General features: G+C 47.1%; 62 protein-coding genes and 1 pseudogene (1 of these 63 running past the window's edge). 41 read left to right on the top strand and 22 right to left on the bottom strand.

From position 1 onward, the window contains the following. From M2134_RS08370 to M2134_RS08355, 4 genes are all read right to left on the bottom strand, one after another. Positions 1-526, bottom strand: the 5' portion of a protein-coding gene (locus tag M2134_RS08370; protein ID WP_280750889.1) for a DUF4859 domain-containing protein. It extends 452 nt beyond the left edge of the window; only the first 526 of its 978 coding nucleotides appear in the window; the start codon lies at positions 524-526; its stop codon lies beyond the left edge, outside the window. Between the two features lie 20 nt (positions 527-546). Next, positions 547-2,217, bottom strand: coding sequence for a RagB/SusD family nutrient uptake outer membrane protein (locus M2134_RS08365; RefSeq protein ID WP_280750890.1), 1,671 nt, complete (start codon positions 2,215-2,217; stop codon positions 547-549). Between the two features lie 16 nt (positions 2,218-2,233). Beyond that, positions 2,234-5,128: a TonB-dependent receptor gene (locus M2134_RS08360; protein ID WP_280750938.1), complete on the bottom strand. Its 2,895-nt coding sequence runs from the start codon at positions 5,126-5,128 to the stop codon at positions 2,234-2,236. Positions 5,129-6,150: 1,022 nt separating this feature from the next. Further along, positions 6,151-10,179, bottom strand: coding sequence for a hybrid sensor histidine kinase/response regulator transcription factor (locus M2134_RS08355; protein ID WP_280750891.1), 4,029 nt, complete (start codon positions 10,177-10,179; stop codon positions 6,151-6,153). A gap of 225 nt (positions 10,180-10,404) precedes the next feature. Between M2134_RS08355 and M2134_RS08350 the strand changes: the two genes are divergently transcribed. Then, positions 10,405-14,469, top strand: coding sequence for a two-component regulator propeller domain-containing protein (locus M2134_RS08350; protein ID WP_280750892.1), 4,065 nt, complete (start codon positions 10,405-10,407; stop codon positions 14,467-14,469). A gap of 14 nt (positions 14,470-14,483) precedes the next feature. Here M2134_RS08350 and M2134_RS08345 read toward each other — a convergent pair whose 3' ends face one another. Continuing rightward, positions 14,484-16,847 (bottom strand): outer membrane beta-barrel protein, encoded by a 2,364-nt coding sequence (locus M2134_RS08345; protein WP_280750893.1) that lies wholly within the window; start codon positions 16,845-16,847, stop codon positions 14,484-14,486. A 747-nt stretch (positions 16,848-17,594) separates the two neighbouring features. Between M2134_RS08345 and M2134_RS08340 the strand changes: the two genes are divergently transcribed. The 3 genes from M2134_RS08340 (at position 17,595) to M2134_RS08330 (ending at position 21,710) form a co-directional block, all read left to right on the top strand. Further along, positions 17,595-19,118 (top strand): HAMP domain-containing sensor histidine kinase, encoded by a 1,524-nt coding sequence (locus M2134_RS08340; protein WP_280750894.1) that lies wholly within the window; start codon positions 17,595-17,597, stop codon positions 19,116-19,118. A 4-nt stretch (positions 19,119-19,122) separates the two neighbouring features. Further along, positions 19,123-19,812 carry a response regulator transcription factor gene (locus tag M2134_RS08335; protein WP_280750895.1) on the top strand — a complete coding sequence of 230 codons (690 nt, stop codon included), beginning with the start codon at positions 19,123-19,125 and terminating at the stop codon, positions 19,810-19,812. Between the two features lie 311 nt (positions 19,813-20,123). Further along, the gene (locus M2134_RS08330) at positions 20,124-21,710 is read left to right on the top strand and encodes an ATP-binding protein (protein ID WP_280750896.1); all 1,587 of its coding nucleotides are present in this window, start codon (positions 20,124-20,126) and stop codon (positions 21,708-21,710) included. On the opposite strand, the gene M2134_RS08325 is transcribed toward M2134_RS08330, so the two are convergent. Beyond that, positions 21,695-21,961, bottom strand: a complete 267-nt coding sequence (locus tag M2134_RS08325) for a TIGR03905 family TSCPD domain-containing protein (protein ID WP_280750897.1) — start codon at positions 21,959-21,961, stop codon at positions 21,695-21,697. The genes M2134_RS08330 and M2134_RS08325 overlap by 16 nt on opposite strands. Positions 21,962-22,039: 78 nt before the next feature. Here M2134_RS08325 and M2134_RS08320 point away from each other — a divergent pair, with 78 nt between their 5' ends. Genes M2134_RS08320 through ispE form a run of 3 tightly spaced genes read left to right on the top strand, consistent with a single transcriptional unit; the run spans position 22,040 to position 25,589 of the window. After that, the gene (locus M2134_RS08320; protein WP_280750898.1) at positions 22,040-23,359 is read left to right on the top strand and encodes a folylpolyglutamate synthase/dihydrofolate synthase family protein; all 1,320 of its coding nucleotides are present in this window, start codon (positions 22,040-22,042) and stop codon (positions 23,357-23,359) included. 11 nt (positions 23,360-23,370) lie between these two features. Further along, the gene (locus tag M2134_RS08315; protein ID WP_280750899.1) at positions 23,371-24,774 is read left to right on the top strand and encodes an MFS transporter; all 1,404 of its coding nucleotides are present in this window, start codon (positions 23,371-23,373) and stop codon (positions 24,772-24,774) included. After that, on the top strand, positions 24,771-25,589 hold the full coding sequence (gene ispE, locus M2134_RS08310; RefSeq protein ID WP_280750900.1) for a 4-(cytidine 5'-diphospho)-2-C-methyl-D-erythritol kinase: 819 nt from the start codon (positions 24,771-24,773) through the stop codon (positions 25,587-25,589). The genes M2134_RS08315 and ispE overlap by 4 nt, the downstream gene beginning before the upstream one ends. A gap of 1 nt (position 25,590) precedes the next feature. Here ispE and M2134_RS08305 read toward each other — a convergent pair whose 3' ends face one another. The 5 genes from M2134_RS08305 to M2134_RS08285 form a co-directional block, all read right to left on the bottom strand. Then, positions 25,591-26,889 (bottom strand): ATP-binding protein, encoded by a 1,299-nt coding sequence (locus M2134_RS08305; protein ID WP_280750901.1) that lies wholly within the window; start codon positions 26,887-26,889, stop codon positions 25,591-25,593. Continuing rightward, positions 26,886-28,238 carry a sigma-54 dependent transcriptional regulator gene (locus M2134_RS08300; RefSeq protein ID WP_280750902.1) on the bottom strand — a complete coding sequence of 451 codons (1,353 nt, stop codon included), beginning with the start codon at positions 28,236-28,238 and terminating at the stop codon, positions 26,886-26,888. Before M2134_RS08300 ends, M2134_RS08305 begins: the two co-directional genes overlap by 4 nt. 148 nt (positions 28,239-28,386) lie before the next feature. Beyond that, positions 28,387-29,655 carry an FtsX-like permease family protein gene (locus M2134_RS08295; protein WP_280750903.1) on the bottom strand — a complete coding sequence of 423 codons (1,269 nt, stop codon included), beginning with the start codon at positions 29,653-29,655 and terminating at the stop codon, positions 28,387-28,389. Then, complete coding sequence (locus tag M2134_RS08290) at positions 29,652-30,911, bottom strand: ABC transporter permease (protein WP_280750904.1); 1,260 nt, start codon at positions 30,909-30,911, stop codon at positions 29,652-29,654. The genes M2134_RS08295 and M2134_RS08290 overlap by 4 nt, the downstream gene beginning before the upstream one ends. A 68-nt stretch (positions 30,912-30,979) precedes the next feature. Beyond that, positions 30,980-31,648 carry an ABC transporter ATP-binding protein gene (locus M2134_RS08285; protein WP_280750905.1) on the bottom strand — a complete coding sequence of 223 codons (669 nt, stop codon included), beginning with the start codon at positions 31,646-31,648 and terminating at the stop codon, positions 30,980-30,982. Between the two features lie 295 nt (positions 31,649-31,943). Here M2134_RS08285 and mdh point away from each other — a divergent pair, with 295 nt between their 5' ends. Then, a complete protein-coding gene (mdh, locus tag M2134_RS08280; protein ID WP_280750906.1) occupies positions 31,944-32,885 on the top strand; it encodes a malate dehydrogenase in 942 nt (313 codons plus the stop codon). 149 nt (positions 32,886-33,034) lie between these two features. On the opposite strand, the gene M2134_RS08275 is transcribed toward mdh, so the two are convergent. From M2134_RS08275 to M2134_RS08265, 3 genes and pseudogenes are all read right to left on the bottom strand, one after another. After that, a complete protein-coding gene (locus M2134_RS08275; RefSeq protein WP_280750907.1) occupies positions 33,035-34,612 on the bottom strand; it encodes a serine hydrolase in 1,578 nt (525 codons plus the stop codon). Positions 34,613-34,641: 29 nt separating this feature from the next. Beyond that, entirely contained in the window at positions 34,642-35,055 is a 414-nt protein-coding gene (locus M2134_RS08270; RefSeq protein WP_280750908.1) for a PaaI family thioesterase, read from the bottom strand. 1 nt (position 35,056) lies between these two features. Next, positions 35,057-36,142, bottom strand: a pseudogene (locus M2134_RS08265) (FN3 domain-containing metallophosphoesterase family protein); the annotation flags it as partial. A gap of 280 nt (positions 36,143-36,422) precedes the next feature. Here M2134_RS08265 and M2134_RS08260 point away from each other — a divergent pair. From M2134_RS08260 to M2134_RS08245, 4 genes are all read left to right on the top strand, one after another. Beyond that, positions 36,423-36,785, top strand: a complete 363-nt coding sequence (locus M2134_RS08260) for a BlaI/MecI/CopY family transcriptional regulator (protein ID WP_280750909.1) — start codon at positions 36,423-36,425, stop codon at positions 36,783-36,785. Positions 36,786-36,789: 4 nt separating this feature from the next. Continuing rightward, positions 36,790-38,556, top strand: a complete 1,767-nt coding sequence (locus M2134_RS08255; RefSeq protein WP_280750910.1) for a M56 family metallopeptidase — start codon at positions 36,790-36,792, stop codon at positions 38,554-38,556. After that, positions 38,543-39,799: a DUF4934 domain-containing protein gene (locus tag M2134_RS08250; RefSeq protein WP_280750911.1), complete on the top strand. Its 1,257-nt coding sequence runs from the start codon at positions 38,543-38,545 to the stop codon at positions 39,797-39,799. The genes M2134_RS08255 and M2134_RS08250 overlap by 14 nt, the downstream gene beginning before the upstream one ends. A gap of 224 nt (positions 39,800-40,023) precedes the next feature. Continuing rightward, a complete protein-coding gene (locus M2134_RS08245; protein WP_280750912.1) occupies positions 40,024-42,729 on the top strand; it encodes a hybrid sensor histidine kinase/response regulator in 2,706 nt (901 codons plus the stop codon). An 89-nt stretch (positions 42,730-42,818) separates the two neighbouring features. On the opposite strand, the gene dapA is transcribed toward M2134_RS08245, so the two are convergent. Both dapA and ligA read right to left on the bottom strand, forming a co-directional pair. Further along, positions 42,819-43,712, bottom strand: coding sequence for a 4-hydroxy-tetrahydrodipicolinate synthase (dapA, locus tag M2134_RS08240; RefSeq protein ID WP_280750913.1), 894 nt, complete (start codon positions 43,710-43,712; stop codon positions 42,819-42,821). 113 nt (positions 43,713-43,825) lie between these two features. Further along, a complete protein-coding gene (gene ligA / locus M2134_RS08235; protein WP_280750914.1) occupies positions 43,826-45,826 on the bottom strand; it encodes an NAD-dependent DNA ligase LigA in 2,001 nt (666 codons plus the stop codon). 154 nt (positions 45,827-45,980) lie between these two features. Here ligA and M2134_RS08230 point away from each other — a divergent pair, with 154 nt between their 5' ends. Then, positions 45,981-46,772 carry a M23 family metallopeptidase gene (locus tag M2134_RS08230; protein ID WP_280750915.1) on the top strand — a complete coding sequence of 264 codons (792 nt, stop codon included), beginning with the start codon at positions 45,981-45,983 and terminating at the stop codon, positions 46,770-46,772. Between the two features lie 29 nt (positions 46,773-46,801). Then, entirely contained in the window at positions 46,802-47,314 is a 513-nt protein-coding gene (locus M2134_RS08225; RefSeq protein ID WP_280750916.1) for a DUF4251 domain-containing protein, read from the top strand. Positions 47,315-47,320: 6 nt separating this feature from the next. Here M2134_RS08225 and M2134_RS08220 read toward each other — a convergent pair whose 3' ends face one another. Continuing rightward, entirely contained in the window at positions 47,321-48,286 is a 966-nt protein-coding gene (locus tag M2134_RS08220) for a helix-turn-helix domain-containing protein (protein ID WP_280750917.1), read from the bottom strand. Between the two features lie 287 nt (positions 48,287-48,573). Here M2134_RS08220 and M2134_RS08215 point away from each other — a divergent pair, with 287 nt between their 5' ends. The 3 genes from M2134_RS08215 to M2134_RS08205 all read left to right on the top strand — a co-directional run bounded on the left by M2134_RS08215 (position 48,574) and on the right by M2134_RS08205 (position 50,075). Continuing rightward, entirely contained in the window at positions 48,574-49,200 is a 627-nt protein-coding gene (locus tag M2134_RS08215) for a DUF2975 domain-containing protein (protein ID WP_280750918.1), read from the top strand. A gap of 10 nt (positions 49,201-49,210) precedes the next feature. Further along, entirely contained in the window at positions 49,211-49,423 is a 213-nt protein-coding gene (locus M2134_RS08210; protein ID WP_280750919.1) for a helix-turn-helix transcriptional regulator, read from the top strand. Between the two features lie 142 nt (positions 49,424-49,565). After that, positions 49,566-50,075, top strand: a complete 510-nt coding sequence (locus M2134_RS08205) for a DUF3836 domain-containing protein (RefSeq protein ID WP_280750920.1) — start codon at positions 49,566-49,568, stop codon at positions 50,073-50,075. A 169-nt stretch (positions 50,076-50,244) separates the two neighbouring features. Here the strand turns inward: M2134_RS08205 and M2134_RS08200 are convergent, their stop codons facing one another. After that, positions 50,245-51,486 carry a serine hydrolase domain-containing protein gene (locus tag M2134_RS08200; RefSeq protein ID WP_280750921.1) on the bottom strand — a complete coding sequence of 414 codons (1,242 nt, stop codon included), beginning with the start codon at positions 51,484-51,486 and terminating at the stop codon, positions 50,245-50,247. Positions 51,487-51,631: 145 nt separating this feature from the next. Between M2134_RS08200 and M2134_RS08195 the strand changes: the two genes are divergently transcribed. Together M2134_RS08195 and M2134_RS08190 are read left to right on the top strand one after the other, a co-directional pair. After that, complete coding sequence (locus M2134_RS08195) at positions 51,632-53,917, top strand: patatin-like phospholipase family protein (protein WP_280750922.1); 2,286 nt, start codon at positions 51,632-51,634, stop codon at positions 53,915-53,917. Positions 53,918-54,121: 204 nt separating this feature from the next. After that, entirely contained in the window at positions 54,122-56,233 is a 2,112-nt protein-coding gene (locus M2134_RS08190) for a M3 family metallopeptidase (protein ID WP_280750923.1), read from the top strand. Positions 56,234-56,295: 62 nt separating this feature from the next. Here the strand turns inward: M2134_RS08190 and M2134_RS08185 are convergent, their stop codons facing one another. After that, positions 56,296-60,129, bottom strand: coding sequence for a two-component regulator propeller domain-containing protein (locus tag M2134_RS08185; protein WP_280750924.1), 3,834 nt, complete (start codon positions 60,127-60,129; stop codon positions 56,296-56,298). Positions 60,130-60,360: 231 nt separating this feature from the next. Between M2134_RS08185 and M2134_RS08180 the strand changes: the two genes are divergently transcribed. The 6 genes from M2134_RS08180 to M2134_RS08155 all read left to right on the top strand — a co-directional run bounded on the left by M2134_RS08180 (position 60,361) and on the right by M2134_RS08155 (position 75,663). Continuing rightward, positions 60,361-63,531 (top strand): SusC/RagA family TonB-linked outer membrane protein, encoded by a 3,171-nt coding sequence (locus M2134_RS08180; RefSeq protein WP_280750925.1) that lies wholly within the window; start codon positions 60,361-60,363, stop codon positions 63,529-63,531. Between the two features lie 17 nt (positions 63,532-63,548). Further along, positions 63,549-65,162 carry a RagB/SusD family nutrient uptake outer membrane protein gene (locus M2134_RS08175; protein WP_280750926.1) on the top strand — a complete coding sequence of 538 codons (1,614 nt, stop codon included), beginning with the start codon at positions 63,549-63,551 and terminating at the stop codon, positions 65,160-65,162. Positions 65,163-65,270: 108 nt separating this feature from the next. Next, on the top strand, positions 65,271-68,348 hold the full coding sequence (locus M2134_RS08170; RefSeq protein WP_280750927.1) for a glycosyl hydrolase 53 family protein: 3,078 nt from the start codon (positions 65,271-65,273) through the stop codon (positions 68,346-68,348). 55 nt (positions 68,349-68,403) lie between these two features. After that, positions 68,404-70,305: an alpha/beta hydrolase-fold protein gene (locus M2134_RS08165; RefSeq protein WP_280750928.1), complete on the top strand. Its 1,902-nt coding sequence runs from the start codon at positions 68,404-68,406 to the stop codon at positions 70,303-70,305. Between the two features lie 2 nt (positions 70,306-70,307). Next, positions 70,308-73,136 carry a sugar-binding domain-containing protein gene (locus M2134_RS08160; protein ID WP_280750929.1) on the top strand — a complete coding sequence of 943 codons (2,829 nt, stop codon included), beginning with the start codon at positions 70,308-70,310 and terminating at the stop codon, positions 73,134-73,136. Positions 73,137-73,161: 25 nt separating this feature from the next. Continuing rightward, a complete protein-coding gene (locus M2134_RS08155; protein ID WP_280750930.1) occupies positions 73,162-75,663 on the top strand; it encodes a hypothetical protein in 2,502 nt (833 codons plus the stop codon). A 368-nt stretch (positions 75,664-76,031) separates the two neighbouring features. On the opposite strand, the gene M2134_RS08150 is transcribed toward M2134_RS08155, so the two are convergent. Next, the gene (locus tag M2134_RS08150) at positions 76,032-76,547 is read right to left on the bottom strand and encodes a CinA family protein (RefSeq protein ID WP_280750931.1); all 516 of its coding nucleotides are present in this window, start codon (positions 76,545-76,547) and stop codon (positions 76,032-76,034) included. A gap of 3 nt (positions 76,548-76,550) precedes the next feature. Next, a complete protein-coding gene (gene tsaD / locus M2134_RS08145) occupies positions 76,551-77,573 on the bottom strand; it encodes a tRNA (adenosine(37)-N6)-threonylcarbamoyltransferase complex transferase subunit TsaD (protein ID WP_280750939.1) in 1,023 nt (340 codons plus the stop codon). A gap of 169 nt (positions 77,574-77,742) precedes the next feature. Here tsaD and M2134_RS08140 point away from each other — a divergent pair, with 169 nt between their 5' ends. The 6 genes from M2134_RS08140 to M2134_RS08115 all read left to right on the top strand — a co-directional run bounded on the left by M2134_RS08140 (position 77,743) and on the right by M2134_RS08115 (position 98,514). Continuing rightward, positions 77,743-82,095: a translocation/assembly module TamB domain-containing protein gene (locus tag M2134_RS08140; protein WP_280750932.1), complete on the top strand. Its 4,353-nt coding sequence runs from the start codon at positions 77,743-77,745 to the stop codon at positions 82,093-82,095. Between the two features lie 307 nt (positions 82,096-82,402). Then, the gene (locus M2134_RS08135; RefSeq protein ID WP_280750933.1) at positions 82,403-83,359 is read left to right on the top strand and encodes a FimB/Mfa2 family fimbrial subunit; all 957 of its coding nucleotides are present in this window, start codon (positions 82,403-82,405) and stop codon (positions 83,357-83,359) included. Positions 83,360-83,432: 73 nt separating this feature from the next. Continuing rightward, positions 83,433-85,184: an Mfa1 family fimbria major subunit gene (locus tag M2134_RS08130; RefSeq protein WP_280750934.1), complete on the top strand. Its 1,752-nt coding sequence runs from the start codon at positions 83,433-83,435 to the stop codon at positions 85,182-85,184. Positions 85,185-85,271: 87 nt separating this feature from the next. Continuing rightward, complete coding sequence (locus M2134_RS08125) at positions 85,272-87,362, top strand: Mfa1 fimbrilin C-terminal domain-containing protein (protein ID WP_280750935.1); 2,091 nt, start codon at positions 85,272-85,274, stop codon at positions 87,360-87,362. 54 nt (positions 87,363-87,416) lie between these two features. Continuing rightward, positions 87,417-95,174: a hypothetical protein gene (locus M2134_RS08120; RefSeq protein ID WP_280750936.1), complete on the top strand. Its 7,758-nt coding sequence runs from the start codon at positions 87,417-87,419 to the stop codon at positions 95,172-95,174. Positions 95,175-96,468: 1,294 nt separating this feature from the next. Further along, the gene (locus M2134_RS08115) at positions 96,469-98,514 is read left to right on the top strand and encodes a DNA topoisomerase 3 (RefSeq protein WP_280758156.1); all 2,046 of its coding nucleotides are present in this window, start codon (positions 96,469-96,471) and stop codon (positions 98,512-98,514) included. Positions 98,515-98,540: 26 nt separating this feature from the next. Here the strand turns inward: M2134_RS08115 and M2134_RS08110 are convergent, their stop codons facing one another. Next, positions 98,541-98,726 carry a hypothetical protein gene (locus M2134_RS08110; protein ID WP_280752353.1) on the bottom strand — a complete coding sequence of 62 codons (186 nt, stop codon included), beginning with the start codon at positions 98,724-98,726 and terminating at the stop codon, positions 98,541-98,543. Positions 98,727-98,807: 81 nt separating this feature from the next. Between M2134_RS08110 and M2134_RS08105 the strand changes: the two genes are divergently transcribed. The 10 genes from M2134_RS08105 to M2134_RS08060 form a co-directional block, all read left to right on the top strand. Next, positions 98,808-99,323, top strand: coding sequence for an NUDIX domain-containing protein (locus tag M2134_RS08105; RefSeq protein WP_280752354.1), 516 nt, complete (start codon positions 98,808-98,810; stop codon positions 99,321-99,323). A 1,690-nt stretch (positions 99,324-101,013) separates the two neighbouring features. After that, positions 101,014-101,406 (top strand): BACON domain-containing protein, encoded by a 393-nt coding sequence (locus tag M2134_RS08100; protein ID WP_280752355.1) that lies wholly within the window; start codon positions 101,014-101,016, stop codon positions 101,404-101,406. 19 nt (positions 101,407-101,425) lie between these two features. Then, on the top strand, positions 101,426-101,977 hold the full coding sequence (locus M2134_RS08095; protein ID WP_280752356.1) for a DUF3575 domain-containing protein: 552 nt from the start codon (positions 101,426-101,428) through the stop codon (positions 101,975-101,977). Positions 101,978-101,990: 13 nt separating this feature from the next. Then, positions 101,991-107,801, top strand: a complete 5,811-nt coding sequence (locus tag M2134_RS08090; RefSeq protein WP_280752357.1) for a BACON domain-containing carbohydrate-binding protein — start codon at positions 101,991-101,993, stop codon at positions 107,799-107,801. A gap of 1,048 nt (positions 107,802-108,849) precedes the next feature. Next, positions 108,850-109,641, top strand: coding sequence for a DUF3575 domain-containing protein (locus M2134_RS08085; protein ID WP_280752358.1), 792 nt, complete (start codon positions 108,850-108,852; stop codon positions 109,639-109,641). Then, positions 109,638-110,630 (top strand): DUF5119 domain-containing protein, encoded by a 993-nt coding sequence (locus M2134_RS08080; RefSeq protein WP_280758155.1) that lies wholly within the window; start codon positions 109,638-109,640, stop codon positions 110,628-110,630. Before M2134_RS08085 ends, M2134_RS08080 begins: the two co-directional genes overlap by 4 nt. A gap of 105 nt (positions 110,631-110,735) precedes the next feature. After that, a complete protein-coding gene (locus tag M2134_RS08075; RefSeq protein ID WP_280758154.1) occupies positions 110,736-112,502 on the top strand; it encodes a fimbrillin family protein in 1,767 nt (588 codons plus the stop codon). A gap of 58 nt (positions 112,503-112,560) precedes the next feature. Next, positions 112,561-113,751: a fimbrillin family protein gene (locus M2134_RS08070; protein ID WP_280758153.1), complete on the top strand. Its 1,191-nt coding sequence runs from the start codon at positions 112,561-112,563 to the stop codon at positions 113,749-113,751. A gap of 20 nt (positions 113,752-113,771) precedes the next feature. Beyond that, on the top strand, positions 113,772-114,647 hold the full coding sequence (locus M2134_RS08065; RefSeq protein ID WP_280758152.1) for a fimbrillin family protein: 876 nt from the start codon (positions 113,772-113,774) through the stop codon (positions 114,645-114,647). 358 nt (positions 114,648-115,005) lie between these two features. Continuing rightward, the coding region (locus tag M2134_RS08060) for a transposase (protein WP_280758151.1) at positions 115,006-115,343 on the top strand (338 nt) is incomplete at its 3' end.

Below are 115,343 nucleotides of genomic sequence, written 5' to 3'. Positions count from 1 at the left end.
AACGAACATATTGGTCGAAGTTAGGACCGTCAATGGCAAATCCCACATTCAAGCCTACCGAAGCTCCCATAGCTGCATTTTCAAGCGCGCTAACAACAAGAGTCTTATTGCCTGCATTCAATTCGACAGCAAATTGAGCCTTAGCCTGATCAGCAACAGCTCCTACTGCGTCAAAATACCATCCTGATGTTCCTTTATTAGGCGCTGTTCTATCCCATGCATTACGAGATGTATTGATGTTATGAAATACAACTTTACCACTTGATAGGCCTGCCAGGGTTTCATCCACGGTCATATCGAGCTGTTTCTTGAATACATCAGCATAATCTTCCAAATGAATGGTATGCGTTTGCCCTGCGCCAAATTTCATTTTTTCTGTCACAGTTGCTTTGGCATCTGCCCGCAAATATGGATTTTCATTCTGACCATATACATGCTTGCTGGTGGCATCTTCCCAATCCTCACTGCATGCTGATAATGAGAGGATCAATCCTCCGATCAACAGACTATATATATACTTTTTCATACTATGTTATTCTTTAGTTATTAATACCCGGGATTCTGAACTAATTTCGGATTACCATCAATCGCTTCCTTCGGTATCGGGAAGATATTCAGATGATTATCGGCCACATTGGTTACGCGGTGTTTACAGAACCATGATTTGCCATTGAATACATTTTGTCCGTTTGTCATTTGGAAACGGATAAGATCCTGACGACGGCTGTATTCACCTACAAATTCCCACGCACGTTCATCCAATAAACCACCCAATATGATGTCGTCTCCACCTTCATATTCGCTGAAAATCTTTGCAGGATCGTTTTGTCCCATTTCATTTCGGTTTTCCTGATGTCCATAAGGATAGTTGCTACCACCTTTAAGCTGTGCCACTGTGCGTGCTGCTTTGTCAGGACGAGCCTTAAAGTTACGGGCACGTACCTGTTCCACTAAATCAGCCGCATCTTCTTCTGTTTCACCATTATAACCGCCCATTCTAAGCAGGCACTCGGCTTTCTTCAATAACACGTCGGCATAACGATAGAAAGGCACGTCGTCATAGCTCGTTCCGAAGTCGCCCGGAAGGATTTCATATTTTACTAAGCGGCCGCCTTCATATTCATAACAACCTGGTTGGTCGATACTGCGAATTTCTTTGGTATAAACTACCGGTACACCATTTGCCATTAATGGAGTTCCGTCCATGGCATATTGAGGCGTATCAACATTCCAGCAATCATCATAACGTTCGTCATCGGCATCGTATGAATCCAGGAACTGTGACAAAACGTTGGCACCACTCGTTGCCCATCCGTTGAAACCATATGTTTGTTTACTGATTACAGCAAGCCACATATTGGCATAATAGTTACCACCACCATATTTCTCTACATAAGGTATTCCGAAAATGATTTCAGGATTGCCTGAAATATCTTCTTTGAAACAATCCAGGTAGTTAGGAGCTAAGGAGTAAACCCCGCTTTCAATGATTTCGTTTAGTTCATCAATACATTTACCATACCATGATTTATCGGAATCATCATTGAACCAGGCATTGTGATTAAGATACATATTGGCAAGCAGCATGTTTACCGCATAATTATTAATGCGTCCCATAACTTTTTCATTACCACATTTCCCTTTCACATCGGTCAGTTCAGCAATGATAAAATCCCATGTTTCTTGAGGAGTAGCCTGCGTTGGCAGCCACCCTGCTTCATGAGTAGCTTCCGTATCTAATGGAATATTGCGGAAGGCATCGAACAACATGAAATAATACAAGGCCCTGTAAGCTCTTAATTGTGCTACTGTCGTCTCTACCGATTGCACTGCCGGGTCTTCCAATAATTGGTTACAAGCGGATACTCCCGCATAAGCCCGTGTCCAGAAGGTATTGAAATGGTCAATATCCGGATTAAACTCATGTTTATGTAACGGGATATACAAGTCACCCCAGCCAATACCGATACGGTTAGGAATACACCAAAGGTCACCGGCAAGTCCTGAAATGTCCGAATAGCTATACCAACCCCAAAGAACATTTCGCAAACTGTTATATACAGGTACAAATAAGGCTTGTGCATCTTCCGGTGTAAACTGATAGACATCAGGAGACATCGTATCATATATCGTTTCACTCAAATCAGTACAACTATTTAAGGAGATTGAACACGCAATAAGCGCGCCTCCTAAATAAGCTTTTATTTTAGTTTTCATATGCTGTTTAATTTTTTTAGAATCCAAGGTTAATACCAAAAGTAAACGAACGAGTTGTTGGATATGTATCGCGATATTCTATACCGGGAGCCTGTACGTTACCAAAGTCAAGTTCCGGATCCAAACCGGAATAGCCGGTTATACAGAACAGATTGTTTCCCGATGCATAAACACGTAGACTCTTGATGTAATTGCTTTTAGGCATTTGAAGCGTATAACCGATGGTTAGGTTACTCAATTTCAGGAAATCACCATCTTCCAGATAATAACTTACAATGGCTTGTTTTTGTGCTCTCGACAAGGTGTATTCTCCTCCATAAGGCGCTTTAAGAACAGCTTTCATCTTATTCAGGTACACAGCATTGTTTTCATAGAAAGCGCGTGGGCCATTTAGAATCTTAAAGCCAAACTGTCCTGTGAATTGTGCCGACAAATCAAAATTCTTGTAGCGTAACTGATTACTCCAACCGGCAAACAGCTTAGGCAAACCAGACCCAAAGTCCTGACGATAGCTTTCATCATCAAGCATGGCATCGTTAAGCTCTACGACCTCTTTCGTTTCCGGGTGTTCAATTAAGAATACACCACGTTCAGATACACCTACTGATTTCATGATATAGAAATGGCCTAATTCCTTACCTACTTCCATATAATGTGTTTCCTGTGAGATCGGAGCATCCAACCAGCCTGTAACACGGAAGTTTGCCGTTTCATACAAATCATTTGAAAGGCTCAACAGTTTGTTCTTATTGTGCGAAGCGGTTATGGTTGTTTTCCATTCAAAATCCTTCGTGCGCACAGGAACAGCATTAATAGCTACTTCAATACCGGTATTACGCATTTCCCCTACATTGGCCAACGTGGTGTTATACAAGTTGGGCGGTACAGGAACCGAATAGTTCCATAACATATCCGTAGTTGTCTTCCGATATACATCAATAGAACCGCCTAAACGATCGTCTAACGTGCTAACATCGATACCGACATTGTATTCTGTTGATTTTTCCCATTTCAATTCAGGATTAGGATTCGATGTAACAACCAAACCTGGTTTCCATTCTCCGTCATCATAGAAATATTGTGATCCAAAATCATATTTCAATAAAGAAAGGTAATTACTGCCGGGAATAACCCCTGTAGTACCCATACCGGCACGTAATTTCAAATGGTCGAGCCAAGTCAAATCACTCATAAACTCTTCATTACTGATAGTCCATCCCAAAGAAACGGAAGGGAATGTACCCCATTTATGATTGGCACCAAAGCGGGAAGAACCTTCGCGACGGATACTAACCAATGCGTTGTATTTATTAGCATAACCATAGCTAATACGTCCGAAAGCACCAATCAGTTTGCTATCGTTTTTGTAGCTACCCATACCGGCTTTCCCATCTTTGAGATAGCCCCCTAATTTCAGGTTATTGTATTGGAAGAAGTCATTAGGGAAATCGGTATTGTTTGCGTTAAAGCCCGACGCCTGTGAGTATTGGTAGCTATAACCCACCAACGCTTCAAAGCGGTGTTTACCAATGGTCTTTTGGTAGTTAGAGGTGAACTCTAATTCATCCGTATGACTTTTTCCATATGAATGATAGGCATACCCTGTGTGGCCGGAGCTACGCTGATCAGGATGATCTGAGGTATAATATCCTTTATCGTGTCCACTCCAGGTGCGACGAGATATCCGAAGGTTATTTTGCCATCCCTTAATCGGTTCGAAGGTTAATGATCCCGTCATGCGTGACCAATCGGTTTCATAATCACCAATGCGTTCGTTAATCAACGCTAACGGATTCACATATTCGCTACGACCGAAATTCTCATACCAGTTGCCATCCGCATCTTTAATAGGTTCGGTTGGGTTATGGATAATAGCCTGGCGATACACATACGTAGCATTATTTGCACTATTGGTATGTTGTCCCTTCAACAGATTGAAGCTAACTTTCAACATATCATTGAAGAACCAATGCGATAGGTTCATGTTGATGGTTAAGTCTTCACTGTATGTATTCAGGATAACCCCCTGATCATCGCGATAGGTCACATCGGCAGAATAGGTCGTTTTCTCTGTACCACCATGAATATTCACGTTATGGTTGTGTGAGAAACTGGTACGTGTAACGGCATCCAACCAGTCAGTGTCATACCCCATATCAGTAAAGTCAGTATAGCCTTGACGAATCTCTTCCGGTCCCATGAAATCATGCTTTTTACCAAACTGTGATAAAGAGAGATAACCGGAATAGTTGATTGACGCTTGTTGTCCACGTTTTCCTTCAACGGTCGTAATAAGAATAACCCCATTAGCACCGCGTGTACCATAAATAGCGGCTGCCGACGCGTCTTTCAACACATCCACAGATGCGATATTTTCAGGAGCCACCGTGCCCATGTCACCCGGTATCCCATCAACCAATACCAACGGACTGTTGCTACCTGTCAAGGTAATAACACCACGTAAGCGAATACTGGAACCGGAATTGGGGTCACCACTACCTTTTGAAATAACCAAACCGGCCACTTTCCCTTTAATCAGGTCGGCAGCATCACTTACCTTACCCTGAATAAAGTCATCTTTCTTCACACTACTAATGGCACTCGTCACATCACCTTTCTTCTGGGTACCGTAACCAATCACCACTACTTCATCCATCAACTGGGAATCTTCCTGCATACGGATCGTCAAAACGCCTTGATTACCTACCGTTACCTCCATCTGTTGGTAACCTACATAGGAAAATTGAAGCACCGGATTCGATCCGGTCAGCGTCAATGAGAACTTACCATCCACGTCGGTGGTGGTACCATTTGTCGTTCCTTTTTCCACGACATTCACGCCCGGAAGCTCATAGCCTTCAGCGTCAACTACTGTTCCTTGTACCGTTTTCGACTGTTGCACAGACAACATACTGCCCGCTTCACTCACGTGTGCAACACCTGTAACATCGGACGCGCTTACACTGAACAAGACACAACATGCCAAGCATAGGATACCCCATCGCCTGCCAGGAAACTTTGTTTTCTTTCTCATAATCTTAATCAAATTAGTTTAAGTGTTTTTCCGCAAATCATATAATAAAGGCAAAGGAAACATATCTGTTAATTTTTCAGAAATAGAATCGTCCATTTAAATACAAAAAACATACAGGCAGCAAAGCCTTAAAAACAACCTTATCAAGCTATATATCAAAGTATTAAACTCTCATAGATAGACTATTTTACCATTTTATTAGACTATCATTGCTTTTTAATTTTATAAAATGTTCACATATCAAATGTTACTATTCAGCGAATTCGACTTGTTTTGTTTTTATATGCGTCCGACAGGACTGTATAATCTCTCCTGCATTTTCGCTGCAAAATGACCTTAAATCAGGCCATATGTTAATAATTCGTAAAATGACACGTTTAACACGCCTCTGTTTTGCTATCAAAAAGCAACCAATTTTCCGAAAAAAGACTCTTTTTGATAGGAGCAGGCCAGGAAATCGGGGTGTATCCAGGGTGATTAGCTTACGTTTTAATAGTGCCTCCGTACTGCCTCCGTACTGCCTCCGTATTGCCTCCGTTCTAACTATATAAAAAGTACGTAAAAAGTATGTAGATACCATGTAGACACCATGTAGGCACCATGTAGGCACCCCCTAGGGGGTGCGGAGGCATTATTAAAGCGTAAGCTATTTGTCCATATGTAACATAAAGAAAGAAAAATGAAACGTTCACGCGCATTTCTGTAGCACAATCAAAGATTTCGGTAACAAAAACGTGCGTGATTCAACAGATTGTTGACTATGTTTGTAAAGAGGCAAAAGGGTAGAAAACGTGATTGTTTTTTATGTATTAGTCTATTTGTTCTATTAGATTGTAGAACCGTTTGCGTTAAAGCCCAGGCTTTCGCAAACGGTTTTTTTTTCTTCGATTGCTCATCCTTCATTCTTCATTTCCCAAGTGTTCGTCCATATAGGTGGTAGGTGAAACGCCGTACAGTTCTTTGAAGACGGTTGAGAAATAGCTGGCATTCACAAAACCGGTCAGTTCCGCCACTTTGGCAATGGAATAGCGCTTTTCCGACATAAGAGCTGCTGCCTGCTTCAGGCGCATATTCCGAATGAAATCACGCGTTGTCTGGTTGGTCAGCTCCTTCAACTTACGATGCAGGTGTACGCGACTGATGCCTATGTCATCACAAATCATCGAGACGGTCAGGTTCGGATTAGAAAGATTATCATTGATCACCCGCATGACACGTTCCAGCAATTTATCGTCGGGCGATTGCATATCTATCTTTTGCAGTTTATCTTCCTGGTCTTGTTGCCCACTGAAGGCATTACGCAACCGTTCCCGACTACGAATGAGATTCTTGACCGTTGTACGCAATACCTCCATATTGAAAGGCTTCATTAGGTAGGCATCAGCACCCGTTTCCAAGCCTTCTATATTATCCTCTTCGGTGATTTTGGCGGTAAGCAGGATCACCGGTATATGGTTCAGGTTCACATTCTGTTTCATCTTGCGACAGAGGGTAAAACCATCCATTTCATCCATCATGACATCGCTTATCACCAGGTCGGGCATCCGTTTGAAGATCATTTCCAACGCATCCTTCCCGTTATTGCTTTCCGAAACGATATACTCATCCGACAGCTCTTCCCGAATATACCGGCGTATATCTTCATCATCTTCCACGATCAATACACGCCCATTGATGCGGGTACGTCCTACGGCAGGCTGTTCCGCGTTCACTTCGATCGGCACGGTGACAACAGGCGTCTTAACAGGCGCATTCTCTTTCTTCCCTATCTCATCAAGGCGAAGATGCGCACATCCTAAGGGCAGGCGAACAATAAAACGCGTACCGGGTGCCTCGTCCGGATTACTTTCGATGCGGATATCACCCCGGTGCAGTTCCACCAGCGAACGGGTAAGCTGCAGACCAATACCTGTTCCCATGCCCGAATGGCTTCGGCCGTTGCGTATCTGATAGAAGCGTTCGAACACACGCTCGCGTTCTTCGGAGGGAATACCGATGCCGTTGTCGGCAATAGTGATTTCCGCGTATCGTTCCAGCGGGCCATGTTGCGTCGCATCCTTTCCCATTGCCAGGTAGACATCGATATGCCCATTATTGGGCGTAAACTTAATAGCGTTCGAAAGGATATTCAAGATGATCTTATCAAAACTCTCGGGATCGACCCACAACAAAAGCTTATTGGCCTCCTTAGCGTGATGAAACGCCAGCGTAATATTCTTTTTGCATGCCTCCTGCGCAAATGTATCGCAGAGGTTACTCAGGGAATGGGTGATATTTGTTTCATAACAGACAAGCGACATCTGGTTCTTATCGATCTTTCGGATATCCATCAACTGATTCATTAGCTTCAGAATACGTTCCGCATTATGGTAGATAGTCAGGTAAGTCTTTTGACGTGCCTGATCGGGATCGCTACTCATCAGTTTTTGCAGCGGGCTAATGATAAGCGACATGGGCGTACGTATCTCGTGAGAGATATTGATAAAGAATTGTAGTTTGGCCTCATTTATCTGCTCGGCATGCATATGCTGCATCATCTCCTGACGCATTCGATAGCGATGGCGTACCTGCATAATAATCCCCCCTAAAGCGAGTAGGATCAATAGGAGATAACACAATTTAGCCCAGCCCGTAGCCCACCAGGGGGGCCGGATATGGATTCGGATCTCTTTCACATCCGACTCGATCGTATAGTCCTTCACTTTCACCCGGAAATGGTAGGAGCCCGGGGCCAGGTTACTGAACGAAACGCGGTTGGTACCATCGGATAATGCCACCCATACATCATCGTTCATCGCATAATAATAGGTCATACGCTCGGGATTGCTCAATTCCTGTGTGGAGAATTCGATACTAAAGGCGTTGTCGCCATGCGCCAAATGGAACTCTTCCGCCTCAAATACGGGCACATCGATGATCTCACGCCCGTCACTCAGCATACCCTTTCGCACCGGCTGGTTGTGGAGATAGAAATCGGTAATGCGCACCGTCCACTTCTTCGATGGATTGATAATCTCTTGGGGATTAAAGTAGGTAATACCGTTTGTACCACCAAACCAGATAATTCCCTTCTCGTCTTTGAATGATGCGTTTTTACTAAATTCATTGCCTTGCAGACCATCCCCTGCAAAATAACTCATAAACTGCTGGCTCTCCGGATAAAACTTAGCCAATCCGGCATTGGTGCTTATCCATAGATTGTTCTGCTCATCCTCTTTCATTGCATAGACAGCATTACTGGGCAAGCCGTCAGCAGCGGTGTAAGAACTCATCCGGTGAGTATCCGGGTTCCATTTATAAAGCCCATCAGCACTTCCAATCCAAACAATGCCCTGGCTGTCTTCGTAGATAGAATGGATGATTTGTTTGACCAACATCTTTTGGATCTGGGGATTTTCCGGATCGGGCACGATGCTGTACACCCCGTCGTAGGTACCGGCATAGAGAATATTATCCCGGGAATGACACAGGCTGGTGATCCACCCATTGATCCGGGTATTCATCTTCTCATCATAAACAATCCGATCGCTTTTCATATCATAGTAGAACAAGCCGGATCCCATGGTTGCGATCCAGACCCGCTGGTCATCATCTTCGGCAAAGGCGTAGACACGCTGCACACGCCGTCCGTCGCGATCAAGCAGGTCTTTTCGGTAGGCACATAGCCCGGTTGCCTTATCTATCTTACCCATGCCATTGATATAGGAGCCAACCCAGAGGTTATGTTTCGAGTCTTCATACAAGGCCATAACGGTGGATGGAGCAGCGGCGGGATGATCGCCCGGCTGGTAATGTGCCTGCTGCTTTTTATGATCCGTGATGCGATAAATACCATCGTTGTCGGTTCCTACCCACAGAGTACCTTCATGGTCTTTACAAAGGGCGGTGATACAATTGGAGCCAATGATATTCTTATCAACCGATTTATATCCCATGTACTTAAAGCTATTGGGTTGCATCGGGATCTTCATCACCCCCTTCTGATAGATAGCCACCCAGAGGTTACCGGCATTGTCTTTCAGCATGGAATGTACTTTTGAGGTATTTGACTTAAAATAGGTATTATCGAAATCATAGTCGACGATCTTCCTTGTTCGGTTCACAAAGATCTTGATGCCTTTTCCATCCGTACCCATATAGAGTTCGTTATAGCTATTGGGATAGAGCGTTTTAAGCGGTAAATCCGCATATTCCTTGGGGGAGACCAGAATAAACGAATCCGTCTCTTTCTCATACATCCACAGACCGTCGCCCATGGTAGCCGCATAAATACCACCCTCCTGGTCTTCACACAAGCTACTGACATTGATACCACTCTTGCGTTCCAGGTAATGAGATACTTGATTGTCGGCGCCTATTCGGTAGACACCTTCTTCACCTCGCGCCATCCAGATAGCATTGTTGCGGTCTTCGATAACCGAACCGGCACCAAAGGTGGAGATAGGCAGATGAAGCGGATGAACAGTCAGTTTGTCACCCTGAATAGTCAAAACAGATATGTCATTGCCTGAAATCCATATGTCTCCATTTCGCCGTTTCAGGATAGAGCCAACATTGTTCTCGTAGATGCCTCCATTGGCCAAGGTGGCAGGAGGCGAGAAGCAGTCGAGCGCCGGGTCATAGACCTGCACCCCGCCATAGGTGCCGACAATCAGGTTGCCCTGTGCGTCTTCCGCCAGGCAGCGCACCAGGTTGTGCATCAACGAACGGTTGTTTCCGGGTTCATTCCTATAGATGGTAAATTTGGCTCCGTCATAGCGGTTCAAGCCATCCTCCGTCGCAATCCATATCATGCCGTTGCTGTCTTGGTAGATCATATTAATCAAGCTACTGGACAGATCCCTGTCAGTAGTAAACAGCTTAGCGGATTGCCCAAAAACCAATAGAGGTATCAACAGCAATAGAAACAAGGCGCGGGTCTTTCTCATGATAGTATTTGCAGTATAACTTTGTTTACTTTCACAAAAATAACCTAAATCCGCTATAAAACCTATCGTTTGATAGGACTTTTTCCTAACTCGCTCCACCGATAGCGTTTCATAGAGCTTTCGGTGGGAGGAGGAATTTATTAATTCGTAAGAATAAGAGCTAATTATTGAATGAATTGAAGTAATTTACCTACATTTGCATCTAATTGAAAGGGTAGTAATAATATGAAAACATCCTTGTTACGCGCCATTATTTTGCTTGGTTTGGTTAACCTTCTTCTTTGTCCGAAAGCAGTAGCTGAGCGGTTTCGGTTTCGTCACTATGAAATAGAAAACGGTTTACCGTCTAATACCGTACGTACCTTAACGCAGGACAGTCGTGGTTTTATGTGGTTTGGCACAGAGAATGGACTGAGTCGCTTCGACGGCTATTCGTTCAAGAACTTCCAATACGACGCCGATGCCCCCTTTTCTATTGGCAGCAATTACATTTATGCTTTGTATGAAGATCCCAATCAAGATCTTTGGATAGGGACTGACGATGGTGTTTACCTCTACAATCCGGAGTCGGAATGTTTCTCTTTCTTCGATAAGAAAACAGAGAAAGGCACCTTGATAAAGAGTCATATTTCAGATATTCGTGCCGATCAGCAAAACAATATCTGGATCTCGTCGCACTCACAAGGGCTTTTTTATTATGACAGGCAAAAAGGGGCGTTACATCAATACACCTATGAGTCGGGTAACTCGAACACGCCGGGATCCAACATGATCCTTTTTGTCTATGTCGACAAAGAGAATACCGTTTGGGCTGCTCCCCAACGGAGTCTCCCGATTATCAACAAATACGATCCCTCCTCCCGGTTATTCACCACCCTTGAGCTCACATTGCCCAACGTCGACACCAATGATTTCGGGGTGTATGCCATGATCGAAGACAGTAACCATACTTATTGGATTGGCACTTGGAATCATGGGTTGTGCAAAATGGACAAAGAAAGCGGTAGGCTTGAACAATTTTTAGTACCCGGAACAGTGAATGGCATCTCCCATATACACAATATCATCGAATACGAACCGGGCTTATTGCTTGTTGGATCCGACGACGGTTTGAGTATCTTCAACACCCAAACCTATGAATGCACGCAGATGACGGCATCCGAGTTGAAAAGCAGTACCCTGTCGGACAAGTTTATTTACCCGGTCTACAAAGACCAAGAGGGTGGCTTGTGGATCGGCACCTACTATGGTGGAGTCAACTATGCACCACCCACCAAAGGACATGTAGAGGGCTATACACACTCCAGTTACTTCAATTCGGTCGGTGGGAACATCATCAGTTGCTTCTGCGAAGACGACGCGGGGAATATATGGATCGGTGCCGACGACGGAGGCTTGAGTTGCTTTGACCCCATCAAAAAAACATTTACGAACTATATGCCTCAGCCAGGGGTTAATAGCTTGTCGTATCATAATATCCATGCCTTGTATAACGATAAGGACAAACTATGGATCGGCACCTACTCGGGCGGTCTTAATGTGTTCGACCTGAAGACAAAGCGCTTCAAGCATTACTACCCCAAAGCAGGCGATAACTCCTCCCTATTCGGCAGTAGTGTCTACTCCATCTACCGTGACAACGAGCAAAACCTTTGGATCGGAACGATGGAAGGGATCTGTCTCTATAATCCGGAGAAAGATAATTTCATCCGTATGAAAGATACCGGAACGACGACTATCGATATCCTGGACGACAAGCGAGGCAATGTGTGGTTCGCTACCTGGGGGAAGGGGTTATTCCGCTACAACAAAGAGGACAGAAGCTGGCATCACCATCTCTACAATGCCAAAGACCCCACGTCGCTGCCCAGCAACCAGATCAATTCGCTCCATTTAGATATGCACGGGACACTGTGGTTTGGCACCGACAATGGACTGACCTCTTACAACAGCGACAACAACTCGTTTGTCTCGGCCCCACTCGGGGTTGCCAGTCAGAAGATCAACCACATAGTAAGCATTGAAGGCACCTTATGGCTCTCTACGATGAGTGGCTTGGTGAGCTACAGGCCGCTCGACAAAACCGTACGCACCTTCTCTAAAAGCGATGGGCTCTTAAGCGATCAGCTCAATGTGAAGGCAGGCCTACTCAGCTCAAACGGTGATCTTTACCTTGGGAGCACCAATGGGTTCAATATCATCCGCCCGGAAGAGATCTATGATAACAATTTTACTCCGCCGGTGTATATCACCAACATTCAGTTGTTCTACAAAGACCTGATGATCAAACAGGATGGCATACTCCGTAACTCCATCCTGTATACCGACCAAATAGACCTTTCCTACAAAGAGAGTGTCTTCAGTATCGAATTCGTATCGCTCAGCTATAATGCCCCCGGCAAGAACCAATACAAATACAAATTGGAGGGATTCGACAAGGACTGGAACCTGGTAGGCAATCAACGAAAGGCTACCTATACCAACCTGCCGGCCGGTAGTTACATTTTCCATGTGATGGGCACCAATAGCGATGGCATATGGAACGAGAAAGAGAAGCAACTCAGGATCGTTATTCATCCTCCCTTCTGGCAGACCACCTGGGCTTACATCCTCTATGCAGTCCTGTTTTTCAGCACCTTGGGATGTATCATCTACTACATTCGCCTGCGAGCAGAGAACAAGCACCGAAGAGGGCTGCGCATATTACAACATGAGAAAGAGAAAGAGCTGCAAGAGGCGAAAATCAACTTCTTCACCTTTGTCGCCCATGAAATACGTACGCCGGTCTCCCTTATCATCGCTCCGCTGGAGAAAATCATGGAGAACACGGAAACGATGCCCAATGCCATACGGGATAGTTTCAATATCATCGATCGGAACAGCCAGCGTCTTCTCAACCTGGTCAATCAGTTGCTCGACTTCCGCAAAGCCGAAGAGGGAGCCTTCATTATCCGCTTCGACCGGTATGACGTCTATGAGTTGCTTCAAAATATCTACATACGCTTCAAGCCTTTAGCAGAGCAAAAGAACATCACGATTACGTTCGAGATGGAAAATCAGGAGGCCAAAGCAACACTCGATGCCGAAGCAGTCACCAAAATAGTAAGCAACCTACTGACCAACGCCCTCAAGCATGCGAAGAACAAGATTGCCATTCGCTGCTATACCGAAGAGGAACAGCTTGTTATTATGGTCTCCGACGATGGAGAGGGTATCCGGCCAGAGGAACAAGAAGGCATCTTCCGCCCCTTCTATCAGGTAGAGAAAAACAAAAAGCCGGGCACTGGCATAGGCCTTTCTCTGGTGAAGCTGTTGACCGATGCCCACAAAGGCACGATCAAGGTCACCAGCGAACCAAACGTAGAGACCTCGTTTATCCTGACCTTGCCGATCGAACAGAAGATCACCGATCCGGCCTTACATCCCGGCATCGATATCCTCGCGGATGATAATACAATCAAGGCGGCTACTCCGTCGTCGGTAGGGACTACGGATGCGCCTGAGCCTGATCAGCCAAAAACGGAGAAACCGTTATTATTGGTGGTAGAAGATAACGCGGATATGCGAGAGTTCCTCTCCAACAACCTACAGGATAGCTACCAGATCTTAGTGGCAAAGAATGGCAAACAGGGATTGGAGCAGTTGCGCAAACAACCGGTCGATATCATTATCAGCGACGTGATGATGCCGGTTATGGATGGGTTAACCTTCACCAACGAGGTGAAAAAGGATCTCTCATTCAGTCATATCCCGTTGATCCTACTGACAGCCAAGACAGATAAAGACTCCAAACTAACCGGTATGCGGTCGGGTGCTGATGCCTATATAGAGAAACCCTTCTCACCGCAACTGCTTCAGGCGCAGATGGAGAACCTACTGCTCTCCCGGAAAAACCTTCGGAAGAAGTTCTCCGAAATGCCCTTTATCCCGTTGCAAAGCGTGGCAGGTAATAAAGCGGATGAGAAATTTGTGGCTCGGTTGAATAAGATCATTGAAAAGAATATCTCCAATGCGGAATTCTCTGTTGATGTGTTAGCCGAAGAGCTCAATATCAGCCGATCGGGATTGTTCGCCAAGGTAAAGTCCTTAGTCGACATGACGCCGAATGAGCTGATCCAGCTTATTCGTTTGAAAAAAGCGGCTCAGCTCTTATCGGAAAAGGAGTTCCGCATCAATGAGATATGCTACCAAGTAGGATTCAACAACCCCTCCTACTTCTCGAAATGCTTCCAGAAGCAGTTCGGTATGCTGCCGAAAGACTTTCATAATCACAATACGAAGTCGGAATAAGGCGTAAATAATGCTTACTTCCCAAAACGGGAGGTATCCACCTCTTTATGATCTTTCTTCTTATAACCACCAAATTTATAAGAGAAGGCGAGGCGTACCATTTGTATATCGTTGATCTTCGTCATACGGCTCCATTGGTTGCCTTGATTGATCTCGATGCGGTGTGGATAGCCACTGGCAAAAATATCGGTAGCGGTAAGCGTAAGCGTTGCCTTCTCTTTTGCAAAGGTATATTTCAATGCCGCATCTACCTTGTAGATATAACCCAGATCGTAAATGCCCTGAATGGCTCCGGGGGTGACATATTGCCCATCCAGCGTCAGCTTCAGGTTCGGCACGCGGGGAAGACTAAAGGTGTTCGACATGACGAAAGCACCAACAAAGGCATGGCGATTGAAAGACATATCGTGGAAATGTTCACTCTTCTCCTGCATGCGGAAGCCTTGCAGCGTAATCCGGCTACTCCACCACGTTCCGACCTTGAAAGGCACAATGGCCACCAAACCGGTCTTCAGGGCGTAATCGAAATTCTCATTGCGGAATACATTCTTCACCTCCGAATCGCTCTGGTAAGGCACCTGGGTGAAATAATCCGGTTCGTAGGTGCAGAAAGCCATAAAGATATATTTCTGCTTCAGGATATACATCAACTGGCTGTTATAGGAGCGATAGGGTTTCAGATGCGGATTGCCCACCACCTCGGAATAGGAATTAAGCGGATAGCTCTTCGGGCTCAGGTCCCAGTAGGAAGGATAGGTCTTATCGCTGGTCACATTCAGTTGCATGATATGATAAGGCGAGAAGGTATAACTCATCGACACCGTCGGCAACAGGGACCATTCATTCCAGAGCGTCATATCCTCTTTCAACGAGGCATAGTCCGACCGGTAATAATCGCCCTTCAAAGCAACTGAGGCCGAGAAGCGTGGGCCGAACTGGGTAGCTGTCTCCACAAACACATTGGCGGTGTAGTCCTGCTGGCGGTTATCCTCCAACTGCTCCGGTGCCGGTTGGTAACCATGACCCTTGTCGTAGGCATATTCCAGGTAGTTATCCGACTGGGTATAACCACCTTGCGCTCCATAATTAAGCGACCACTTCCCTATCTGATGCGACTGATTGAGATAGGCGGAGTAGCGGGATACATCCTGGGTACTTGTATTAAGCATCTTTATATCATCCTCTTTATCAGCCCCGTAATCATTGAAATACATATCAGACGGATCATGGTATTTCGTATAGTCCACCCCGGCACGCAGCCCCTTATGTCCTTCAAACTGCAATCCGACATTATGCAACTGGGTCGTGCCCGATGTCACCGCGTCAGACCGGCGCAATTCGCTATTAGTCGCACCAAGTGGCTTAAAAACCGTTGTGGCATCTCGCTTCGACTCGCCATCTTCCAGATTCACGTAATAAGAGGCCGACAGCTTATCCTTATTGGCGAAGGTATAATCCATTCCCAGACGCGCATAGCCATCGCTTCCGGTATTCCGGCTACGTCCTTTCTGATCAATATGAATCACCTCCTGGCCCACCGTGTGGCGCGCCTCTATATCTTCTCCGCCATAACCGCGCCCATGGGAACCATCAACCAGGAAGTCGATTGTCAAACGAGGCGTGGAATACAACACATTGGCATTCACACTAAAGGCCTCGTAGTATCTCTGTCGGTAGTTGGCACCCACCTCGCCCTGCAAAACAGGCTCATCGCTCGTAGCAGCGTCCAAGACCACATTGATGATCGAGCCTTTCACATGGTAGCGTGCCGGCGCGTTATACATCACCTCCGCCTTCAAGACCCGTGAGGCCGGAATGGTCTTCAATAATTGAATCAGCTGGGGCAAAGAGAGGGTGGTCAACTGACCGTTGATCACGATATCGAGGCTACGCGCTCCTACCAGCTCAATAGAATTATCTCCACCCATCACTCCCGGCAATTCTTTGATTGCCTCGAAGGCGTTAATACTGGCTTTATCTTTGATCAACTGAGGAACATCATACGAAAGGGCAGATCCCTCGACCCTGACCACCGGACGCTCGCCTTTCACTACTACCTCATCGAGGGCAAAGCTCTTGGGCTCCATCTGGAAGGTTCCGATCTCACCCGAAGTGAACTCTTTCGTCAATGTCTCGAACATCAGGTGCTGACAGATCAAACGAAAAGCCCCGTCTATCGGTGCAGAGAGCGTGAACACCCCCAGGCTATCCGTCATAACGGCCTCCACAAAGACAGAATCCATCGTCTGCCGGATAACGGCCACACTTTCGATCGGCAGATCATCGGGGTCAACCACTTTCCCGGAAACAGACTGGGCTTTCATCAGAAACGAACAGGCCAACAGGCACATTATCAAAAGGAATCGCATCGTTTTCATTTATTTTATTTTATTGGTTTGTTTTTAATTTTGTGGTATTTGAAGGTGGGAATCGCGCTGCAAGCGCGAGATTATGCATAACCGTATGCAAGCGTAGCGCAGCTTACGGTATAGCGACTACCAGTCAATCAAGCGCCGCAGGTGCGAGATCTGCCATAATCCCGCCCCATGCGGGGCTTTTTATATAGAGGATTCACTACCGTAAGCTGCGCTACGCTTGCATACGGTTATGCATAATCTCACGCCTGCGGCGTGCATCCCCGCAATCTTCCCATTTTCTCCCTTCTCCTTTCTCCTTCCCATCTCCTCCGATTTGAAGATCCCCTCCATCAGGGCAATCCTTTCAATCAAACCAATCACATCCGGAAAATCCAAAAATCAGCGAAATCAAGGTTCAAACAAATTGACAAATTGTCAAAAACGCCCGGCTTTTTTTCCGTAAACGTAGGGGTATTTTAAATTACCCGCAGGAGTAACACTTTTTAACGTATCATATTGTAAAGCAAAAACGCCTTTTTGCTTACATTTTGACAATCGAAGATCGCTTAGCCAGCAAAGCGAAGCGCAAAGCAATTCACCTTTCCGGCTCCACCGATACAAAGAAACAGCCTTTTTCATGAAAACAATGTTACCATCGACTTACGAAGTGTTATTTAGTCTTACCAAGCGGTTGATTTCTCGCGTTTCATTAGGCTTAGCCGGATTCCGGTTGTATTTTTGTTCCGTTCATTTAGATGATTGAAATCTATGAAACCTCGTCTTCATTTCAAATTAATCGGTTTGATGATCATCTCCGCTTTGATCGGTTTGATCATCTTTCAGGGCTATTGGCTGAAAGGGCTGTATGGTACGCTCTACAGCCAGATGGAGTCTGATATCCGGGAAGCCATGCGCATAGCCGACTACAAGGAGATATTCTACCGCATGGAAGAATACAAACAAAAACGAGGGGAAGGCGAAGAATTCAGTAGACAAATAAGCTTTAGCAATGTTGATATGGAAGCCAAACAGGACACGCTTCCGGCAACGGAAAAGCTGGCTTCGGTCGATATCGGAGAGATCGATCTAACAGAGGTCAACCTGAAAGAACAGGCGGAAACAGCTCTTAATGAATTATTATCTGCCCTGAACAGCCTGCAGGAAATCATTCTCCAGGGCATGCACGATCAGTTCGACTCCATCGCTCCCATCAAGTTTGAGATATACGACCGCTTTCTGGTGGAAGAGTTAAAAGCCAGAAACATTCATGCGCATTACCAGGTCTACCTCATGTTCGAAGCGGAGAAAAACCACCAGGTATTTCGCACCTTAAGCAAAAGCCATCCCGCCATGGCACCCGATACGGCTACGGCCGTTTTCGACTGGCAGGATGCCTCCTACTATGATTATCCGGTGCGGATGAATCCGAAATACCTGTCGGAAGCCGATCCGACCATCAGCGATCCTTTCTCCTACCGGTTATACATCAAATCGCCTGCACGCATTGTCTTCCGGCAGATGACAGGCATATTATTCACCTCTTTCCTCTTGTTGGTGATTATCCTCGTGGCTTTTCTCTATCTGTTGCGAACCATTATGCGGCAGAAGACAGAGGAGGAGTTGAAGACGGACTTTACCAACAATATGACGCATGAGTTGAAAACACCTATATCGATCAGCTATGCGGCAGTCGACTCCCTACTCCACTTCGGAGATCCGGTGAATGAGAAACAACGCAAATACCTCACCATTGTCAAGGAACAACAAACGCAACTGGCCGGACTGGTTGAGCAGATACTCACCCTGTCGGTCGAAAACCGCAGTACATTCAAGCTCCACCCCACCGAGATCGACCTGAAAGAGCTTATCGCCCAACTGCAGGAACAATGGCTGATGAAAACAAATCAACACGTACGCTTCTCGACCCATATCCCGGATGGTCTGACCGTGACGGCCGACAAAACACATCTTTACAATATCATCAACAACCTGATCGATAACGCAATAAAATACAATAACAAAGAGATATGTGAGATAGCCATCCGGGCAAATAAAGAGCCGGATGAAGTACGCATCAGCCTAAGCGACAACGGCCCGGGCATCAGCCAGGCACATCAAAGCCGTATATTCGACCGCTTCTACCGCATCCCGAGCGGGAACCTGCATAATGTGAAAGGACACGGACTGGGCTTGTTCTACGTGAGAGACATGATGAAAAAGCAGGGCGGCGACGTAACGGTTGAAAGCCAGATCGGAAAAGGCAGCACGTTTCATCTTATTTTGAAAGGATAAAAGGATGGGAAAGATCAATGTATTATTGGTAGAAGACGAGGCAACACTGGCGATGATCATTAAAGACACGCTGGATGGGCCGGAGTTCGATATTCAAATTGCGGAAGATGGCCACGAAGGATTGCGCCTGTTCAGGGAAAAGACACCCGATATCATCGTAACCGACGTGATGATGCCCACCATGGATGGCTTTTCCATGGTCAAAGAGATACGCAAAACCAATCGGTCCATACCCATTCTGTTTCTCTCTGCCCGATCGGCAGCCGCTGATGTGGTGGAAGGCTTCGAGACCGGCGGCAACGACTACCTGAAAAAGCCGTTCGGCATGGCAGAACTTATTATCCGTATCAAGGCATTGCTCCACAAGGTGGAATACCGCAAACCGGAAAGTAACCTGTTTGAAATCGGCGGATACACCTTCGACTCGCTCACCCAGACGCTTTCGTTCCAGGGAGAAAAGGAGGCGTTAAGCAACCGGGAATCAGAAATACTCAAAAGGCTTTGTGAAAACCGCGATCAGGTAATGCCGATGAAGGATATACTGCTCGACCTATGGGGCGACGACTCCTTTTTTAACATACGCAGCCTGCATGTATTCATCACCAAATTGCGCCACAAACTATCCCGCGATCCTTCGATCCGGATTCTGAATGTACGAGGCATCGGATATAAGCTGATTGTCGTGCAAGGGTAATGATGCGCTTTTGAACTACACGCTCGACATTGCATGAGCTATGGCGTCGAAGACGCCGCACGTTGATAAACCCCATGTGAAGCATAGCGGAGCATGGGGTTTATCAACGTCATGCGTCTTCGACGCAAACAGTAGCACTTTAATTTTGTCATGTATTTAGGGCTGATATATGGCAAAAAAGAGTATATTTGTAACAACTACTAACCAAACCTTTAATTTCTATGTCCGAAAACCAACCTTTTTTACCCTCCGACACCCAAACGGTTAATAAAACATCCTTTAGGAAAACCCTTCAGGAAGTACTTCGCATTATGCAACGTAGCGATCCTTACAAAGCGATCGACAAAGGCTTTGCAAAGCTATTGACATTCTTCGAAGCCGACAGAATCTATATCGGCTACTTCAATGAGACTGATAGCTCCATCTCGTTTATCCATGATATATCCAACGATGGATCCGAGGGCATTTCTTCCTTCTTAAGCAACCAGCTCTCGGATGCCAACCTGATCTATGAAAAAGATTTCCCCTGGTGGATCAGTAAAATCAAACGAGGGGAAGATACGATCATTGACGATGTGATGCAAATGCCCCCGGAAGCCTCTTTTGCCCAAGAATTGATGATAAAGAATGGGGTGAAGTCTATTCTATGCACCAGTATTCACTGCGAACATACGATTTGTGGATTCTTAGGCATAGAACATACGCGTAAGAGGCATACCTGGCTTGAAGCAGAGATCGACAACCTGCATCTGTTCTCAGATCTTTTCTCCCTGATGATTCAAAACGAACAAAAAGAGGAGATGAAAACCAATTTCACCAAATTGAGCATGGTGATCAATACCTGCAATTCGTATATCTGGGAATATGACTTCCCAAACGATGAGGTCACCATTGACTATAGCCTGCTCGACTATGAACATAGTGTCGTTCTGCGTTCTTCTGAGAGTCAACGCAACCACAATAAAAGAAGACGTTTAGAACAGATCCACAAAGAAGACTGGAAGAAAATACAAAAACAAATTGCCCGCCTTCTGCGCAATGAAATAGACTCTTTTACAGAAACGTACCGGCAATACCTCAACCAGGAATTGCGATGGGTAACGACCTATTTCCACACCTATGCCTATGATGCGGAAAACACCCCCTGTAAAATGATTTGCTTAACCACCGACATTACCCAACAACGGGAGAATGAACTGGAACTTATAAAAATAAGAGAGGCAAATAAAATCAAGACGGCTTTCATTGCCAACATGAGCCATGAGCTGCGTACCCCATTGAATGCGATTGTCGGCTTTTCCTCTATCCTGGCGGAAAACAATAAAACGGAAGAAAATCAATATTTCATTGATCTGATTCTGAAAAACAATTACATCCTGTTGAATATTATAGACAACATCCTCCACTTCACAAAAGCAGAGTCATGTGATTTACAATACAATAAGAAAATAGTCGATCTAAAAAAAGTATGCCAGGAGGCTGTCAGCATCAACTACAACAACAGGAATCCCCATGTCGAACTTGTCTTCGACCAGCACCTCCCCTCCTGCCCCGTATGGATCGACTACGAACGGACTGTTCAGGTGATATTCCACCTGTTGGACAATGCCAACAAATACACCAACCAGGGAACGATCTCCTTAAGTTATCAGAGGCACAACGATTGCGAAGTCAGGGTGGAGGTTAGAGACACAGGCATAGGTCTTTCCCAGGAAGAGAGCGAAAAAGTATTTCAGCAGTATTATAAAGTCGACAATTTCAAGACCGGATTGGGCTTAGGCCTGCCTATCGCGAAAAAGATCATCGAAGATTTGGGAGGGAGAATTGGCGTTGATTCGGCGAAAGGCGTAGGGTCAACCTTTTGGTTCACCCTGCCGCTGGCTCAATGTTCCGATTGATATGTTTTCAATGCCTGAGCGATCTGATCCGGGCAAGAGGTTGTTTTATTGCCGCAATGAATACCCTCCAGACGCGCAATAGCCTCATCGACCGACATGCCTTTTATCAATGCGGAAAGGCCTTGTGCGTTTCCGTCACAGCCCCGCTCGACCAGCAAATCCGTAATTCGGTTTTCTTCGATATCGATCAGGATTTTCTTCGAGCAGACTCCGCCTTGCGGAACATAAATGATTTGTTGTTTATCTTTCATTATTACACACTATTCTTTATAGAAATACAAAGGTAAAGAATAATTTGACTATTTTTGCCCATGCCAAATTTTAAGGAAATGACATACGAAGAAACGCTGCATTACCTCTATACAAGCACACCGGTTTATCAACATAGTGGTGCTTCGGCTTACAAACCGGGGTTAGATACCTCCATCGCTTTAGATGCTCTTTTAGATCATCCGCATACAGCCTATCGATGTATCCACATCGGAGGAACCAACGGAAAAGGTTCCGTATCGAACATATTGGCCGCCATCCTTCAACAGGCAGGCTATAAGGTGGGACTCTACACCTCGCCGCACCTGGTAGACTTCCGGGAGCGTATCCGGGTAAACGGAGAGATGATTACGAAGAACTACGTGGTCGACTTTGTCGCAAAATACAAAAAGAAGTTCGAACCCCTCCACCCCTCCTTCTTTGAACTCACATCTACCATGGCTTTTGCCTATTTCCGCGATCAAAAGGTGGATTTTGCACTTATTGAGGTCGGTCTGGGCGGACGTTTAGACAGTACGAACATCATCACGCCTATACTCAGCATCATCACGAATGTAAGCAAAGACCATACCCAATTCCTGGGAGAGACCTTGGGTGAGATCGCTTTTGAAAAGGCTGGCATCATCAAACAGGGTGTGCCGGTAGTGATCGGCGAGCCGGGAGATGAGATCACGGAAAAGGTATTCCGGAAAAAGGCAGAAGAGATGCAGGCTCCGCTATATATACCGGACGACGAAATAATCCTGGAAGAAGAATCTATGCCGACTGATTTCGGAGAATTCTTTTTAACATCAAGGGATTGGGGAGATATGTTTTGCGAACTGGGAGGTATGGCACAAATCAAGAATGCACGGACCTTGCTCACTGCCCTCGGGGTGCTTATCGAACAAGGCATACATATCCCGAAAGAGGCCGTGAAAGACGGATTCGAGAACGTCACGAAAATCACCGGGCTGCAAGGCCGATGGCAGAACATTGCATCAGAGCCCTATACCATCCTGGACACAGGACATAACGTAGGTGCCTGGCAATACATCACCCGCCAACTCGAGGAGGAGATGGAAGACCGCCTTTGCCTCTTTATAATTATAGGGTTATCGAACGACAAAGACATAGAAGAGATCGTTAAGGCGATGCCTAAGAAGGCACACTACTTATTCACCCAAGCCTCTATCGACCGTGCCCTGCCGGCAGAGACGTTGGCGCAATACGCTGAGAAAGCCGGATTAAAAGGGGATATTTGCCGTTCGGTGACAGAGGCCATATTGGTTGCCACGGCAATGGCCTCCGATAAAGACATGATCTTTATAGGAGGAAGCAATTTTGTCGTTGCCGATGCACTCTCTTTTTATGATGAAGCGAATTTTTCATTAAACTAAATACTAATATCATGACTGAACAGGTTAAATTAAAACTTAATGACTCTTTTATTATCCGATGGGCAGCGCTTATCCTGATTGCCCTGGTGATGTTCTTTGCGTATATGTTTGTGGATGTGCTTTCGCCATTACAGACGATGTTAGAAAAAGCGCCACTCAACTGGACGGCTGACACCTACGGCACCTTTGCCGGTTCGGAGTATTTCCTGAATGTATTTGTATTCTTCCTCATCTTTGCCGGGATCATTCTCGACAAAATGGGCGTACGCTTTACAGGGATTCTCTCTGCTGCAGTAATGGTGATCGGGGCGGCTATCAAACTATATGCTATCAGCCCGGTTTTTGCAGAAAGCAACAATGCGCTATATAACTTCCTGGATTCTTTCTGGGTATCATTCCCGGCAACGGCTAAACTGGCATCGGTAGGCTTTATGATCTTTGGTTGCGGGGTGGAAATGGCAGGTATTACCGTTTCTAAAGCGATTGTCAAATGGTTTACGGGCAAAGAGCTTGCATTGGCTATGGGTCTGGAGATGGCGATTGCTCGCCTGGGTGTATTTGCCGTGTTCCGTCTTTCTCCGATGTTAGCAGAATCAGGAACAATCACCACTCCGGTGGCTGTATGTTGCCTGTTGCTCTGCATTGGATTAATCAACTTTATCCTCTATTTCTTTATGGACCGGAAGCTCGACCAACAGATCGAGATGGAGGAACAAGAGCCGGAAGAGCCCTTTAAAATCAGTGATATTGGTAAGCTGTTCACCAGCAAAACCTTCCTGATCGTAGCATTCTTGTGTGTGCTCTACTACTCGGCAATCTTCCCTTTCCAGAAGTTCGCCACCAGTATGCTGGAAAACCGCCTGGATATATCTGCGGCTGACGCGGCAGGTATCTTCTCCTGGTTCCCTATCGGAGCGATGATATTGACACCGATCCTTGGTTGGTATCTCGACCATAAAGGAAAAGGGGCTTCTATGTTAATGATAGGGGCTATCCTGATGATGGTTTGTCACCTGATATTTGCTCTCTTCCCATTAAGCGGAGACACGAAAATAGTAGCTTATCTGGCTATTATTGTATTGGGCGTTTCTTTCTCCTTAGTGCCGGCAGCCTTGTGGCCTTCTGTTCCGAAGCTGGTTGAAAACCGCTACTTAGGTTCTGCCTATTCGGTTATTTTCTGGATTCAGAACATTGGTTTGATGCTCTTCCCGATTATTATCGGCAAAGCGCTTACCTACTCAAACCCGGGAGTTGCCGAAGCTATTCAGGCAGGCCAGGAGGCATCCTATGACTATACCTTGCCGATGTTGATCTTCGCCAGCTTAGGCGTATTGGCATTTATCTTAGGCTTCTGGCTGAAGATAGAAGACAAGAAGAAAGGCTACGGACTGGAACTTCCGAATATCAAAAAATGATCTGTTTCCCTAATGCAAAAATAAACTTAGGCCTCTATGTTGTGGAAAAACGTCCTGACGGTTACCACAACATAGAGACCGTTTTTTATCCGATCCCGGTAAAAGACGCATTGGAGATCGTTCCCTCTACGACAGGGGATGACCAATTTATGCAAACCGGTATTCCGATCGGGGGCGATCCTGCCAATAACCTGATTATGCGTGCCCTGGCATTGCTTCGTTCAAAACAAACCATTCCACCGTTAGAAATCCATCTTTCAAAACAGATTCCTTTTGGTGCCGGACTGGGGGGAGGCTCCTCCGACGCGGCATTTATGTTGAAGTTGCTCAACGACTTCGGCTCACTGGGGCTATCGTACGATGAAATGGAGGAAATGGCTGCGAAGATCGGTGCCGATTGCCCCTTCTTTATTCAAAACAGACCGGTCTTTGCTACGGGAATAGGCAATATCTTTACCCCGGTCTCTTTATCGTTGAAAGGCTATTACCTCGCTTTGGTCAAACCGCCTATTGCCGTATCTACACCCGAAGCCTACGCGGGGATAACACCCCAAAAGCCGGCAAGAGCGTTGACGGAGCTCATCACGCTCCCGATAGAGGCATGGAAAGATTGCATAACCAATGATTTTGAAACGAACGTCTTCCGCCAATACCCGGCAATTGCATCGATCAAGCAGCAGCTCTATGAACAGGGAGCTCTCTATGCCTCCATGTCCGGATCAGGCTCTTCGGTCTTCGGTATCTTTCGGGAACCCTCCTCCATACGCCACCTCTTCCCCGACTATTATGTATGGGAAGGTGTTCTACCTCTATAAACTAAAAAAGTATTTCAAAGCGCGTCCAACCGTCGTGGGAGTTCAGGCTGAAACGGCAACCATGATTCACCAATACATCGCGCACAAACATCAGGCCGATACCCTGGCCGGTTGATTTGGTAGTAAAGAAAGGGGTAAAGAGTTTTTGTTTGGCCTCTTCATCGATGCCGGCTCCGTTGTCTTCAATCACAACCGATACAGGAGAGGCGCTGGTTGTAATGCGTAGTTCTCCCTCCTGCCCGATCGCTTCGTAGGCATTTTTGGTGATATTAAGCAACACCTGTTCGAACTGAATTCCGTCGATCCGCACCCGGGGTTCGCTTGGGTCTAACGAAAGTGAGAGCCGGATGTCGCGCTTCTGACATTCGAGACGGATCACCCCCTCTATGGCTCGCACCTGTTCGTTCAGGGAGATCGGCACGAAGGAGGGCTCGGGAATGCGCACGACATTCGCCAGGTTACTGATAAAGCCGGTCAGATTGCGGCAACGGTTATAAGAAGCATCCACTGCCGACACAACATCTTCCATCTCCGGATCTTTCTCCTGCCGGAAGATATCGGAAACCACATGGAGTGTGGAACTGATAGCTCCGATGGAGTTGTTTACCTCGTGCGACATCATGCGGATAATACGCTCATAGGATTCTTTCTCCATCTGCAATAGCTCGTTGGTCAATTCTTCCACTAAAATAAAAGGATGATTGAACCCTTGATCCACAAAGGAAGAATAAACACAACGGTAAAGACTGGCGCCTTCCCCACGCACGATCATATCGTCCTGCAACTTCAAAGCCGACAGCGCCGGAGCCAATGTGAAGGTGGCTTCCGACAGCTTTTTGCCTTTCACCTCTTCCAGATCCGACAAGCCCAATAGCTTTAAGCCGGCCGGGTTGATGTCGGTTATCTGTTTGTCGAAATTCAGTATAATAATCCCTTGCGGAGAGGCTTTGATCAATAAGTCGAGGAATTGGTTCTTTTCACGAACCACCAGGCGTTCGTTGCGCAAATGGGTAATCATCCGGTTGAACAGATCAATCAGTTGATTGGCATCTTTGTTGCCGACCGGGCGCAAATGGGTGGAGAAATCCTGTTCTTTCAACAATTCCATGCCACTCAACAGAAGCTGATAGGGTCTGATCAGTTTTTTATACAGGAAGAGGGAAAACAAGACCGAAGCCAACGCAATGCATTGCATCACCCAGAAAGGGAACGATTCATGGCGGAAGAAGAGAAAACCGATAGCCATGAACACCGCTGTAACAAATACAACAATGGCAATGAACGTCCACTTTGTTCTCATTCCGGAATCTGCATATTATATTTCTCCAACCGGCGGTAGAGCGTTTGCCGGCTGATTCCTAAAGCAGTGGCAATTTTAGAGATATTGCTTCCATAGAGTTCGATGGCCCGTGCGATCATCTTCTTTTCCACTCTTTCGAGCGACTGCACGCTATTCTCTTCCACCTCTTTATTGACAGGAAGCTCCACATATTGCGCTTTGAAATCCTGGGCGGTGATAAGCGGTCTGCCGGAGATAAGTATCGTCCGCTCGACCAGGTTCTTCAATTCACGTATATTACCCGGATAGGGCAGCTTTTTCAGGAATTCAATGGCGTCCGGAGCAATCTCGATCCGCTCCAGGCCGTTGTGACTGGCCTGCTGTCGGGCAAAATGATCCACCAATAAAGGGATATCATCCAGCCGTTCGCGCAGAGCCGGCACCCGGACGGTGATCAGGTTGATGCGGTAAAACAAATCTTCCCGGAAGCTTCCCTGCGACACCATTTCCGCCAGGTTTCGGTTTGTCGCACTGATGATGCGCACATCCACCTGTCGGGGCATACTTTCGCCTAAGGGTTCAAAGGTCTGATCCTGCAGTACGCGCAATAGTTTTACTTGCGAAACCATATCCAATTCCCCGATTTCATCGAGAAAAATCGTGCCTTTGTCTGCCATCTCGAAGCGCCCCGTACGGTCGTGATAGGCATCGGTGAAAGCACCTTTCTTATGCCCGAACATTTCACTTTCAAACAGGGATTGGGATATGCCACCCAGATTCACTTTCACAAATGGCTTCTCTTTGCGTTGGCTGTTCTCGTGGATCGCTTCGGCAATCAATTCCTTTCCGGTTCCGCTCTCCCCGGTTATCAGGACGGAGGCATTGGTATGCGCAATGCGCGACACGGTCTGTAATACCTGTTTCAATAAAGGAGAACGACCGACAATCTTCGGATGATGAAAAAGTGTTTCGCCGGAAAGTTCGTTTTCTTTCTTCTCCTCACGACTCAGATCGATGGCCGTACGGATAGTATTCAATAGAGCCAGGTTGTTCCAGGGTTTGGTCACAAAGTCGAAAGCACCGGCCCGCATTCCCTTTACAGCCAGGTCGATCGAGCCCCAGGCAGTGATCAGGATCACCGGCGTATCAGGGCAAAACACACGCACACGCGCCAGCAACTCCAGCCCCTCTTCTCCGGTGGTTGTCTTGGAGTAATTCATATCCATCAGGATCAATTCAGGGCAGGTATGCCGCACAAAGTCAATCACCCCCTGCGGAGTAGTCTCTGTCGCCACTTCATACCCTGCCCGCTTTAATACCAGCGTAAGCGAAGTCAAAACCGTTTTATCGTCGTCGCAAATTAGAAGCATAGACCAAAGTTAATTATGAATTATGAATTATGAATTATGAGACTGAGAAAATAATTGCTTTTTGCCTTCGGCAAGCGATTTTTGATTTATAATTGCTTTACGCTTCGCTAAGCGATCATAACTCATAATTCATAATTCATAATTTTTTTCACTCTTCCCTCAGCGCCTCTGCCGGTGGAACGGACACGGCCTGCCGGGCAGGATACCAGACAGCAAACAGGGAAACAACCGCCAGGAAGAGATAGGTAACAAAATAATTGATGAAATCCTGTTCGATACCGGCGCCTATATAATCACGCCGCGATTCAGGCAATCCGATCGCTTCCAGGAAATCAGTCTGCGCGATATTCAGGCAGATATTCACCGCCACGAAACTGGCGATAAACAATAATATCAGGGTTTCGCCAAACAACATACGTTTTACATTCTTTTTAGAGGCTCCCATAGAGATACGCGTACCGATCTCGCTACGGCGCGATTGCACCCGGTACCAGAACGTGCCGATAAGTCCCAGGAAGATATTGATCACTAAGAAAGAAGTGATCGCGTAGATACTGTTTAGATTACCAGTAATTCCGTTGTTTTTGAGCACCTCCTTTTTGCGTTCCTGCAAAGAGGTAACCGAAGTCAGGAAATAAGGCCCCAGATTGAGCTGACCGCGCATCTCTTTAGTGAAGCGTGCGGCAAAATCTTTATCGGCATGGGGCGAGACACGTATTACGATCTCACTCTCCAGGTTCACCTCATTATGATCAAGCGAAGAATAAATACAAGGTTCATAGTATGAATAGGGATCCTCCTTCGTTGGGTTCACCACACCGATTATCGGATATTCAGTCTTTTCATCTTCATAATAGAACGATTTCACCTTCGAAAGTTCCACTGTTTTACCCTTTTCATCGAAGTAGTCAAAACAGCCATTGCGGTTTCCTGATACAATCACATTTCGAGTTTCCGCCTTGTCCTCCCAATTAAAAATACGTCCTCTCTCCGGTTTTATCTTAAATACTTCGAAGAATTCCGATGAAACTTGACGTGTCCGAGCACCTACCCAGATTGAATCGGGAAGAGAGAGCATGGAACTCCGGGAGAGAGAGCCCAAGTAAGGCGCGGCCGCATTGGAGAAAGCGACACTTTCCACCCCGGGATATTGCTTGACTCGATTGACAAAGGTCTGCATCAACGCGTAATTATCCATTTTTTTGCCCTCCGGCGCTTCATTTTGTATTTTCCGTGACATCTGTATCTGATAGGTATGGTCGATATCGAAGCCTACTGGCTCGCTGTTGCTTCTGACGATATAACTCAGGTAATCGCAGCAAAACCAAAGAATACAGAAAACAACAATAAACTCCACTAAGATCCACCCGTTGGCTTTACGCTCGTTCCAGATTATTTTACATATATGACGTATCATAATTTATCATTTTGAGTAAGTGAATTGACTATATTCATACGCGAAGCCCGGTAGGCTGGTATTCCCGCCGAAAGAAGATTTAATAAAATACATACCACGACCACCGATAGTAAAACAGGCCAGGAGATCAGCGCATTGAATGGGATAAAGCTATCCTCCGGCACGCCGAGCAACCAGTGTTTCATCCGATAGATAACTCCATAGGACAACAACAGTCCGATCACTCCGCCTAATAGGGAGGTAATCAGGTTTTCGAAAAGCACCTGGATAAGAATCACATGCCGCTTCGCCCCGAAGGCTTTCCGTACCCCGATCTCTTCCGTTCGTTTCCGCATGCGGGAAAGGCTCAAACCGGAAAGGTTGATAGCCGGAACCAATAGAAGAATCAGAAAGATAAACAACGATTTCCGTCGTGCTACCCGGATGATCTCTATCGCATCTTCATTATCGGAGGCTTGCTCCGACAGCCGGTAATCGGCATGTTTTGCCGGACCCCGGAAGGTCAATACCTTGTTTTCATGCTGAGCGTCATATCTTTTTTCCGCTTCTCGTATCTCCCGATCCAACGCCGGCAAGTCTTCGTTGTTTTTCAATGTATACACAATTGAGCCTACTCCCCATTGTTTATAATCAGCTATACTGCTGTAAGGAATCCAGAGATCGGAATTGGCCATATCATATATTTTGGATACATCCTCCACAATCGCGACAACATGGTAGGGTACGGAATTCAAAAGCACCTCTTGCCCGAGCGCTTTCTCTCCCTTAAACACCTCACGCGCGGTACTTTCCGACAAAATCACCTGCTTTACGCCTGATTGCACCTCCCCTACGCCCCAGGGTTTTCCTTCGATAAACCGGAAAGAGTAGATTTTCCAATAGTCCGCTCCAGTAGTGCGCACACCTAAATTCAGTGTCTCCGAATGTCCCTCCCGGCTTACCGACACACTACTCCAACTCGTAACGGTTGTGTATTCAGGCGCCTGAAGGTCGGTCAGGTAATTCTTGTAGTGATCATAGCCGATTCCCCCGGCACTCCAGCTTCTTTTGACCGTATCACGCTCGACCGCTCTTGTTACATAATAGGTTCGGTATCTGTTGGGTTCCGCCCCCAGACTGATGGTTTTTATATTATCCGAAACAATAATCGCCATGATCATCATAATTGCCAAGGCTGTACCTATGACGGCAATGGCACTGATGAACTTGTTTTGTTTCAGCATCTCTATGGCTTGTTTGTAATAAATCCGTAACATAATTGATAATTGTTAATTGATAATTGATATTTTTTCATTCTCCATTTTCCATTGTCAATTATCAATTACTATTCCACTCTGCGTCCATCAAAAAACCGCACAATGCGTTCGGTGGATTCGGCAATATGTTCGTCGTGGGTCACCATCACGATGGTGGTTCCCTCTTCGTTCAACTTAAACAATAGTTCCATGATCTCTCCCCCCATCCGGCTATCCAGGTTTCCGGTCGGCTCATCGGCCAGAATAATCTTCGGGTTGCCGATAATGGCACGGGCAATGGCCACACGCTGGCTCTGTCCGCCCGATAGTTGAGAGGGGAAATGACGCATACGGTGCGAGAGTCCGACCTTTTCCAATACAGCTTTCGCCTTTTCGCGCCGCTCTTTATCGGAAGATTTCCGGTAGAGAAGGGGCAGTTCCACATTATCTAATACATTCAATGAATTGATCAGATGAAAACTCTGGAAGACAAAGCCCAATGTTTCGTTGCGAAATTCCGCCATTTCACCGTCCTTCATACCGGTGGTGTCCGTGCCGTTGATCCATACACGCCCTTCGGCCGGCACATCCAATAATCCCATCAGGTTGAGCAATGTACTCTTTCCACACCCCGAAGGACCCATCACAGAGAGAAACTCCCTCTCTTTCACCTCCAGGTTGACATTCTCCAAAGCGACCGTTTCGACCTCTTTGGTACGGTATATTTTCGAAATACCTTCTAATTGTATAATTCCCATATCGTTGTTCGATTTTATTGTTTATCCGTTTGCAAGGAACATGCCAAAACAGATAACACATTGACTTAGCGACATATACCCAAAACACACCCTGTCCGAATACGGACAAAACTGTCCAAAAGGCCGGACCAAGCCTATTGGAACATAGGTCACTTGCGAAAAAAGCGAATTTTCAGTGTGTTTCACCCAAAAATATAATATGGAAAAATTTCTTTATTCGTTTATACGTCGTAACTTTGTGTGGTTTTTTAATAATGGATATTGTCTAATGTAAAACAAATAAAACGTATTAATTATGTCTAAAGTAACAGTTGTCGGCGCCGGAAATGTGGGCGCTACTTGCGCGAATGTGCTTGCCTTCAATGAAGTGGCAGATGAAGTGATCATGCTGGATGTAAAAGAGGGTGTTTCCGAAGGGAAAGCCATGGATATGATGCAGACTGCTCAGTTGTTGGGTTTCGACACCACTGTAGTGGGTTGCACCAATGATTACGCGAAAACAGCAGGTTCTGATGTGATCATCATCACATCGGGTATCCCTCGTAAACCGGGTATGACTCGTGAAGAATTGATTGGCGTTAACGCCGGTATCGTGAAGAACGTAGCCGAAAACGCCCTGAAATATTCTCCGGATGCTATCATCGTGGTTATCTCTAACCCGATGGATACGATGACTTACCTGGCACTGAAATCATTAGGCTTGCCTAAGAACCGTATCATCGGTATGGGTGGCGCGTTGGATAGCTCTCGTTTCAAATATTACCTGTCACAGGCATTGGGCTGTAACGCAAACGAAGTAGAAGGAATGGTTATCGGTGGACACGGTGATACAACGATGATCCCGTTGACACGTCTGGCCACCTACAAAGGTATTCCTGTTAGCCAGCTGATGAGCGCAGAGAAATTAGATGAGGTAGCAAAAGCAACTATGGTAGGTGGTGCTACTCTGACTGGTTTGTTAGGTACTTCTGCCTGGTATGCACCGGGTGCTGCCGGAGCGTTGGTAGCCGAATCAATCATCCACAACCAGAAGAAGATGATTCCTTGCTCGGTTGCCTTGGAAGGCGAATATGGCGAAAGCGATATCTGCATCGGTGTACCTGTTATCTTAGGAAAGAATGGTATCGAATCGATCGTAGAGCTCGATCTGAACGCCGAAGAAAAAGATCTTTTCAAGAAAAGCGCGGAAGCGGTTCGCAAAACCAATGCCGTATTGAAAGAGATCAACGTTTTGTAATAAAAACAAACGAGATAATGGAAAAGGGACTGCTCGAAAGAGTAGTCCTTTTTTGTTATCATTTTGTCTCGTTTTTTGAGCATAAAAAAAATTCTCACCCGCGTGAGAAAAAATTCTCATGCGGGTGAGAATAAAAAGACACCTATCGCCTATTTCCCATCTCCTTCCGCTCCCACCAGCACAATGGCGGGTGCATCCGGATATTGGCTATTGGTGCAAGTGACAGTCAGTTGCGATCCCTGGAAGCGGCAGGAGAAGTCCGCATACTGAATGTCGGTCAGGTAATAGAGACGGAGTGCCAATAGATCCTTCTTGGGCCAGGCAGCATATCCCGCTACCGTAAAGGGTGCCATCCCGGCCGGATTGCGGCGCGGGTTGAGGTAGTATGGCCCGGGGCGGTTGGTTTCTCCGGTCAGCCAGTCGTCTTCTCCGAAGGCAAAGGTATGGGTCTCCCCTTTTTCTTCGATCGTAAGGAAGCACTCTGCTTGTTCATTGAAGCGGAATATCATCTTCTCAATCCCGTACTCATTCGGTTCCAAGCGGAAATGTCTCTCTGTATCAATCGGCAAGGACTGCTCTTCCGGCGTGAGCCAGGGACGTTTTACGCGCAGGCTGGACAATAAGGTAGTCTTATCATTCCAAGCATATTCGTCGGTCGGCAGCATCCGGTCGAACATAACGGGACGCAGATGCTCCCAAACTAATTGCATCACCCGGTGTGCCTGATTGGTGCGTGCGGTGAGGGCAATGACAGCATCCTGATCGGGCATGATAAGAATCAATTGTCCATATGCGCCATCTGCCCGGTAGACATTCTCAGGTGAACACATCCAGACCTGGTAGCCATAGCCCTGTGCCCCTTCGTCACCGGCATTCTCCGCAGGTGTGCGATCGGGACGCTGAAAGATATGGGGCGAAGAGACCTCTTCGATCCAGGAAGCAGGCAACAGGCGTTTCCCTTCCCAGACGCCTTTGTTCAGGTAGAACTGTCCCAGTTTTGCCATATCCACCGTTTTGATACGCATCCCGCCCCCACCGACGCTGATGCCTTGTGGGTCGGTCTCCCATTGGATATCGGTGATACCTAATGGATCAAACAGGCGAGGTTTCAGGTATTCGAAGGTAGACTCACCGGTCAGCTTGGTGATAATGGCAGAAAGCATATGGCTGGCCGCTGAGTTATAGAGAAAATGAGTACCCGGTTCATATGCCAGGGGAGCTGCCAGAAACAGACGTGGCCAATTATCCTCCTCCATCGTGAAGGAGGGTGCCCGGTCATGCCCGGTCGACATGCTGAGCAGGTCTTTCACCCGCATCTCTTGCAGGAAAGGAGAAACCTCCTCCGGCAAGTCATCGGGGAAGAAAGAGATCACCTTATCGGTCACCTTCAATCGCTTCTCCTTGACAGCAAAACCAATGGCAGTAGCGGTAAAGGTCTTCGTGGCCGAATGCATGGCGTGATTCATACCCGCCTTATAGGGATCCCACCAACACTCCGTGATAACCTTACCATGGCGCAACATCATAAAGCTATGCAGCTCTATACCTTGGCTTTCGATCTCTTCCAGAAAACGGAGAATACCCTCGGTAGCCACTCCCTGCGTCTCCGGATTACTGCGAGGCAACATATCGCCATAACGCACCACACGCTGGGGCTTAGAACAGGACAGAACTAAGCCGGCAGCGAATAACAAAAACACAAACGAACCGATTCTCTTCTTCACCATATCATTATAATTTGTATTATTCTTTATCTCTAAACCTGTGGGCGAACCACACAGAATGTGCCGGACGCTTTAGCTACCTGCTTGTCGTCACAATAGATCTCGCACTCGCTGAAATGGACATTCCGCCCCGGCTTGATGACATAACCTTTGGCAATCAACTCTTTTCCCCAGGCAGCGCGAAGAAAAGATATTTTCATCTCGGCCGTCAACACATCTTTATCGAGAGGGGTCATCGTGTAGGCGGCAAACCCGGCAATCGTATCGGCCAAGGCAGCAAGCACACCACCATGGCTTACACCGCTGTATTGTTTCTGCTCGTCGGTGAGCGGCATACGTGCCTCGACAACGCCCTCCTCTATTTTGGTAAATTCAATACCCAGGTAATTCACATAAGGGTTTTTGGTAGCCCTCTCCCGTAATCGTTCTTCTGTTTTTGGATCCATCTTACAATTTTATATTATAGATTAATTCTTTCTTTCCATTCCATACGCGCAACGTCATTTCTTTGCCTTTTTTTTGCAATACCATCACCGTGGCCTCTTCCAAGCGGTTTCCTCCGCCGATCACCACCGGGAAATTGTTGCCATCCTCTCCTTTGGCTACATAGGCATGGTGGTGGGTATGCGCGCTGATATTCACATCAAAAGGCGCTTTCTTTAAGAGTCCTTCCCAGAGATCGCGTGAGGGGTGGAACGCTTCACGCGTAGACTGGGTGTAAAGCGGAATATGATTGATCAATACCCGCTTCTTTGCCTTTTTAAACGCCCTGTTTTTCAGTTCTTTCTGCAAGAACCCAACCTGCTCCTGGCGCAATCCCGTGAAATCATTCAATCCATAATAGACCCAGGTGCTGTCGGGCTTGTCTTCGCCACAGTCGAGCATAACAAAACGGGTGTCCCCCCAACTGAAGGCACCATAGGTCTTATCGCCCACATAATCAAACAACTCCCGCAGACCGATGGAGAAGGCATTGCGAATCTCATGGTTGCCTCGCAGATAAAACACCGGATGAGAGGAGGCATTTACCTTTTTGCATTGCATGGCAATATGGTATAATGCCTCTTCCTCTGTGGCGGGATCATCGATGCAATCTCCGTTAAAGAAGACGAAGTCGTAGGGGATCTCTTTCACCAGATCGTAAAGACCGTTTAGTGTGGCTTCCCGCTTATGAATATCATTGAATATCAATGCGGTGAAATCAGTTTCTTTTTCATCCGGCAACCGGAAGGTATAGAAAGGGGAACGGGCGGTTGCGCCAAACTCCTTCTTATAGGCCTGGTAGAGAAGTATTTCCTGTGAGCACACCCGGTAGTAATAGGTTTTTCCGGGTTCCAGACCGTTGATCCGGATTTTGTTGTGCAAGCCGTTGCAAATCACCTGCCCGTCGACCAGCGTGCGTGCCACCGTTAGCTGCTCTTTGTCTGTCCCATATTCCACCCAGCTGTAGGTAGGCACATGTGTTTGCCACATCACTGTGATGCCACCGTCGACCGGATTTTGCAAATAGGGAGGCGCGTAGAATATCGTCTCTTCTATCGACAAAGGGTCATTAACGAGGAGAACCGGCGAGACATCAGGAATGGTTCGGGTTGGCTGCTGCGCCTGCAGTCCAAGAGAAACAAACAATACCATTATTATCCAAGTAAAAAATCGCTTTATCATATCTGCATTCTTTTTGGGGTTGAGATGTGGAACAAAGGTAGGAAAGTATCTGCTTTTTGGAGAAAAAAGAGCCTCTTTTGTTTTATTAACTAAGCAGATTAGTTTACAAACTAAAAGAATTAGTTTATTTGCAGGAAATAAATGCATTATGAAGCGATTGACTGCACGAGAAGAAGAGATTATGGGGTGGTTCTGGGAGAAGGGTGCCCTGTTTGTGAAGGAACTGCTGACCTATTACGAGGAGCCTAAACCTCATTTCAATACGTTATCGACCATTGTCCGGGGATTGGAAGAAAAGGGGTTTCTTTCGCATCGCGCCTATGGCAATACTTATCAGTATTTCGCAGTGATCTCGGAAGAGGACTACAGCAAAGGCACATTAAAGAATGTGATTGCGAAGTATTTCAACAACTCCTACCTCGGGGTAGTCTCTTCTTTGATCAAAGAGGAGGATATCTCGGTGGATGAATTGCGGAAGTTGTTGGATGATGTAGAACGGGGTAATCAATAAGAATATGGGTGAGTTTTTTGTCTACATATTGAAGTCGTCGTTCTGCCTGGCGTTGTTTTACCTTTTCTATAGGCTATTATGCACGCGGGAGACCTTTCATCGTTTCAACCGGATCGGTATCCTGGCTTTATTATTGCTTTCCATTGTGATTCCGCTGGTGGAATTCTCGGTCAAAGAACCGGTGATCGTTCAACAATCTCTTTGGGATCTGGAAACGCTTCTGCTATTGGCCTCTATGACAGGCGCAGAAGAGGCACAGGCAGCTACGCCATTGTGGATTCGCTTTATGTTGTGGGTCTACCTATTGGGCTGTCTAAATAGTGTCCTGTTGTTTTTCTTTTCCTGCTTCAAACTCTCTCGGATCATCCGAAAAGGGCGGGTAAAAAAACTATTAGAGGGGAATATACGCTTGGTGGTTACCTCCGAAGCGGTGGCTCCTTTCAGCTGGATAAAGTGGATTGTGATTTCGGAGAAAGACTTCAAAGAGGGTGGCGAAGAGATTATCACCCATGAATTGGCTCATATCCGGGCGCGCCATTCGTTAGACCTGTTGGTGACGGAGATTTGCATCGTGTTTCACTGGTTTAACCCCGCTATCTGGCTGTTTAAGCAGGAGTTGCAGAATATCCATGAGTATGAAGCCGACGAAAAGGTACTCGAAGAGGGGGTAGATGCCAAAAGATATCAATTACTATTAATTAAAAAAGCTGTTGGTTCACAGCGCTTCACTTCTATGGCCAACAGCTTTAATCACAGATCACTTAAAAAGCGAATCTCTATGATGTTAAAAAGAAAATCAAATCCATGGGCGCGGTTGAAGTATATCTTCGTACTCCCGCTGGCCGCCATAACGGTGGTTGCCTTTGCCCGTCCGGAAATCTCCCATGAACTAGAAAAGATTTCTACGGTCAAAATTAGTGAAATAGTTCCGGTTGCGGAAATATCGAAACCGAAAAAAGTGAAAATACATTTTACGGCAGACGACTCGGTGAAGGTAGATCCCAAATCAAATGAAATTAAGCTGTATGGTCAACCCACTCTTAAGGAGGAGGATATCAAAGAACAGCAGGAACTGATAGAACAGCTGATCAAAGAGCAGCAGCCGGAATTGGAAAAAATGGTGAAGGAGCAACAGGCACTGATGGAAGAGTTGATCAAAGAGCAGCAGCCGGAATTGGAAAAACTGGTGAAAGAGCAACAGACACTGATGGAAGAGTTGATCAAAGAGCAACAGCCGGAAATGGAAAAACTAGTAAAGGAGCAACAGGTGTTGATGGAAGAGCTGATCAAAGAGCAGCAGCCGGAATTAGAAAAACTGGTGAAGGAGCAACAGGTGTTGATGGAGAAGATGGTAAAAGAACAACTTCAAGATACACTGAACGGAACAGTTAAGCTTATTCAACTCGACACTCAACCTCTTCTGATTGTAGATGGCAAGGTGCAAACCGGTGGAATAGACCGGCTGAAAGCGAATAATATTGAGTCGGTTAGTGTTGTGAAAAATAAGTCGGCAGAAGAATTGTATGGTGAAAGAGGGAGAAACGGCGTGATCCTGGTCACGACGAAGAACCGCAATGCAGATCCGTTGCTTGTTATCGATGGGGAGATACGAACATATGGTCTGATAAAAGCTATTAATCCGGAAACCGTTGAGTCGATCTCTATCCTGAAAGATGAAACGGCAGTCAATATATACGGAGAAAAAGCAAGGGATGGTGTGATTATTGTAACAACAAAAGATAAAAAAGATAAAAAAGATGAAGAAAAGTAATGTGTGGTTGACAGTGGCTTGTGTCGGCCTGTTATTATCCTGTAAACCGGCTGTTCAACAAGAGCAGTCAGGAGTCATTCCGGTAGCAGAAGCCATGGCAAAACCGGTAGAATTGAAAGCCTCGGAGTATTTCACCAAAGTGCGTTATCTCCCTTTGGAAACAACGGATGAATGTGTGCTTGGCAATGGGGTAAAAATTGCCATCCTGGACGATAAGATCGTGGTGACGACGGCACAGAAACAATGTATGCTGTTTGATAAAAAGACGGGGCGTTACCTGGCAACCGTAGGGCATCACGGAGAAGACCCTGAGGGATACCGCGCTTCGAATGGCTGGGTAAACCAATTGACCAAGACGATTCTATTGAATAGCTGGCATAACGCCTGGTGTACCTATGATGCTGACGGGCAGTTTACAGGGAAGTTCGTTCTGCCCGAAGGGGTGTCGGGCGGCGGATCGTATGTGCCGTTGGATTCGAAAACGATTGTTGCGCACAATATGGACTTTATGGCCGACGGAATAGAGAGTGTACAGGTCTTCCGGGAGGATAGTCTTCTGCATACCATCGTCTTGCATGAACAGGATAATAAATTTAATATCAGTAATGTGAATTCGATCTCCGTCTTGAAAGGTGACAATAAGCGGGAGATATATGGCCCCGGCGCCGGGGTGATCTTGATCGACTTTAAGGACTCACCGGGCAATGCCCATGTGTATATTACCGGATTGCAACGGATGTGGAAGGTCGACGATGAGATTTTCCTCAAGAGCGAACATGACGATACCATCTACCGATTCAACAACTATGCATTGGAACCTGCTTACCAATTGGATCTGGGCGAGTATCACTGGCCCTATGAAGAGCGTTTTAATATGAGTTACGACCATGCCTTGATGGTCACCAAGATTCTCGATAGCCGGGAATTGATGATTATCCGCTTGGTACATCGTATCTATACGGAGGATAAGCTGAAGGCCTTCACGGCCATGTATAACAAACGAACGGGCGAACTGCGGATCGGACGAACCGAAGAGGGGATTATCGATGACCTGACCGGATGTATGCCGCTTCGCCCGGAGATCGTCTCTCCGGCGGGTGAATATGCCGCGGTTGTGCAGGCCTTTGATGTGGTGAACTGGCTGGAAGAGCATCCGGAGCAAGCAAAAAAATTACCGAAAGAGATGGCGCATTTATTTGAAATAGAGGAGGAAGACAATCCTATTATTGTTATTTTTGAATAAAAAATCATTTTAGATCGAACAATTTGGCAACTTATTGGTTATATCCATTGTGTGAATAGAAATCATCACATACAATGAGAAATGATACACAGAATCGCTTGAACTATTTGGGGATTTGCAATTTTTCCCCTAAATTCGCATTCTGTTAATTCTGTTATTATGTATAGATTAGCATAACAATGACCATTATTACTTTAAGACGATAAAAAATGACAAGTAAGACTATGTTTTTACTACGAAAAAGACTCTTTTATTTAGTATTGTCCATCTTGTTCTGTACGTTCCACTCTATATATGCTACTGAGCCGAAGCCAAACCTGGAAGAAGATTATATTTTAATCTTGAACCCGGATGCCGAGACATGCGCCTGGAGTGAAATGATGATACCCCATACCAAGAAAGTGTTAGAGCAGAGACACCCGGAATACAAGGTGCATGTGCAATATATGTATGGCCTGGGTATGAGTAGCATGGACGATGTGGAGGGTTTCAAACAGCAGTTGTTTAGCGATTACTCCACTCCTCCGAAGTTTCTGCTTCTCTACGAAGCGGATATATTTGGTTTCTTGCGAGAAGACTTGGAAAAACACTGGCCGGATGTGCCGGTATTACTGGTTGCGCGTGAAGAATACGTAGGACCGGCAGAAAATTATCTGTTCCGGAAAAGCATACCGAAAGATGAGCAGCTTCTGTTAACCGATCTGGTGAATGAGAAGAAGAACCTGACGGTGGTCTATAACCCGTTTGATATTCCCGGTACGTTGAAGATCATGAAAAAGATGCAACCTCATGTGAATAAGATTTTCTTTATCACAGATGAGCGTTATATCAGTACCCGCTTGCGTGATGACGTGGCGCGGGAGATCAAAAACCATTACCCGGAATGGGAATTGGAGAACCTGACGCCGGACAAACTGACGACCGACGAACTGATCCAGGGCTTTTTAGGCATACCCAAAGAGAACGGAATCCTTTATTTCACCTGGTTCAATAACGAATTGACCGGCAACCAGGATTTAATTCTCCAGACAAATGCCTATCGTATCTTCAGCTTGTATGTAAACAACCCGATCATTACCGTCAATGACGTAGGCTTGAAAGAGAGCGGTATGCTGGGAGGCAGCTACTCACGCTTCGAGCAGGTGATGGAGACATCGCTGAACGCTATAGACGCCATGATCAAAGGCGATCAGAAACAACGTTTTGTGCAGGTACCGCTGCCTATTCCGACATTCAATTATATGGCGATGCAGAATCACGGCATTGACCTGTCCGATGTACCCGCGAATGCGTATCTCTATCATCGCCCGCTTACCTTCCTCGAAAAGAATAAAGACCTGATTCTGGGCTTAGCCATCATCATATTCCTTAGCATTTTGGCTATTCGCATTACGATTGTATTAAAGACAAGAAAGATGCAGGATAAAGAGATCAAATTGTTGCAGAAATATGGTGACCTGTTTACCAATATGCCGATCGGCTACCGACAGGACAGAGTACTCTTAGACGCGCAAGGCAAGCCGGTTGATTTTGTCGTGGAAGAGTTGAATCCCGGCATTAAGGAATGGTTCCCGGCTATCGATACCTTTATTGGCCGGAAAGGCAGTGAGGTATTCGAGGAAGGCAATGAAGATATGCTTGCCATCTACGGGGATCTTTTATCGAAGAAGAAAGAGAAAGCGGTACAGCCCTTCCATTATAAAGAGGCGGATCGCTATTACAGTATCATCGTTTCACCCGCCAGTGAATATGGATATATGGATCTCTTCTTTGTCGATATGACAGAGTTATTGAAGACCCAGGAGCTGTTGCAAACAGTGAACGACAAACTCTCCCTGGCGTTGGAGATTGCCAATGTGATCCCCTGGAAATGGCATTTGCAGGATAACACCATTGAAAGCGATATCCGTATCATCGTTGGGCAGTCGCACGATGATCTTGGTATAGAAAAACAAGAGATCATCATACCGGCCGAAGAATATCTGCAAAACATCCATGCGGATGATCGTCCCCGTATCGAAGCAGCCTGGGTGGCACTGGTCAAAGAGGGTGCACTGAAGGCCAAGGAGGAATACCGGGTACGCCGCAAGGATCGGGAAGGATATGACTGGGTCGAAGGACAGGCCATTGTGCAAAAGCGCGATGAGAACGGCAACCCGGTTACCATTATGGGCTCCTCTTTGGTGATCACGGAGAGAAAGCAGTTTGAAGAAGAATTGCGTAAAGCGAAAGACAAAGCGGAAGAATCCAACCGGTTAAAAACAGCCTTCCTGGCCAATATGAGCCACGAAATACGGACACCGCTGAATGCAATTGTCGGGTTCTCACACATATTGGCTCATACCGAAGATATAGAAGGTAGACAGGAATATATCAATATCATTGAGACAAACAACGAGTTGTTATTGCAATTGGTGGGAGATATCCTGGATCTGTCGAAACTGGAAGCCGGCACGGTAGAGTATAACTATGTAGATGTCGACCTGAACACCCTGTTGGAAGAGCAACAAAAGATATACCAAGACAAGGTCGGCAAAGAGGTGGAAGTGATCTTTGATGAGCGCGAGCCCTATTGCTTTGTGAATGTAGAAAAGAAACTTATGACACAAGCATTAAGCAATTTATTGGCAAATGCGACTAAGTTTACGGACAAAGGTAGCATCCGCTTTGGCTATAAGATAGAAGAAGGCATGTTGCGGTTCCATGTGACCGATACCGGACGTGGCATCTCGAAAGAACGACTGAATGAGATCTTCCATCGCTTCATCAAATTGGATCACTTTATGCAGGGAGCAGGCTTAGGCCTTTCACTGTGTCAGATGATCGTCAACACCATGGGTGGCAAGGTAGGTGTTGATTCAGAAGAGGGCGTAGGATCGACCTTCTGGTTTACCTTCCCGTATAAGACACCGATGGAAGCGGCCGGATAGGAAACTGAAATACAAATGGGCCCAAAAAGAAGCGGGCTGTTTCACTTTTGAAACAGCCCGCTTCTTTTTATTGGTTCGTAGGGATTAATCTAACATTTGATATTCAGTTGCTGCAATACGTTCCGTATCTTTTCAAACGTATCGATGCGGGTAGGCACCAATGGCAGGCGCAGTTTGTTTTTGATGTATCCCATCATGTGCAGCATACATTTTACGCCGGCGGGGTTGCCATCGACAAATAAGAGGTCGAACAGTTCCGTAAAGCTGTGATGGATGGTACGGGCACTCGCGTAATCGCCCGCTAAAGAGAGGCGCACCATGCGGCTAAACTCCCGCGGGAAAGCGTTTCCGATCACGGAGATAACACCTACTGCCCCTAAGGTGACCAACGGGAAAGTGATGCCATCGTCTCCTGAGATCACATGGAAATTCTCCGGTTTGTTCTTGATGATATCATCCATCTGGGTGATATTGCCGGATGCCTCTTTAACGGCCACCACATTGTCGAACTCGCGAGCCAGGCGCAATGTCGTAGCTGCTGTCATATTTACGCCCGTACGTCCCGGCACATTATAAAGTATAATCGGCAAACGGGTGGCTTTGGCAATAGCGCCATAATGTTGGTAAATACCTTCCTGAGAGGGTTTGTTATAGTAAGGAACCACGGAAAGGATAGCATCGATCCCTTCGAAATCATCGTTTTTCAATGTCTCTACAATGGCGCGTGTACAGTTGCCACCGACTCCTAATACAATGGGGATACGACCACGCACGCGGGTAACGACCAGATTGACAATTTTCTTTTTTTCTTCTTCTGTCAATGTAGGGGTTTCGGCTGTCGTGCCCAATACGACCAGGTAATCGGTGCCGTTCTGTAGTTGATAGTCAACCAGACGACCCAATGCATCATAATCCACACTATCATCTTCTTTGAATGGGGTAATCAACGCGACACCCATCCCTTTTAAGTTTATATCTGCCATAGGGAAAGTCTTCCTTTTGTAGTTTTACTTGGCAAAAATAAGCAATAAAGCTGAGTTCTTCATCAAAAGTGGGGGAGATTTTGGATCAAAGGACCTGCCGTCTCCCAAACGCTTCAACTCAGTAATTGCAGGAATTCCTCTTCGTTCATAATCTTTACGCCCAGTTTGGCCGCTTTTTCCAGTTTGGCCGGCCCCATATTCTCTCCGGCAAGGATGTAATCGGTCTTTCCGGAAACCGATCCGCTGTTTTTCCCGCCGTGCTGCTCGATCATCGCTTTGTATTCATCGCGTGAATGTTTGGTGAAGGTGCCGCTGATCACAATGGTTAAGCCACTCAGTTTGTTCGATCGTCCGGCCAGTTTCTCTTCGGCTATCGCCATTTGCAAGCCCTCCTCTTTCAGGCGGTCGACCATTTGCCGGTTCTTCTCGTCCGCAAAATAGGCCAGGACGCTCTGCGCTATGCGCTCGCCTATTTCGTCCACCTCAATCAAGGCCTCCAGGGGGGCGGCCTCAAGCGCCTCCATGGTATGGAATGCATAGGCGAGTTTCTTGGCAACCGTTTCGCCTACATAGCGGATGCCCAGGGCGAACAATACCCTTTCGAAAGGCACACTCTTCGATTCACGCAGGCTTTCCATCAGGTTGCGGGCGCTTTTCTCTGCCCATCGTTCCAGGGTCAATAAATCCTGGATGCGCAGACTGTAAAGATCGGCCGCATTGGCAATAAGCCCTGCTTGGTATAGGTCTTCGACAGTCTCCGGTCCTATATTGATGTTCATCGCCCGGCGTGTAACGAAATGTTCTATCTTGCCTTTGATCTGTGGCGGGCATCCTGTTTCGTTCGGGCAATAATGCGCAGCTTCTCCTTCAGGACGTATCAGGGGCGTATTGCATTCCGGGCAGTTTTTGATAAAACGCACCTCTTCGCCCATCATGAAAGAGCGGGCTTCGGTGTTCACGCCTACGATTTTGGGAATGATCTCTCCGCCTTTTTCTACATAGACCTGATCGCCATAATGAAGGTCTAAGCCTTTGATGATGTCGGCGTTGTGCAGGGAGGCTCTTTTAACAATTGTGCCTGCCAATAAGACCGGTTCCAGGTTGGCTACCGGTGTGACAGCCCCTGTCCGGCCTACCTGGAAGGAAACGGTATTGAGTCTTGTCTCAGCCCGCTCGGCCTGAAACTTATAGGCAATAGCCCAACGTGGACTTTTGGCTGTGAATCCCAGGTTGCGTTGCTGGCGAAGTGAGTTCACCTTCAAAACAATCCCATCGGTGGCCACCGGCAGGTTCCGCCTTTCGTTGTCCCAATAGGCAATATAATCGAACACCTCTTCGAGGGTCTGGCATTTCCGGATCACATCGGGCACCTTGAACCCCCAGGAGCGTGCTGCCTGCAGGTTCTCAAAGTGGCCATCCGCCGGCAGTTGTTCGCCCAACAGGTAGTAAAAATAGGCATCCAGCCGGCGTGAGGCGACGATCTGCGGATTCTGTTGCTTCAGGGTGCCTGCCGCCGCATTGCGCGGATTGGCAAACAGTGGCTCCTCTTCCTCTTCCCGCTCTTTGTTGATGCGATCGAACTCCGCCCAGGGCAAGAGAATCTCTCCCCGGATCTCGAAAAGTTCCGGATGGTTGTCACCCCTTAATTTCAAAGGAATGGAACGGATGGTTTTTACATTAGCCGTCACCTCGTCGCCACGCGTTCCGTCGCCACGCGTGATGGCACGTGCCAATCGCCCGTTTTCATAGATCAACGAGATGGAGCTGCCGTCGTATTTCAACTCGGCAACGATCTCGAACGGCTCATTCAACGCCCTGGAAACACGGTCGTAGAACTCGCGTACTTCCTGCTCGGAATAGGTGTTGCTCAACGAAAGCATCGGGTAGATATGCTCCACCTGTTTGAATTCTTTGGTCAGGTCGCTCCCGACCCGTTGAGAGGGAGAATGGGGATCGGCATATTCCGGATGTTGTGCCTCTAAAGCTTCGAGTTGTTTCATCTTTTCATCGAACTCACGGTCCGATATGGTAGGCGAAGCCAGTACATAATACTGATAATTATGCTGTTCCAACTCTTCGCGAAGACTATTGATGCGGGATTCTATTTCGTTCATATACAAAAAGAGCATTTGATTTAGATATTAGATACAAATATAGTGAAAGTCGAAGACAAGGCAAAAAAACGATTTGGGAGGAATTTTAACGGATTTGTTTCGTTATTTCGAGGCTTACTCCTTACCTTTGAACCTCCTAATTCTATTATATATTATGTCGGGAAGAAGCAGCCATCTGTTTGTTGTCTTATTATTACTGTTTTTTCTGGGGGGAAGTGTCTCGTGCCACGCTCCCCGGTATGCCGATCATGCGCCCACCCTATTTTTCCCTTCCCTTGACGGACTGGATCTGCCATCTGTTTCCGCATTTAACTTCTACATACCCGAACCGGAATGGAAGCAGATCGATTTGACGCCTCGCAAAAGAATCACGCTGGATTTTACCTACTACGACACGCATCATGTGCGTTCGCAGGATTGCCTGCTTTTTTGTAATTCCGATACGGAGATAATCGACCTAGCTTTTCTCTCGGAAAATGATTACGCTTTTCCCCTGCCAGGTGCCAAAGTGATCTCTCCCTATGCGGGAAAGCGAAGTAGCCATTCCGGCGTCGACTTGAAAACCTGTGCCCACGATACCATTGTAGCGGCTTTCGACGGCGTGGTTCGTATGGCTCAACCCTATGCCGCTTATGGCAATGTGGTGGTTGTTCGCCATTACAATGGACTGGAGACGGTTTACAGCCATAACTCGAAGAATCTGGTCAAATCAGGTGACGTAGTGAAAGCCGGATATCCTGTTGCGTTGACAGGCCGTACCGGACGGGCAACAACCGAACACCTGCATTTTGAGACACGTATCAACGGACAGCATTTTAACCCGTCGCTCGTTTTCGATTTCACAACGAAAACTCTTCAACCCCAAAATTTGTTATGTATAAAAAAGGGTTCGTCTATTGTTGTAAAAGCAGTGGATCCCTTTCCTTTCCATTTGGTCTTTAGATAGACCTTTTGGTTCATGTAAAAAAAAGACCTATGAAAAAGTGTAGATTTATGATGCTATTGGGGTTTGCCCTATTGGTAGGAGGCACGCACCCCTTGTTTGCACAAAGCAAAAAAGAAAAGAAAGAGGCCTTGGCCAAAGAGGTAAAAGAATTGGTGGAAAGCGGTTCGTTTACGATAGAGGTCGACAGGGCATTGCCTATGTCGGGGCGGGCTGTTCACTTAACCGGCCCCTACTCCCTCAGGTTAGCGGGCGATTCGGTAATCTCTCATTTGCCTTATTTCGGAAGAGCCTATAGTGTGCCTTACGGTGGAGGCGAAGGATTAATTTTCAATACAACGATAACCGACAAGAATTTGAAGTACGACAAAAAAGGAAATGCAGATATTTCGTTCAAGGCCAAAACATCGGAAGACAGCCATACCTTTCATGTAAAGGTATTCAAAAATGGCAATACTTCTATCCAGGTTCAGTCAATAAACCGCCAAGGCATTTCCTTCAATGGCGAACTGCAACTCAACAAAAAAGAGACTGTTGCGGAGTAAAGAGAATTACAATGTATCTACAATCGCATGCTGGGCATTAAAGAAGGCAATCCGTTCTTTCTCGTTCGTGACAGAGATCTGAACAGCACTTCGCTTAAGCGATTTAATCCAACTGCTCACATTATCAAAGGGCATCTTTTCAAGGGAGGAGGTGGTAAGAATCACGAAAGAAGTGAACATGCTTACCTCTATCTTCTCAGTCCACATATAGGCATAGGTCACATCGATATGTGTATCGGAGATATAAAGCTCAAATTTATTCCCCGTATCGGGATAGTAGCCCAGATCGGCCAGTTTGCGCATATGGCGAAAAAACAGATGCAAATCTTCTTTCAGTAATTCTACCTCTTCCCGGGTGATCAAACCTATATGATGAAAATAACGGATATCATCCGTGACGCTGGTCGTAATCAAGCTGTCCCATATATAATAGGTATAGGACATCTTCCGGTATAAATGATAGAACTCTTGCCGGTATTCGACCTGAAGAGGAGCTTCCTTGACGCAGGAAAAAGGTTGGATATCGCCAAGATGGTATTTGTATTTCAATAGATAAAAACGGGCAAGGTATTCATAGTAAAAATGAAGCGACGAAGATATATTGCCTAATGCCACACCCATCTCCGAATAAGGCTGCTGCGTCAACGTTTCCAGAAATTGTTTGTCTTGTTCTATATGCCAGGGCTCCTGAAGTCCCATCTTTAGCTGCTGAGGATAATGAGAGGTCATTTTAGGACCTTCGTTCTTATTGGACAGCTTCAAAACAATGTCGTCAAGAGAAATATTCAACTTACCGGCTAACAAAATGCTCTCATGCAAGGTGAAAGAAACCTCTCCGCGCATACGACGGTAAGCGGCCGCCTTGTCAATACAAAGAATATCGGCAATTAGTGTCGCCGTTTTCGTCTTCTGTTGCTTAGATGTTTTTCCTTCAATGGCTTCGAGCAATAGCCTGTTAAAATTGTTTTCCATGGACATCACACATATTTACAGCGAATATATGCATTTATATGATAAGAAAAGAGGTTCCGGGATACATTTTTAGAAAGAAAAAGCTCTCTTTACAAAAAGAATCCAACCCAAGCAGACTCCCGAAAACCGCTTGTAGAACGGTTTCTCTCGTTTCTGAATAAAAATATATCGTTTTTCGATAAAATAATATCGAGAAAAGTTTGGTGGTGTCAAAAATAGTCTCTTTATTTGCATATCGAATAACGATAAATAACGCATGATTAACAACTAATAAATATTGAAAAGAGATGAAAAAGAGACTACTCGTTATCACATTTGTGATCATTTTTGCCTTCGGCATGCAAAGCGGATTTTTGGGAACAAGCTTTGTAAGAGGTTTTATGGATGGATGGAACTCACACGACTCGAATCCAACAGAGCATGTTATGTTTCTGGACGTACATCTGACACCGGAGGTTTCGGGCTCGACAGTTGGTCAGTTGATAAACGAAAAAACGGGCGAGGTCATACCGGCAAATATCCGTTCGGCTACACTTAGTATGGCACCCGACAGCCTTTTCCTAACGTTTGAAACCATCAGCGCCTTCATTCTCATAGGGACCATCATTATGATTGCCGTCTATTTTATAAAAATAGTTGTCGCCGTAAACCGCTCTATCGTTTTCGACTGGATCAATGTGAAACGCATCCGCTATATGGGAATAGGCCTATTGGTGGTCTTTGTCTTGGATTTCGGCAACTTTATCTACAGCAAAATATTGGTTGACCGGCTGATTGAAATAGAAGGCTACCGAACCATTGGCGATGAGTCGTTCAGCTTTCTTTATTTTATCCTGGGATTATCGGCTTTATTGATTGCGGAAGTGTTTGCCATCGGGCTGAGATTACGGGAAGAACAAGAACTAACTATTTAATCAAAACACCATGAGTATTATTGTCAATTTGGATGTTATGATGGCCAAGCGCAAGATCTCTTTGGGCGAACTCGCCGAACGCATTGACATCACGCCGGCCAACCTCTCGATCCTGAAAACGGGCAAAGCCAAAGCGATCCGTTTCTCCACCCTCGAAGCTATCTGCCAGGAGCTCGACTGCCAACCAGCTGATATCTTAGAGTTTAGGAAAGACGACGAATAAGCAATAAGCCTTCAGAAGGTCGTTTCATCGGCCAAATTCATCATAAATAATCTTTCAGTATCGGGCAACTATTTTGCCCGACAAGCCACCGGCATATCTAAAAACAAACAAGAAATCAACTAACAATTAAAAAAATAAAGTCATGAAAAAGTCAGTATTTACCATCGCATTAGTATCTGTGTTACTTACCATCAGTAGCTCCACCCTATCAGCAAAGACGGAATCTCTTCCGAAGTTTCTTTACAGCACCACCACAGTAGAGGGGCAAATCGCCTCGAAAGAGGTATGCAAACAGACAGAGACAGGCGCTTATAAACGTCATCTGCGCTACGACTACACCTATACCGACCAGGGATTGCGTGCTTCCTGTCGCGCCTCACGTTGGAACCATCAAACCGGCGTTTGGGAGAATTGGTATCTGATCACCTATGCCTACGATGAGGTCTTAAACGTTGCCACCTTAAACTACGCCTTGTGGAACAAAACAATACAAGCTTTTGACGCTCCAAGTGAAAAGGCGGTTTATCAATACAATGCCGATGCCAACTTACTTGCCTACGCACAGTATGAGAAACAAACAACAGAAAGCCACTGGGAAGTGAAAAGACTATTTGGACTCAATAGCTATGCCATCACCCAATGGCATCAATAAAGCATCTACCGAAGCTATAGGAATTGACCCAAAAGCTATCTGTTTCATAAATTAAACACAGAGGCACGGAGAAACAGAGTTTTTAATTCTTTGATAATAAAAGACTCTGTTTCTCCGTGCCTCCGTGTTTTAATTTATGCCAAACCTTTGAGTCAGTTCCGTCATTCTCTTATTCCAACGCCTGATAAACAGTATTCAGGAATTTCTCCCATACTTTCGTATCAGGAATACGGTTGGTGTACAGGAGGATAATCATATCTTCTTTATGATCTATGATGTAATCGGTATTGGCCATACCTCCCCAGGAGAGTGCTCCGGGCGATACCATAGGCGTGAAATTACTGATTGCTTTACGCTCCACCGGATTTTCGGGATGAATCTGGAAAGCCAAGCCAAACTGGAAATCGGCACCACCGCTATTGGGATAGGGCAGTTGGTTTTCCTTCATCATTTCCACCGTATGGCGTCCTAAGATACGCTTTCCGTTGAACACCCCGTAATTGAGTATCATCTGGCAAAAACGGGCATAGCCTTCAATCGTTCCGCTCAAGCCACTGGAGCCACCTGCGTAACGACGATCCTCGCCGAAAGGATTCTTCCCGCTCCACATCTCGGTCGGTTCCATTTTGCCCGCCTCATTGGCGCGATAGATCGTCACAAAACGCTCCCGATAGGATTCGTCATAGAAATAGGCCATATCTTTTATGCCCAGGGGCTCCAACACCTCTTCGCGCACAAAATCCTGCAAAGGCTTTCCCGAGAAATACTCCACCAGATAGCCGCATACATTCGAAGCGGGGTTGTAGTTCCAGTTTGTGCCCGGCTCAAACAACAGCGGACATTTCACCAGGTCTTTCACATATTCCGCCAGCGTCGGATAATCGCTCTTCATCATACCGCGCTGCGGATTCACACCCGACGAATGGCTCAACAGGTGGCGTATGGTCACCGGTTGGCGCACCGTACGGGTGTCGATTTTCGTATCGCTGATCCGTCGCTCGATCACCTGGTCGGTCATCTCCGGAATATACTTCACCACCGGATCGTCTAATTGAAATTTCCCCTGTTCAAACAAAATCAAGAGCGCCACCGAGGTGATCGCTTTTGTCTGGGAATACATCCGGAAGATATCATCTTTCTGCAAAGGGATCTGCTGTTCCACATCCCGCCAGCCAAAGGCTTTATGGTGAACCACCTGTCCGTTTTTAGCCACAAAAGTCAACGCATGCGGAATAACCCCCTGGTCGACATACTCCTGAAGCAGTCGATCAACACGATCCAACCGCGACTTATCCACCCGGATAGCTTTATAATCAGGTGAATACTTAAACGTCTGGGCGATAGCTTCCCCACGACCGATGCCCGTCAACAGGCACACCACACATAACATACTGAATAAAGATCTCTTCATAACATTTTCGGATTAGAATGATTTCTCACAAAACTATAAAAAAAAGAAAACTTTTCATTCCAAGCGATTGTTTTTATTTTAAGCTATAAGTTTATTGTATGTATTGAAAATAGACCTATTTTTGTATGTAAGCAGTGCCATTTATATGAAAAAAAGTATTCTCATACTCCTTATTTTTCTGTTCCCGATCACCTTGCCGGCTCAACGAGTGGGGTTGGTAATGAGCGGTGGTGGAGCCAAAGGAGCCGCCCATATCGGCGTAATTAAAGCCTTGGAAGAAAACGACATCCCTATCGACTATGTGACAGGCACCTCCATCGGATCCATCATCGGCAGTCTGTACGCCATGGGCTATTCGCCCGACGAGATGTTGGAGTTATTACTCTCCAAGGAATTTTCCTATTGGCAGTCGGGACTGGTAGAAGAAGAATACAGCTATTATTTCCGGGAGCCCTACCCTACCCCGGAATTCGGTCATTTCTCGATCGACTTTTCGGACTCCTTGCAGATAAAACCCAGCTTTCTGACCCCGACCAGCCTAATCAATCCGATCCAGATGAACCAGGCTTTTATGGGACTCTTCGCGCAGGCAACCGCCAAAGCGGCCTGGAATTTCGACAACCTCTTTGTGCCGTTCCGCTGCGTGGCTTCTGATATTTATGCAAAAAAAGCGATTGTCTTCCGCAATGGAGACCTGGGCGACGCCGTGCGCGCCTCGATGAGCTTCCCTTTTGTTTTTCAGCCTATCTGGAAAGACAGCATACCATTATACGACGGAGGTATTTATGACAATTTCCCCATAGGCCCCATGCGGGAAGATTTCAATCCCGACTTTATATTCGGTTCGGCCGTAGCAGGTGCCGACCAGGGCAAGGTGTCGGAAACGCTCACCAATCAGCTTGAAAACATGGTCATGCAACGGACCAACTATCAAGTGCCCGAAGAGGAGGGCATGATGATCCATTTCCGTTTCCCGGATGTCAACCTACTCGATTTCCCGAAGGCAAAAGAGCTGATGGATATAGGATACAACCGCACCATGTTGCTGATCGATTCGATCAAGGCACGTGTGCCTCGCGAGGTGCCGCTGGCCGAGGTCAACGCCCGCCGAAAAGCCTACAAAGAGAACCTCCCGCCTCTTCTCTTCAAGAATATCTATGTCACCGGTGTGAGCGATGCGCAGAAATTGTATATCGAAGCACAGCTACAACGCGATATCAACAAAGAGTTCTCCATGGAAGAGTTCCGGCGCGCCTATTTCAAGATGCTCACCTATTCCAAGATCCGCGAGATCATCCCACACGCCATCTACAATAGGAAAGAAAACAAATTCGACCTCTACCTCGATGTCAAAATGAAAGAAGAGGTAAGCATCGGATTCGGCGGTAATGTGTCGTCCCATCAGGCCAATCAGCTCTTTCTGGGCATTGGCTATCAATTCTTGGGACAATTAGCCTCGGAGGTGAAGGGAAATTTCCAGGTGGGTAACTCATTCAATGGCATCATGCTCGACGGCAGGGTCTACCTGCAAAGCCGCGTGCCCTCTTACCTGAATCTGCGAGGCGTTTATTCCAACAAAAACTTCTCGGAAAGCCAGTCGCTCTTCTATGAAGATGTTGTGCCCGCCATTATGCGGCAAAAAGAGATCTATACCAAACTGTTGGTCGGATTGCCCTTTCTGAACAAGGCAAAGGCCGAAATCGGTGTGGGGGTAGGCTACCTGAACGATCGCTACCTGCAAACCACCGACCTCACCGCCTTCGATCACAGCCGCTATAACCTCTTCCATATCTCGTTGAGCCTTCATCAGAACACCTTGAATGCCAAACAATACCCCATATCGGGCAGTCAAAAGGCACTGACAGCCTTCTTTGTATCCGGCAATGAGAAATACAACGGCAGGAATTTCTCCGGCGGCCGATCGTCAGACGAGCGACATCATAGCTGGCTGCAGATGAAGGGAAGATTGGAAAACTACCATGATTTAAGTAACCGCTTCAACCTGGGCTACTCCTTCGAGGTATTTGTCTCCAGCAAAAACCTGATGAACAACTACACCTCCTCCGTACTGCAGGCGCCCGCCTTTACCCCGACGCCGCATAGCAAGATTGTCTTCAACGAAGCCTTCCGGGCCAACCAATACATCGCAGGAGGCATCTCCCCCATTTTCAAACTAAGCCGCATAGCCCATCTGCGTCTCGATCTCTATACCTTCAATCCCTTGTATGAGATCCGGCGAGACGAAAAATTAAAACCCTACTACGGCAAATTCCTCCACTCCTTTGAATACATGGGCGAAGCCGCCCTGGTATTCCAATTGCCCTTCATCTCGTTAAGCCTCTACGCCAATGGCTATAGCTATCCAAGACAAAACTTCAACTTCGGCCTGAACATCGGCTACCTCATCTTTAACCCGAAATTCTTGGATTAAAACCGGAATGATTTAAGCCACGGATGATACGGATTTGATGCGGAATCTGCAGATTTGGTAAGATTTGAAGATTTTCAAACTATCCCCTTCCCGCCCCTTTTTCGTTCTTCCACACTGCTTCTTGGGGAAAATGATATAAGAAAAAAAATAGTTCTTATATTTGTCTGTTAATTCATAAATTCCAACTATAAATTTAAACAGCAAATGAAACATGTATGTATGGCTTTTAGTGTAGCGGTTTTAGTATGCGCGACTGCTTGTACGGAAAGTAAAGAGAAAACCAACGAAAATCCGTTCCTGTCGGAATACACGACTCCGTATGGTGTTCCCCCGTTTGAAGAGATAAAACTGGAGCACTACAAACCGGCTTTCCTCCAGGGAATGGAAGAAGAAATGGCAGAAGTCGAGGCTATCTGCAACAACAAAGAGGAGCCGACATTCGAGAATACGATTGTCGCCCTGGATCAAAGTGGCAAATTATCGAACAAGGTAAGCGCGGTGTTCAGCGGACAGAACAGTGCGAACACCAACGATGAAATGCAGGCGTTAAGCCGTGAGATGTCCCCTCTGTTCTCGAAACACAGTGATGACATTCGTTTGAATCCGGTCTTGTTTGCCCGGGTGAAAGCGGTTTACGATAAAAAAGAGCAGCTGAATCTCAACAAAGAGCAAGCCAAACTCCTGGAAGAGACCTACAAAGGCTTTGTTCGCGGTGGTGCCAACCTGCCTGCCGACAAACAGGAGAAACTGCGCGAATTGAATAGCGAAATCTCTATGCTTCAGTTGACCTTCGGTCAGAATATGTTGCAGGAGACCAATGACTTCCAACTTATCATCGAAAAAGAAGAAGACCTGTCGGGATTGCCGGAAAGCCTGATTGCCAATGCGGCGGCCGTAGCCAAAGCAGCCGATATGGAAGGCAAATGGATCTTCACGTTGCAAAACCCCAGTGTGATGCCATTCCTGCAATATGCCGACAACCGTGAATTGCGTGAAAAGATATTCAAGGGATACACCATGCGCGGCAACAACAATAACGAAGCTGACAATAAAAAGGTGGTAGCCGAATTGGTTGCCAAACGCCTTGAAAAAGCAAAGCTAATGGGCTACGACACCTATGCCGCCTTTGTGTTGGAAGAGCGTATGTCGAAAGATGCTAAAAGCGTTTATGACCTATTGAATGAGCTTTGGACACCGGCTTTAGCCAAAGCCAAAGAGGAACTGAACGATATCAAGGCGGAGATTCGTAAAGAGGGAAAAAGCTTTGAACCGGAAGGTTGGGACTGGCGTTACTATTTCGAGAAAGCCAAGAAAGCGAAGTTCGACCTGGATGAAAACGAAGTACGTCCCTACCTGAAACTGGAAAACGTGCGCGATGGTGCTTTCTGGGTAGCCAACAAACTGTATGGCATCACCTTCAAGCAGTTAGATAATATGCCGTTGCCGCATCCCGAAGCACAAGCTTTCGAATGTAAAGACAAAGACGGTACCCTATTGGGCGTATTATATATGGACTTCTTCCCGCGCGCAAGCAAACGCGGTGGTGCCTGGTGTGGCGGTTATCGCTCTCAGACCTACGAAGCCGGTAAACGGGTGGTACCTGTTGTGACCATTGTATGTAACTTCAGCCAGCCGGCCGCCGGACAACCCGCCCTATTGAGCGCAGACGAAGCAGAAACCCTGTTCCACGAATTCGGACACGGCCTGCATAGCCTGTTCCGCGACGTTCATTATTATGGCATCAGCGGTGTTCCCCGCGACTTCGTAGAGCTGCCCTCGCAGATCATGGAGCATTGGGTGTTCGAACCGGAGGTGTTGAAACAATATGCCAAGCATTATGAAACTGGCGAAGTGATGCCTACCGCACTGATTGAAAAGCTGGACAAGAGCGGTAAATACGGACAAGGATTCGTGACCACAGAGTATCTGGCAGCCTCTTTATTGGATATGGATTACCATGTATTGACAGAGATTCCTGCCAACTTTGATGTGATGGAGTTCGAAAACAAGGTATTAAGCGACCGCGGAATCTTGAAACAAATCCCGTCGCGCTACCGCACCACCTACTTCAACCACACCATGGGTGGAGGATATACCGCCGGTTATTACAGCTATATCTGGGCAGAAGTACTGGATGCGGATGCTTACCAGGCATTTGTTGAAACAGGAGACATCTTCAACCAGGAGGTAGCTGTCAAGTTCCGCAATTATGTATTGACACCAGGCGGCATCGATGACGCCATGGATATGTATGTCAATTTCCGAGGCAAACGCCCCAACACGGAGCCTTTATTAAAGAACAGAGGACTTAAATAAAACGACATCAAACAACACAAAAACGGGAGGCAGATCGCTTCCCGTTTTTTTTTGCTGGTATTTTAATCATTATCTATCACATTGTTCTTTTTGCTTTGAAGATATTCATGCGGTGTTTTTCCAAATTCCGACCGAAAACTGCGGGTAAAGTAAGAGGCATTGGAGAATCCAACCATATACATAACCTCTGCAACCGTAAAATTGCCATTATCGAAGAGTATCACCGCTTTTTTCAAACGGATAGATCGTATATATTCCACGGTTGACATATTCGTCAATTGCTTGATTTTTCGGTAGAGTTGTTTGGAACTGATACCACTAAGCTTACAAAGCGTGTCAACAGACAAGTCCGGATCATCAATATGTTCTTCGATGATTTTTGTTATACGCACTAAAAATTTTTCATCCATAGAGATCTCTCCTTTCATCTCCGGCGTTGTAATCTGTTCCATTCTCACTTGCTGCCGAAGTCGTTCCTTATTACCTATAAGCTGAGAGACTCGCGCTTGTAAAAGAGAATAATCAAATGGTTTAGAAATAAAAGCATCAATACTTAATTGAGCACTTTGCCGTTCTATCTGACTATCTTTTTGTGCTGTCAACAGGATGATAGGCACAGTAGTCAATGGCAGGTGTTGTCTGAGACGGCGACACATTTCCAACCCATCCATAATAGGCATGACCGCATCTGTAATGATAAGATCAGGCAATAGGTCCAGGCATAGTTTTAATCCTTTTTTCCCATTGTGTGCAATGACACAGCGGTAATCCTCTTTTAATAATTCCTGAATAAAATGGGCAGTCGACACATTATCCTCTACCAAAACAATTAAAGGCTTTTTATCGTCATCACAAAAAGATAGTGGTTCTTCAGCCTCCCTATATTCCCCTTCTCTGTTTTGCAGACAATTGATTGGCAACGTGACATGAAAGACCGATCCTTTTTCATCAGAAGAAACCTCAATAGAACCCTTATGTATCTCTACATAATCTTTTACAATAGAGAGTCCTATTCCAGTCCCTTCATAGTCCTTCATAGCTGTTCGTGAAGATTGGTAATAACGTTGAAAGATGTAGGAGAGCTCCGCTTTCGGGATGCCAACACCTGTATCAGTCACCTTAATAGAGAGATTCGAGAGCGATTCGTCGTAAGCTAAAGAGAAAATAATGTTCCCATCTTCCGGAGTATACTTACAGGCATTGGTCAGTAGATTATTTAATACGGATTCCATTTTAGAGATGTCAACATGCGTATATATCTTATCTCGATTAGTCGTGAATATGAAATTTTGCTTTCCGTAGCGCAAATTTTCTTTATATGAATCGAATATAGTCCGAGCAAAGTCTACAAATTCTATTTCAGAAGAGATAAAACTCTGGCGCATCTTGTCATCATCCTGATATGCTTCAATCGAAAAATGAATCAAAGAGCTCAGTTTGATCGCATTGGTATAGATCAATTCTACCAACTCTTTATCTTCTTGCGGTTGTTTTCCATGGAGAAGTTTACTGGAAGGGGCTATGATTAGGCTCAATGGGGTTTTAAACTCATGAGCAATATTTGTAAAAAACTGCATTTTGGAACGTGCCTGTTCCATGAGTGTTTTTCTTTGCTCCCGCTCAATACGCAAACGATTACGCACGATATAGAAATTAACTATCCACCAAAGAAAGCCTGCAAATACCAATAGATAAAAGCCTTTGGCAAAGGTCGAAAGATACCAGGGTGGACGGATGGTAATAAACAAGATCGGTTTTGTTTGTGCTCGCTCTTCCGGCAGTTGAGAGGAGGAGACAAACAGCTTGTATTTTCCCGGAGTAAGATTAGGCAGAAGAATAGAATTCTCACCTCCTTTCAGCTTCACCCATTGGGAGTTGTAATCATCTAACCGAAAGGAAAAGGTCATTAGCCTTTCATGGGTGTACTGGTAATCAGAAAATGAAATCGTCAGATTATTCTGGTCATGATTTAAGACTACATTTCCTTCGCGGCAGCGCTCATAATCCAATTCCTGCTCACCATTAATCTTGATGTTTGTTACCTGAATATCGTTCCCTGCTGAGGAATAGGATATATAGGCCGGATCGATCAAAGCCAATTTATTGGTTGTTCCTAACCATACCCTGTTTATGGTAGAATCATAATAAATAGAGAGGTATTTTTCTGTAGTACCGATGTGCTGTACGTTCAAGCTCTCTTTATGCACAATAAGAATTCCTTCGGATGTTGTCAACCAAAGCGTTTCACCCACTTCTGTCATCGCATAAACCTCGGACGAAGGGGCATTCTCAAGCGGAACACTATGCACAATTCTCTCTCCCTGGTTCATTTCTATGCGAAACAATTCATTCCTTGTGCTAATCCAGATTCTCCCCTTCGAATCTCCAATCAAACAATCCGCATCTAGCATGGACCCGCTTTGCAACTGTTCTACCGGATGTACGGTTCGGGTGGCCAGGTTGATGTAATCAATTCGATGGTTATTCACTAATGCCCATAAATTCTTTTCATTATCCATCACGATACTGTAGACATCGTTGCTATACAACCCCTCTTTTTTCGTATATCGATAGCGTGAATACAAGGTATCTCTTGCGTTGGTTATATTTCCATTGACACAATAGATGCCATGGAAAGTAGCAATCCACAAATCTCCGTTTGCATCATCAATGATGTCATAAATCCAGTTAGAAGGGTCTTCCGCTAAGAAATAGGAGGAGAAAGCTCTTCGGGCGGGATCATACAATAGGAGTCCCCTGTCTGTCGCAGCCCATAAGCGTCGAGAACGATCCTCGTATATTCTTCGAATTCGGTTGTGAGGTATAGGATATATACTATCATTCATACGGAACCAATGGTGGGTCATATCTTCCCCCTCTATATCTTCGATATTAATAAGCCCATGAGTTCCCCCTAACCATAAGGAGTTAGTATAGTCACGTTGAATATGAAAGATTTGATTGCCATTACCCGAACGCGTAATCGATGGTAGGAAAAACGACTTTAACATCTTATTGTGAGCCGACATAGATAAGCCATCATCCGTCCCCAACCATATATTGTTATCCTTATCTTTGAAAATAGCCCAAACAACATCTCCCGGCAAAGAGGTATTATTACGTGCGTCATGTACAACATGGGAGATTTCATTCTTTTGATTGTAGACAAACAAGCCATTATCTGTTCCCAAGAGCAGATTGCCATCCTGGTCACGGCACAGGGTTTTTACAACCGGGAAGTCTCTGACTATTTTCAATTCCCACGTTGTCAGATCAACCCGTATGAGTGAAGGTCCTGTTCCCACCCATAAACAATTGTCGGATTCTTCCAAAAGCAAAGAGCCAGCTATTAAAAAGGGAAAATCCATCTTCTGAAATGTTTCATCATTCAGTGAATAACGCCCTATACCGTGCATCATACCCACATATATATGCTCTTTATCAGCCGCCAAAGAATATATATTTTTGAAAGCCTCTTCAGAAGAAGTAACCACGGGGCGGATTTCTTTTTTATCTATATGGTATACATACAAACCCGTTTCTGCACCAATCCATATCTTATTGTTATGCTTCAACAGAGATCTGACTGTTTCGTGAAAAGAGAAATTCAAGGAAGAAAACTTCCCATTCGTAAGGTCAAGTGTTATAATGCCGGCATCACAACCCAAGTAAAGAGTTTGTTGATGAATCAAACAACAATTAATTAATTGATGAGAAGTGGCGCCTTCCGAGATATGGTGATGTACATCATACCCATCATAACTATAGAGTCCTCTTGTTGTACCAAACCAAAGCATCCCCGAATCATCTTGTGTAATACAGCGAATGGGCAATGTCTTTGTTTTATCCTCAATATTATTGAATGTCTGGTAGCGTACAGGAAGAGTGGAAGCCATGATTTCACATGTACACCATAAACAGGCAAGGAGAAAAAAAATGTGTGATTTCATACAATATAATATAAGCGCTATTCACAAATATACAGGTTTTTATTGTCATAAAACACCCCTGTTTTACAGGTAAATACACAAATGTCCATTTTGTGTTAGTAAGTGTCCAAAATGATCCCGCCTCGCTGGTTTAGCCCCATACCTTTGTGTCTGAATTTTTTAACAATTTATCGTACTATGAGTGAACAAACAAAAACCAGTAAGAGCGAGAACAAGTGGTTCTGGCTTTTAGATTACTTAAAAGTGAATTTTCTAAGAAAAATCACGATTATCGGAGTTGGGCTCTTCTGTGCAACTATTGTTTTTGCACAGACTATCAAAGTAACCGGACAAGTGACAGACGAAGCCGAGGAAGCTATCATAGGAGCTTCGGTCAGGGTCGCAGGAACATCAACAGGGACCGTTACGGACATTGACGGTAGATTTGAACTACAAGTAGAAAAGGGAAGCCTTCTGGAAATATCCTATATAGGATATACCCCCAAGCAGGTATCAGTAACCGAGGCGGGACCTTATCTTGTCGTTTTAAGTGAAGACACCAAAGTGTTGGACGAAATCATTGTAACAGGTTATGGAGCAGTATCCAAAAAGAATCTGACCACCTCTATCGTAAAGGTCAAAGCAGAGGAGATACCCAAAGCAGCCACCAGCAATATGTCTCAGATGTTGATGGGGCGCGCTGCCGGTTTGCAGGCCACGGTAGCCAGTGCTCAACCCGGTGGAGGAGTCAATCTTTCTATTCGTGGCGCGGGTGCCCCTATCTATGTGGTAGATGGCATGGTAATGCCTGCCTCTTCGTTGGAGGGTAGCAGCGGAGGAAGTACCACCGTGATGCCGTCAAGCGTAAATCGCTCCGGCTTGGCAGGATTGAACCCGGAAGATATCGAGTCGATTGAAGTATTGAAAGACGCTTCAGCATCTATTTATGGTATCGGCGCGGCTAATGGCGTTATTTTGGTAACCACCAAAAAGGGGAAAGAGGGAAAAGTAAAAGTAACATACGATGGAAATCTTTCCGTTGTCAAAAACTACCCTTACCTGGAGATGCTCGATGCGAAAAACTATATGACCTATGTCAATGCTTTCGGGAAAGAGCAATATATGTACAATAACAATATGGGCGTATATGGTTCAACCCCTTACGATAATGGTTTTTCGGACATATTCAACAGCAATGATATCGCTTCCGCCCAAACAACCAACTGGAGAGATATGGTATTGAAAGATGGTAGTATCTCTAATCATAACATCACCATTCAAGGAGGAACGAAAGCTATTAGCTACTATGTCTCGGGGAACTACTTCAACCAGGAAGGATCTGTCTCCAACTCTAAAATGGAACGTTATACATTGCGAAGCAACATATCCGCGCAATTAACCAGTTTACTGAAATTGTCCACAGCCATCAATATCAACAAAAACATCAATCAAAACGGTACAGTGGGTGGTTCTTCAAGCGGTAGAGGCGATCAGGCAGCCGGTGCTCTGGCCTCAGCTATGCTTTATCCTACCTATCTTCCCTTGTATGACGCAGAAGGAAGATATACTGTTTATCAGAACTATCCGAATGGCGTAGCCATGGAAAAGCTGCAAAACGAGTCAAAGAATTCCGGATACAATATGAACTTCGCCGCCGATTTTGATATTATCAAAAATATGCTGACAGCAAAGGTATTATTCGGTTATAACAATGAGAATTCGGAACGTAGCGTATACATTCCTTCCGATGTCTATTTTGACCAGATGTATAAATCGCGTGGTAACCTGAGCCGTGACGAACGTTATAACACCACCTTGGAAGGCTTCATAAACTTCAACAAAGTATTTAGCGAGAACTTCCGGATGGATGCCGTAGTAGGGATGGGACGTTACCTGAACAAATACACTGGCATGAATGTCAGCTATACGGACAACAACGATGTCCTGGCCAACGACAATATCGGTGCTGCCTCCGGCACATTCACACCAAACTCGTACAGAGCGGAAGATGAAAAACGTTCTCAATTTGCCCGCGCAAGTTTTGACTTCTTCGACAGATATGTCATTTCAGGAACTATACGTCGAGACGGTACAGACAAATTCTTTAAAGACAAAAAATATGCTTGGTTCCCTTCTGTTTCTGTGGCATGGAAGATTTTCAATGAAGAGTTTATCAAAAATGTAGAATGGATTAATCTGTTGAAACTAAGAGCCTCTTACGGTGTAACGGGGAATGACAACTTGGGCACTACGCTGTATGGTTCCTACGGTGCGTTTGGCAATCATGTTATGTTTAGCAATAATTCGGTAAAATACATCCCCTACTATCTAAAAAGTAAAGATTATCCGAATGTAACCTGGGAAAAGACGATCATGCAAAATATCGGTTTGGACTTTTCCTTTCTGGACGATCGAATCAGTGGTAGTTTCGACTATTTCTGGAATGACATTACCGACATGTTGGGAACTGCGAATGCCGATGGATTGTCTATGTTCTCCTCCTACCCTATCAATGGCGGACATATCCGTCGCTATGGCTGGGACGCGACAATCAATACGGAAAACATAAAGACCAGCCATTTCAAATGGACCTCCATCTTGACCTTGTCTCATTATAACTCGATCTGGAAAGAACGCATGCCGAATTATGATTACCGAGAATATCAAAAACGGGAGAACGAACCGGTTAGGGCTTTATATTTCTATCGTACCGACGGAATCATCAATGCCGATAAGAGCAATATGCCCGCTCATCAGCCCGAGACGCATCAAAAGCCGGGGATGCCTATCCTTAAAGATTTGAATAAAGACGGAGAAATCACGGTAGACGATGTAGATTTAGTCAATGTGGTTCCCGCTTTGTATTGGGGATTTGGAAACACCTTTGCCTACAAAAATTGGGATCTGGATGTCTTCATTTATTCGCAACTGGGACTCCGAAAATATAACGACACCTATTCATGGACCCGAGGTAACGATATCGCAAATCAAAAGGCGAATCAGTCTATTTACATAAAAGACGTTTGGCATTCCGAATTAAATCCGAACGGTAAGATTCCGGGATTAGCGCATGCACTCTCTCCAGTCTCTTTACCTGGCGGCGCAGGTACAGACATCGGCTATGAAGATGCTTCCTTTGTTCGGGTGCGCAATATGACGCTGGGCTACAATTTCACCCAATCCAATTTAGGCTCATTGGCAAATTACATCAACCATATACGAATCTATGTGGATGTTCAGAATCCTTTCACCTTCACGAGCTTTATCGGATTTGACCCGGAGGTAAATACAGGAGGTAGCTATAAATCAGGAAAAGCAGAATATCCCCAAACACGTACCTATTCTGTAGGTGTAAAACTATCGTTCTAACATAAAAAATAACAATCATGAAGAAAATACTTTATTCAGCACTCTTAACGGGCTTAATGGTTTTAGCCGGGTGTGAAAATGATTTTGACGCAAAGATTTACGGATCCCTGTCGACAACAAACTTCCCTGCGTCTGAAGCGGATTACGAGAGTTACATGATGGATTGCTATATTCCCTTTTCCGTAAACTGGACATATCAGTGGAGCGGCAGTTCTAATCAACATAACTTCTATGTATCAGAAGGCGGAATACACCGTATGTTAGACACCACATCGGATTTATGCGCGCCGTGGACCATTGGCACCTGGGGTGGTCCCTTTATCTATATGCCTAAAGGGCAATACGACGATATGAAGTTTGCCGGAAGAACAAGTAATGTCCTGCCATCTCATTTTGAAAAAGTACGCGACATTTCCCGAATGACTGAAATCATTGGGACTTTAGAGAAGGCCACGATCCTTTCTGAAACAAAAAAGAAAGAATTAATTGGAGAAGCCAGGCTATTGCGGGGAATGACCATGTACTATTTAATGCATTTTTATGGTCCGATTCCTGTCATCTTAGATCCTGAAATGGTTGGTGACATAGAAGCGGAAAAGAAAATGGAACGCCCTACATTGGCTTATATGGCAGAGGCTATCGCGGCGGATTTTGAATATGCCGTTGAGAACATGGCCGAAAAACAAGCCGAAAAAGGACGATACACGGCCGATTATGCCCGCTTTTGCCTGATGCGCCACTACCTGAACGAGGGAGCTCACATGGATGGGTACTACAAAAAGGCCTACGACCTGTTTTCTCAATTTACCGGGACATACTCCCTGTTCACCGCAGGTGCGAATCCCTACGTAGATCAATTTAAAATTGCCAATAAGTTTAATTGTGAAATCATCATGGCAGTATCATGTTCCGAAACGGCTACAGGCAGTGGTTCTCTGGGCAACTTCAATCCTTTCTCCTGGTATCTGGTGCCATGGGACGCGGCCAAGTACGACGACAAAGGAGAACCAACCCCGTTTGTCAATCAGGGAGGAGGCTGGAGTCAATGCTACAATGTCGATCCTCAGTTTTACGACACATTTGAAGAGGGTGACTTACGAAAAGAGGCGATTGTCACCTCTTATTATAGCACGCTGCATAAAGGATGGGTTACCCGAAATGATATAGGAGTGAAATGGGATGGATTCATCCTTAACAAATACCCCATCGAAACGGCTACCTCTTTTCAAGGAACCGACTTCCCTCTGGCACGCTGGGCAGATGTATTATTGATGTATGCTGAAGCAGATGTTCGCTTGAATAAAACCGTATCGGCTTCTGCTATTGCTTGTGTCAATCAGGTACGTAATCGAGCCGGCTTAGAAGCTCTCCCTGCCGCGGCGACCTCTTCCGTTTCCGCATTTATGGACGCGCTGCTTACAGAGCGGGGACATGAACTTTTCTATGAAGGAGGCAGAAAGGTTGATTTGGTAAGATTCAATAAATTCTATCCTATCATGACATCGTTTGGTTATGAGCCAACCAGCCAATATTTCCCACTTCCCAACTTCGCCGTAGAGCAGGCGGAAGCCGCGGGATACACCTTAACTCAATATTTCACAAGAGACGATTACGAAGGTCCTAAAAAATAAATAGCTTATTTGGGGTAAATTCTGTGAAAGCCTATTCCACAGAATCTACCCCAAACAATCATACTTCAAAGCTCACCAAGAAGAAATGAACAAAACATTTATTACATCATGAAAAAAAATAGCTGTCGGATAAGTTTATTCTATTATCTCACCTTTAGCTGCATGATGCTTTTTATGGGAAGTAGTTGTAGCAAAAAGGCACAACCCTATTGCATCGGAGCAGATATCTCTTTTGTCCCTCAATGGGAAGCAGCCGGTCTTGTCTATACCGACGATAAGGGAAACCCGAAGGATGTATGCCAGATATTGGCCGATCATCACTTCAACACAGTTCGTTTACGCATTTTTGTCAATCCCGAAGCGCCTGCCGGATACTCCCCCGACAAAGGGTTCTGTAACCTCGACTATACAGTAGAAATGGCGAAACGAATAAAAAAAGCGGGCATGACATTCGCGTTGGACTTTCATTACAGTGACACCTGGGCGGATCCCGACAAACAGTTTAAGCCTTCGGCATGGGAAGGATTGAGCGGGGAAGAGCTCGAAAAGAGGCTTTACCTGTACACGGTGGAGACACTGAACAGATTAAAGGATGAGGGAGTAGCTCCTTCTATTGTGCAAATAGGGAATGAAATCAACCATGGAATGGTATGGCCTGAAGGACGCATTGACGACAATGCCACCGAAGAAAATTGGGAAGCCTTGATGAGACTATACAAAGCCGGACAAAAGGCGACACGTGAAGTATTGCCCGAGGCCAAACTGCAAGTTCATTTAGCCTTAGGAGGTGAAAACTCACTCTGTAGAGAGTTTTTGGATCGTATGCTGAAAACAGGATCCGAATTTGACATCATCGGTCTTTCCTATTACGAGCAATGGCATGAAACTTATAATGATTTAAGAGCGAATATCTATGACCTGGCCGCACGGTATAAGAAACCTATTTGTGTATGCGAATATGGGGCGAACAAGGAAAACATCAAAATCATTAATGACATCGTACGCTCCACGCCCGATGGATTAGGGTATGGCACCATGGCATGGGAACCTCTCCGCGCACTTTTCGACAAAGGCGGAAAGCCAGATAAAGAGACACTTGAGATATACAGTCATTTATATAAACAATATCAAAACCCCGCTACCAACCCGGTGACGGAAGCACCCTATGTGAATACCGATACATTGGAAATGCCCATCATAGGAGCGGATGTGTCGTGGATACCGCTTCAGGAAGACCGGGGAATCCGGTTTTCACAAAATGGCCAAGAGAAAGATGCATTGGAAATATTAAAAGATAATCATTTCAACTGGATACGTTTGCGCTTGTTTGTAGACCCGACTGCGGAAAATGGCTATTCAAAAGAGGGCTATTGTGGATTGGAATCTACGATCGCGATGGCAAAACGAGTCAAAGCATCGGGCATGAAATTCCTGCTTGACTTTCACTATAGCGACACCTGGGCAGATCCGGGCAAACAGTTTACTCCCGCAGCATGGAGTGATATGAAAGGCTCCGCGTTGGAAGGGCAGGTCTATCGCTATACCCATGAAACCATAAAACGCTTTATGGACGAAGGAGTTTGTCCGGACATGGTACAAGTCGGTAATGAAATACAGAATGGGATGATGTGGCCACAAGGAAAAATCAACGACTCTTACCGCTCGTTTGCCGTGTTGCTTCGATGCGCGAGTGCCGCTGTACGCGCGGCTAACCCGGATATAAAGATAATGGTTCATATTGCCTGTGGTGGACAAAACGAAAAGTCCATTAAATTTTTTGATAAAATCATCCGTAATGATGTGAAATTCGATATTATCGGGCAATCCTATTATCCAGAACATCACGGTACACTGGATGATTTGGAAAACAACCTGAACGACCTGGCGAATCGCTATCGAAAAAAAATCATCGTAGTGGAATATCAGGAACACAGAAAAGAGGTCAACGAGATTGTCGCTCGTATTCCTCATGCCTTAGGACTTGGCACCTTTATATGGGAAGCCACTTCGCCACGGTGGGGGAACCTGTTCGATATGAAGGGCGCGACAACCGCTTATATGGATATCTATCCGGAATTTTGGAAAAGTAGACAACCGAATCTTCCCGAAGGAACATTTGTATCGGAAACGGCTCTCTTTCAACGGGAATACCCACGTGTAGACAATAAGCAACAAGCCTATTTCCGATTGCATGCCCCTCAAGCCCAAAAAGTGCAGGTAAACTGCTGTGGGCTGATTGACATGCGGAAATCAGCAGACGGATGGTGGTACGGGCAAAGCAAACCTCTTCCAGTTGGATTTCATTTCTATCATTTTCTTATTGATGGAGTAACTGCTTCAGATACCGAAAGTCATACCTATTGCGGTAGCTTCGGCCGGTCGAGTGCCATAGAGATCCCGGAAGGGAAAGAGGGCGATTACTACCGTCCGCAGGAGGTACCTCACGGACAGATACGCTCGGTGGTCTATTATTCACAGTATGAAAAGCAATACCGCCGCTGTTTTGTGTATACACCGGCTGAATATGAAACATCACCGGAAAAACGCTATCCTGTGCTTTATCTTCAACATGGCATGTGCGAAGACGAAACCGGATGGCCCAATCAGGGAAAGGCCAACTTCATCTTAGACAATCTCATCGCAAGTGGTCAATGTAAGCCCATGCTGGTTGTGATGGACAGTGGCAATTGTGGTATCCACTTCAAAGCGCCCAAAGGAGAAGATGTGGAGAAAGCGCGTGCCGCTTTTGGCGCGACCTTTACCCCTATCCTATTGCAGGATATCATTCCTACCATCGACAAAGAATTCCGTACCCTTCCCGATCGTGAGCATCGTGCCATGGCGGGACTCTCTTGGGGAGGACATCAAACATTCCAAACCGTTCTGCCTAACCTGGATACCTTTGCCTATTTAGGCTCTTTCAGCGGAGCGCTCTTTATCCAAGACAACGAGATTGACACCCTTTTCAATGGTGTATTCAAAGATAGCCAGGCATTCAATAAGCGGGTACATACCTTTTTCTTAGGCATAGGAAGTGAGGAAAACTTTGGAGCCAAACAATTAAGTGAATCACTTAGCCGCCGGGGAATAAAGAATACCTTTTATGAATCACCCGGCACAGCACACGAATGGCTCACCTGGCGTCGTTGCCTGAAAGAATTCTTACCCTTGCTTTTCCAGGAGTGATTATATCCTTTCCACCCATCTTGTAAAAAACAAATTAAGTAGTAAATAAAACAACATGAAACAGTTAGTAATCCTTTGTTGTATTCTTGTTTGCAGTCTGGCTCAGGCTCAAGACTTGCGTGTAATCAATTCTCCCGTGATAAATGCTGACGGCACCGTCACTTTCCAGGTGAATGCACCTAAAGCTAAACGGGTAGATGTGAAAGGGCAGTTTATGTCCGGCAGTACCTCGCTTAAAAAAAATGCGGAGGGTATCTGGAGCGCTACAGTGAAACCCGCTAAAGCAGACATCTATCCCTATAATTTTATTATAGACGGGGTGACTGTAGCCGACCCGGGCAACCCCTTACTTTTCCCAAATGAGAACTTCAAGTCGAGCCTGCTTGAAATGCCCGATAATGAGGCATTATACACCGTCCATGCTATCCCTCATGGAAAAGTTCATTATTGTAGCTATAAGTCGCATGTATTAAATCAATATCGCAATATGGTGGTCTACACACCTGCCGAGTATGACACCCATACCAACAAACAATACCCGGTATTTTATCTTGTCAGTGGCACAACCGATACCGAAGAGACCTGGTTCAAGGCCGGCCGTGCCAACACAATCCTCGATAACCTGATCGAACGTGGGAAAGCGGAACCGATGATTATTGTGATGCCCTATGGTTACATGAACAACGGCACACCAAGGCCTTCCACCATGGAAGCAGCAGAGATGTACGACACCTTTGCCCGCGAACTCACCGAGTGCATCATGCCTTATATTGAAAAGAATTACCGCACACTACCCGATCGCGACCACCGGGCGATTGCTGGTTTCTCACGAGGCGGAGGACAATCCATGTTCACGGCACTAAAACATATTGATAAATTTGCCTGGTTAGGTTCATACAGTGCTTACCTGACGCCGGAGGTGATGGAAAAACATTTCCCCAACCTATCGGAAGAAGCGAAACAGTTGAAGATGTTGTGGTTTGGAGTCGGACGCAAAGACTTCTTATACCAGGATGTCGTACGCAATCAGCAATACTTTGACGACAATGGTATTCCTTACCAATCGGTAGCCACTGAAGGGTCACACACCTGGATGCACGCGCGTTTCTGCCTGGCCGAGACACTTCAACAGCTCTTCCGGGAGACGATCACAGAAAGCGAGAAATTTCCGGGAGTGGCTATCGATGATCATTCACTACCCGGCTTCACCATCTATCGCCCGTTCGATCTGCCTGCGGCGGTAGAGAGAGAGGGACGCTTACCGGTACTTGTCTTTGGCAATGGCGCCTGCACACATTATTCCGCGGACTATGCTCCTATGTTTGCCGAGTTAGTAACGAATGGCTATATCGTGATGGCCGTAGGTTCAAAAGACGGAAAGATTAAAACCCGCGGCAGAGATGCTTCCGGAGCTGTCAAAGAGGACAATCTGCTCGATGCCGTGGATTGGATTAATAAACAACATGTTACCCCCGGAAGCGATTATTACGGATTGGTAGATATTTTTCATATAGCGGCAGCAGGTCACTCCTGCGGTGGTGCCCAAGCAATGGCGGCCTCTTATGACCCACGCATCACCACCACAATCCTGCACAATGCCGGCATGGGCGATATGTCTATGGGAGGAGCCACCCCAAAGAGCTTGAAAGAACTTCACGCACCTATCCTCTATCTCATAGGAGGACCGGAAGATGTAGCCTATTTTAATGCCGCATTGGATTTCGAACGTATCAACCACGTACCGGTCGCCTCTGCCAACTATGCGGTGGGTCATGCAGGCACCTACAAACAGCCTCAGGGAGGAATTCTGGGAAAGGTAACACGCATGTGGCTCGACTGGTTACTCAAAGGAAAAAAAGAGGCATCTGCTTTCTTCCTTAACGCTGATTTCCGGGATAAAAACTACCCGGGCTGCGAATTCGAATCGAAAGGAATGGAAAAGATAGAGATAAAATAAATATGCGAAAGTATTTGTTGTTGGCTTACGCGTTTCTGTTCGTCCTTTCCGGCCTCCGGGCACAAACAGGGGAAACGGTTACGCAAATAGACCTTTCCGGCAGTTGGAGATTTGCCATGGATAGCTTAGATAAAGGAGTGAATGAACAATGGTATTTGACTCCTTTAGAAGAGGAGGTCACTCTTCCCGGCTCCATGATGAGCAATAAAAAAGGAGCCGCTGTCAATTTAGAAACCAAATGGACAGGAAGTCTTTTTGACTCTACCTTCTATAAAACAGATAAGTACGCGGCCTATCATGCACCGGAGAATTTCAAAATACCCTTCTTCCTGCAACCCAATACCTATTACACCGGGGTGGCCTGGTATCAACGCGATATAGAAATACCCTCGGAATGGGATCAGAAGGTGGTGGGCATGTATTTAGAGCGTTGCCACTGGGAAACGCGTGTGTGGGTGGATGACAAATCTGTTGGGATGCAAAACGCTTTGGGCACGCCTCACTATTTTGATTTGACAGAGTTTCTGACTCCGGGATCTCATCGGATTTCTATCCGGGTAGACAATGCGATCAGGGATATTGACCCGGGTGAGAACTCACATAGCCTGTCTGATCAGACCCAGGGTAATTGGAACGGGATAGTTGGTGATATGTACCTGGAAGCGAAGTCTAACATTCATTGTAGCCGGATAGATGTCTATCCGAATCTGAAAGAGAAGAGCTTGCAAGCCAAACTGTATATCCGAAACCAGAGCGGCAAGCAGAGAAAGATAGAGCTGACAGGGAGTATTAAAGGCATAAAAAAGAGCCGGTTTGTCGAATTATCCTCCGGAGAGAATCTGTTAACATGGGATATGCCGCTTCCGGAGGGTATCGCTTATTGGGATGAATTCCATCCTAATCTGTATGAATTCTCCTTGACATTATCCGACAAGAAAAAGGAACTGGATCGACAAACGACGACCTTCGGCTGCCGGGAATGGGCAATCAGAGATGGGATGATCCATTTGAATGACCATCCCGCGTTCTTGCGCGGAACACTTCATTGCGCCTCTTTTCCTTTGACCGGCTACCCCGCCATGGATAAGGCGGAATGGCTGCGTGAATTAGGTATATGCAAGTCTTATGGCATCAACCATATTCGCTTCCATTCCTGGTGTCCGCCTGAAGCGGCTTTTCAGGCAGCGGATGAATTGGGGCTCTACCTACAGGTAGAATGTTCCTCCTGGCCCAACCAGTCATCGAGTATAGGTGACGGCAAGCCGATAGATCAATTCCTGTATGATGAGGCTGAGAACATATTGAAGTTATTTGGCAATCATCCCTCCTTTTGTATGCTGGCACACGGAAATGAACCGGCCGGGAAAAACAGGAATACCTATTTGAGGGATTTTGTCGCTTATTGGAAACAAAAAGACAACAGAAGACTCTATGTCTCAGGTGGAGGATGGCCTAATTTGGAGGAGAATGATTTTCTAAGCGATTCGGAACCACGCATACAGCATTGGGAAGAGGGATTGAATAGTGTGATAAACGCGAAAGAGCCTTCGACGGCATACGACTGGAGAAGCTACACAAATCGCTTCACACAGCCCTTCGTGAGCCATGAGATAGGACAATGGTGTGTGTATCCCAACTTAGCGGAGATAAAAAAATATACCGGAGTCTACAAAGCACGCAATTTTGAGATTTTTCAGGAAACGTTAAGCCAAAACGGCATGAGTGCCTTGGCTGACAGTTTTCTATTCGCTTCCGGCAAGTTGCAAACCCTCTGTTATAAAGCCGACATCGAGGCCGCTTTGCGCACACCGAAATTCGGAGGTTTTCAATTGCTGGGGCTCAATGATTTTACCGGACAAGGAACCGCTTTAGTCGGCCCATTGGATGCTTTTTGGGAAGAAAAAGGGTATACCAGCGCTGCTGAATATCGTCGCTTCAACAACCATGTAGTCCCCTTGGCCCGCATGGATCATTTGATTTTTGAGAATCACGAAACGTTTATCGCCCACATTGAGGTGGCCAATTTCAAAGAAGCGTTAGAAAACGTACAGGTCGAATGGCACATTAAAGACACTTCCAAGAAAACAATCAAAAAGGGAGCCTTTACGGTGGACAAACTGCCCATCGGGAATGGTCGAGAAGTGGGAGAGATCCGATTTGATTTGTCGGATATCCTCCTACCCGGTCAATTCAAATTGGAGGTATCGATCAATGAATTTGCAAATGATTGGGACTTTTGGGTATATCCTGAAAAGAAAGAGGATCCTGCATTGAAAGACTTCTTATTAACCGACAAAATAGATGATACCGCTTTGGATTTATTAAAAAAAGGGGGAAAGGTTTTATTGTCGTTAAAGAAGGGCACATTGCTAGATGAGTTAGGAGGTGACATTGCGATCGGATTTTCCAGTATTTTCTGGAACACCTCCTGGACAAACGGACAGCCTCCCCACACGTTGGGCATTCTCTGCGACCCGCGTCATCCGGCCTTAAAACTCTTCCCCACGGCATACCATAGCGATTATCAGTGGTGGGACGCAATGAGCCATTCCAATGCGATCCGTATCGACCAGATCTCAAAAGAGATCAATCCGGTTGTGCGTGTCATTGATGATTGGTTCACCAACAGACCTTTGGCGCTTTTGTTTGAAGTGAAAGTAGACAATGGATATGTACTGGTTTCAGGCATCGATTTCCATCAAAACATGAATCAACGAGCCGCTGCCCAACAATTACTGCATAGCTTAAAATGCTATATGAATAGTGACAGCTTCCAGCCGAAGATCACAGTGGATGCTACCTGTTTGATAAGCTTGTCAGCAAACGAATAATAAAGAATAAATCGAAATAAATATCATGAAAAATATATATCTATTACTTTTCACTCTTTGTCTTTGCATGAATCTAACCGCTCAGGAACTGGTTTATCAAGATAAAACGGGAACGATCCGTTGGAAGCAGAACAAACAGGAAGTGGCTCTGTTTGGAGCCAACTACTGTTTGCCTTCCGCATGCGATTATCGTGCCGCCGGCTATGTCGGTGGTGATCGCAAAAGTATGATTCAGGAGGACTTAGACCATTTCAAACGTATGGGATGGCAAGGATTGCGCATTTGCTTTTGGGGTGACTGGGAAAATTCGGATGCCGAAGGAAATCTCATAGACAATGATCATTTAGACTTGATGGACTATCTGATTGCGGAGGCTACCAAACGTGACATTTATATGCTGTTTTCCCCCATCGTAACCTACGACTCCCAATTCCCCGAGATGAATGACAACAGTAATACCGGGTTTGCCAAAACCTATCCGAAAGCTAAGCTTATTCACGATGAGAAAGCCATTCAGTGTCAAGAAAACTATATGAAGAATATCCTGAATCATGTCAATCGGTATACCGGCAAACCGATAAAGGAAGAGTCTCATATCCTGTTTGTCGAACTGATCAACGAGCCGACTCAATTCCCCAGCGACATACCGGGCATGGTAAAATACATAAACCGTCTGTATAAAGCCATTAAAAGTACAGGGTGCAAGAAACTGACATTTTACAACCTGAGCCAGGATTTTAATGTTGCTCCGGCTATCCGGCAATCGCAGGTAGATGGGGCATCCTATGCCTGGTATCCGCAAGGCTTGAACAACGGATACACCTTTACCGATAACGGCTTGCATTTCGTAGATAGATACCCACAAATGGCGGATGTCGCGTTGAAAGGGAAAAGTAAAATTGTCTATGAGTTTGATGCTTCCGACACAAACAATGGTTATATGTACCCCGCCATGGTGCGTGAATACCGCCATGGAGGTGTGCAATTTGCCGCCATGTTTTCGTATGACATGCATCGCACCGCCTCACGCAATTTAGGTTGGCAGACCCATTTCTTCAATATGGTCTATTCGCCGGCTAAGGCTATTGGGGGTATGATTGCAGCAGAGATTATGCGTCGCATCCCTCGCGGGGCACATGCCGGATTCTATCCGGAGAACAATCGGTTTGGCGATTTCAGGGTCAGCTACGAAGAGAGGTTAGGGCAGCTAAACGCAGAGGATATGTTCTATTATTCGAATCATACATCCGATCAACCGAAAGACAGAAATAAATTGGAACACATAGCCGGCGTAGGCTCATCAACAGTGGTGGAATATGATGGTACCGGCATCTACTTTCTCGACAAGATCAAACCGGGAACCTGGATCTTGGAGGTGTACCCGGATATTATGGAGGTGGACGATCCGTTCAAAAGAGGGAATCCCGCGCGGATCAGCCGACAAGCCGTGTATATCGAACGGAATATGCGCGTAAATCTACCGGATCTGCAACTCTCAATGGCTGTCCTTCCCGGAAAATACACCTTCGAGAACAATCAATTGACTAAAAAAGAAGAGCTTGCCGGTTATGCCTATTATATGAAAGAGAAACCCAAAAAATGGCAGGTAAAAAATCTGACCTCCCCCGAAATGACAGGGAATCAAAACAGCCGTTTTGTCTGTGACATATATGGCCCCGCACTCCCGGAAAAAGTCTGTCTGTTTCTGATGACTAAACCTTTCAGAAACGAACGCATAGAGATGAAACATCAGGGAGAATTCCGCTATGTGGCTGATGTCGACCTAAGCCAATACGCCAAAGGGAAACTGGCTTACCACATCGGAATCCAGCAAGCGGAAGAAGCCCTGCTCTTCCCGGAAGGCACCTATGGCATGGCCGATCAATGGAGCTATTATGAACAGGAGACCTATACGTTACGTATCGTAGAAGAGAAAACACCTCTCACCCTATTGGACGAGAACGACAACTGGAGGAGAATCAGACGTAGCCGCACGCAACATAGCCCACAGATTGCATTCGCTCCCGTATTTGTCGGCGATGAACTGACACAGGCCTATCAGCTCTCCACCCCCAGCCTGGAGCCTCAGAAAAGCTATCGTCTTCCGTGCGATGTGACCTTTTCACATTACATCGCTCCCCGGATGAACCACCGCGGCGACAAGCAGGCAACCCCACAATTTATCTGTGTGGAAGCCCAAGGATTGGGAGATACCGACAAGGCGATTATCAACCTGGTCGATCACGATGGACGTGGATATGGTTATGTCTTTCCCCTAAAAGCAGATATGGAGAGAATCGTCATCCCTGTGTCAAGCCTGGTACCAACAAACGCGGTTATGCTGCCTCAAGACTTTCCCGGAATAAATGAATACTGGTATCCGGAATCAGTAAAAGAAAATAGTAATAAGCCCCTGGATTGGAAACAAATTGCCTATGTGCAAATATCTTTGCGCAAGGAGATCTATAGTCCGGATAAATTAAAGGACAAAGGTGTTATTGTGAAAAAGATACAACTATTATATTAACGGCGGGCTATTTGTTGGCTGAGCTATGTCAGCCAATTGGTCGAGCATGGTCGGCCAATTGGCTCACCATGCTCAGCCAGTTGGTCGACCATGCTCAGCCAACAAATACTCCTGCTGTAAATCCAACCAATCAGCCTCAGGTCGTGGATAGGCCTTGCGTCGAAGACGCATGACGTTGATTAACCCCATGTGAAGCGTAGCGGAGCATGGGGTATGGTAGTATGAGTGTCTCCCTCGGCCTCGAAGAGGTGGTACTGTCTCTCATAATCAGCTATTCTTTTAGTGCGACCTCTTCGAGGCCGGGTGAAGATGAGTGGGGCTTAGCTCCACCCCATGTTCCGCTATGCTTCACATGGGGTTAATCAACGTCATGCGTCTTCGACGCAAAGGTTTGCAAAGAGTGAAAGCAATAACCGCAAGGCTTCGCACGTGGCCTGCGACATGATTTGATGGCGGTCGCCCTGGAAATGGAAACAGGCGGAATGGGTTTGGTCTTTGAGGGCGGCGGCTATCCAGACGGTGCCGACCGGTTTGTCGGGTGTTCCGCCGGTGGGGCCGGCAATACCGGAGGTGGCTACCGCGCAGTCGACACCCAAAGCCTCGATGGCACCCTGTGCCATCTGCTCCACCACGTCACGGCTTACGGCGCCATATTGCACGAGGCTCTCTGCCAAGACACCCAACACACGCCTTTTCACCTCATTGCTATACGAAACGATTCCCCCCGCGAAATAGGCCGAGCTACCCGAAAGCGAAGTCATCGCAGCCGCGATGCGTCCACCGGTACAACTCTCCGCTGTGCCCATCATCCAACGCCTGGCGAGAAGCTGCTCGCCCAACGCTCTGGCTAATTCGTCCGGTGTATCGTGCGAAATAGGTTCCATAGATCAGATCACTACGCGTGAAAAAGGCACAGCGTCCATCGGACAGAAGTCGCCATCCATAAATTTATAATAACCTGTAATCGCCACCATAGCGGCATTGTCGGTCGTAAAAGCAAACTTAGGGATATACACCTTCCACCCAAAGCGTTTGGCATGATCCAGGAAAGCGTCGCGCAAACCGGAGTTGGCCGAAACACCTCCCGCCACCGCTACCTCCTTGATGCCGGTATCCTTTGCCGCCTTACGGAGCTTATCCATCAGGATATCCACCACCGTTGCCTGCAGGGAGGCACAGAGATCCCGCTGGTTCTTTTCGATGAAATCGGGATCTTCTTTCAAGGCATCGCGCAGGGTGTAGAGGAAAGAGGTCTTCAATCCGCTGAAGCTGTAGTCGTAACCCGGAATATGCGGCTTGCTGAAACGGAAAGCTTTCGGATTGCCCTCGTTAGCCAGGCGGTTCACCACCGGTCCTCCCGGATAGCCCAACCCCATCACTTTCGCGCATTTATCGAACGCTTCGCCCGCCGCATCGTCGATGGTCTGCCCGATCACCTCCATATCCTTATAGCTATTCACCTTGATAATCTGGGAGTTTCCACCCGAAACCAACAGACAAAGGAAAGGGAAGCCAGGCTGGTTGTCATCGTCGGGCGTTTCTTTGATGAAATGCGCCAATACATGCGCCTGCAAATGATTCACCTCGATCATCGGGATATCGAGCGACATCGCCAGTCCTTTGGCAAAAGAGGTGCCGACGAGTAAAGAACCCATCAGACCGGGGCCGCGGGTAAAAGCAAGGGCACTTAATTCCGATTTGTCGATGCCGGCACGCTTGATCGCCTCCGCCACCACCGGGATGATATTCTGCTGGTGCGCGCGCGATGCCAGTTCCGGCACCACCCCTCCGTATGCCTCATGCACCGCCTGCCCGGCAATCACATTTGAGAGCATCACCCCGTCGCGAATGACGGATGCCGACGTATCATCGCACGAAGATTCAATTCCTAATATGGTTATATGACGCATATATTCTCCTTTTTTCATGCAAATTAACGAAATCTCTATCGATAATATTGTAGATTTGCAGTTAAAATAAGGAAAAGAGATTAGAGGATTAAAATACATAGTTGTTACACTACTTATCCTCCTGTGGATATTTTATGCTCTTCCGGCCATTCTGGTAAACATTCCCTACGTGCAACGTCAGATCACGGAGGTAACTACGCATGAGTTGTCGGACTATTTGGGTGTGCCTGTCCGGATCGAACGTATCGGCATCAACTGGATCAACCGCTTAACGCTGGAGGGCGTCGCCTTGGAAGACCAGGCGGGCGATCCGATGATCGAAGCCAACCATATCTCCGCCGGTTTCAAGATAATCCCTTTCCTGCAAGGCAAGTTCGTATTCACCACCGTTCGCCTCTTCGGGTTCAACCTCTATCTGAACAAACAGCAACCCAACGACCAGCTCAACCTGCAATTCCTGATCGATGCCTTTGCCAGCCGCGACACGCTGAAAAAGAAGCCCGACATCGACCTGCGACTCAACTCGGTATTGTTGCGACAGGGCAACGTGAGCTATAACGTGCAAAGCGAACGGAAAACCGCCGGCGTCTTCAATGCGAAACATATCGATATCGACAATATCAGCGCCAATATCTCCCTGAAGGTATTCAACAAAGACAGCATCAACGCGCAGGTAAAGAAATTGAGTTTCGACGAGTCTTCGGGCTTCTCGCTCGACCGGCTCTCGATGAATATTATTGGTAACCGCGATAGCGCCTATATCGATCAGTTCGAAGTGCGCTTGCCCAATTCGCTCTTGAAGATCGACAAAGCCACCATGGGCACGGCAACGATCGAAGGGGTCGCCTCGTTCCTGAACGATGCACCGTTGGAACTCAATATCGCCCCGTCGCGTCTCTGCCTCAAAGACCTCTCGGCCTTTATCCCTGCCTTTGCCCATTTCACCGATACCGTACAGCTCTCCGCCAACGCCTCGGGCACGATCAACAATATCAACCTGAGGCATCTGCTCATCAGGCAACCCGACAAAATGCAGTTCGACGGACAGATGGACCTGCGAGGCATCACCAACCAGGAAGAGACCTATGTGTTCGGAAAGGTGAACCAGATGCATGTCACACCGGAAGGGCTCTCGGGCTTGGCAAACAACCTGTATGCGGGATCGATAGTTATTCCCGAACCAATCCTGCGATTGGGCACGATCCGTTTTACCGGCGAGATATCGGGCTTCTTCGACAACCTGGTGGCCTTCGGGGTATTCAACTCCTCCATCGGATCGATCCAAACCGATATGTTGTTTGGGCGTGATAAAGAGAACCATATCGCCGCTTTCCTGCGCGGGAAAGCCATCTCGTCCGACCTGGCCATCCGGGATCTCTTCCCCGAAAACAACCCGTACGGGAACGGACGTTTCGATATCGCCATCGATGCTCAAAAACCGGTCGACGGCCATTTCAAGGGAAAGATCCTCGGTAACATCAGCGAGATCGACTACCGGGGCTACCGCTACGAGAATATCCTATTATCCGGGAATTTCCAAAACAACGGATTCGACGGCACCCTGGAGGTGAACGACCCAAACGGCTACTTCCTCGCCGAAGGGATGTTCGAGAACAACGGGCAACACTCCATCTTCAACTTCACCGCCGACCTCCGCCATTTCCGCCCCGACAAACTGAATCTCTCCGACAAATACGAAGAACCGGAGATCTCTTTCTTCCTACAAGCCGACTTTACGGGGAATAAGTTCGACAATATGGAAGGAAGCGTGCGCGTCGATAGCCTCTCCATAGAGACCAAACCCAGCGATTTCCTATTGGAGACATTGGAGATCGAAGCCTTGGGACATGCCGACGACCGCCGGGTCAAGATATCCTCCGACCTGTTGAACGGGGAGATCGCCGGTGCCTATTCGTTCCAGACCATATTGCCGAGCATCAGTAAAACATTTGAACTCTACCTGCCCTCCCTGATCAAACTGACCAAGAACCAGACCCGGGTGAACGAAAACAATTTCTCGGTGTTCCTGACCCTCAACAATACCGAAAAGCTCTCGCAGACACTGCTCCTGCCCTTTACTGCGTTGGAGGATGTGGTGATCAGCGGCTATTACAACAACCGATACGATAAGTTCCGCCTCGAAGCCAACCTGCCCCGGTTCGAGATAGCGGGTTCGTCGTTTGAAGCAGGTTACCTGATCGCGCAGAACGAAGGCGAGAAGGTCGATCTTCAGGTGAAAGCGACCCAGTTCAACCGGAAAGGCATCCGCAACCAGCTCGACCTGCATGCCGACGCGGCGGACAACCTCATCAACACCCGCATCCAATGGGCGAACAACAAAGAAGAGCTCTTTAGCGCGGATCTATCGACCTCCACCCTCTTTATCGAAGAGGAGAACGAACGCGGACGCCCGGAGCTGCGCACAGAGATCTCGATCCACGAAAGCCCGGTGTTCGTGAGCGACTCCGCCTGGCATATACAACCCGCCTCGATCACGGTGCAAGACGGTAAGATCGATATCGACAATTTCATCTTCACCCACGAAGACCAGTACATACACCTCGACGGACTTATCTCGCGCAACATACAGGACTCCCTGCACCTGGATCTGCAGGACATCGAACTGGAATATATTTTCGACATCCTCAATATCTCCGTCCTGCAATTCGGTGGACGGGCAACCGGCAGCTTCGTGATCAACGACATCTACGAAAGCCGCATATTGAACACCGACCTGACGGTCGAAGACTTCTCGTTCAACCGGACCAACTTCGGACGGCTCAACCTCTACAGCGAATGGGACGAGATGCAACAGGGCATCCTTATGCTGGGCACCATCTATAAGAACGACAGCACCTGGACGGATGTCAACGGATATATCTACCCCGTCAAGCCCAAAGAGGGATTATCGCTGCGCTTCGATGCCAACGATATCGATATCGCCTTCCTGCAACCCTTCCTCGACAATGTGGCGACAGGCGTCAAAGGACGGGGATTCGGGCACGCCCACCTCTTCGGTTCCTTCAAGGATATCACCGTCGAAGGCGATGTCTATGTGAAAGACGCCGGCCTGGGCATCGAATTCCTGAACACCTATTACACCTTCTCCGACTCCATCCATATGGATCCCAACAATATCCGGGCGAAAGGCGTCACCCTATACGACAAACACCGGAACACCGCGAAGCTCGATCTCACCTTCAACCATACCAGCTTCCGCGACTTCAACTTCCTCGCCGACATACAAGCCACCAATATGCTATTGTATGACCATACCGAACGCACCAGCCCCGTTATCTACGGCACGGCTTTCGGCAGTGGCACGGCACGCATTAGCGGCAACGAAAAGGTGATCGACTTCGATATCAATATGCGCAACGAGGCGAATACCACTGCCGGCTTCAACTTCATGACCAGCACCGCTTCGACGGCTTACGACTTTATCACCTTTATCGATAAGAACAACCCCGACTCCATCGCGGGAGAGAGCAACGAGAAGAGCAACGGCCTTCCTTCGTTCAATACCGACGAAGGCACCGAGATACGCATGACCGCGCAGGTCGATATCACCCCGGAGGCAACCATCGAACTGGTGATGGACCCCATTGCCGGCGACCGAATCAAAGGCAAAGGCACCGGCAGCGTGCAGATACAATACGGTACCCGGTCGGATCTGCGTATGTATGGCGGCGCCAGCATCCAGGAGGGCAACTACAATTTCAGCCTCCAGCAGATCCTCTACCGCGACTTTAAGATACGCGAAGGCAGCACCATCAGCTTCCAGGGCGACCCGATGAATGCCACCCTCGATATCGACGCCACCTACAACCTGACCGCCAATATCGGCGATCTCGACCAGGGACTCCTGCGCGAGAGCGATCGTGCCAACGTACCGGTCAACTGCGTATTGAACATCGAAGGACAACTGCAAAGCCCATTGATATCGTTCGACATCGAGCTGCCCAACTCCAACGAAGAGATCGAACGGCAGGTGCGCAGCCTGATCGATACGGAAGACCAGATGTCGCGGCAGATTGTCTACCTCTTAGTGTTGCATAAATTCTATACGCCCGACTATGTGGTCAACGAATACCGCAGCAGCGACTTCAGCGCGGTCGCCTCATCGGCTATCTCCACACAGCTCAGCAACATCCTCAACTCCATGACCGACAAGGTGCAGATCGGCACCAATATACGCACCTCACAGGACGGAGGATTCAACGAAGACACCGAGATCGAAATGCTTCTCTCCAGCCAGCTCCTCGATAACCGCCTGTTGTTCAACGGCAATTTCGGCTACCGCAACAGCCTGGCGCAACAGAAGAATATCTTTGTCGGCGAGTTCGACCTCGAATACAAACTAACCCCCAGCGGAGAGATACGCCTCAAGGCATACAACCACGCCAACGATATGTACCAATACCTCAAACAATCCCCTTCTACGCAGGGCGTTGGCATTATGTTTAAGAAAGATTTCACCACCCTCTACGACCTCTTCTACCGAAAAAAAGAAAAGAAATAACAGGATAACGAACATTTACGCCTCTTGTTTGTTATATGTCAAGCTGTTTGAATGGTGATGTAATTGCGTGATATAACATGATTTTCAAGCCTTAAAAGCACATTTGTATTAATTAATTATTACATTTGTGCCGTTCAAGGGGATCATATGTTAATCGTTTTTACTTAATTCCGGCCATTCCGCATTGCCTTCAATGCGTGTGTGCCTCTGTTTATACCAAACAAAGAGTAATTATTTGTTTGAAAAATTTGTGTGTAATGCGTAAAACAAAAAAGTTTCAGCGATTGTCTTTATTCTTAGGGTAGTATTGATCTTTCTCTCTTCCTGCACCAAGGAGGACTTAGAGCCTTGCGCCAACTACCTCTATATCAAGTACGATCATAATATGGAGTTTGTGGATCAGTTTCATGTGCAGGTATCTTCCCTGCGCCTTTTTCTGTTTGATGCCGAGACGGGCCTATTGGTGCGCGAGGTACACGAAACAGGCAATCCCTTTCCCGAAGACTACCGCATAGAGATACCCCCGGAATGGTTTGATACGCGCTACGACATCATGGCGTGGGCAGGCCTCGATGCCGACTCCTACGACTTCCCAACGCTTACGCCGGGCGTCTCCACCCTGAGTGACTTCCAACTGAAGGTGAAAGGCTACGAAGAGCAATTGGTCGACCGCCGCTCGGCACTCGAACCGCTCTGGCATGGCAAACTGACCGACGTCACCTTTGCCTGGACCGGCGAAGAGCGACATACCATCTCCCTGCGGAAAAACACCCGCAAATTCCGTATGGTGGTGCAATGCATGGATGAGAATATCCTGGTCAAAAACGACGACCTGGATATCCGTATCCTCTCCTCCGGCGGCTGGTACGACAACGACAACCAGGTGTTGGATCCCAAAGAGCGCGCCATCACCTACCTGCCCTACTTCACGCAGGACGACCCCGAGGTGGGCGTGATTGCCGAGATGAACACCATGCGGTTGCAGAACGAAGGACGCGTAAACCGCCTCCTCGTCACCGACCGACAAAACGGCAAAGCCCTCTTGGATATCTCCCTGATGAAATACCTGAATGCCCTGCGGCTGCTCGAATACGAGAATATGCCCTTCCAGGAATACCTCGACCGCGAAGATGATTACCACATCCTGCTCTTTGTGCAACGTGTGAAAGAACCCGCCCGCCCCGAAGAGGGCCACTGGCTGGCAGTGCAGATTATGATCAACGACTGGGTGATCCGTTTCCAGGATATCGGCATCGATCCCTAAGAGAGAAAAAAAGAAAAGAGAAGAGAATAAATAATATAAACAATTGAAACATTAAACATTTAATTCATTTTTTATGAAAACAAATTTCTTTAAACGAGCAGCCACGTTGCTGCTATCAGCAGGTCTAATACTGACAACCGCCTGTTCGGACGATGTACCGGGAGGTGAGAATGGTGGAAAGAATCCGGAAGGGGAAGTGGCATACGTTTCTTTCTCTTTGGTTAACAGCAGCCAACGAGGCGGCACGAAGGGTGATGCCCCTAAAGGCACAACCAGTTATGGTACGGAAGATGAAAACAAGGTAAATTCCGTATTGATTCTGCTTTATGATAAAGATGATGCGGAGGGAGTAGTAAAATACCGCTTCTTGTTGGAAAACATAGGTACTCCTGGCGTTCCCGGATCAGATATGCTATCGATCACTCCCGGAACCAACGCGACGACCTATCGGACCAAAGCAAAACCGGTAGCAAAAGCGGACTATAAATTAGCCGTATTTGTTAATCCTCCGACGGCTCTTACAAATGAAGGCGATAATACCATTTCAAAAGTCGGAACGAAGTTATCGGTGCTTAAAGCGGCTGCTACCGTTACAGTGTCTCAACTCATAGAAACAGGTTCAGAAGAAAACAAGAAGCCAAACTTCCTGATGAGCAATTTCACCGGACTGGTGGATGTTGATGATGAGACTAATATCATGCCGACCCCGGAACAGGCTGAAGCCAATGGTGCAGCGGTAGAATTATTTGTAGAGCGCGCGGTGGCCAAAGTAACGGTTGCTAAGGCTACAGAAGATAATTTCGAATCTATGACAGGTGCGAATGTGGGAGATATCACCTGGGATGTTGACGTGGTGAATACAAAAACATTCTGGATGCGAAACGCGGCAAAGATGCTCAATCCAAACAGCAATGACTACCCATTCGATAAAGATAAACAAGGTGATACTTATCTGGTAGACGAATCTTCCACTACTGCCAAACCGGCCTACCGCTACCTGATGTATGCCACAGACCCGAATATGAGCGGAGTAAGTAAAAAAGGAGTAGCCGGGTCGATCCAAAATTACCCCTTCACCAATATAACGAGTGCGACCCGTGAGTTAGAGACCTATGCTTATGTAACGGAAAACACCATGGATGCCGATGAGCAATACGAAGATGTAACCACCTCAGTCGTTATTGCGGCGATGATCACGCCTAAAGAGACTTTCTTTGCAAAGACATTAAAAGAAAAAACGGCGGAACAAAATAGCGATGAATACTTTTTGTTTAACAACACTTATGTCTTCACACGCACAGATATAAATGAGATACTTGCAGCAGCCAGTGATGCAAAGACTGTGATCACAAGTGCCAGCAGTAGCGATAATGATGTAACCTGGGAGGATCTGATGAAAGTAGAGGAAAACCAAGTCATTTCTTCTTTACCGAATATTTTGAAGGCTATTGCTACTTCTAAAGTAGACGGCAACGATGTGTTTGATGCAAATTACTTTACTGCTGAAAAGTTATCCACTTCCAAAGATATGGCCTCCGGTAGTGCGGTGGTTCGTTTCTTTAAATCAAATGCTCAGAACTATTATTATGTACCTATCCGTCACTTTGACAATGATCTTCAAGCAGACGCTATGACCTACGGTCGTTACGGTGTGGTGCGCAATAACTTCTATAAATTGACGCTGAATAGTATAAACAAATATGGTACAGCAACCATTCCTGATCCGGAAGACCGGAAAGATCCGGACGATAAAGAAAGCTCTTGGCTCTCTGTTCAGTTCGAGATCCTGTCTTGGATGGAACGTAACCAGGGTGTAGGACTCTAAAATAAATATCCCATTGGGGGCTGACCCATTTTTCGGTCAGCCCCACCATGGTCTATTTTCAAACAAAAAAGAATCAATCACAATAGGATGATAAAACATAGCTTCTATCGGATAAGTATGCTGTGGGTAATGGCGTTGCTATTTGCCTCCTGCGTAGATGACTCTATTATAGGAAGCGGTGTCGTGGAGGAGAAACCGGTCGTAGGCGCGTCCGGCAACAATGTGTCGTTCACCCTAAGCCTGCCCTTGGAGAATCTCCATACCAGAGCGACGGCAACCGAGGCACAGCGCGAGATGCTGGTCGACGGGGTGCGCATTGTGCTCTATAGAGGAAACTTTGTCAATTACTATTGGGATCTGGATATAAAAACCGCGCTCGACGACAGTGGCAATATCGTGGCGAGTGGCGCAGATGTGAAAGATGCCACGCAAGATTCAGACAAGAATACTTACCAAATCATAACCAAAGCACGCCAGGCGGAGATGGACAGCTATGATATGCTGGTGATCGTCAACCCGAATAAAGGCATCAAAGCGGTGACCGCTACCGGCGTCCAACTCAACAAACTAAAAGAGGCTTTCAACACCACCCTGGAAGACAACCGTATGTATCGCCTGGCAGGCGATGATATCAACGGGGTCACCGAAGGGGATCCGGTCTATTTCCTGATGCTCAATGCCAAAGGGCTGGTGGCTATCACAGAAGAGAATTTCTTCAATACGGCTGCTAATGCCGAATCTCGACCCGTAACCGACTGCTACCTGGAACGGGCCACCGCCAAGATAAACCTATTCTATGGAGGACCTACCGACGACTCTCCCTCAACCACGCCAAATGAAGACGGTGGATACACGCCGCCCAATACCGGCCGTTTCGTGATGGACCTGGGCTTCCGGGGATCGCTCTACGGCTTTGATAACTTAACGACCGATTTTGATATACCCGATGACTATTGCGATAGCGAGGGATATGCTCTCTGCCCCTTCTGCCGGGGTATTCACAAAGATACCGGAACCGGTACGATCACCTCGCATAACACCCTGAACCGGGTAACCAAAACCTGCGAAGCCCGCACCCTGACAGTGGACGGGAAAGAGATTAATATAAAAAGCTGTGGCTATATCTACGGCAGTGGCGACGCCCTGTCGACAGTCACCACCAAGGTGCGCTATATGGTCGCCTCCGACCTGACCTGGGCCATGGATATTGTCAATAAAAAGAGCTATTGGTATCGTCAGATGACCCTTAAATCCGATGGCAAACAAGAAACAACGGAGGAGGGCGTCATAAAGGATGGTACTGACATCCGCAGCTCCTTCTATGCCGAAGACCCGAACTTCGACGACTATGCCGGCAAAGAGAGCGACAAGCTGGCTGACGAGTTCACCTACCTGAATACGGAAACATTTGCCACTTCGGCTCAGAAGCTGGCTCCCTATAAAGACGCCACCTACGCGGGCTACTGGTCGTGGACCGAGGCGGCGAATCTCCCGGTCTACCTGCCGGAAAACACCATGACGCAGGCGGATCAGAAACGCAATGTCGTAACGCGTGCCATCGTCAAGGTAACCCTGAAACGTGAAAACATTGGCAACGAGACACTGGGCTATACCCTCGATAGCTTCCTGGAAAAGGGCGATGAAGCGATAAAAACCTATCCCATGGACGACTTCTTTGTCTTTCTCGGCGGCGACACCAATGGCAAAGCGCAATACAATGCCGATAGCAAAGGCAAATACTTTATCCTCCACCCCGAAGATGTGGCCTATTTCAGAGAAGCCAATGCTGTTATCCCGGATTATCTGCAGGCAAGTGGTTATACCACGATTAAGCAGGCGATCGAGGAGTTTGATAATGCCAACACTTTCGACTGGGAGACGTTGTCTAACAACGAGACCCCTCTGCAATCGCCCCACCTACTCTTCTATAAAAACGGAGAGATGTATTACGAGGTGCCGGTGCAACATTTCCCCACATCCCAGGAGGTCACGAAAGGAGGCTACGGCCGCTTTGGCGTGGTGCGCAACAACTGGTATAAACTGGATGTGCAGACCATCCTCTCCTTAGGCCTCCCTACGATCCCGGCAGCCGACGCGACGACGATCGAGAACCTGCCGGCAGTAAAGAGCTCCCTCCCCGTAGGCACTGTCTATACCGATAGCTGGATCCGCCAATAAAAGAGGAAATAAATAACAATCGTTGAATCATCGTTTTTTTTGACAAGACAAGATATGAAAAGAATCTATTTTTTACTACTAATACTTCTCCTCGCCAGCGCAACGGCAGAGGCACAATATACCTATAGCCTGCAGGTGAAAACAAATACGGGGGGGGATGTTCCGGGGACAAGTACGACTTATTTGAGTGCGTCAACGACAGCGGAACAGACAAGAACACGTACAAGAAGCTCTATGTGGTATTCCTGGGGTAGCTGGAGCAACTGGAGTAACTGGACATCAACGAATACTCCTACCTTGCTTTTTAGTAATAGCCAAAAAAATGCTATAAACGAGGGAGGAACCACGGAGACACCCCAATTTGGCGCTACTACTCAAACACAAACCAAATCTGGCACTATTTTCGGTTCCGAATGGGTCTTTGAACCGGTAGACTATAAGACAGAAGGAGATAAGGTGATGGGCTACCCCGGCTGGTACCATATTCGTAATACGGGAGAATCGCTTGAGGACCTATATTTAGTGATTGATAAAGACGGCAAACCGGCTCTTTCAACCAGTATTGAATCGGACAGTGCCATGTGGCGTTTGATTAAAATGCCGATAGCAAATGAAACGGATGTCGATAATATGTACTTCAAATTGGTATCCAAAGCCATAACGACTTATGTTCAAGAGGCAAGCAAAGGCACCTTGATCTATTTAGCTGATGCCTCTACCACTACGGTCTCTGCCTCTTACGAATATGGCACAGCCAACTCCGTATTCCATATGGTAGCGACCAATGAGGGCATTGTAAAGAATGATGACCAGGAGATTATTTCCAATGAAGCGGCCGCTAACTCGGAAAATGTCTGGAACTACCTACCCCCGACGGTAGAGATTGATGATGAATTTAATCTCAAAGGAGGGAATCTCTTTAATCCGATTGAAGGAGATTACTACACCTTAGTCCCCATCGACTATGCCGGTTCGCGGGAGGCGTATCTGATGTATGGCCATGAAGCCTCCGGAGGATACGAAGGGGACGGATACTACTTCTCCCGTATGCCCGCGGGCACGAATTTTTATCAGAACCTGAACAAGTTTGATGTCAATAATAGAACGGTGATTGTCTTTACCGTTTGGGTGCGCGCTATAATAGAAAATGCCTCAACCTTAAATACAGACAATATCGGAAATTATATCGTAGGCAAAGCAAAACTGGCCTATAGCGCGGGAGATACCTTGGAGATCGACATAACGGTACCGAAGGATTTTATTACGGATCCCAAATATCCAAACGATCCGGAAGGATGGTACGGCTTCGCTCGAGTGATATACCCTCAAGAGCATGGGGAAAGATCCTTTATAAATGTGAGGATTGAAAACACAATGCAGGAAGGCTCTCTCCTGGATAGCGACAATATTGTGATCGAAACACGAAGTGAGGATTCCCAGGCCGTATTCAACTACAAACATAGTGGTTCGCCCCAGCAGGCGCGCCAGAATGTGCATGAATACCATCAGACCATTTATACCAAGATAGACGAAAAAGAGCCGTTGACCACGTCGACATCCGGCTATGCCTATTACCGGTGGTACAAAATAGACGCGTACGGACTGGAGACGCGCCCGAGTGCTTTGCAGGCGTCCGCCACCACCGGATCCACACAGGCCACGATGAGCAATGGTATTATGTATTTTAATACCAACAAGACTCAAATCACCCGTGGGTACCAGGCGAACTATGATATTGTCGGGGATGATTTTTTCAATAGCGACGCCTCTACTATCTATTGTGATATAAGCAATTATAATGACTTTACCTGGTCGGGAAATGTAAACAACAATACGGGTGAGATGTATGAACCGACGGTCTCGCTGCGCAATGTGTTCCATCTACGCCCCGCGTCTGAGATAGCCGACTCCATCGACGCGCAAATCGGGCGCGGACTCCCACTGGAGTACTACGAGGTAGAGTCGCCTACTAATATTCGCTTGCGTCTTACCCCGCAATATATCTTTGAGAACTACTTCGCCAATGTCAGTGGCGTCTCTAACTCTCCGCAGAAGGGCACCCGTTTTTCGTGGAGGAGCTTCACGCCTGACCAGTTGCGCGCGAACCCGAACTTTATGCATACCGTAAGCACCGGAACAACTTGCGGCACCTCAACGGATGTTAATAGTCGCTTTTCCTTCCCGAGTGGAGGGTCTAACGGGTATAAGTATTTGCAGGTGAATGGCAATATTTCACCACAATACAATGCCGGTGATACTATCTATTTCGCTGTCGACCTGGCAACCACAAACAATTATACCGCCCAAAAACGTATCGCCGTATTCCGGGTTGTTTATAAGGACAAAGCAGATGTCGGCCCCAAATTGATGAAGGAAGCGGATATCGCAGACGCGAGTAAGGATATATTCGCTTCTATCACAGAAAAGAAATTAATTATTACAAGATCATTCGACCAGATGGAGACCGCTCCGGCAACGCTGCCCGAGCCTTTCCCGATCCGCAGCGTACAAGGCAACTATTCGGTCTACCGCATGGGGGTAAAACCCTTGGGGGTCGATGAGTCGAACTACGGGTTTACCAATCCGCTTCATTATGACGGGAATGGCGTGGCCACCTCTGTGGCGACCGGTACCGGCCGCCACCTGCATCACCAAACCCCCTACTGGAGTGAATATGGCTTCCCACAAGAGATCAGAGGGGATATAAACGGCTATAGCTGGTGGAACAACAACCAAACAGTGTATGATATTACCTATTTGAAAGGGAATAAGAAGGTAGATAAAGGAAATATGCTCTATATAGACGCAGCGGAACAGCCGGGGGTTGTGGCGGCGCTTAACTTTAACGAATCGTTTTGTGCCGGAGCCAAATTGTATTTCTCCACCTGGATAGTCAACCTGAACGAAGGTTCGGGCACCTCTTTGAATGAGAGTGGCGGTACCCGTCCGAACCTGGTGTTTGTCTTAAAGGTGATCGATCAATACGGAAAGGAGAATGTGGTAAAGCGTTTCTATACCGGGGATATTGGTTATCAGTCTGTAAGTGAATGGCATCAGATCGGTTTCGACTTTGTGATTCCGTCGACACTGATTCCGAATGAAAAAGGAGAACAGGCGATCGACTTCCGGTTGGAGATACAAAACAACGGGTTAAGTACCACCGGGAACGACTTTGCGATTGATGAGATCAATGTATTCCGTACTAATCCGACAATCTCGGCGGTGCGTACCAACAGCGTGTTCTGTATGCCGGAAAGCGGCGAAGTGGGCGTTACCGATGATTTAACCATGCAGGTAGAGGTGAACCTGTCCCAGCTATGGCCGGATGGACTTCGTGACTCGCTCTATTTTCGCTTTTTGGATGCCCGGGGCGTAACTTTCCCAGCCTATCAAGACGGGAAAAGCGCAACGACCGGAAAGAAAATGTATATTAATATGGGCTATTATACAGGAGATGAGAACTATGATTATGGGGTAATAGCCCAAGCCGATTTTAAAAATACCCTCCCGGATACTAATGACAAATTCAATATTAAGTACTTTAAGGATGAAGAATATGGCTATATGTCATACTACAATCAGGGTTCCGCAAAAGGTGACGTTATATTGGAATTCAGCCAACGGATCCCTACCGCTGTCTTAAATGATTTAAATAATGCGGGCGACTTTAATACCGGTATTTACGCTATCTATGTAGGGGAGTCGGATGCTTCCATCCTCTTGCCACGATGCGCCGGGAACGCCGCTTTTAAGATCCAGTTCGATGCCACCGAGTTTGAGATGACCGTCGGAGGCGTTGGTATGGGTGAGACGGGAAGTATGGCTATTTGTACCAATAACGACGTCGATGTAAAGGCATACGCGACCGACCCGAACACCGAAGAGCGCCTATTTGCCTATTATGACTGGTTTTATGGGCCATTGAATACACAACCTTTTGTAACGGTGGATCAAGAGACAAGCTACAACGCGCGGGAATTCACCTACAAATTGAAAGGAAACTATCCCGATTCAGTAGCGGTACTGCTTTATGATTCAATCGACAACGCCCCTGTCATCAACCTGGATGGATTCAACAAATGGTTAGCCAGCGAGAATGGGGAAGCCTGGTTAGGGGATGAGAACTATAATGGGCCGAACTGGGCATGGGGAATGCCCAATTATGTGGGCTTTAACCAGTATGGGGGTTATTTCCGTCATACCTTGGTGCCGGGTGCAGAAAATGCACAAGCGGAAAAGGAAGAGGCAAAATTAGAACTGGATGCCGTCACTTCGGCCACCCGAATCGGGCATGATGATAATAAAGAGACCATTGGAGAGACCCCCTCACGGCCGGTCAGTTTCCGCACGCTGAAAAAGGATTTGGCGGCCTATCGCTTCTTTTATCCCTATGAACCCAACCTACCGGAAACAGAGGTAACGGAGTATCCGGTGGATCCGACGATAGAAATACTGTCCAAACCAGGCTACCGCTATGTGGATAGCATTGACTATCGTACCGGAGCGTACTATTTGGCAAATGGCGATACCATCACCAAAATAACAGAAGTAAATATAGACGATATCCGTTTTACCGATGGTTCCTATTCAGATACCGAACGTAATCCCAATAAGCACTATCTGACCAATTATGTAGGGCAATATATTGACGCGGATGGGAAGGTGCTTCCCAACCAGGAGGACACGACAGGCAGGGTGCCCTATATCAAAGACTTCCAAGACTTCCAACTTCTCTTGGCACGTATGCGTTATTGGGAACACCGGGGCTATGTGACGCTCTATAAGGATCGTATTCCGGAAGAGATCTCCTCGTTGGCAAACACCTATCTGACGGTTATACCGACGGATGTGGCGTTTAAGGTGGCAGATCTGGATGTCTTAGCGCCGAAGGAGATGGGCACAGTGATCCCTATCTGTACCACCCCGACCCAGATCGCCCTGCAGGCAGAGAGCTGGTCGCCCGACTCCTGGGCGGGACAGGTGAGCGCGTCGGGCAAACCCGATATGCCCTATTTCGATATCGAAGATCAGGAATATATCTATACCGTGCGATTGCCGGAACGCATGACCGTGGTCGATCGGAATAATATAACCAAAGAGATACGCCCGACCGAACAGTTTGTGCTTCCGATGCTCTATCTCGATGAGATCCGGAGCGTGCGCGTGCGCTTGGCCGATGTGAAGGATGAAACGGGCGAGTCGGTGATCAATAACAAAGAGATTATCATAGAGTCCTATTTCGGACTGATCGACACCATCTATACTAACCGCTTAGATACGGGCGTATGGATTCCGATCGATCGGAAATATGTGGTAGGTACGGATACATGGGAAAAGCTCACGGATGATGATCCCAAAAAGATAAACGCCCGCTGGCAATTGACCGCCAACCGGGGTCCTTTCCTGGCTTTTGAGTCCTACCCGCTGGTGTATAATAGTTATCAGTATTTTGTTAAGTATGACCCGAATTATGAACATCATGAAGTAACGGAAGAGGGAGACCCCTTGCCGATTGGAGCAGTGATAAAAACAGATAACGGCGAGTTCGTAGTCAACAATAACAATATCGGTATCGAAGTAGTCGCCAGCGACACACGCCTAAGGGAGTTTGTTATACCGATTGAAGAGGGGGAAAAGACCACCTACCACTTCCGTCCCGGCTACACCTACGACTTTGTATTGGAGGCTTCCGGAAATGAAAGCTGGAGGGATGAAAGCAATTGCGACCTCTCGGTAGACTTCCGCCTGAAGGTGGTGCCCGACACGGTGATCTGGGGCGGCACGCTGGAGGCTCCTTCGGAGTGGAACCTCGATGGCAACTGGTTTATCCCGGAAAAAGAGGATGGGAAATACACCGAAAAGGCCAGCACATTACCAAGCTTCCCTCCGCTGCCGCAAACCAAGGTAATTATCCCTGCCTCACTCGCGGAGGGAGCCAGTTATCCCTCGCTGGAGAAATACGAATACCTGCAGGAGACGGTGAAGACATCGCAGGATGGAGCACCGGATTCAACAGGCTATGACCCGAAGAAAAAGATTATCGCTTTCGAGTTGATCACGCCTTTTTATGAGCCGCAGTATTACGGTCAGAAAGATATGACGCAGGTAAGTACGACGCCTTTTATCGAGTTCGACTATAACTATGTGCCCAATGCCTGCGATACGATTCATTTCAAGGAGGGCTCGGAACTGGGATGGCAGAGCCAGTTGGAGTATACCTATGCGAAGGTAGACCTGCGACTGAATACCGACCAGTGGTATGGCTTATCGGCACCGTTGCGTCATATGTATTCGGGCGACTATATATTCGATCGGCAGAACCCGCTGGTGGAGATGCGCCTGCATCATACCAAAAGCCCGCAGACCGGGGCGGACTCGACCTCCTGGACTCAACCCTTCCACAATGTGGTCGAAGAATTGGGTGCCGCGAGCGGTTTTAGTGCCCGCATCGGCAAGATTCAATATCCGGACGCTGCTTTCAACACAGATAAAGACAAAGGCATCAAGGACTATAGTAAGATTGAGTTGATCAGTGATACGATTTTCCACTTCCCGTCCAGCCAGATGACGTTTGACTTCTACGACGAGGTATCGAAGGTATTGACGATGAAGGAGTATCAAAAGCTCTCGGAGGAGGATCGTGAATTCGGTCACCGCTTTGTGTATGAGAAGTCGCATTCGGGCGAGAGTATGGCTGTGTACACCGATACCTTGATACGCATACCGCTGACGGGTAAAGAGGGACAGTCGTTCCTGGTCGGGAATCCTTTTATGAGCCATATCGACTTCCAGGAGTTCTACCGGGCCAACCGGGCGGTTATTCAACCCCAATACAAGGTACTCTCGGGTGGGAACCAATATATTACGTTGAATGGGACGGAATCTTTTGTGACGGACAGTGAGACTACAGAGCAAGTGTATGTCAAGCTGAAAGACCCAGGATCTACCAAACCTGAGGATGCCGATCCGCTTACCTGGCTATCGATTCCTCCGATGCAGTCGTTTATTGTAGAGATAAGAGGGGACGGAAAGGTAGAAAATTTACCCGAAGGCAGTGAACTTATCTTTACCGGAAAGATGGGCGTGATCGACCCGGCGCGCAGTCAGCTGCGTTCCGACGACGGCGAAGTGGCCGCTTCACCGATGTTGACCATCACGGCATCCACCGCCGATCATAGTTCAAAAACGTTGGTGGTGCTTTCCGAAAAGGCGGATAATAGGTATCATGCGCAGGAGGATTCCCGTGTGATGCTGATCGAAGGGGTGCGCGAGGTACCGAAGGTATTTACCGTTACGGAAGGCATGTACCTGGATATTAACCGGATGTGGGGACTGCCGAAGGAGTTGCCTATCGGCATCTCGACCGACAGTAAACTGAAGACCACCCTGACGCTTTCGGGCTTCCTGGCTTTGCAAAGCGACTACGATGAGTTCTTCTTCAAGGACGCGCAGGAGAATGTGTTAACACGCATCACGGGCGACAGCTTCACCTATACGTTCGACAATAAAGAGGGCGATCAACTGGGACGCTTCAGCCTGATCAGCTCCATCTCAGCCACGGGATTGGAAGAGCTCTCGGGCTCGTCGATCAATGTTCATCTGTCGAGAGGTGTGGTCTATGTGACCTCGATGGACGGCAGTGAGATCCGGGATATCACGATCACCCGCGTGGGCGGAGAGGTGATTCACCGCCAGATGAACACCGGCCGATCACAACTGGAGATCCCCGTAGGCCTCTACACCCAAGAGGTGCTCTTAGTCAAAGCACGTACCGAAAAAGAATCCACCACGGCGAAGTTGTTGAATAAGTAACCAACATCCTGAGGTAAGTGGTCTTCAAATAGGAGGAAAGGGGAAGGAGAAAGGAGGGAGAAGATGTGAAGATTGCGGGGATGCACGCCGCCGGCGTGAGATTATGCACAACCGTATGCAATCGTAGCGCAGCTTACGGTAGTGAATCATCTATATAAAAAGCCCCGCATGGGGCGGGATTATGACAGATATCGCACCTACAGCGCTTGATTGATAGGGAGTCGCTATACCGTAAGCTGCGCTACGCTTGCATACGGTTATGCATAATCTCACGCCTGCGGCGCGATCCCCACCTTCAAATCTTCCAAAATTGGAAGATTTTCATATAAATCCCGCAGGGATTTCCTATTCGTAACCGCGGGTGTAGCGAAGCAAACCCGTGGTAGGTAGGCAGATAGACAAGACCTACTCTACAAGCAACCCCGAAGCGGGTTGAACCCATTCCGGGTTCATTAGTTATTATTAGCGGAATACCCCCGGTCGTTCGCTTCGCTCTCTTACCGAGGGTTACGAATAGGAAATCCCTGCGGGATTTAACTCATTTCAGTGTACCTTGCCACTTTCACATCATACAATATCTGAAGACACTCCTTTCTCCTTTCTCCTTTCTCCCTTCTCCCTTCCAATTTTCCCAAATTGGAAGATTTTATTTATATGGCTGAAAGCCACAGCGAGCCCGAAGGGCTGAGTCCCAGCGGGACGAAGACTTAGCCCACGGGTAAGCAGGCTGAAAGCCTGCGCCACCCTGGGTATCAAGACAATACAAGAAATCGAGTTCTAAAGGAACGATAGATGTTATAATAGGATATATGGTGATAGCGCCTGTGAATATTGAATTTATTCTTTCGTTCTTACAGAACTCATTTTTGTATATCCATGGAATCCCAGGGTGGCGCAGACCTCCGGCCTGCTTACCCGTGGGCTAAGTCTTCGTCCCGCTGGGACTCGGCCCTTCAGGCCCACTGTGGCCTTCAGCCATGAATATATATCCCCACCTTTCCATCTTACAAAATCTGAATAATCCAGCAAGCCCGGAAGGGCTTCAACTTGGATAACCCCGTGCAAACCGTAGGTGCAGCTCGGGGTTGAAGTAATGTCTATATAATGAGCTCCGTAGGAGGTCAACTGTTGAGCCCCTACGGAGCTCGTTTTTATTATACTCTCGTCCCCTCGAGCTGCGCCTTAACGGCTTGCACGGGGTTATCCACATCTAAGTCCTTGCGGACTTTAGAATCAAATATTCCAAAATTTGAAGAAAAGAGTACCTTTGCAGGTAAATAAGAGAGACAGCAGAATGAAAGTATGTATTGCGGAAAAGCCCAGCGTGGCTCGTGAGATCGCCGAGGTATTGGGCGCACGCCAACGCATGGATGGATATATAGAGGGTAACGGGTATCAGGTGACCTGGACATTTGGCCATTTGTGTACCCTCAAAGAGCCGCATGATTATACCGATGCCTGGCGCAGTTGGAACCTCTCTTCCCTGCCGATGATCCCGCCCCGCTTTGGCATCAAACTGATTAGTAACCCCAGTTACGAGAAGCAGTTTGCTATCATCGAACGACTGATGCAAAACGCCGAAATGGTGATCAACTGCGGGGATGCCGGCCAGGAGGGTGAATTGATCCAGCGCTGGGTCATGCAAAAAGCGGGCTGCAAATGCCCGGTCTACCGCCTCTGGATCTCCTCCCTCACGGAAGAGGCGATCCGCGAGGGGTTCAAATCGTTGCATCCGGAATCAGACTACCAACGACTGTATGAAGCGGGTCTCTCGCGCGCCATCGGCGACTGGCTACTGGGCATGAACGCGACCCGCCTATACACCATCCGCTATGGACAAAACAAACAGGTGCTCTCGATCGGACGGGTGCAGACCCCTACCCTCGCCCTGATTGTCAACCGGCAAATCGAAATAGAGAACTTCACCCCCGAGCCGTTCTGGGAACTGAAAACGATCTATCGCGGCACCACCTTCTCGTCGACCAAAGGTAAATTCACCAAACAGGAGGAGGGCGAGGAATTCCTGAAAACAGTCGAAAACAGCGAATTCACCGTCACAGATGTCTCCAAAAAGAACGGGAAAGAGTATGCACCCCGTCTGTTCGACCTCACCTCGTTGCAGGTGGAGTGTAATAAAAAGTTCTCGCTCTCGGCCGACGACACCTTGAAGACCATCCAGTCGCTTTACGAGAAAAAGATAACCACCTATCCACGTGTGGACACCACCTTCCTGAGCGATGATATCTACCCGAAGATCCCGCAGACCCTGAAGGGAATGACGGCCTACGCGGAGCTGACGGCACCGCTATTGGCAAGCGGAAAAATACCCAAGAGCAAGCGGGTGTTCGATAACTCGAAGGTGACCGACCACCATGCCATCATACCGACAGGCATGCCGGCCAACTACCTGAACGAGAACGAGCAGAAGGTGTACGACCTGGTGGCACGGCGGTTTATCGCTGCCTTTTATCCGGATTGCGACATCGCCACCACGACCGTGATGGGGAAAGTCGATCGGGTGGAGTTTAAGGTCACCGGAAAGCAGATCCTGAAGCCGGGCTGGCGAACGGTATTCGGTACCGAAGAGAAAGACCCTGAGAAAGAGGGAAACGACGAGGATGTGAGCGTTCTCCCCGCTTTCACCGTGGGCGAAAGCGGTCCGCATCAGCCGATCCTGAAAGAGAGCTGGACACAGCCCCCCAAGCCCTATACGGAGGCGACCCTGCTTAGGGCGATGGAAACGGCCGGCAAACTGGTCGACAACGAGGAATTGCGCGATGCCTTGAAAGAGAATGGCATAGGGCGCCCCTCCACTCGAGCGGCTGTCATCGAGACCCTGTTCAAACGCAATTACATCCAGAAACAACGCAAGAGCCTATTGCCCACCGCTACCGGCCGCGAACTGATCGGAACCATCAAAGAGGAACTGCTCAAAAGTGCCGAATTGACCGGACTATGGGAGAAAAAATTGCGCCAGATAGAGAAAGGCACCTACGAAGCACGTACCTTCCTGGATGAGCTGAAAGAGCTGGTCTATCAGGTGGTGGCCAACGTACTTTCCGCCCCGGCCACACAGGCAATCACCCTGATCGACCCCAACGAGCCGAAAAAGAAGAGGGCCACGAAGCAACCGACAGAAAAGAAGCCCAAGGAGAAGGCACCCGCCAAGGCGGTCTGCCCCATCTGTCACAAAGGGAATATACTAAGGGGAAAAACGGCGTATGGCTGTGGGGAATATAAAAACGGCTGTAGCTTCCGGCTCGACTATGCCACCTATGGCGAAGGACTTTCGGAAGAGGCTTTGATCAAGATACTAAAAGACTGGAAACCCAACGGCTGAAAATATATAAGGGTAAGCTTTTCAGCTTACCCCAATTTTTTTAATGCATGTGAGAAAGGGATAAATTGTCCTCTTTCCACATGATCCAGACCTACCTCTTCGCGGGCTGATTCCCCGCTCATTGTACTCTCATCTACACGTTGCAAATCCTGACTTTTCGTCCTGGTTTGCAATTTCCAATCTTCGCCTTTTGTTTTCATCTTCATTTTCATATTCAGGTTTATAATACTTACAAAGATAACATAATATTCAAAAGATCAGCTATCTTTGGTCTTAAAAAAGGATAAGATTTCATGGAAAATGTTGAATGGTTCCCTTTAGTCGACGAAACAGGAAAAACAATCGGTAAAGCCACGCGCCAACAATGTCATAACGGAAGTAAACCGCTCCATCCGGTCGTTCATCTGCATATTTTTAATGCCTCCGGTGAGCTCTATCTGCAAAAGCGTCCTCTGCATAAAGATATTCAACCCGGGCGATGGGATACGGCCGTGGGTGGACATGTTGATTACGGGGAGAGCGTCGAAGAGGCGCTCGCGCGTGAAGCGGCCGAAGAGCTTTCGATCACCACTTTTCATCCGCTGTTTATTACCCGCTATGTTTTTGAATCCTCTGTTGAAAAAGAACTGGTCAATACCTTCTACACCTATTACGACGGTCCGATCACACCCCACCCCGACGAACTGGACGGAGGCCGCTTCTGGCCGATTGCCGAAATCGAAGCGGCACTGGGCAAAGGAGTATTCACCCCTAATTTTGAGCGGGAGTATAGGGAGGTGATTAGGGGGTTGGAAGGGAGTGAAGAGTGATTAATGGGGAGAAAGGAGAAAGGAGAAGGGAGAAAGGAGTGTCTTCAGATATGGTAAGATGTGAAGATGGGCAAGTTGCACTGAAATGAGTTAAATCCCGCAGGGATTTCCTATTCGTAACCCTCGGTAAGAGAGCGAAGCGAACGACCGGGGGTATTCCGCTAATAATAACTAACGAACCCGGAATGGGTTCAACCCACTTCGGGGTTGCTTGTAGAGTAGGTCTTGTCTATCTGCCTACCTACCACGGGTTTGCTTCGCTACACCCGCGGTTACGAATAGGAAATCCTTGCGGGATTTATATGAAAAACTTCCAATTTTGTAAGATTTGATTCTAAAGTCCGCAAGGACTTAGATGTGGATAACCCCGTGCAAGCCGTTAAGGCGCAGCTCGGGGGGGCGAGAGTATAATAAAAACGAGCTCCGTAGGGGCTCAACAGTTGACCTCCTACGGAGCTCATTATATAGACATTACTTCAACCCCGAGCTGCACCTACGGTTTGCACGGGGTTATCCAAGTTGAAGCCCTTCCGGGCTTGCTGGATTATTCGGATTTTGTAAGATGGGAAGGTGGGGATATATATATTCATGGCTGAAGGCCACAGTGGGCCTGAAGGGCCGAGTCCCAGCGGGACGAAGACTTAGCCCACGGGTAAGCAGACTGAAAGTCTGCGCCACCCTGGGACTCCATGGATATATAAAAATGAGTTCTGTAAGAACGAAAGAAGAAATCCACTATTCACAAGCACTATCACCATATATCCTATCATACTAACTATCGTTCCTTCAGAACTCAACTTATTGTATTGTCATGATACCCAGGGTGGCGCAGGCCTTCAGCCTGCTTACCCGTGGGCTAAGTCTTCGTCCCGCTGGGACTCGGCCTTCCAGGCCCGCTGTGACTTTCAGTCATATAAAGAAAACCTTCCCCCTTTTCTCCTACTTGAATCCCAGCAGCCTGAGGCAACTGGCTACAGAACGGGGCAATCTACGATTGCTTGCCTTTAACGTCTCCTCCTATCTCCTATCCCCTATTTCCTTCCCCTCTCCTCCGATTTGAATATTTAAAACTGTGTAATCTGTGTAATCTGTGTCCCCACCCCCTATTTCCTATCTCCTATCTCCCAAGGAAAGAAACCCCGCCTCCCCTTACAATTTGTTACTTGCCCCTTTTTTTCGGACCCCTACAACTTACGATTTAAAACTTTCGCCTGAGTTTTCGCGCAAAAACGTAGGGGTATTTAAAATTAGTCAGGCGAGTAACACTTTTTAACGTATGGATTTGTTACAAAAAAGGGCTTTTTGCTTAACTTTTAATTTGTAACATACCCCAAAAACAGCGACCGACCAAACAGGGGAAAGCCCCACAACCTCTTTTTTTACTTTTTTTGATTTTTTGAGAAAAAAAGCAAGCGTTTTAAAGCAAACGGACACTTTTTGGTTAATTTTTGTTCGTTTGACAAGTGATTTTTACGATTTGCTAAATAATTTTACGGTAACGGGACAGCTTCCTATAATGAGAATGTTACCTTTGCAACTATGTACCCTTTAGCTGACCATTCTCTGTTGAGAAGAGAGAGAAAAAAGGCGTGTAAAGCCTAATTCAGCGATGTTGAACCGTCATGGAGCTAAACCATTATGAAACGAACAAATCAAATTCTAATATTTACTAACTTAATTTTTTGAACCTATGAGCGATTTATTCCTAAAAAGAAAAGGGTCTCTATTGATTTTGGCGGCGTTGTTCATGTTTGTGCTGACAGGATGCGTCAGCGAAGATGATCCCCCAACGATCAGTGTTTCACAAAGCGAAATTTTCTTTGAACAGAAGTCCGACGCTTTTGACATCCTGCTGACTAGCAACGCAGAATGGAAAGCATCGAGCAACCAATCCTGGTGCCGTCCTTCCGTATCGACCGGCAGACATTCCTTAGACATGAAGGTATTGGTCGATGAGAACAACACGAAATTCAAACGAACAGCGATTATCACCTTTGAAACACAAGGAAGTAACAAAACAATCACATCCATCATCGTCTCACAGGACGGTATCGATGTATGGGGTAATGGTGAAACCAATTAATCAGTAAGGAGGCAGAAATATGAAAAAGTTAATTTTAGTATGTGGCTTGTTATTGACTCTTACGACGTTTACCAATGCGCAAGATAAATTTGCCCTGAAGACCAACGCGTTGGGCTGGGCAGCTTACGGAACGACCAATATAGGCGTTGAATTCGGACTCTCTCAACACTGGACCCTGGGTGTCGACATCTTTGCTAACCCTTGGGAATTCGACGATCACAAACAACTGATGGCCTTCGGAGCACAGCCCGAATTGCGTTTTTGGTTAGGCGATCGCTTCAAAGGACATTTCTTCGGATTGCACGCTCAGTATATGGATTATGACGGTGGATTGGAGAAATATCGCTACGACGGTTGGTTGGTCGGCGGAGGTCTCTCCTATGGCTATTCACTGGCACTGGGCAATCGTTGGCGCATCGAAGCCAATGTAGGCGCCGGATACATTCATGCCGACTACGACAAATCGGATCGAGTACAATACCCGGGCGATGTACGTATGTACGACCCGGAGACAAAAAACATGTTCGGACTTACCCGTGCCGGCCTGAGTGTTATTTTCCTGATCAAATAAAAAGCAAACAATTATGACACATAAATTCAAACAATTCAATATCAAGGTAGGTTTACTTCTGGCATTGTGTCTGATGGTCTTTCTGAACACAGGATGTGATGAAAGTGATCCTACAGTTTCTACTTCGGTAGAAGAGATGTTTATTAGCAATGAAGCGGCCAATATCCCGATTACCATCAAATCGAATACGAGCTGGACAGCCAGTAGCGACGCGGAATGGCTTTACCTCTCCCAGAAATCAGGACGGGGAACAACCGATATTAATATGATGGTAGAAGCGCTGGTTTCCGACAAACCGCGTACCGCCACCGTTACTATCTCTGCCGAAAACGGCAATAAGACATCTATTAAAGTAACCCAGAACGGACTGACGGAAACCGGCATACGCATTACGCCGAAGACCATCACCGTAGGCCCGAAAGCCTCACTGGGTAATACCTTCGGGGTAGTGGTTCAATACAGCGACGCTGTCGTATCCGCCGTGGTTACCTCAGGTGAGAACTGGATCAAGAACCTTACACCTTCGACCGATATCGACGGATACGTGAAGAATGTGCTCTACACCTTCGCAGCCGACGAACATACCGACGCGTTCGCCCGTGAAGGCAAGATCACCGTTACGGTGACCTTCGCCAACCAGGTGCATACCGAAGAGATCACCGTGATCCAAAACGGTTTGGGCACCCCGACCATCTCTACACAGGAACGTATCTACCTGATGCACAACCAGACCTCCTACGCGCAGAACATGTGGGTAGAAGATGGCGATCAGACCAATGTACGCTACGAATGTCATGTCACCTCCTCACAGTCGGGAACAGGCAACGAAGGTCCCTGGATCACCAGCGCGGCTGTTAACGCCAATGGTATCCTGGAACTGACCACCCTGGTAAATACCTACGACGAAGTACGCGAAGGGGAAGTGATGGTCATTGCTTTCCGTGGCGCTGCCTCTATCAAGACAAGCATTCATGTGATCCAATCAGGACACCGCTCTGCCGGAGCTAACATCCCGAACTCCCTGTTGACACATGATTACAAAGCAGCTACTCACCAGATGGCGCTTAATCCGATCAACGACTCCAAACTGAAAGTGGTAGCCAATAACTCCGTAAACAACTGGGTGAAATCGGTAACCATCAATAACGACGGTGTGATGACCTATGCCCTGGCCGCCTACGACGGCTCTATGGGAAGCTACCGCGAAGCAACGATCTCCCTGGAAGCATCCAACGGAAACAGCAACACGGTATATTACTATATCACCATCCGTCAGTATGCTCCGGAAGCAGCAGGCCTCAGCTTGCCGACTTCGTTGATGACACACAACTCAAGAGCTCAGTTAGGTATTATGCCTGTGAACGCCAATTACGCTTCTACCGTTGAAGTAGTAGGTGTTTCTCAAACATGGGTAACGAATGTTAGAATCTTCGCTTCCGAGCTTGTTTACGAACTCGATGCCTACGATGGTGCCGAAGGTGCATACCGCGAAGCAATCATCACCCTGAAAGCCACCAACGATCATACCAACGCAGCTTACTACTACGTAACCATCCGTCAGCACGCGCCCGAAGCGGCCGGTATGAACAATACGGTACAGATCATTACATTCAACTCCGACGGTACAACCGATAAGTCAGTCTATGGAGAACAGCAGGTAGCCCTCCTGCCGTTGAACTCGATCAACGGATCAACACTGGTGTACGAAGGTGTATCCGAAGACTGGGTAACCATCCAGGGATTGGAAGTAAGATCTACCTTCGACAACGCGATGAACTACACCCTGACCTATGGCGTGGATCAATTCGACGGCCGCGAAGGCGATATGCGTGAAGCGGTGATCACCATCAAAGCAAGCAATTCGCATGTGAACGACGCTTACTATTATATCATCATCCGTCAGTATGCTCCGTTGGCAGCCGGTGTAAGCGAATACCCAAGCTTGGTGGAACATAGTCATGAAGGAAATTTAATTCCTATCGTAACTCCTGCGTATCTACTGACCTTCAATGCGTTGAATAGATCTGAGATTGAATTCTTACGCGCTGAAAATGTTGGGTTCGGAACCAATTGGTTTATAGAAGGAATCTCCAATCCGATTACAGGCAATGAAAATGATGAAGGCGAAGCCCGCAGATATACCTTCCGTTACCGCTTACGCCAATACAATGGCGCAGATGGTCCATACCGTGACGTTCGCCTGGTATTTAGTGCTACCAATACGCACAACAATGCCTCTTATTTCTATGTAACGATTCGTCAGTACGCTCCGGAAGCAGCCGGTATCACCGTCAGCGATCAGGTGATTATGATTACCAGCCTCGAACAATCCGGACGTGTCGACTTTACGACATTGAATGGTTCTAAACTGGTTGATAAGTATGTTCGTTATGAACAATATGACGAAGAAACTTCCTATGATTGGTTGACGCTTAATGATAATGTCGAAAAAGGCAGAAACGATCTTCATAGCATAACTTTCAACGCAAAAGCCTACGACGGTTCTGTTGGTGACTTCCGCGAAGCACAGATCTACTTAGTAGTAAGAAACGACCATGCCGACCGTATGCTGTATAAGGTAGTGGTTCGCCAGTATGCTCCGAATGCCGCGGGTATCAGCATCAGCGAGCAAGAGGTTCATATCAGTTATCAGGCAACAGAAGTTATTGACGATGAGCCACAGGCTCGTACGATTTCTTACGAAATATTGAATGAATCGAAAGTAACGTCAGCAACCTCATCAGCCAGCTGGTTGAAGGTAATTAGATTCGCGGATGGCGAAATCGCTTACACCGTTGAGTCATTTGCCGGAGGACAGGCAGGTAACACCAGAGAAGCAACCATCAACCTGGTGGTAGAAAACAGCCATGCTAACCCGATTACCTACACGGTTAAGGTGGTTCAGCACGCGCCGGAAGCCGCCGGTATCTCTATCCCGACCACACCGATCGTTATTCCGACGGCAGGAACGCTGGAGAATGGCTTTAGAATTCCGTTCACATCTCAAAACGGATCCAGAGTAAGTGGAGTAGATAAAGATCAAATAACCTGGTCACCAAACGACTACACGTTTATCAGTAGACTATTCTATGATAATGATACGGAACAACGCTTATTGGTATACGCTAATCCGTTCGACGGCTCAACCGGCGACGCTCGCTACGTATATATCAATGTACCTGTAAGCAATGATCATGCCAATAAGGTTTCTTATATGCTGACATTGGTACAGTATGCACCGAATGCGGCAGGTATCAGCATCGATGATGCGCCATACCATGTTAGCTATCAGGAAGTCGAGATGGAAGAAGCAGTCTACAGCGTGCCTTACGAGTTATTAAATGGTTCCGGAGTAGAAGATGTTAAAACAGTATCTGTCGGTGGTTGGTTAGAAGCAATGGATGTGCCCACGTTAGGCAGCAAGGATCCCAAAGGCACTATTTACTTTGGTGTTAAGAAGTTTACCGGAGGTCAGGCAGGCGACACCCGAGAAGGCAAGATCAATATCTCGGTGAAGAACAGCCATAGCAATCTGATCACCTATACCATCACGGTGGTTCAACATGCACCGGAACCTGCAGGTCTTTCTATCCCGACTACACCGCTGGTGATCCCGACGGAAGGAACAGGACCAACATCCGCAACAGGCTTCTGGGTGAACTTTACACCTCAAAACGGTTCTAGAGTAGATTGGGAAAACATCAGAGTCACACCACTCGGTGAAAAAGGCAATGGTTCCTTTATTTACAACTATTATACCGACAATGATAACAAGCAGCGCATATCGGTTCTCGCTAATCCTTACAATGGATCAACCGGCGACGCTCGTTACGCTTATATGACAGTTCCGGTTAAGAACGACCATGCCAATGCAGTTTCTTATGTATTGACATTCGTTCAGTACGCACCGGGTGACGCGAAGATCACATTGGCTAATCAAACAATGGAAATTCCGCATCTGGCAGCTGATGGCAATCCTTTCAAAGGTACTGTAGCCTATACTTTGAAGAGTGGTTCATCGATTACATCGATCACCACCGATGCTACTACTTGGATTACGGAACTGAAACCGGCGACACTTCCCACTTCGGCAAGTGGCAATATCGAATTTACCGCCTTGAAGTATGACGGTTCGAATGGTGCTACCCGCGAAGGTATTATTACCATTAAGATCAAGAATACCCAAGGAGTAGAAGAAGTATATAGCATCAAGGTTATACAGAAATCACCGGAAGCCGCAGGCATCTCGTTGGCTTCTACGGAGGTGTCGGCACCGTATAAGGGAGCGACCACGGATAATTACACAGGTACTGTTGCCTATACCTTGAAGAATGGTTCTTCTATCATTGATATCTCAAAGAATGTTGATTGGTTAACCGATCTGCTGCCGGCGGCGACTGAATCAAACCCCATCAGCACAAACGGCAATATTTCCTTTACCGCTACGAAATACAACGGTGCGCAAGGTGCTACCCGTGAAGGTATTATTACCATCACGGTAAAGAACGACCAGGCAAACCAAGAGGTAGTCAGCATTAAGGTGACGCAAGGCGCGCCGGAGGCTCCGGGTATTGAATTGCAGCAGGAAATGATTGAAATACCGTCAACGGCGATAACAGGTGGCGCAGGTGTGATTAATTATACACTGCTTAATGGCGCGGGTATTACCGGTATTGAGGTTACAGGAAATGGGTTGACTATTGCTACGCCATCAGCTTACCCTTACACAGGCTCTGTAATCAATTACAATATTACGGCTTACGATGGTAGCGCGGGTGATTACCGCGACGCGCTGGTGACACTGACCATTAAGAACGATTATTACCAAGAGATCAAACGGACAGTAACCATTCGTCAATATAAACCGAATGCCGCGGGCATAGATATGCCACCGATGTTTGTGACACATGCATTGCCGGAGGACCTCGCAAAGTCACTTCCGTTGAATGTGAAGGCTGGTTCTGAGGTTAAAGTACTGGAGTATACCAATGCTGGTTACTTTGCTCTTGATAAAACACCAACGGTTGACGCTTCAAATCATTTAACCTATGAGTTAACTCCATTCGCCGCCGCCGCCGGTACTTTCCGTGAGTCTGTCGTTACCTTACAGGCGACTAATACAGCAAGTGGTGCTATGGCTAACTACTATGTCACCATCCGCCAGTATGCGAAGGATAATACAGTAGGGTTGAATTCTGAGTTGCCGGCTTATTTGGGATTTGGAAGTGAGGCTACGAGCTTCTCTCTGCCGTTAGATTTCCTTGAAGGAACGACTACCGCTTCGGCCGTTTTCACATCGACAGCAGGAGGCAATTGGGTTACCACACCAGCAGCAGACGTGCTGAACAAGAAATTAACCTTTAATGTAACTGCGAACACAACGACTGATACTCGGGAAGGTTATATTACCTTGACGGTTGGTAACGGAACGAAAAATGCTGTTTATTATATTAATGTACGGCAGTATGCAAGTGGTACTCCTATTGCACCGGCGAATTATACCATAACTGATCCGGAGGTACATACTAGCCATTTGTTCACAAAGAGTTATTCTGGTGTTATTCAGTTGAATAATGTTACAGGAGCAACGGTAACTCCGTCATGGACAGACACCAGTTTATGTACTAAAGACACTGGACATACTGCTTCATATAATAGTAATGGAGGTGTAGAGGTTTCATTTACAATGAATAACACCGATGATGATACCCATTTCAGCACTAATCCTCACCCCATAGGAATAGTTACGACTACAGTAACATCAGGTAATGCAATATATACGTTTACGACAAAAGTATATCTTAAGCTTACCATAACCCCCTAATCACCCTTCGGGTGTTAGCGTATAACATTTGATCAGAGAGTTGCAAGGTTCGCCTTGCAACTCTCTCTCTTTAAACCATCCGGCACCATAAAGAGAGAGACCGCCCCGGTATCTCCCGTTTACTCTGAAGGAGTGACTTGTAGGTTATTTGCATATATCTGGTCGTTCCTTCAGAACTCCATTGTAGTTATACGCTGATACCCAGGGTTCCCTGCGGTCACCCATGGGCTGGATTGAATCGCGCTTACAGCGCTCCTTGGGAATCAAATGGGAGAAGAGGGGAAGGAGAAAGGAGAAAGGAGTGATTAATGATTAATGATTAATGATTAGTGATTAATGGGGAGTGAGGGGTGAAGCAATGGAGGAGAAACAACAAATAGCAATCATAGATTGCTCCGCTCTGTAGCCAGTTGCCTCAGGCTGCTGGTCTTTGAAGGAAGGAAATAGGAGAAAGGAGTGATTAATGATTAGTGATTAATGGGGGAGTGGGGAGTGGGGAGTGAGGGGAATAACAAATAGCAATCATAGATTGCTCCGCTCTGTAGCCAGTTGCCTCAGGCTGCTGGGATTCAAATGGGAGGGAATGTGAAGGAGAAAGGAGAAGGGAGAAAGGAATTGGATAGAGGGCGCGCAAACGCCGCCTGGCGGCGATATGTATACAGCCCCGTGCGGAAGCGCGGGGTAATGAATCGCGCAATCAACAGCGCCGCATAGCGGTGCTATGTATTTGTTTTGATGACTGTTGCATAGCACCGCTACGCGGCGCATTTTTTGTGTGTCCCTTTCCCCCGCGCTTCCGCACGGGGCTGTATACATATCGCTGCTATGCAGCGCTTCCTCACTCCAATTTCCTTCCCCTTTCTCCCTTCTCCTTTCTCCCCCTACCCCCACACAAACAAACTGTCACAAAAACCGCATCGACCCCCATGAATCGTATCCCTTTTTGCAACTATTTGAGCAAAACAGCCTGTTTATTCCAAAAAAACGATATATCTTTGCATCCGCACACTATAAAAGTCAAGACATAAAAGACGTAACCGTTTACGCTTTGAAACGAACAATACTACTGATATCGTCCCTATGCGGCGCATTATTGCTTCCAGTCAACTTAGTAGCCAGCGAGGCTACTGAGGGGGTAAACGCGCATACGGATACGATCCCGGAAACAAAGACGATAACGCGTGTAGACACCATCTACATCGAAAAGATTGTGTATGCGCAACCGGAGGCTCCACCCTTACGGAAAAAGAGGCCTTTTCTGATGGCTATTAAAACCAACCTTCTCTATGATTTGGGGCTATTGCCCAACCTATCCATCGAACTGCCCTTCGGGCGAAAGCGTGAGTGGTCCGCCCTGATCGAGGGCAACTGGTCGTGGTGGGACACCGGAGCCGACCGTTACAACTATCATCGCATCCAACTGGCTGGCATCGAACTACGCCGGTGGCTCCCCTCCTTTTACTGCAACTGCGACAACACCACGCCCTTGACCGGATGGTACATCGGTGCCTATGGCTATGGAGGCGACTACGATATCCGCCTGTTTGCCGACAAAAACAGCGACCTGGGACAACAGAGTCTCTGGACCTATTCCGCCGGGCTCACAGCGGGCTATTCAATGATTATCGGCAAACGGTTTAACCTTGCCTTTGGCATAGGCGCCGGATATATAGGAGGCGAATACAGCAAATACAACGTAAGCGAATGTAAGGAGGGTGTGTTTCCACGCGTCAGCCGCCACGAGCGCAATTATTTCGGTGTGACGAAAGCCGAGGTATCACTCGTATGGCTGATCGGAAAAAGCCCCCACCGGCAAAAAGGAAAGGAGGCGTCGCGATGAAAAAGACATTACTCTTACTCCTGACAGCCTTTATCACCCTCTCCTGCCAACATAAAGAATTGAGCGACGATGATTTCTGCGGCACGGGTGACAATGCCATCAAGGTGGTCGTACATTGGGACGATCCCGCCACACAGGCGCGCTCGATGCGTATCAACCTCTTTTCGGCCACACCGGGCGTGGCAGACTACGGACGCGACGACGTGCCGGCCGCCGGCGTGAAACAGATCTACCTGGAGAGCAACGCCGCCTATCGCCCCTACTGCTACGACTACAACGCCTCGAATATATACTTCCGTAACGAGCAAAACGGCGAAACGATCGAAGCCTATTTCTCCGGTGCGTCGCGGGCTACCTACGACAACTACGTCACCAAAGCGCCTTACGAATCAACCTATAGCGCCCCGTCGGGTGGTGAGTTCTATATCCATGCCTGGACCACCTCGTTTGAGGTGATCGCCAACAGCCCCGTGGAGCAGACGATCGACTTCTACCCCCGGAACGTCTTGCGGCAGTTCACCTATCGCGTCAACAATATCATCGGGCAAGGAAACATCAAAGATATCCGCGGCGCGGCATCGGGCATGGCTGCGACGTTTGTCTTCCATACCAATAGCCCAAGCGACACGCGTTCGACCATGCTGTTTGGTAATGTCAAAAAGGGATACGACGCGGAGAAAAAATGCGGCTACCTCGAAGGGGAGTTCTATACCTTCGCACCGGTGGCACCCTATGAGAACTGGTTCACGATGGAGATCTACTCCATGGCAAACAAATACCATAACGCCTCCTGGAACGTATCGAACCAGGTCGGCGAATCGATGGCGGACCGTGCCGCCAAACTGGCACGCGACGGATACGATATATTGATATGGAACGATCCCGAGGGCGAAGGCATCGAAGAGATCGACCCTGGCGAAGGAGGCTCGGGCGGCGGTTTCGATATCGGCGTCGGCGAATGGGGGGATGAAGTGATTATCGAACTGTAAGAATTAATTAAACAACTAAATATAAGGGTGTATATGAATAGTAAAACAACGCAAGCGCAAACGACTTGCAAACAACAAAAAGAAAACATTCAATTAGTATCAGCCATGAGAAGAATGCTTATGCTGGCAGCCTCTGCTGCCGTTATGCTGACATCCTGCTCGAACGACAAGGAGATCGGCGATGTAGAGGGAGACAAAAATGGGAGCGAAATCAATTTCCGCACCCTGATCGACAAAGGTGCCGAATCGCGCGCCACCGTAACAAACTCTGAGAATATCCTCGGCTTTACCGTGAGCGGTTGGTGGGATAAGACCACAGATGGCACGACTACTGAGCTCGGAAACACCAATACGGGAGGCTATCTATTCAACGCCTTCGACCTGACACGCCGCGAAGCGGGGGTGACCGATTGGGAGTACGATCCGAAGATTTACTGGCCTTCATCGGGCAAAGGCGTTCTGTTTTATGCCTACAGCCCGGCATCGTCTAAACATGTAACGAAGGGTAAAGGCCTTTATGATTACAAAGGAGGTTCGATCGAATACACCGTGCCCGATCCGGGTGAAGCGGAAGCGCAGGAGGATTTCCTATTGGCACGAACAGGCAACTTAAACAAAGAGACGGTAAAACTGAATTTCGCCCATGTGCTTTCGAGAGCCACCTTCTCCGCCAGAAAGACGAATACGGATATGACCTATCTGATTAAAAGTGTCACCTTGGTGAATATCAAGAAAAACGGGAAGATCGACTACGCGGTTATTCCGACAGGCGGCAGCTTTGCCGATGAATATGCTACCGCGCTTGCCGCGAATAAAAGAGTCGTACACTGGACAGACCACGCGACACCCGATGGAGGAAATGATAACCTTTCCATCGACCTGGGTGAGACGCCGGCTTTTGTGCAGTATGATGAAAGCAAGTTCCACTCTATCCTGGGTGAAACAAACGCGCTGATGGTGCTTCCGCAGACCACTAAGCTGTGGGATGATACTAAAGAGGGATTGGCCAATAAAGGCTTTGCCATCCAGGTGGAATACAAAGCCTATCTCGATGTGAACGATCCGGGCACCTATTACGCCGGTTCTCCTACCACCTGGAAGGAGGTCTATTTCCCGGTACTTGACGCGGCGCTTACGACAGAGGAAAGCCCCGTCGCACATACCTTTGAAATCGGTCGCCAATATAACTTCGCCCTGACCTTCGGCGTTGCTGAGGCGGGTGGCAAGATTGGCTTCGATGTAAATGTAGGCGACTGGTCGGACGCTCCCGTGGTGGAGGTGCCGCAGATCAGTAATTACTACCCTGAGTATATCAGCGAGAAGCTGGCGGCAGCGGTTAAAGCGGATTATGCAAGCACTGGCGTCACGCTGGGGGATATATTAAATAAAACAAAGATAGTTGTGATGAATATAGCCAATGCAGAGGCAGCCCAAAAAGAGCTGAAAGGCATTGAGTATTTTGCTAATCTCGAGACGCTTTGCCTCAGTCAGACAAAAGGACTTACGCTCGACCTATCCAAGCTGGAGAGTCTTAATAAGATAAGCATGGGACTGGGTGTAAGCTTTGATGAATTGGATATCTCCTGCCTAAAAGAGAGGGAGCAGCAGCTGACGTTTGATGTCTATAATACCACGATGAGGCTTGATGGTTCGAAAGATGTGGATGAGCTGAACAATCTTGTCACGATAACTACCTTAAAGGTATGGAGCGGGTTCACAACAAATATTGATAGAAGAGACTGGCTATTTATGCTAAACACTCATTCCAATGGCAATACTGCTAAGGCAACCGTTACCGCAACAACAATCGAACCGTTAAGTGGTACTACAGACGTTACAATAACAAATGCAGCAGGCACATATTACGAATAACTCTTTATAGCGAGAGCCTAAAAACAGCAATAAAACAACTAAAATAAATCATTTCAATATGAAAAAAATATATTTACTGGCGGCATTGGCTTCCGCCATCACATTCACTTCCTGCTCGAACGATCAGGAGATAGATCATAATCTGACAAACACGAAAGCGATTGGCTTCCGTACCTTTATTGATAAAGGCAACGGCTCGAAAGCCGCCGTTACGACAAGCGATAATATCCTCAGTTTTACTGTAACCGGCTGGTGGGATAGAGAAAACAAAAAGACTTTCGCAGATGCGAAAGATGAAGCTGGTAATATCCCAGCGGATCAATATATGTTCAACGCCTTCGATATCTCCCGTCGTGAAGCAGGCAACTGGGCCTATACCCCGGTGCGCTACTGGCCCGCGGAGGAGATTATCGGCGGGGGCATCACCTTCTTCGCTTATAGCCCGGCGGCGTCTAAAAATGTAACAACAGGACTTACCAACTACAAAGGCGCAGCAATCGCTTATACAGTGCCTGATATTTACGACACGAACAATAAAACGCAAGGCCAGGAGGATTTCCTGTTGGCAAGAACGGATGCGTTGACAGGGAAAACGGATGATCTCAATAGTAATGGCAATGTACAGCTCACCTTTACCCATGCCCTTTCGCGGGTAAAATTCTCCGCGCGTACGACCAATACCGGTCTTACCTATGTGATTGGTGGCGTGGAGCTGGTTAATATCGCCAAGTCGGGAACGATCGACCTGGCAAAGATCCCGGTTGATGGCGCATTCACCTATAATGACAGTGATCCGACTGACAATGTTCCGGTTGTATTGTGGAAAAAGGGTGATGATCGTGGCAATTTAGGCCTCGATATCGGCGAATCACCTATCAATCTATTGGGGGAATATAAATCCTTATTGGGCGACTACAACGCGTTGATGGTCTTGCCGCAGACCACCGAGGTGGGGGATAAGGCAGATGAAGTCAGAGGCACAATACCCTCTGGGGGCTTCTGGATCAAGGTAAGCTACAAAGCCTACCTCAACAATCCCGACAAAGGCACCTACTTCGCCGGTTCTAAAGAGGCCTACGAAGATCGTTACTTCCGGGTGATCGACCCATTGCGCTCGACAAGTACGACGGAGCAAGGATTTAGCTTCGAGATCGGACGCCAGTATAATTTCTATCTTACCTTCGGTGACGAAGCGGAAGAGGCAATCAGCTTCGAGGTGGTAGTAGGAGACTGGAGCGACGCGGATTAATGCAGCTCCGTAATCCTCTTATGAGACGAACAGCCCATATCCTATTCGCCCTGGCCGCCTTGTTGTGGACAGGATGCAGCGAACATACCGATCCCCTGCCCGGCGACACTGCCGGGCGGGCGATTGCTTTTTCGTGTGTCGAAGCGGGAACACGGGCGGAGGAGACAACCGAAGAAACACTTCGTATGTTCCGGGTATCGGCCCGATGGAACAGACCGACAGGTGATCCTGTCAACGACTATATGGACGATCAATTGGTAGAGAAACGCGACGGAGCGTGGATCTACTCACCCGTTTGTTATATGCCTACGCAGGGCACGGTCGACTTTTTTGCTTATAGCCCGGTAGATGATCCGGGGTTAGATGATTGTATGTTTAGTGATGAGCTTGTATTATTGCAATATACAATACCGACACATCCCGCCAAACAAAAGGATTTTGTCATAGCACTGACGCTCGGACAGACCTCGCCAAAGATACCGCTTACATTTATTCATACGCTCGCTTCCGTTCGGGTAGAGGTGAAAAGCAGTGGAAACCCGATAAGTATTGAAAATATCGTATTAAGCGGACTAAGCAATGCAGGAACGCTTACATGCGAGTTTGATTCCAAAAAAGCAATCCCATGGAGCTGGAGTGTAGATAATACGAGTAGCGACTACACCCTGTTTGATGGTAAACCGATAACAGTAACTGATGCAGGGTATACATCCATTATAGACCCGAATGTAGTGGGAACACTATTGGTTATTCCGCAAGCCAATAATAGCCTTGCCCCTTTCACTCTTCAGGTAACCTATTCCAATGGCTCTGAAAGCGACCTAAAAAGCTTTCCTTTATCTTCCGACTTCGCCTTTGACATGGGGCAAAAGTATGTTTTTCAGATCGAGATCTGAGACTATCACCTCCTATTATAGTTACCGCTATGCGGCGTTATTGATCATACGTCCTATTCCCCCGCGCTTCCCACGGGGCTGGATACGGGTCGCCTGGCGGCGTTTGGTGCGGGATCTTCAGGTTTGAAGGAGAAAGGGAGAAGGGAGAAAGGAGAAGGAAATTGGAGTGAGGAAGCGCTGCATAGCAGCGATATGTATACAGCCCCGTGCGGAAGCGCGGGGGAAAGGGACACACAAAAAATGCGCCGCGTAGCGGTGCTATGCAACAGTCATCAAAACAAATACATAGCGAGGCTGTAATTTGAACTGTGTCAGCAAAGCGTAATAAAAGTATTAACTTTGCTAACACAGTTTTTTTATGGAAGATTTTAATTTTGAAGAGATTAAGAACAAGGCATTGGAACAGCTGAAGTCTGGCAAATCCTTGTTGGGGAAAGATGGAGCGTTTGCTCCATTATTGGAAAGTATCTTAAATGCTGCCTTAGAAGGAGAAATGGATGCTCATTTAGATCCTGATGAGCGTGAGTCTGGTAATCGCCGCAACGGCAAAATGCACAAGCAGGTTCAAACACCTTTAGGTGAAGTTACCGTATCAACGCCCCGTGATCGCAACTCCACCTTTGATCCTCAGTTTATCAAGAAACGTGAAACCATCTTAGCTGATAATGTTGCTGACCGAATTATCGGTTTGTATGC

The organism is Parabacteroides sp. PM6-13 (assembly GCF_029892605.1).
GTDB lineage: Bacteria > Bacteroidota > Bacteroidia > Bacteroidales > Tannerellaceae > QVMG01.
Note: the sequence above shows the minus strand (reverse complement) of the source record. Positions and strands in the feature narration are given on the sequence as shown.

Bases quoted from the DNA above. Each gene is read 5' to 3' on its own strand.
- M2134_RS08340 (WP_280750894.1), top strand. From the start codon at position 17,595: ATGAAACCTCGTCTTCATTTCAAATTAATCGGTTTGATGATCATCTCC.
- ispE (WP_280750900.1), top strand. From the start codon at position 24,771: ATGATCTGTTTCCCTAATGCAAAAATAAACTTAGGCCTCTATGTTGTG.
- M2134_RS08300 (WP_280750902.1), bottom strand. From the start codon at position 28,238: ATGCTTCTAATTTGCGACGACGATAAAACGGTTTTGACTTCGCTTACG.
- M2134_RS08170 (WP_280750927.1), top strand. From the start codon at position 65,271: ATGAAAAAAAATAGCTGTCGGATAAGTTTATTCTATTATCTCACCTTT.
- M2134_RS08345 (WP_280750893.1), bottom strand. From the start codon at position 16,847: ATGAAAACGATGCGATTCCTTTTGATAATGTGCCTGTTGGCCTGTTCG.
- M2134_RS08180 (WP_280750925.1), top strand. From the start codon at position 60,361: ATGAGTGAACAAACAAAAACCAGTAAGAGCGAGAACAAGTGGTTCTGG.
- M2134_RS08160 (WP_280750929.1), top strand. From the start codon at position 70,308: ATGCGAAAGTATTTGTTGTTGGCTTACGCGTTTCTGTTCGTCCTTTCC.
- M2134_RS08215 (WP_280750918.1), top strand. From the start codon at position 48,574: ATGAAAAAGAGACTACTCGTTATCACATTTGTGATCATTTTTGCCTTC.
- M2134_RS08065 (WP_280758152.1), top strand. From the start codon at position 113,772: ATGAGACGAACAGCCCATATCCTATTCGCCCTGGCCGCCTTGTTGTGG.
- M2134_RS08120 (WP_280750936.1), top strand. From the start codon at position 87,417: ATGAAAAGAATCTATTTTTTACTACTAATACTTCTCCTCGCCAGCGCA.
- M2134_RS08110 (WP_280752353.1), bottom strand. From the start codon at position 98,726: ATGAAAATGAAGATGAAAACAAAAGGCGAAGATTGGAAATTGCAAACC.
- M2134_RS08205 (WP_280750920.1), top strand. From the start codon at position 49,566: ATGAAAAAGTCAGTATTTACCATCGCATTAGTATCTGTGTTACTTACC.
- M2134_RS08095 (WP_280752356.1), top strand. From the start codon at position 101,426: ATGAAAAAGTTAATTTTAGTATGTGGCTTGTTATTGACTCTTACGACG.
- M2134_RS08365 (WP_280750890.1), bottom strand. From the start codon at position 2,217: ATGAAAACTAAAATAAAAGCTTATTTAGGAGGCGCGCTTATTGCGTGT.
- M2134_RS08320 (WP_280750898.1), top strand. From the start codon at position 22,040: ATGACATACGAAGAAACGCTGCATTACCTCTATACAAGCACACCGGTT.
- M2134_RS08200 (WP_280750921.1), bottom strand. From the start codon at position 51,486: ATGAAGAGATCTTTATTCAGTATGTTATGTGTGGTGTGCCTGTTGACG.
- M2134_RS08090 (WP_280752357.1), top strand. From the start codon at position 101,991: ATGACACATAAATTCAAACAATTCAATATCAAGGTAGGTTTACTTCTG.
- M2134_RS08155 (WP_280750930.1), top strand. From the start codon at position 73,162: ATGAAAAATATATATCTATTACTTTTCACTCTTTGTCTTTGCATGAAT.
- M2134_RS08075 (WP_280758154.1), top strand. From the start codon at position 110,736: ATGAGAAGAATGCTTATGCTGGCAGCCTCTGCTGCCGTTATGCTGACA.
- dapA (WP_280750913.1), bottom strand. From the start codon at position 43,712: ATGGCAGATATAAACTTAAAAGGGATGGGTGTCGCGTTGATTACCCCA.
- M2134_RS08325 (WP_280750897.1), bottom strand. From the start codon at position 21,961: ATGAAAGATAAACAACAAATCATTTATGTTCCGCAAGGCGGAGTCTGC.
- M2134_RS08360 (WP_280750938.1), bottom strand. From the start codon at position 5,128: ATGTTGTCTGTGCAACAGTCGAAAACGGTACAAGGAACAGTAGTTGAC.
- M2134_RS08250 (WP_280750911.1), top strand. From the start codon at position 38,543: ATGAAGAAAAGTAATGTGTGGTTGACAGTGGCTTGTGTCGGCCTGTTA.
- tsaD (WP_280750939.1), bottom strand. From the start codon at position 77,573: ATGCGTCATATAACCATATTAGGAATTGAATCTTCGTGCGATGATACG.
- M2134_RS08070 (WP_280758153.1), top strand. From the start codon at position 112,561: ATGAAAAAAATATATTTACTGGCGGCATTGGCTTCCGCCATCACATTC.
- M2134_RS08315 (WP_280750899.1), top strand. From the start codon at position 23,371: ATGACTGAACAGGTTAAATTAAAACTTAATGACTCTTTTATTATCCGA.
- M2134_RS08330 (WP_280750896.1), top strand. From the start codon at position 20,124: ATGCAACGTAGCGATCCTTACAAAGCGATCGACAAAGGCTTTGCAAAG.
- M2134_RS08150 (WP_280750931.1), bottom strand. From the start codon at position 76,547: ATGGAACCTATTTCGCACGATACACCGGACGAATTAGCCAGAGCGTTG.
- M2134_RS08100 (WP_280752355.1), top strand. From the start codon at position 101,014: ATGAGCGATTTATTCCTAAAAAGAAAAGGGTCTCTATTGATTTTGGCG.
- M2134_RS08230 (WP_280750915.1), top strand. From the start codon at position 45,981: ATGTCGGGAAGAAGCAGCCATCTGTTTGTTGTCTTATTATTACTGTTT.
- M2134_RS08195 (WP_280750922.1), top strand. From the start codon at position 51,632: ATGAAAAAAAGTATTCTCATACTCCTTATTTTTCTGTTCCCGATCACC.
- M2134_RS08350 (WP_280750892.1), top strand. From the start codon at position 10,405: ATGAAAACATCCTTGTTACGCGCCATTATTTTGCTTGGTTTGGTTAAC.
- M2134_RS08190 (WP_280750923.1), top strand. From the start codon at position 54,122: ATGAAACATGTATGTATGGCTTTTAGTGTAGCGGTTTTAGTATGCGCG.
- M2134_RS08220 (WP_280750917.1), bottom strand. From the start codon at position 48,286: ATGGAAAACAATTTTAACAGGCTATTGCTCGAAGCCATTGAAGGAAAA.
- M2134_RS08290 (WP_280750904.1), bottom strand. From the start codon at position 30,911: ATGTTACGGATTTATTACAAACAAGCCATAGAGATGCTGAAACAAAAC.
- M2134_RS08270 (WP_280750908.1), bottom strand. From the start codon at position 35,055: ATGGATCCAAAAACAGAAGAACGATTACGGGAGAGGGCTACCAAAAAC.
- M2134_RS08165 (WP_280750928.1), top strand. From the start codon at position 68,404: ATGAAACAGTTAGTAATCCTTTGTTGTATTCTTGTTTGCAGTCTGGCT.
- M2134_RS08175 (WP_280750926.1), top strand. From the start codon at position 63,549: ATGAAGAAAATACTTTATTCAGCACTCTTAACGGGCTTAATGGTTTTA.
- M2134_RS08130 (WP_280750934.1), top strand. From the start codon at position 83,433: ATGAAAACAAATTTCTTTAAACGAGCAGCCACGTTGCTGCTATCAGCA.
- M2134_RS08295 (WP_280750903.1), bottom strand. From the start codon at position 29,655: ATGATACGTCATATATGTAAAATAATCTGGAACGAGCGTAAAGCCAAC.
- M2134_RS08225 (WP_280750916.1), top strand. From the start codon at position 46,802: ATGAAAAAGTGTAGATTTATGATGCTATTGGGGTTTGCCCTATTGGTA.
- M2134_RS08255 (WP_280750910.1), top strand. From the start codon at position 36,790: ATGGGTGAGTTTTTTGTCTACATATTGAAGTCGTCGTTCTGCCTGGCG.
- ligA (WP_280750914.1), bottom strand. From the start codon at position 45,826: ATGAACGAAATAGAATCCCGCATCAATAGTCTTCGCGAAGAGTTGGAA.
- M2134_RS08260 (WP_280750909.1), top strand. From the start codon at position 36,423: ATGAAGCGATTGACTGCACGAGAAGAAGAGATTATGGGGTGGTTCTGG.
- M2134_RS08080 (WP_280758155.1), top strand. From the start codon at position 109,638: ATGAAAAAGACATTACTCTTACTCCTGACAGCCTTTATCACCCTCTCC.
- M2134_RS08305 (WP_280750901.1), bottom strand. From the start codon at position 26,889: ATGAGAACAAAGTGGACGTTCATTGCCATTGTTGTATTTGTTACAGCG.
- M2134_RS08125 (WP_280750935.1), top strand. From the start codon at position 85,272: ATGATAAAACATAGCTTCTATCGGATAAGTATGCTGTGGGTAATGGCG.
- mdh (WP_280750906.1), top strand. From the start codon at position 31,944: ATGTCTAAAGTAACAGTTGTCGGCGCCGGAAATGTGGGCGCTACTTGC.
- M2134_RS08185 (WP_280750924.1), bottom strand. From the start codon at position 60,129: ATGGCTTCCACTCTTCCTGTACGCTACCAGACATTCAATAATATTGAG.
- M2134_RS08275 (WP_280750907.1), bottom strand. From the start codon at position 34,612: ATGGTGAAGAAGAGAATCGGTTCGTTTGTGTTTTTGTTATTCGCTGCC.
- M2134_RS08335 (WP_280750895.1), top strand. From the start codon at position 19,123: ATGGGAAAGATCAATGTATTATTGGTAGAAGACGAGGCAACACTGGCG.
- M2134_RS08115 (WP_280758156.1), top strand. From the start codon at position 96,469: ATGAAAGTATGTATTGCGGAAAAGCCCAGCGTGGCTCGTGAGATCGCC.
- M2134_RS08105 (WP_280752354.1), top strand. From the start codon at position 98,808: ATGGAAAATGTTGAATGGTTCCCTTTAGTCGACGAAACAGGAAAAACA.
- M2134_RS08355 (WP_280750891.1), bottom strand. From the start codon at position 10,179: ATGAGAAAGACCCGCGCCTTGTTTCTATTGCTGTTGATACCTCTATTG.
- M2134_RS08210 (WP_280750919.1), top strand. From the start codon at position 49,211: ATGAGTATTATTGTCAATTTGGATGTTATGATGGCCAAGCGCAAGATC.
- M2134_RS08285 (WP_280750905.1), bottom strand. From the start codon at position 31,648: ATGGGAATTATACAATTAGAAGGTATTTCGAAAATATACCGTACCAAA.
- M2134_RS08245 (WP_280750912.1), top strand. From the start codon at position 40,024: ATGTTTTTACTACGAAAAAGACTCTTTTATTTAGTATTGTCCATCTTG.